This is a genomic window from Streptomyces sp. NPDC002669 (assembly GCF_042889165.1).
GTDB lineage: Bacteria > Actinomycetota > Actinomycetes > Streptomycetales > Streptomycetaceae > Streptomyces.
This window is the reverse complement of sequence record NZ_JBIAQQ010000003.1, coordinates 233,895-348,826: the sequence shown is the minus strand read 5'-3', so window position 1 is coordinate 348,826 and position 114,932 is coordinate 233,895. Positions and strand designations below refer to the sequence as shown.

Here is a 114,932-nt window from a genome sequence, read left to right as displayed (position 1 = left end):
AGCAGCCGCTCCCGTATCCCGGGCACGGCCGCGGCGGCGGCCCCGATCAGCGATTCCGCGCACCGCCCGCGCACCGCCGGGTCCGTCCAGTCCACCGGGCCCTGCGGGGCGACCGTCGCCATCAGCGTCACCGCCTCGTGGTCGTCGTCGGGGCGGGTCGACGGGTCGTCCGGGCGCAGCACCGTCACCGTGGGGTGCTCGGCGAGCCCTCCGCCGAACACCGCCCCGCGCTCCGCCGCACCGTCCGCCGGGTGCACCAGCGTCCGGTGCACGGTGTCCGCGGGCCGGGCGCCGCGCAGCGAGAGCAGCACCAGGAACCGGCCCGGCACCAGCTCCTGCCCCGCACCCCGCCGGGCCGTCACGTCCTCGTCCTGCCAGGACTCCTGACCCGGCACCAGACCGGGCCGGGGCCGGGCGCCCAGCACCACGTGATCGGCCTCCGCGACCGTCCCGTCCGCCAGCTCGACCCCCGCCGCCCGGCCGTCCTTCTCGACGACCCGGGCCACCTCGCACCCCAGGACGAACTCCACCCGCCGGGCCAGGCACCGCTCGTACACCGCCTGCGCCAGGGCCCGGATGCCGCCGGAGACGTACCAGCTGCCGAACGTCTCCTCCATGTACGGCAGCAGGGCCGCCGACGCCGGTGCGCGCACCGGGTCCAGTCCGTACGACAGGGCGTACCCGTCGAGGAGCGCGGCCAGCCGGGGGTCCGACAGCTCCCACGCGCCGACCTCCGCCACCGTCCCCGCCTGCCGGGCGGAACGCAGCAGCCGGCGCTGCCGGAGCGCCGGATAGGGATCGCGGCCGAACACCTGCCGGTCGGGGTGCAACGGCTCCTCCAGCAGCGGACGCCGCGACCGGTCCCAGGCGTCGCGCGCCCGGTCGAGGAACCCGCCCCACACCGCGCCCGCGCCGCCGCCGAGCGCCGCGTCCAGGGCGGAGACCACCCCGGCCCGCGAGGCGTTCGGCAGCGACACCGCCGTGCCGTCCGCGAACAGGTGCCGGCTCGCCGGATCGACCTGTGACAGCCCGACGCACCGCTCCAGCGGCTCCTTGCCCGTCTTCACGAACAGGTCGCGGTAGACGGCGGGCAGATGGAGCAGCGCCGGACCGGTGTCGAAGACGAAGCCCTCACGGGCGTACCGGCCCACCGAACCGCCGAAGGTCTCCGACCGCTCGTACACCGTCACCCGGTGGCCTGCCACGGCGAGCCGGGCGGCCGCCGCCATCGCGCCCATCCCGGCGCCGATCACCGCAATACGTGCCATGTCAGTGACCTTAACGGCCACCGCCGACGGTCAGCCCGGCGGTGGGTACGAGCCCGTCCGGGCCAGCCGCCGTTCCTCCCGCCGCTGTTTCCTGCGCCGCAGGAAGCGCCGGATCCTGGAGAACAGGAAGGCCACGATCACGATGCCGAGCAGCAGCAGCGTCCCCGCGATGACCGCGGCCGCCACCGGATGGAATATCGCGAAGGTGATGATCCCGGCGACGCCCAGGTCCTCGACGATGCTCATGACGATGTTGCTGACCGGCTCGGGAGAGGTGTTGACCGCCATCCTGGTACCGGCCTTCACCAGGTGGCTCATCAGCGCGGTGGAACCACCGATCGCCGCCGCCGCGAGCTCCGGGAGCGAACCGTCGTCACCGGCCAGCAGCGCCGCCACGACGGCACCGGCCACCGGCCTGATGACGGTGTGGACCGAGTCCCAGACCGAGTCCACATAGGGGACCTTGTCCGCCACCACCTCGCAGAGGAAGAGCACGCCGGCCACCACCAGGACATCGGTGCGCTGGAGGGCGTCGGGCACCTCGTCGCTCAGACCGGTCGTACCGAAAATGCCGAGGAGCAGGACCACCGCGTAGGCGTTGATCCCGCTGGCCCAGCCGCTTGTGAACACCAGAGGGAGTACGGACACGGACGCGATCGTAGGCCAGATGGCGTACGGCGCGGGGCGGGTTCGGTGCGCAGGTCTGAGTATCCGTACTCAGATCCCGAGATGAGTAGGTACGCGGATGGGCTCCCACCTGCCCGGACGGGAGAGTGGTGGGCACGGAGAGGGGCGCCGCGCAGGCACCGCCGGCACGGGGCGGCGGAACGGTCGCGGCACTCCCTTCCGGAACGGGGGAGTACGACGGAGGGCTCGGGGCCACGGGGGACACGGGGCCACGGGGGAAGTTCTCCAGCAGTTACGGAAGGCGCCGGTCCGGCGCGGACCCGGGAAACCGGGTCTCACCGGACCGGCGCCTTCCGTATGCGCTCCTGTGCCCGCCGTGCGCTTCCGCCCTGCCGGGGCGGTCGGGCGGCTCAGCGCCCGCTGACCCGCCCGTGCAGCAGCAGCGACAGCGCCGAGTGCACGTCGTCGATCGACCGCTCGGGCTGGAACGCCTGCCAGTCCAGGGCCGCCACCAGCACCATGCCGACCAGCGCGGCGGCCGTCAGCGGGATGTCGATCTCCCGGCTCAGCTCGGCGTTCTCCACCCCCTCGCGCAGCACGCCCTCGACCACCGCGACGGCTTCCTGACGCACCACCAGGAGGGTGCCCTGCCAGGCCCGGTTGGTGCGCCACAGCTCCGCGACGTACAGCTGGGTGAACGCCGGGTACCGGTCGATGAAGACCAGGCCGGCCCGGATCATCGCGTCCAGCGCCTCGACCCGGGTGCCGCCGCGCCGCCCGGTCTCCTCGGCCGCGGAGCGCAGCGAGGCGGTGAGCAGCCCGACGCCGTGCCGCAGCAGCTCCTCGAAGAGTTCGGTCTTGCTCTTGAAGTTGTAGTAGACCGTGCCCTTGGCGACCCCGGCGCGCTCGGCGATCTCGTCCACCGTGGTCGCCGAGAAGCCCTTCTCCGCGATGAGGGTCACGGCCGCCTCGTAGAGCTTCTGCCGGGTGGCCCGGCGACGCGTGGTGCTGCTGCTTTCCATGCCCCTGATTCTCACAGGTCCCGGCGCGCTCACAGGCTCAGTTCCGGGTGGAGCCGGTCCAGGGTCCAGACCTGCTTGCGGCGTGCGGCGACCGCGGTCAGGGCGAGCGCCCCCGCCGTGAAGGCCAGCAGCACTGCGCTGCCCTGCCAGACCGGTCCGAGACCGCCGCCGGTGATCAGCCGGCGCAGCCCCTCGACGACGTAACTCATCGGCAGGTAGGGATGGATCGCGTTGAAGAAGCCCGGACTGGTCTGGACGGGGTACGTTCCGCCGGCCGAGGTCAGCTGGAGCATCAGCACCGCCAGGACGAGGATGCGTCCCGCGGCGCCGAACCGGGCGTTCAGCCACTGCACGATCGCCGCGAAGCAGCAGGTCACCAGGGCCAGGAAGGCGATTGTCCCGGCGGCCCGGGTCATCTGCAGCCCCAGTCCCCAGTGCAGTACGGCCATCAGGGCGGCCACCTGGAGCAGCCCGATCGCGGCCACCGGCAGCCAGCCCGCGAAGGCGATCCGCCAGGCGGAGGCCCCGGCGGCGAGCGCCCGCCGGTTGAGCGGCTGGATCAGCATGTACGCCACCATCGCGCCGACCCACAGGGAGAGCGGGATGAAGTACGGGGCGAAACCGGTGCCGTAGTTGGGGGCCTTGTGCAGCGACTCGGAGGCCAGCTGCACCGGGTCGGCCATGACTCCCGTACGGGCGTCGCGGTCCTTCTTGTCGTAGTCGGGGATCTTGCCGACGCCGTCGTTGAGCCCCTCGGCGAGGGTGGTCGAGCCGTCGCCGAGCCGGATCAGGCCGCTGTCCAGGTTCACCGCGCCCTTCCTGAGGTCGCTCACCCCGGTGTCCAGGTCGGCGGAGCCGGTCCGGGCCGTGGTGAGCCCGGTGTGCAGGTCGTTCGCCCCCTTGGCGACCTTGTGCGCCCCGGTGTTCAGCGCGTTCACCTTCTTGACGGCGGACTCCAGGTCCTCGTCCAGGCGCGGCGCGTGCTCGGCCAGGTCCTCGGCCTGGCGCTGGAGCGTGGCCAGCCGGGTGCGCAGCTTCTTCAGGTCCCCGTTCTGGTTCGTGACCAGGACGTTCACGTCGTCGGCGACCTTCGCGACGTCGGCCGCGGCGGTCGTGGCGCGTTCCAGGGGCGGGCAGAGGCCGGGGTCGGCGTCCTGCTCCTGCGCGCAGCTGGTGCGGTAGAGCTCGGCCAGGTCGTCGGAGGCCGTGTGGGCGGCGGTGGCCGCGGTGGGGGCGGCCTTCACGAGCAGGTCGAGGTTGTCCCGCACGGCCTGGGAGGAGTCGGCGACCAGCCGGGCGGTGTCGCCGATCGACTTGCCGTTGTCCTTCAGGAACGGACGGACGTCGGACGCCACCCCGTTCACCTTGTCGGCGAGCTGCTGGGTGCCCTCGGCCACCTGGCGGGAGCCGGTTTCGAGGTCGCCCGCGCCCTTGTTCAGCTTGACGATGCCGCCGGCCAGCCGGCCGCTGCCGGCCTTGGCGTCCTTCAGCCCGTCCGCGAGGTCCTGCGAGCCCTTCTTCGCCTTGCCGATGCCGCCCTTGAGGTCGTCGGCGCCCTTGGCGGCCTTCTCCGTCGCGTCGTGGAGGTCGGAGAAGTTGATGAAGATCCGGTCGAGGAAGCCGCGCGAGGCATTGGTCGACGCGGCGGTGCGCACCTCGGAGAACACCGTCCGGGAGATCTGTCCCACGATGTAGTTGTTGGCGTCGTTGGTGCGCACCTGGAGCGCGCCGGTCTCGGGGGAGTCGCCCGAGCTGGACGCGATCCGCTCGCTGAAGTCCGGGGGCATGGTGAGCGAGAGGTAGTACGTGCCGTCCTCGACGCCCGCGGCGGCCTCGGCGGAACTCACCTCGTGCCAGTCGAACACCTTGGAGTCGAGGAGCTTGTCGGTGATCTCGTCACCGGCCGTGATGCGCTTCCCGGCCGCGGTGGCGCCCTTGTCGTCGTTGACCAGCGCGACGGGGATCCTGTCGAGGCGCCCGTACGGGTCCCAGAAGGACCACAGGTACAGGGCGCCGTAGAGCAGCGGCAGGAGCAGGAGCGCGACCAGTGCGGCGCGCGGCAGCTTTCCCCTGCCGAAGCGCTTGAGCTCAAGCGCGGCCAGTTTCGGCGAACGCATCGGCCGTCCCCTTCCCGGTCGTGGTTCCGTCGGCCGTGCCGGCCGTGTTCGTGCCGTCGGTGCTCTTCGAGCCGTTGCCGTTCGCGTCGTTCCCGGTGTCGCCGCCGGCGCCGGTGCGCAGGGTCAGGGCGTCCTCGGGGGCCTGGCTGCAGACGGCCAGCACGGTCGTGCCACCGGCCGCGACGGACCGCAGCAGCTCCCACGCCTCGGCGCGCTCGGAGTCGGAGAGCTTGAGGTCGGTGTCGTCCACCGCGAGCAGCCGGGGGTTGCCGATCAGCGCCAGCGCGACGGAGAGCCGCAGCGCCTCCAGCCGCTCCAGATCCCGTACGGAGGTCCGCTCGGCCTTGGGCAGGGTGGCCGGGTCGAGGCCCGCGGCGGCCAGCGCCGTGTCGATCCGCTCCTGCGCGGTGGCGATCCGCTCGGCGCGCGGGCGCAGCAGGGCGCGCAGCGAACCGCCGTAGCGGCGCTGGAGCAGGGCCCGCTCACGCAGGTGCTCGGCGACGGTGAAGGCCGGGTCGAGCTCGCTGACGCCGGGCACCGGACCCAGGCCGCAGACGCGGCGCACCGCCGCCATCTTGCGCGGCAGGCTCAGTCCGCCGACCTCCGCGTGGCCCTCGGTGGGGCGCATCCGGCCGGTGAGGGCGAGCAGCAGGCAGGTGCGGCCGGAGCCGGAGGGGCCCTCGATCGCCACCAGCGAGCCGGGCCCGGCCTCGACGTCCACGCCGCGGAAGGCCCAGCCGCGCGGTCCCTTGAGGCCGAGATTCCCGGCAGTGACGGCTGCCCCGTGCGGGCTGTCCACTGACCCTCCCCTGATTTTGAACTGACCAGTCAGTGCAAAAAGGTAGCCCGAACTTGCGATCGAGGCAAAGGGGCAGGTCAGCGCGGTCGAGACGGGGACTGTCAGTGGTGCCCCCCACGATGGATGCATACGGCCACGGAGTCGTTACACGAGACAGGAGGTTTCGTCATGGCCCACTCGTCCGCAGCAGCCGCACCCCGGCGCCGCGCAGACGGCCCTGCCCCCTCACTGACCGGTCCGGCAAGCGATGTCCACCCCGTCCTGCGACGCACCACCGCCCCGCCCGCCGCTCTCGATCTGCTCGCCCAGGCCCGCGCCGGTCTCGACGAGGCAGCCGTTCTCGATGTGCCGAACGAGCGGTACGCCACCGCCCACCTCGCCGCGCTGCGGACCGCGGCCGCCGTGCTGGCCGCGCGGGGCCGCCCGGAGACGACCCGGCGTCGCCGGGAGCGCATCCGCAGCGCCTGGGAGGTCCTCCCCGAAATAGCTCCGGAGCTGACCGAGTGGAGCGCGCTGTTCGCCTCCGGCGCCGCCCGCAGGGCCCGGGCGGAGGCCGGGATCCCGGGCGCCGCCGGCCGTCGGGACGCCGACGACCTGCTGCGCGACGCGGCGATGTTCCTGCGCCTGGTCGAGCGGCTGCTGGTGCTCCAGCCGGTGCTCCCGCAGTCCCGGAAGGAGCGGCCCGACACGGCGTGACGGGCGTCCCGGGCCGGGACGGGGAGCCCCGTCCCGGCCCGGGACGGCAGCCGCTCGGTACGGGCGGGGGAGCGGGCCGTGCCGTGCGGCGGGAGCTCCGCCGCGGGGCGGTGGGGCGGCCGGTCGCGGGATGACGGCCCCGGCGGCGCGAGGCAATAGGGTGGACAGCACTCGTACCACCTGCACTGTTCACGCTCCCGCCGTCAGTGGCGGCACCGTGCCGAGGAGTCATCTGCCGTGTCGGACCAGCTGCGCCCCCGCGCCTCCCTCCGTACCGCCGTGGTCTGGGACGTACTCAAGGACGCCCTCGACCTCCGGGTCAAGGCGACCGGCAGGGACGCCCTGGATGTCCTGGACACCGGCGGCGGCACCGGAAACTTCGCGGTGCCGGTCGCCCGCCTCGGCCACCGCGTCACCGTCGTCGACCCCAGCCCCAACGCGCTCTTCGCGCTGGAGCGCCGGGCCGCCGAGGCCGGGGTCGCCGACCGGGTCCGCGGTGTGCAGGGCGACATCCACGGCCTGTTCGAGGTGGTTGAGCGCGGTGGTTACGACGCGGTGCTGTGCCACGGCGTCCTGGAGTACGTGGACGACCCCGCCGAGGGGATGCGCAACGCGGTGGACGCGCTCCGGCCGGCCGGAGCGCTCAGCCTGCTCGCCGCCGGGCTCGGCGGCGCGGTCCTGGCACGCGCGCTCGCCGGTCACTTCACGGAGGCCCGGCAGGCGCTCGGCGACCCGGCGGGCCGTTGGGGCGAGGGAGACCCGGTGCCCCGGCGCTACACCGCGGAGCAGCTCACCGAGCTGGTCTCCGGGGCCGGCGTCGAGGTCGGCGCGGTCCACGGGGTACGGGTCTTCGCGGACCTCGTTCCCGGCGTCCTGGTGGACACCGAGCCCGGTGCGATGGAGGCGCTGCTCAAGCTGGAGGCCGCGGTGGCGGAGCTGCCCGCCTTCCACTCGGTCGCGACGCAGCTGCACGTTCTGGGCACGAAGCGCGGCTGAGCGCGAGCCGGTCCGGCGGCCGTCCGGGGCCGCGGCACGGCTGATCAGCGGCGCAGCGGCAGACGGAGTACGCCCCGGACCCCCCGATCGGGGGCTTCGCCCCGTATGATCGGGGGACACCATCCGGCATGACGGATCGGAGGTCGGGGAATCAACGCCTCAGCAGCCGAGTCGTCATGGCGGCCCGGACTGGCTGATGGGCAAGAAGGCGGGTTTCACGGGGGCGAATCCCTGCCTATCCTGGAAGGGCCGCATACCGGCCGCCCCCCGCGGCCGACGACGAGGAGGACTCCGTGCCGCTCTCGGAGCACGAGCAGCGAATGCTCGAGCAAATGGAGCGAGCGCTGTACGCCGAAGATCCCAAGTTCGCGACAGCGCTCGAGGGAAGCGGGCTGCGTACGTACACCCGGCGACGGGTCTATCAGGCGGTCGCAGGCTTCCTGGTGGGTATCGCGCTCCTCATGTCCGGAATGGTCGCTCAGCTGATCTGGATCAGCGTGGTGGGATTTCTCGTCATGCTGGGCTGTGCGGTCCTCGCGGTCACCGGCTGGCGCAAGGCGCCCAAGCCGGGCGAGCATCCGGCAAGCAGTGGTGGCGGTCGTCACCACCCGAGGCAGCGCCGGACCGTGATGAACCGTATCGAGCAGCGGTGGCAGCGCCGCCGCGACGAGCAGGGCCAGTAGCCCTCGCACACTCCTGGACCGAGGGGCGGCCGCGACTTCGCGGCCGCCCCTCAGTCCTGCCTGCCCGGGCCGGCCGAGACGCGTGGAAACCGCGCCCATGACGCATCGGGCGGTGATCGTGTGCCGGGTCGCCGTGCCGATGCGCGGCCCGTCCGGTGCTCGCGCACCCCGGTCCGGTGCCGCCGTACCGTCCGGGCGGTGCGGCGGCGTGCCGGCCGTCGCCCTGTCGGGGCCGGCCGGCCCCGGGCCGGTCCAGCGGGCCGCCGGAGCAAGGACCGGTCTTCCGGTCGTCCTTTCCGGCGGCCCGCGGGCCGTGCCTCAGTCCTGGGGGCGGAACGGGCGCCGCAGCGGCCGCACCGGCCACCGGAGACGGCCCCACAGAGCCGAGCACCGGCCGGTGAACGCCGCCCAGCGGGCCGAGGCCGCCCAGATCACCCGAACGGCCGAGCGCGGTGCCACGACCGCCCGGATCCGGGCAACCCGGCCGACGGACGCCCGCAGACCGGCTCGTACCGTCTCCACGTCCTCGGACAGGCCGGTGGCCGGACGGGGCTCCGGGGCGTAGAGGACCTGCTCCACCGCCCCGGCCACCCGGTGCACCGCGTCCGCCGCGTCGAATTCGAGCCGCCCCAGCCGCACCATCCGCACCGCCGCCTTGCGCGGGGTCCGGGAGTCGTCCGGTTCGATGCCGTGGTCCCAGGCGGTGTCGGTGATCTCCCGCCAGGCCGCCAGCGTCCTGGCCGTCGTGCCCGCCGCGTCCGCCGGGGCGGGAGCCCACGCGCCGCCCCGGTCCCCCTCCGGGCCGGGAGCGGTGGACCGCGCGTCCGACGGCACGGCCCGTCCGTCGGCCGACGACGGCGCGGCCCGCTCCTGGACCGGCGCCCGCCCGGCGGGCGCGGCCAGCCTGCGACGACGTGCCCGGAGCCGCCAGAGCATCGGCAGGAGGGGCAGCACGAGGATCACCACGGCGAGCAGGGACAGACCGACGACGGTGCCCGTCGGCGTACCGGAATCCGTCGGGGCCACCGCTCCCTGCGCCGTGGTGTCCCCGCACTCGCCCTGCTTGCGCATCTGCACCGGGCAGTCGTCCGGGGCGGCCGGAACGGCCGTCGGGGCGGTCGAGGTGTTCTCCTCCGGCACGGCCGGGTCGCTCGCGTCGCCCTCGGGGGCCTCCGACTGGGTGTACGCCGGCACGCTGCCCCGCGTCGGGGTCGGCTCGAAACGGGTCCACCCGACGCCCTCGAAGTACAGCTCGGGCCAGGCGTGCGCGTCGCGCAGCCCCACCGAGACCGAACCGTTCGCCTGCTCCGTGCCGGGGGCGAAGCCCACCGCGACCCGGGCCGGGATGCCCAGCGTCCGCGACATCGCGGCCATCGTGAAGGAGAAGTGGACGCAGAAGCCCTGCTTCTCCTTGAGGAAGCGGCCGATCGCCGCGCTCCCGGTGCCCGAGGTCACCGAGGTGTTGTAGACGAAGCCGCCGTTCGACGCGAAGTAGTTCTGCAGCTTCACCGCCCGCTCGTAGTCGTTGGCGGCGCCCTTGGTTATTTTGGCCGCGGTCTTCCCGACCACATCCGGCAGGGAGCCGGGCACCCGGGTGTACTCACGCCGCAGGGCGGCCGGGGCGGGACCCGCCGAGGCGAGCTGGTCGGCGGTCGGCTGCACCACCAGGCTGGACACCTCGTACTGCGCACCGCCGGTCGTCTCCCCGCCGTCCCCGACGAGCGTCCGCCCCGTCGGCTCGTACCGCCAGCGTCCGCCGATCCTGACCTCGGTCGCGGGATAGGGGAGCGGCAGATAGGTCTGCCGGTAGGAACGCGACGAGGAGATGTTCGACCGGACCTCGGTGACCTTGACGTCCGGGCCGAGGCCCTCCGGCTGCGGGAACCGCTTGGGCACGTCGCTCAGACGGCGGGTGGAGGGCCGCCACTCGTTGCCGTTGAACTGGTCCAGGGCGAGGATGCGCAGATAGAAGCCCTGCGGATCGTTGGAGTTGGTGCGGTAGGACAGCACCTGCCGGTTCTCCGGCTGGTTCAGGTTGTTCTGCAGCGAGACCAGGGGGTTCACCGCGGAGATGGTGCCGCCGCCCCCCTGGCCGCCCCCGCCGCCGTTCCGCTCGCTCAGCAGGCCGCCGTCGAGCGCGGGCAGCGCCGCCGGTACGACCAGCGAGACGCCCAGCGCCAGCGCGCCGATGCGGCGCCCGGTCCGGACCGGGGCCGTCGGGCGGCCGCCCGAGAGCGCCGCGCCGACCGCCGGGCCCTGCGGGGCCCCGGGGGTCGCACCGCTGAAGACCCGCCCCCACTGCGAGAGCCGGTCCCGGCCCTCCGCCAGCAGGAGCAGCAGATAGCCGCCGGCCGCCAGCAGGAACCAGAGCCAGCCGGCCCCGCCCTCGGACAGCCCGGCGGCGACCGAGTACAGCGCGAGCAGCGGCAGACCGGCCGGGGCCGCGCTGCGGAAGGTCACCGCGAGGGCGTCCACGACCAGGCCGACCAGCAGCACACCGCCGATCAGCATCAGCCGGATGCCGTCCGTCACGGGCGCCGGAGCGGCGTACCTGCCGACGTCCTCGGCGCCCGCCGTCAGCAGCTCCGCCAGCCGCTGGAGCACCTCCGGACCCGGCAGCACACCGGCCGGGGCCTGCTCCTTGGCGAACACCACTGTCAGCAGGACCAGCATGACCAGTGCCTGCGTCGCGACGATCACCGCACGGGGCACGGGCGCCCGGCGGACGAGCGCGCCCGTCCCGCTCTGGACCGCCAGCAGGAAGGCCGCCTGCAGGATCCAGCTCGCCGGATCGACCAGCGGCAGCATCGAGGTCGCCGCCGCCAGCGTCGCCACGAAGGCGCACAGCGCCAGCCGACCACGACCGCTCATGACCATCCCCCGGAGAAACCCGTCGTACCGCCCGCGCCGCCGACGGACTCCGCCGTCACGCTCTGGTGTCCCGCCTGCCGCCAGTATTCGGCGAGTTCGGTCCCGGGCGTCACCGGGACCGCCGTCCAGCCCGACTCCCGCAGCAGTCGCAGCCGTTCCCCGGACGCCGCCTCCGCCCCAGGGGCCGGGGCGTCGCCCTGCGACCAGGCCGCGTCGGCCAGGACGAACGCCACGGCACCGCCGCTGCGCTGCCGCATCCGCGCCGCCACCGCGACCTGCTCCTCGTCGAGGTCGCCGAAGAACGCGACCAGCAGCCCCTCGTTGCCGCCGCGCAGCACGTCGTACGCGCGCGACAGGCCGCTGCCGTCCGAGTGGTCGACCACCGCCAGGGTGTCCATCATCAGCCCCGCCGAGTCGGCGGACTCCTGCGTCGAACCGGCGAAACCGCCCGCGCCCTCACCGGGAACCGTGGTCCCGTCGTCGGTCAGCAGCCGGACGGCGAAGCCGCGCTCCAGCATGTGCACCAGAGCCGACGCGGCCCCGGAGACCGCCCACTCGAAGGCGGAGTCGGGCCCCGCCCCCCGATAGGCGATCCGCCGGGTGTCCAGCAGCACCGTGCACCTGGACCGCTGCGGCTGTTCCTCGCGGCGCACCATGAGCTCGCCGTAGCGCGCCGTGGAACGCCAGTGGACCCGGCGCAGGTCGTCGCCGTGCCGGTAACCGCGCGGGATCACGTCGTCGTCACCGGCCAGCGCCAGCGAGCGCTGCCGGCCCTCGCCGTACCCCGGTGCCTCGCCGGCCAGCCGCACCGGCGGCAGCGGCTCGGTCCGCGGAATGACGACGAGGGTGTCGTACGCGCTGAACGAGCGGGTCAGCTCGCACATCCCGAACGGATCGCTCAGCCGCAGCTGGAGCGGCCCGAGCGGATAGCGCCCGCGCAGGTCCGAGCGCACCCGGTAGGACACCTCGCGGTGGCCGCCGGCCTCCACCCGGTCCAGCACGAACCGGGGCCGGGGCCCGAGCACGTAGGGCACCCGGTCCTGGAGCATCAGCAGCCCCGTCGGTATCCGCGACACGTTCTCCATCCGCAGGTGGACCCGCGCCTCCGTGCCCGCCGGAACCCGGGACGGCGAGAGCCGCCGGGTGCCCGCCACCCGGTACCGGGTGCGGACGAGCACCACCACGCAGACCAGCGGCAGCGCGGCGAGCAGCAGCCCGACCCGCAGCAGGTCCCCCTGCCCCAGCACGTACGCGCAGACCGCCGCGGCGACACCGGCCGCGAGGAAGGACCTCCCGCGCGTGGTCAGCCCGCCCAGGGCCGCGCGCAGCGCGCCCCTGTCGTCGCCGTCGTTCCTCGCGGGCGGTCCCCCGAATGCCATCACACCCGCCGGGCGCCGGGCTGCCGGCCGTACGCCGGGGGCCCCTGCCGGGGGTGGGGCTGCGTCCGGACGCCGCCGGCGGCGGTCGGGACCGGTGTCCGCTGGAGGATCTCCTGCACGACCTGCTCGGAGGTGCGGCGGTTCAGCTGGGCCTGCGCCGTGGGCAGCAGCCGGTGCGCGAGCACCGCGACCGCCAGCGCCTGCACGTCGTCCGGCAGGCAGTAGTCCCGGCCGTCCAGCGCCGCGGACGCCTTCGCGGCGCGCAGCAGGTGCAGCGTGGCCCGCGGCGAGGCGCCGAGCCGGAGGTCGGGATGGCTGCGGGTGGCCCCGACGAGCTCCACCGCGTACCGCCGCACGGCATCGGCGACGTGCACCGTGCGCACCGCGTCGATCAGCTTCACGATGTCGTGTGCGTGCGCCACCGGCTGGAGGTCGTCGAGCGGCGAGACGGCGCCGTGCACGTCGAGCATCCGCAGTTCGGCGTCCGCGTTCGGATAGCCGATCGACACCCGCGCCATGAACCGGTCGCGCTGGGCCTCGGGCAGCGGATAGGTGCCCTCCATCTCCACCGGGTTCTGGGTGGCCACCACCATGAACGGATCGGGCAGCTCGTAGCTGTGCCCGTCGATGGTGACCTGGCGCTCCTCCATCGACTCCAGCAGCGCCGACTGGGTCTTCGGCGAGGCCCGGTTGATCTCGTCGCCGATCACGATCTGCGCGAAGATCGCGCCCGGCTTGAACTCGAAGTCACGCCGCTGCTGGTCGAAGACGGACACCCCGGTGATGTCCGAGGGCAGCAGGTCCGGCGTGAACTGGATGCGCCGCACCGAGCAGTCGATGGACCGCGCCAGCGCCTTGGCCAGCATCGTCTTGCCGACCCCGGGGACGTCCTCGATGAGGAGGTGTCCCTCCGCGAGCAGCACGGTCAGCGAAAGCCGTACGACCTCGGGCTTGCCCTCGATCACCCGCTCCACCGACCTGCGCACCCGCTCCGCGGTCGTGGTCAGATCTGTGAGGCTCGCTCGATCGTCATAGGTCGTCACCCGGCCCTCCTCGGCCCTGCCCCCGCCCACGAGGGGCAAGGGGTACCCCAATCACGGACCGACGCGCATGGAGCCGCCCGGCCACCCCGAAACATGGACACCCCTTCCGGAACCGTCCGGCGGGATGCCACACGGGCATTCTTGTTGCCGTTGGCGCGTCATGTCACTTGCCTGTGGACAAGTGGGGGCGATATGCCGGGTTCGGTGGGATTTTTCGGTTCCGGAAGGGGTGATACCGGGGGGTCAGGAGGCGGGCAGGATCTCGCGCAGCAGACCGGTGGTCACGTCGAAGACGAAGCCGCGGACGTCATCGGTGTGCAGCAGGAACGGCGAGGTGCGCACGCGCTGCATCGACTGCCGCACGTCCTGGTCCGCGTCCTTGTACGCCTCGACCGCCCAGACCGGACGCTGGCCGACCTCCACCTCCAGCTCCTGGCGGAACTCCTCGGTGATCGACTCCAGACCGCAGTTGGTGTGGTGGATCAGTATCACGCTGCGCGTGCCCAGGGCCCGCTGGCTGATGGTCAGCGAGCGGATCACGTCGTCGGTGACCACGCCGCCCGCGTTGCGGATGGTGTGGCAGTCGCCGAGCGCCAGGCCGAGCGCGTCGTGCAGGTCGAGCCGGGCGTCCATGCAGGCGACCACGGCGACGCGCAGCACCGGCTTCGCGTCCATGCCCGGGTCCTCGAAACCGGCGGCGTACCGGGTGTTCGCCGCGACGAGGCGGTCGGTGACCGTCTCCCCGTCAGGGGCCTGATCGGCGGCGGGCACGGCGGCCCCGGAGGGGGAGTGCGCGGAAGTCGACATGGTGATGACGTTATCCCCCGCTCCCCTTCGCTCCGTGCTGTGAGAAGGGACAAAGAACGTCAACGAGACTTGTTGTGAGGTAACCCACAAGCCTCCCGGCGCCCCTCCGGTCGGGTGAGTGCCGCGCAGGGCGACGCGCAGCCCGGCTGATTGATCGGGAATCGATCGAATGGCAGGGTGGACTAAAGTGACGGGAAGTTACCGACACCCTGCACATTCCGAAGATTTCCCCCGTGCGCGGCGTACGTGCGGCCCGGCCCTCTCCCGCTCGCCGGTCGGCAGGCACCCCTTTTCCGGTGCCGGTCGGCCTCCCCTTCCGAGCGGGCGGGGACCGGGCCGTACGTACGACCGCCCGGGACCTGAGCCTGAGAGGGCACATGAGCCAGACCCGACACGTCCCGGTGATGCTCCAGCGGTGCCTGGACCTGTTGGCCCCGGCTCTGGAGACGCCGGGCCCGCAGGCGCCCGTGGTCGTCGACTGCACCCTCGGCCTCGGCGGACACAGCGAGGCGCTGCTCTCGGCCTTCCCCTCTGCGCGGCTGATCGGGCTGGACCGGGACAAGGAGGCGCTGCGGCTCTCCGGCGAGCGGCTCGCCCCGTTCGGCGACCGGGCCACCCTGGTGCACGCGGTCTACGACGAGCTTCCCGAGGTGCTCGACAGGCTCGGCGTCCCGAAGGTCCAGGGCGTGCTGTTCGATCTCGGCGTCTCCTCCATGCAGCTGGACGAGGCAGACCGGGGCTTCGCCTACGCCCAGGACGCCCCGCTCGACATGCGCATGGACCAGACGACCGGTATCGGTGCGGCCGAGGTGCTCAACACGTACCCGCCGGGCGAACTGGTGCGCATCCTGCGCGCGTACGGCGAGGAGAAGCAGGCCAAACGGATCGTCTCGGCGATCGTGCGCGAGCGCGAGAAGGAGCCGTTCAGCAACAGCGGCCGACTCGTCGAGCTGATCCGTGACGCGCTGCCGCAGGCCGCCAAGCGGACCGGCGGCAACCCCGCCAAGCGCACCTTCCAGGCACTGCGCATCGAGGTCAACGGCGAGCTCACCGTTCTGGAACGGGCCATCCCGGCGGCCGTGCAGAGCCTCGCGGTCGGCGGCCGGATCGCCGTCCTCTCGTACCACTCGCTGGAGGACCGGCTGGTCAAGCAGGTGTTCGCGGCGGGCGCCGCCACCACGGCGCCGCCCGGACTGCCGGTCGTGCCCGAGCGCTACCAGCCCCGGCTGAAGCTGCTGACCCGTGGTGCGGAGCTGCCCACGGAGGAAGAGGTCGCCGAGAACCGGCGCGCCGCCCCCGCCCGGCTGCGCGGCGCCCAGCGGATCCGCGAGGAGGAGCGATGAGTGCCCGGCGCCCGGACCTCCGGCCCCCGGTGGCGGCCGGGGCGGCGCGGTGAGCGGACCGGCCGCGCAGTTGAAGGGGCGGGCCGCGCGGCTCGCCCGGCTGATGCCGTCCCGGCCCAGCAAAGCGGCCCGCACCCCCTTCGTCCTGCTGGTGGTGGTGCTCCTCGGCGGCGGCCTGATCATGCTCCTGGTGCTCAACTCGGCCCTCAACGAGGGATCGTTCAGGCTGAGCGAGCTGAAGAAGCGGACCACCGAACTCACCGACGAGCAGCAGGCCCTCCAGCGCGACGTCGACAGCTACTCCAAGCCGGACGCCCTGGAACGGCGCGCCCGCGAGCTGGGCATGGTGCCGGGCGGCACCCCCGCCTTCCTCGGCCCGGACGGCAAGGTCCGGGGCGTGCCCTCCGAGGCCACTGCCGAACCGACCCCGGCCCCGGCCCGGCCGCGCAGCACCGGGACCCCCGCGGCCGGGCCGAGCGCCGGCACCGCGTCCCGCACCGCCGCACGGACCCCGGCCACTCCCTCGGGCACCACGAGCCCCACCGCCCCCGCGGCCCCGCCCGCCACGCCGCGCACCCCGGCAGACCAGCCCCCGACGAGCCCCGGCAGGTGACCCAGTGCCGTCCAAGGAACCACCGCGCCGCCGGGTCCCCGGCCCCGCCCGCCCGCGCGGCGCCACGGACGGCCGGCGCCCCCGGCTGGCGGCCCGCCGCCCCGCGGCCCCGGCCCCGCGCCCGTCCCGCCCCCGCCCCGCGGGCCCGCTGCGACTGGGCAACCCGCGCCCCCGGCTCCGGCTGGTCAGCCTCGCCCTGACGCTCGTCATGCTGGTGTTCGTCGTCCGGCTCCTCCAGGTCCAGGCCGTCGACGCCGACGCGTACGCGGCCAAGGCGAAGGAGAACCGCTACCTCGACTACACGATCTCCGCCGAGCGCGGCGAGATCACCGACCGCAGCGGGATCGCGCTGGCCACCAGCGTCGACGCGTACAACATCACCGCCGACCCCTCGATGTTCACGCCCGAGTTCAGCAAGGCCCCCGACGCGCCCCAGCAGGCCGCGGCGCTCCTCGCTCCGATCCTCGGCACCGACACCGCCGAACTGACCCGGAAACTGGCCGGAAAAGGCCGCTACACCGTCCTGGCCCGCCGCCAGACCCCACAGGTCTGGAACCAGATCAAGGACCTCAAGTCGGTCTTCGCGGAGAAGGCGTCCAAGGACCGGGCGCGCGGCGGTGCCGGAGCCAACGTGCTGGCCGGGGTCTTCCAGGAGGCGACGACCAAACGGGTGTACCCCAACGGCGGACTCGCCGCCGGGATACTGGGCTACGTCAACGCCGAGGGCAAGGGCGCGGGCGGCCTCGAATCGAAGCTGGACAAGGAGCTGGCGGGCGAGGACGGCAAGATCAGGTACGCCCAGGCCGGCGGCCGGCGGGTGCCCACCGCGGGCACCAAGGAGATCCCGGCCGTCGCCGGGTCCGACATCGAGCTGACCATCGACCGCGACATCCAGTGGGCCGCCCAGCGGGCCATCACCGACCAGGTGAAGAAGTCGAAGGCCGACCGGGGCTACGTGATCGTCCAGAACGCCAGGACCGGTGAGGTCCTCGCCATGGCCAACGCCCCCGGCTTCGACCCCAACGACCTCTCGCAGGCCGACGCGGCGGCGCTGGGCAACGCGGCGCTCCAGGACGCGTACGAACCCGGCTCCACCAGCAAGGTCATGTCGATGGCCGCCGTACTGGAGGAGAAGGCCGCCACCCCGGGCACCCACGTCATCGTCCCCAACCGGCTGCACCGCGGCGACCGGCTCTTCAAGGACGACATCGACCACCCCACCTGGTACCTGACGCTCAACGGCGTACTCGCCAAGTCCAGCAACATCGGCACCATCCTGGCCACCGGCGAACTCGGCAGAACCCAGGCCCAGGCCAACAAGGTCCTCTACTCCTACCTGCGCAAATTCGGGATCGGCTCGCCGACCGGCCTCGACTACCCGGGCGAGACCCCCGGCATCCTCGCCGCCCCCGGCGACTGGTCGACCTCGCAGCAGTACACGATCCCCTTCGGCCAGGGCCTCTCGCTCAACGCCATGCAGGCCGCCTCCATCTACTCCACCATCGCCAACGGCGGTGTCCGGATCGAGCCCACGCTGGTGCGCGGCACCAAGGACGCCGACGGCCGCTTCCGGGCCGCCGATCCCCCCGAACGGACCAGGGTGATCAGCGCGAAGACCGCCAGGACGCTGGCCGCCATGCTGGAGTCGGTGGTCGGCGACGAGGAGGGCACCGGCACGAAGGCCAAGATCCCGGGCTACCGGGTGGCGGGCAAGACCGGTACGGCCAACCGGGTCGATCCGGTGCGCGGCGGATACCACGGCTACACCGCCTCCTTCGCCGGCTTCGCCCCCGCCGACAAGCCGCAGATCACCGTCTACTGCGCGATCCAGAACCCGACCAAGGGCAGCTACTTCGGTGGCCAGATCTGCGGGCCGATCTACAAGCAGGTCATGGAATTCGCGCTGAAGACCCTGCAGACCCCGCCGTCCGGCAGCGGCCCGGCCAGGCTGCCGGTGTCCTTCGAACCCGACGAGTGAACCCGGGGACCCAAGCAGTGACAACCATCACGCCCGAACCCGGGAACCGGAACCGGAACCACCGGAACCCCGGCCCCTCACTTCGCGAGAGGCCGGGTGCGCCCGGTACGCTCACCGCCGTGCCCCACGCTGATCAGTTCCAAACCACCCAGAAGGCCGCGCCCGCGCAATACCCGGGAGCGCCCCGTCCGGACCGGATCGGACCGACGCCGCTCGGCGAACTGGCGGCCCGGCTGGGAGTCGAACCGCCGGGAACCGGCGAGGTCACCGGCATCACCCACGATTCGCGGGCGGTGCGTCCCGGTGATGTGTACGCGGCCCTGCCGGGCGCCCGCTTCCACGGCGCCGACTTCGCAGCCCAGGCGGCCGGCCTCGGCGCGACGGCGATCCTCACCGACCCGGCGGGCGCCGAACGCGCCGCCGCCACCGGACTGCCGGTGCTGGTCACCGAGGACCCGCGCGGCCGGATGGGCGAACTCGCCGCCGAGATCTACGGACGGCCCGGCGCCGACCTCCTCCAGATCGGGATCACCGGGACGTCCGGCAAGACCACCACCGCGTACCTCGTCGAGGGCGGCTTCCGCGGCGCGGGCCGCGCCACCGGACTGATCGGCACCGTCGAGATGCGGATCGGCGACGAGCGCATCAAGTCCGAGCGCACCACCCCCGAGGCCACCGATCTGCAGGCCCTGTTCGCCGTCATGCGCGAGCGCGGCGTCGACTCGGTGACCATGGAGGTCTCCAGCCACGCCCTGGTGCTCGGCCGGGTCGACGGCTGCGTCTTCGACGTCGCGGTCTTCAACAACCTCAGCCCGGAGCACATGGAGTTCCACTCCGGGATGGAGGACTACTTCCAGGCCAAGGCGCGGCTCTTCACGCCCGGGCGCAGCCGGCAGGGCGTCGTCAACTTCGACGACGAGTACGGCCGCAGGCTGGTCACCGAGGCGTCCGTCCCGGTCGTCACCTTCTCCGCCGAGGGCCACCCGGACGCCGACTGGCGGGCCGAGGAGGTCGAGGTGGGTCCGCTGGGCTCCACCTTCACCGTCGTCGGCCCCAAGGACGAACGGATCGCGGCCAGGGCCCCGCTGCCCGGCCCGTTCAACGTCGCCAACACCCTCGCCGCGATCGTCACCCTGGCCGTCGCTGGGATCGACCCGCAGAGCGCGGCCGACGGCGTCGCGGCCGTCCCCGGCGTCCCCGGCCGGCTGGAGCGGGTGGACGCCGGACAGCCCTACCTCGCGGTCGTCGACTACGCGCACAAGACCGACGCCGTCGAATCCGTCCTGCGCTCCCTGCGCAAGGTCACCGAGGGCCGGCTCCACATCGTCCTCGGCTGCGGCGGCGACCGCGACACGACCAAGCGCGGCCCGATGGGCGCCGCCGCGGCCCGCCTCGCCGACACCGCCGTACTGACCTCCGACAACCCCCGTTCCGAGGACCCCCTCGGAATCCTCGCCGCCATGCTCGCGGGCGCCGCCGAGGTCCCCGTCCACGAGCGGGGCGACGTCCTGGTCGACGCCGACCGGGCCGCGGCCATCGCCGCCGCGGTCGCCCGTGCCGAACCCGGTGACACCGTGCTGGTCGCCGGCAAGGGCCACGAGCAGGGCCAGGACATCCACGGCGTCGTACGCCCCTTCGACGACCGCGTGGTCCTGCGCGCGGCCATCGACCGCTCCCTGGGGCACGCGAGCACCACGGACGCCGCCCCCCGCGCCCACACCCACGAGAACAACAGTCAGGGATGACCAAGTGATCGCCCTTTCCCTCGCCGAGATCGCCGAAATCGTCGGCGGGCAGTCGCACGACATACCCGATCCGGCAGCAACCGTCAGCGGACCGGTCGTCATCGACTCCCGGGAGGTGAAGCCCGGCAGTCTGTTCGTCGCCTTCGCCGGCGAGCGGGTCGACGGCCACGACTACGCGCAGCGCGCCGTCGAGGCGGGCGCGGCAGTGGTGCTGGCCGCCCGCCCCGTCGGTGTTCCGGCGATCGTCGTCGACGACGTCGTGGCGGCGCTCGGCGCGCTCGCCAGGGCCGTCGTGGGCCGCCTCGGCACCACCGTCGTCGCGCTCACCGGTTCCGCCGGCAAGACCTCCACCAAGGACCTCATCGCCCAGCTCCTCGAACGCAAGGGGCCCACCGTCTACCCGGCGGGCAACCTCAACAACGAGATCGGCCTGCCGCTCACCGCCCTGCGCGCCACCGAGGACACCCGCCACCTCGTGCTCGAAATGGGCGCGCGCTACATCGGGGACATCCGTTACCTCACCGGCCTCGTCCCGCCCCGGATCGGCCTGGTCCTCAACGTCGGCACCGCCCACATCGGCGAGTTCGGCGGCCGGGAGCAGATCGCACAGGCCAAGGGCGAGATGGTCGAGTCGCTGCCCGAGGACGGCACCGCCGTGCTCAACGCCGACGACCCGCTCGTACGCGCCATGTCCTCCCGCACCAGGGCCCGGGTGCTGCTCTTCGGCGAAGCCGCGGAAGCGGACGTACGGGGAGAGAACGTCCGTCTCACCGACGACGGACGCCCCGCTTTCAAGCTCCACACACCCACCGGGTGCAGCGACGTGACCATGCGCCTGTACGGTGAGCACCACGTGTCGAACGCGCTCGCCGCGGCCGCCGTCGCCCATGAGTTGGGCCTGTCCGCAGACGAGATCGCCGAAGGGCTCTCCGAGGCGGGCACCCTCTCCCGCTGGCGCATGGAGGTCACCGAGCGTCCGGACGGCGTGACGTTCGTCAATGACGCCTACAACGCGAACCCCGAATCCATGAAAGCCGCGCTGCGCGCGCTGGTCGCCATGGGGAAGGGCCGGCGTACGTGGGCGGTGCTCGGCCAGATGGCCGAGCTCGGCGACGCCTCGCTCGCCGAGCACGACGCGGTCGGACGGCTCGCCGTCCGGCTCAACGTCAGCAAGCTCGTCGCCGTCGGGGGGAGAGAAGCCTCCTGGCTGCAACTGGGCGCATACAACGAGGGTTCGTGGGGTGAGGAGTCGGTGCACGTGTCCGACGCACAGGCCGCGGTCGACCTGTTGCGCAGTGAACTGCGCCCGGGAGACGTCGTGCTGGTGAAGGCGTCCCGGTCGGTCGGCCTGGAGCAGGTCGTCATGGCGCTGCTGGGCAACGCGTCCGAGGGCGAGGTCGCGGGCCGATGAGGCAGATCCTGTTCGCGGGGGCCATCGGGCTCTTCCTGACCCTGGTCGGAACTCCGCTGCTGATCAAGCTGCTGGCCCGCAAGGGATACGGCCAGTTCATCCGGGACGACGGCCCGCGCACCCACGGGTCCAAGAAGGGCACGCCCACCATGGGCGGCATTGCCTTCATCCTGGCGACGATCATCGCGTACATCGCGGCGAAGCTGATCACCGGCGAGGAGATGCGATTCTCCGGCGTGCTGGTGCTCTTCCTGATGGCGGGCATGGGTCTCGTCGGCTTCCTCGACGACTACATCAAGATCGTCAAGCAGCGTTCGCTGGGTCTGCGGGCCAAGGCGAAGATGGCGGGCCAGCTGATCGTGGGCATCGCCTTCGCGGTGCTCTCGCTCCAGTTCGCCGACTCCCGCGGCAACACCCCGGCCTCCGACCGGTTGTCGTTCGTCACGGACTTCGGCTGGTCGATCGGCCCGGTGCTGTTCGTCGTCTGGGCGCTGTTCATGATCCTCGCCATGTCCAACGGCGTGAACCTGACGGACGGCCTGGACGGTCTGGCCACCGGCGCCTCGGTGATGGTCTTCGGCGCGTACACCTTCATCGGGCTGTGGCAGTTCCAGGAGTCCTGCGCCAACGCGGAGACCCTGACCAACCCCAACGCCTGCTTCCAGGTGCGAGACCCGCTCGACCTGGCCGTCGTCGCCTCCGCGCTGATGGGCGCCTGCTTCGGCTTCCTGTGGTGGAACACCTCGCCCGCCAAGATCTTCATGGGCGACACCGGCTCGCTGGCCCTCGGCGGCGCGCTCGCCGGCCTGGCGATCTGCTCCCGCACCGAGTTCCTGCTGGCCATCCTCGGCGGCCTCTTCGTGATGATCACCATGTCCGTGGTCATCCAGGTCGGTTCCTTCAAGATGACCGGCAAGCGGGTCTTCCGGATGGCACCGCTCCAGCACCACTTCGAACTCAAGGGGTGGTCCGAAGTCCTTGTCGTGGTCCGCTTCTGGATCATCCAGGGCATGTGCGTGATCGTCGGCCTCGGTCTCTTCTACGCAGGATGGGCAGCCGAGAAGTGAGCAACCCGGACTGGCAGGGCAAGCGCGTCACCGTCGCGGGACTCGGGGTCTCCGGGATCCCGGCGGCCAAGGTGCTGCACGGCCTCGGGGCCGTCGTCACGGTGGTCAACGACGGGGACGACGAGCGTTCCCGGACGCAGGCCGCGGAGCTGGAGGCGCAGGGCATCGCCGTGCGCCTCGGCGACGGGGCGACCCTGCCCGAGTCCACCGAGCTCGTGGTCACCGCGCCGGGCTGGAAGCCCGACAAACCGCTCTTCGCGGCAGCCGCCGAGGCGGGCGTCCCGGTCTGGGGCGACGTCGAACTCGCCTGGCGGCTGCGCGGTCCCGACGCGGCCCCGTGGCTGGCGGTCACCGGCACCAACGGCAAGACCACGACCGTACGGATGCTCGCCTCGATCCTGGAGGCGGCCGGTCTGCGCACCGCCGCCGTCGGCAACATCGGCGTCTCGCTCCTGGACGCCGTGGTCGGCGACCAGGAGTACGACGTGCTCGCCGTCGAGCTGTCCAGCTACCAGCTGCACTGGGCGCCCTCGCTGCGCGCCCACTCCGCGGCCGTCCTCAACCTGGCCCCGGACCACCTCGACTGGCACGGCTCCATGGCGGCCTACGCCGCCGACAAGGGCCGGGTCTACGAGGGCAACCGGGTCGCCTGCGTGTACAACGCGGCCGACCCGGCGACCGAGGACCTGGTCCGCGGGGCCGACGTGGAGGAGGGCTGCCGGGCCATCGGCTTCACCCTGGGCACCCCCGGCCCCTCCCAGCTCGGCGTCGTCGACGGCATCCTCGTCGACCGCGCCTTCGTGGCGAACCGGCAGAAGCAGGCCCAGGAGCTCGCCGAGGTCGGGGACATCCACCCGCCGGCCCCGCACAACATCGCCAACGCCCTGGCGGCCGCGGCCCTGGCCCGTGCCTTCGGCGTCGAGCCCGCGGCCGTACGGGACGGGCTGCGGGCCTTCTGCCCCGACCCGCACCGCATCGAGCACGTCGCGAACGTCGCCGGGGTGGCGTACGTCGACGACTCCAAGGCCACCAACACCCACGCCGCCGAGGCATCGCTCGCGGCCTACGACCCGATCGTCTGGATCGCCGGGGGCCTCGCCAAGGGCGCGACCTTCGACGAACTGGTGACCGCGGCCGCCGGACGGCTGCGCGGCGCCGTCCTGATCGGCCGGGACCGGGAGCTGATCCGGGAAGCCCTCGCGCGACACGCCCCCGAGGTCCCGGTGGTCGACCTCGACCGGACCGACACTGGGGCGATGTCCGAGGCGGTCCGGGAGGCGGCACGGCTCGCCCGCCCGGGGGACACCGTGCTGATGGCCCCGGCCTGTGCCTCGATGGACATGTTCGTCAATTACAACAAGCGGGGCGAGGCGTTCGCGGACGCGGTCCGCGCGCTCGCCGCCGAGAGCGCCTGACGGGTCCGGTCCCCGCGCCGTACTGTCCCGGACGACCGGGGGCGGGCCGCCGCGTCCCGGGCCCCGGCGGCGGCCCCGGGCACGAGCAGTGGAGGGGACAGCGACAATGCCGGCCGAAGAGAGCTCCGCCGCGGCCTGTGGGCACCGCTCACGGGCCACCGCGCCGATCAGCCGGGCGTTCCCCCCGCGCCTGCTCGCGGGCGCGGGCACGGGCGCCCCGGTGCCGCTGGGCACCGCGCTGCGGGTCCGGTCGGCCACCGGCGCCCGCCGCCCCGCGGTCCCCCGCGCCAAGGGGCGTTCCACCGGCGGCTCGCGCTCCCCGCGCGGCGGCGGCGCACGCCGGATGTACGAGCGGGCGCGCAGGGCCTGGGACCGCCCCCTGACCGCCTACTACCTGATCCTGGGCGCGGGCCTGCTGATCACCGTGCTCGGCCTGGTGATGGTCTACTCCGCCTCGATGATCAAGGCCCTGGAACTCGACAAGCCGGGCACCTACTTCTTCCGCAAGCAGTTCCTCGCCGCCGTCATCGGCGCCGGGCTGATGGCGCTCGCCGCCCGGATGCCCGGCAAGCTCCACCGGGCGCTGGCCTACCCGTTGCTCATGGGAACCGTCTTCCTGATGGTGCTGGTCCAGGTGCCGGGGATAGGGATGTCGGTCAACGGCAACCAGAACTGGCTCTATCTGGGCGGACCCTTCCAGCTCCAGCCCAGCGAGTTCGGCAAGCTCGCCCTGGTCCTGTGGGGCGCGGACCTGCTCGCCCGCAAACAGGACAAGCGGCTGCTGGCGCAGTGGAAGCACCTGCTCGTCCCGCTGGTACCGGTCGCCTTCATGCTTCTCGGACTGATCATGCTCGGCGGCGACATGGGCACCGCGATCATCCTCACCGCGATCCTCTTCGGGCTGCTCTGGCTGGCCGGGGCGCCCACCCGGCTCTTCGCCGGGGTGCTCGGCTTCGCCGCGCTCATCGCCTTCGTGCTGATCAAGACCAGTCCGAACCGCATGTCGCGACTGGCCTGCATCGGCGCCACCGAGCCCGGGCCGGGGGACTCCTGCTGGCAGGCCGTGCACGGAATCTATGCTCTGGCCTCCGGCGGATGGTTCGGTTCCGGGCTCGGTGCGAGTGTGGAAAAATGGGGTCAACTGCCTGAACCGCACACCGACTTCATTTTCGCCATCACCGGGGAGGAACTGGGGCTGGCGGGGACGCTGTCGGTACTCGCCCTCTTCGCGGCTCTAGGCTATGCGGGTATCCGCGTGGCCGGACGCACGGAGGACCCCTTCGTGAGGTACGCCGCGGGAGGCGTGACCACCTGGATCACGGTGCAGGCCGTGATCAACATCGGTGCGGTGCTCGGCCTGCTGCCGATCGCCGGTGTCCCGCTCCCGCTGTTCTCCTACGGAGGGTCGGCCCTGCTGCCGACCATGTTCGCCGTCGGGCTGCTGATCGCGTTCGCGCGAGAGGATCCCGCAGCGAAGGCGGCCCTGGCCATGCGAAGGCCCGGGGTGAGATGGAAGACGATGAGACGGCGCGTCAAGAAGCGTCCGTCCGGAGAGCGGTGAATTTCGGTGCATGTCGTACTCGCCGGTGGGGGGACCGCCGGCCACATCGAGCCCGCGCTCGCCCTCGCGGACGCCCTGCGCAGGCAGGACCCGACCGTGGGAATCACTGCCCTGGGCACGGAGCGCGGACTCGAGACCAGGCTCGTACCCGAGCGGGGGTACGAACTCGCCCTGATCCCGGCCGTGCCGCTGCCCCGCAAGCCCACCCCGGAACTGATCACCGTCCCGGGACGGCTGCGCGGCACCATCAAGGCCGCCGAGCAGATCCTGGAACGCACCCGGGCGGACTGTGTCGTCGGCTTCGGCGGCTACGTCGCCCTGCCCGGCTACCTCGCCGCCAAGCGGGCCGGGGTGCCGATCGTCGTCCACGAGGCCAACGCCCGCCCCGGCCTGGCCAACAAGATCGGTTCGCGGTACGCCCACGGAGTCGCGGTCTCCACGCCCGACAGCAAGCTGCGCGGCGCCCGCTACATCGGCATCCCGCTGCGCCGCACCATCGCCACCCTGGACCGCGCCCGGGTCCGCCCCGAGGCGCGCGCCACCTTCGGCCTCGACCCCAACCTGCCGACGCTGCTGGTCTCCGGCGGCTCGCAGGGCGCGCGCCGGCTCAACGAGGTGGTGCAGCGGGTCGCCCCGCTGCTGCAGCGCGCCGGGATCCAGGTCCTGCACGTGGTCGGCCCGAAGAACGAACTGCCGCACGTGGACAACATGCCCGGGATGCCGCCCTACATCCCGGTACCGTACGTGGACCGGATGGATCTCGCGTACGCCGCGGCCGACATGATGCTCTGCCGGGCCGGCGCGATGACCGTCGCCGAACTCTCCGCCGTCGGGCTCCCGGCCGCGTACGTCCCGCTGCCCATCGGCAACGGTGAACAGCGGCTCAACGCCCAGCCGGTGGTCAACGCCGGCGGCGGTCTGCTGGTGGACGACGCGGCGCTCACCCCCGAATGGGTGCAGGGCAACGTCCTCCCGGTGCTCGCGGATCCGCACCGGTTGTACGAGATGTCCCGAGCCGCCGCCGAGTTCGGCCGCCGGGACGCCGACGACCTGCTCGTCGGCATGGTGTACGAGGCGATCGCCGCACGCCGAGGCGCGTGAGGCCGACGGGTCCGGGGGCGGTGCCCCCGGACCCGGTGTGAGGAGCGAGCGTGGCCGGACCGACAACCGCCCGGCGCGGTACGGCGCAGCGGGAGGAATCCCCGGTCCGCCCGCCGCGCACGCGCCCCGAGGGGCGCCGACTGCCCAGCCGCGCAACGCTGATCGTGAGCGGCGTGCTGGCACTGCTGCTCGGTTCCGGCGTCCTCTGGGCGCTCTACGGATCCTCCTGGCTCCGGGTCGAACAGGTCACGACCACCGGCCTCGACGTGCTGACCCCGGCCGAGGTGGAGAGCGTCGCCGCGGTACCGGTCGGGGCACCGCTGGTCTCCGTCGACACCGACGCCATCGCCGCCCGGCTGCTCCGGGAGCTGCCCCGCATCGATTCGGTGGACGTCGTGCGGTCGTGGCCGCACGGGATCCGTCTCGAAGTGGCCGAACGGCAGCCGGTCCTGTTGATCAAAAAGGGTGCAAAATTTACCGAAGTCGACGCCAAGGGCGTGCGCTTCGCAACGGTGGACAAATCGCCCGGCGGTGTACCTTTGCTGGAACTGGCCCCCGAGAAGTCCGCGAGCCTGCGCCGGTTCGGTGGTGACCGGCTGGTGGGGGAGGCGGTCCGGGTCGCCGGTGAGCTCCCGGGCCGCGTCGCCGAGGACACCGAGGTCGTGCGGGTCGCTTCGTACGACTCGATCTCCCTGGAACTCACCCGGGGGCGCACGGTGGTCTGGGGCAGCTCCGAAGGGGGTCAGGTGAAGGCGAAAGTTCTCACCGCTCTCATGGAAGCGGCTCCCAAAGCGGGACACTTCGACGTGAGTGCGCCCACGGCCCCTGCGGTGTCGGGCAGTTGACGCGTATTTGGCCTGGCCAGCACCCTGGTTGGTCATCGCTACGGGTGATCACATAGGGTGAAAAGAAAAACGGGAGGTTCGGCGTGTTCGTTGAACGCGCGCCACTTGTCGACTTAGTGTCCTGTTCGGAAGAGTCCATGAAGCAGACACACTGGTAACCCTAAACTTGAACGTTAGGGTTTGGGTCGGCACTTCGGACCGTCCCAATCGGCATCCGTCGTCGCGGCGGGAACAGCGCGCAGCGACGACACGTAACTCGAGGCGAGAGGCCTTCGACGTGGCAGCACCGCAGAACTACCTCGCAGTCATCAAGGTCATCGGTGTCGGCGGCGGTGGTGTCAATGCCATCAACCGAATGATCGAGGTCGGTCTCAAGGGCGTCGAGTTCATCGCGATCAACACTGATGCGCAAGCCCTGTTGATGAGCGACGCCGACGTCAAGCTCGACGTCGGCCGCGAACTCACCCGCGGCCTCGGCGCCGGGGCCAACCCGGCCGTCGGTCGCAAGGCGGCAGAGGACCACCGTGAGGAGATCGAGGAGGTCCTCAAGGGGGCCGACATGGTCTTCGTCACCGCCGGAGAAGGCGGCGGCACCGGCACCGGCGGCGCACCCGTCGTCGCCAACATCGCCCGCTCGCTGGGCGCCCTGACGATCGGCGTGGTCACCCGCCCGTTCACCTTCGAGGGCCGGCGACGCGCGAACCAGGCGGAGGACGGCATCGCCGAGCTCCGCGAAGAGGTCGACACCCTCATCGTCATCCCCAACGACCGGCTGCTGTCCATCTCGGACCGCCAGGTCAGCGTGCTCGACGCGTTCAAGTCGGCCGACCAGGTGCTGCTCTCGGGCGTCCAGGGCATCACCGACCTCATCACCACGCCCGGTCTGATCAACCTCGACTTCGCCGACGTCAAGTCGGTCATGTCCGAGGCCGGATCGGCGCTCATGGGCATCGGCTCGGCCCGCGGCGACGACCGCGCGGTGGCCGCCGCGGAGATGGCGATCTCCTCGCCGCTCCTGGAGGCGTCCATCGACGGCGCCCGCGGTGTCCTGCTCTCCATCTCCGGCGGCAGCGACCTCGGTCTCTTCGAGATCAACGAGGCCGCCCAGCTGGTGAGCGAGGCGGCGCACCCCGAGGCGAACATCATCTTCGGCGCGGTCATCGACGACGCGCTGGGCGACGAGGTGCGGGTCACCGTGATCGCGGCCGGCTTCGACGGCGGACAGCCGCCGGCCCGCCGCGAGAACGTCCTGGGCGCGAGCTCCGCCAAGCGCGAGGAGCAGGTCCCGCCGGTCCGCTCCGCCGAGCCGGTGCGCCAGAGCGGTGGACTGGGCTCCGTGCCCATCCGCGAGGAGCCGCCGGTCCAGGTGGAGCCCAAGCCGGTGGTGAGCGAGAGCCACCTGCCGCCGGTCGCCCCGCCGCAGGTCCCCTCGGCCCGTCCCTACCAGGACTCCCAGGCCGAAGAGCTGGATGTTCCGGACTTCTTGAAGTGATAGACCGGCACCACGCAGTAGCCTCCGGGGGCCACGCGCACTTCGCCTTCACCGACAGGTGGGGCGGAGTGAGCGCAGCCCCCTACGAGGAGCTCAACCTCGGCGGCGCGGTCGGAGACGACCCCGCCGCCGTTCTGGCCAACCGCGAGCGCGCCGCCCACGATCTCGGTCTGGACCCGGCCCGGGTCGTCTGGATGAACCAGGTGCACGGCAGGGACGTCGTGGTCGTCGACGGCCCGTGGGGCGAAGCCGAGGAGATACCCGCGGTCGACGCGGTGGTGACCGCGCGGCGCGGCCTCCCGCTCGCCGTACTCACGGCCGACTGCACCCCCGTACTGCTCGCCGACCCGGTCGCCGGGGTCGTGGCCGCGGCGCACGCGGGCCGTCCCGGCCTGGTCGCCGGGGTCGTCCCCGCCGCGGTCGAGGCCATGACCGGGCTCGGCGCCGAGGTCTCCCGGATCGTCGCCCGCACCGGGCCGGCGGTCTGCGGGCGGTGCTACGAGGTCCCGGCCGAGATGCGCGCCGAGGTCGCCCGGAGCGTCCCCGCGGCCTGGTCCGAGACCAGCTGGGGCACCCCGGCCGTGAATGTCGTCGCGGGGGTCCATGCCCAGCTGGAGGCGCTCGGGGTCGAGGACCGCCGGGCCTCCCCGGTCTGCACCCTCGAATCGAGCGACCACTTCTCGTACCGCCGCGACCGCACCACCGGGCGGCTCGCCGGATATGTCTGGTTGGACTGATAGGGCATGACGGACCGTAGAACCCAACTCGCCGAAAACCTGGCACGGGTGGAGGAACGTATCGCTTCCGCCTGTTCCGCCGCGGGGCGCGGGCGGGACGAAGTGACCCTCATCGTGGTCACCAAGACCTACCCCGCCAGCGATGTGCGGATTCTGCACGAACTCGGTGTGCGTCATGTCGCGGAGAATCGTGACCAGGACGCGGCCCCCAAAGCAGCCGAATGTGCGGATCTGTCGCTCACGTGGCACTTTGTCGGTCAATTGCAGACCAATAAGGTTCGCTCCGTGGCGGGTTATGCCGATGTCGTGCAGTCGGTGGACCGGGTCAAACTGGTCACCGCGCTCTCGTCGGCGGCCGTGCGCGAGGGACGCGAACTGGGCTGCCTCATCCAGGTGGCACTGGACGCGGAGAGCGGCGAACGGGGCGACCGGGGCGGCGTCGCGCCCGACGGGATCGAGGAGTTGGCCGCCGCGGTCGGCTCCGCGCCGGGCCTGCGGCTCGACGGTCTGATGACCGTCGCACCGCTCTCCGGACCGTACGCGGGACGGCAACGGGCCGCCTTCGACCGGCTGATGGAATTCTCATCCCGGCTGCGCGGGAACCATCCGGCTGCGAACATGGTCTCTGCAGGAATGAGCGCGGACCTCGAGGACGCGGTCGCGGCCGGGGCGACACATGTGCGCGTCGGTACGGCGGTACTCGGAGTCCGACCCGGGCTCGGGTAACGTCGCCAAGCAGGTCGGACCACAGCAGAAAATATGGTCATTCCCGCTGATGGCGGGCAGACCTCAGTGGATCGCGGGGCACTTGGTGACATATGCCGATCCACCACAGAGCGGAGGACTCGGAGCATGGCCGGCGCGATGCGCAAGATGGCGGTCTACCTCGGCCTCGTGGAGGACGATGGGTACGACGGTCCGGGGTTCGACCCCGACGACGAATTCGAACCCGAGCCGGAGCCCGAGCGGGACCGGCGGCGGCACCAGCCCGCGCATCAGGTGGAGCGGGACCGCGAACGGGAGCGGGAGGAACCGGTACGAGCGGTGCAGCCCCCCGCGCAGCGGGAGCCGGTTCAGATCCCGGCGGAAAGGGAACGACCCGCCCGGATCGCTCCCGTGGCATCCATCACACCTGAACGTCCGAACATGGAGAAGAACGCACCGGTGATCATGCCCAAGGTCGTGTCCGAGCGGGAGCCCTACCGCATCACCACGCTGCACCCCAGGACCTACAACGAGGCCCGTACCATCGGGGAACACTTCCGTGAGGGCACTCCGGTGATCATGAATCTCACGGAGATGGACGATACGGACGCCAAGCGACTTGTCGACTTTGCCGCGGGCCTCGTCTTCGGACTCCATGGCAGCATTGAGCGTGTGACGCAGAAGGTGTTCCTGTTGTCGCCTGCTAACGTCGATGTCACGGCGGAGGACAAGGCCCGCATCGCTGAGGGCGGATTCTTCAACCAGAGCTGAGAACACGACAACGGGAACAACCCCGGCCGTGAGGCCGGAGCTACGAGAGCCAGGGGAGAGGGAAGCGCGAAATGGGCGTCGCCGTGCAAGTTGTCTATGTCGCGCTGATGTGTTTCCTCATCGTGCTGATCTTCCGGCTGGTCATGGACTACGTCTTCCAGTTCGCGCGTTCATGGCAGCCCGGCAAGCCGATGGTGGTCATACTTGAGGCCACCTACACTGTCACCGATCCACCGCTCAAGCTTCTGCGGCGGTTCATCCCGCCGCTGCGTCTCGGGGGCGTGGCACTCGACCTGTCCTTCTTCGTTCTGATGATCATCGTCTACATCCTGATCGGCATCGTGATCAGGCTGTGAGCGATACGGTCTTGCCGACTGCCGACGACTACGTAGAGGTGAAGAAGAGATGCCGCTGACTCCTGAGGACGTGCGGAACAAGCAGTTCACGACCGTCCGCCTCCGAGAAGGCTATGACGAGGACGAGGTCGATGCCTTCCTCGACGAGGTCGAGTCCGAGCTGACCCGCCTGCTCCGTGAGAACGAGGATCTGCGCGCGAAGCTGGCCGCCGCAACGCGTGCCGCCGCGCAGAACCAGCAGCAGGGCATGCGCAAGCCGGAGCCCCAGGACAGGCCCGGCGCACCCGTGCCCGCCGCCATATCGGGACCGCCGGTCCAGCAGCAGCCCCCGCAGATGGGTCCCCCCCAGCTGCCCGGTGGTGCTCCGCAGCTGCCCGCCGGCCCCAGCGGTCACGGTCCCGGCCCCCAGGGCCAGCACGGCCCCGGCCCGCAGGGCCCGCACGGCCCCGGTCCGATGCAGGGCGGTCCCATGGGTGGCCCGATGGGTGGTCCCATGGGCGGTCATGCCCCCCAGCAGCAGATGCAGCAGATGCAGCAGCCGCAGATGCAGCAGCCCGGTCAGGGCCCCGGCGGCGACAGCGCCGCCCGTGTCCTCTCGCTCGCGCAGCAGACGGCCGACCAGGCGATCGCGGAGGCCCGTTCCGAGGCCAACAAGATCGTCGGCGAGGCGCGCAGCCGCGCCGAGGGCCTGGAGCGGGACGCCCGTGCCAAGGCGGACGCGCTGGAGCGGGACGCGCAGGAGAAGCACCGCGTGGCGATGGGCTCGCTGGAGTCGGCCCGCGCGACGCTGGAGCGCAAGGTCGAGGACCTGCGCGGCTTCGAGCGCGAGTACCGGACCCGTCTGAAGTCCTACCTGGAGAGCCAGCTGCGTCAGCTGGAGACCCAGGCCGACGACTCGCTGGCCCCGCCGCGGACCCCGGCGACCGCCTCGCTGCCGCCGTCGCCCTCGCTGGCTCCGGCCGGTGCGGGTGCCATGGGCCACACCATGGGCGGTGGCAACCCGCCGATGGGCGGCGGCAACCCGTCCATGGGTGGCGGCCCCTCGTACGGCGGTCAGCAGCAGATGTCGCCGGCGATGACGCAGCCGATGGCGCCGGTGCGGCCGCAGGCGCCGCAGCCGATGCAGCAGGCTCCTTCGCCGATGCGCGGGTTCCTGATCGACGAGGACGACAACTGAGCCGGGTGCGCGCGATGAGCGCGTAGCCGTCGGCAGGCTGAGGGCCGGGCCCCGGGGTTTCCCCGGGGCCCGGCCCTTTTGCCGTGGGCGGGCCCGGGCGCGGTGCGGGGAGAACGGAAGGGGCCCGGCGGACAGCTGTCCGCCGGGCCCCTTCGGCGTTCCGGGCTACTGCTCCGTCTTGCGGAGGCGGAACGTCAGGGCCAGGCCCTCGTCCGTGAACGGCTCGCCGTACGCCGTGTCCGCCTCGCCCTGCGCGTAGTCCAGGGCCAGGACCTCGTCCGCGATCAGGGCGGCGTGCTCGGTCAGCGCCTCCACCGTGGCGGGGGAGGACGACGTCCAGCGGACGGCGATGCGGTCCGCCACGTCCAGGCCGCTGTTCTTGCGGGCCTCCTGGATGAGCCGGATCGCGTCACGGGCCAGGCCCGCGCGCCGCAGCTCCGGGGTGATCTCCAGGTCCAGGGCGACCGTCGCGCCCGAGTCGGACGCGACCGACCAGCCCTCGCGCGGCGTCTCGGTGATGATCACCTCGTCCGGGGAGAGGGCGACCGTCTCGCCGTCCACCTCGACGGAGGCGGTGCCCTCGCGCAGGGCCAGCGAGAGGGCCGCCGCGTCGGCGTTCGCGACCGCCTTGGCCACCGCCTGGACGCCCTTGCCGAAGCGCTTGCCGAGCGCCCGGAAGTTGGCCTTCGCGGTCGTGTCGACCAGCGAGCCGCCCACCTCGGAGAGCGAGGCCAGCGAGGAGACGTTCAGCTCCTCGGTGATCTGGGCGTGCAGTTCGGGGGAGAGCGTCTCGAAGCCGGCCACCGCGACCAGGGCCCGGGACAGCGGCTGGCGGGTCTTGACGCCGGACTCGGCGCGGGTGGCCCGGCCCAGCTCGACCAGCCGGCGCACCAGCGCCATCTGCGTGGAGAGGGCGGGGTCGATCGTCGCCGGGTCCGCCTTCGGCCAGGTGGACAGGTGTACCGACTCGGGGGCGTCCGGGGTGACCGGGACGACGAGGTCCTGCCAGACCCGCTCGGTGATGAACGGGGTGAGCGGGGCCATCAGCCGGGTCACCGTCTCGACGACCTCGTGCAGGGTGCGCAGCGCCGCCTTGTCGCCCTGCCAGAAGCGGCGGCGCGAGCGGCGCACGTACCAGTTGGACAGGTCGTCGACGAAGGCCGACAGGAGCTTGCCCGCGCGCTGCGTGTCGTACCCCTCCAGGGCCTGCGTGACCTGGTCCACCAGTGCGTTCAGCTCGCTCAGCAGCCAGCGGTCCAGGACCGTGCGGTCCGCCGGGGCCGGGTCGGCCGCGGAGGGGGCCCAGTTCGACGTACGGGCGTACAGGGCCTGGAAGGCGACCGTGTTCCAGTACGTCAGGAGGGTCTTGCGGACGACCTCCTGGATCGTGTTGTGGCCGACGCGGCGGGCCGCCCACGGGGAGCCGCCGGCCGCCATGAACCAGCGCACCGCGTCCGCCCCGTGCTGGTCCATGAGCGGGATCGGCTGGAGGATGTTGCCCAGGTGCTTGGACATCTTCCGGCCGTCCTCGGCGAGGATGTGGCCGAGGCAGACCACGTTCTCGTACGAGGACTTGTCGAAGACCAGGGTGCCGACCGCCATCAGCGTGTAGAACCAGCCGCGGGTCTGGTCGATGGCCTCCGAGATGAACTGCGCCGGGTAGCGGCTCTCGAAGGTCTCCTTGTTCTTGTACGGGTAGCCCCACTGCGCGAACGGCATCGAGCCCGAGTCGTACCAGGCGTCGATGACCTCCGGGACGCGGCGCGCCTCCAGCCGGCAGTTCTCCTGCGAGCAGGTGAACGTGACCTCGTCGATGAAGGGGCGGTGCGGGTCCAGTCCGGACAGGTCGGTGCCGGTGAGCTCGCCGAGCTCGGCGCGGGAGCCGACACAGGTGAGGTGGCCGTCCTCGCAGCGCCAGATCGGCAGCGGGGTGCCCCAGTAGCGGTTGCGGGACAGCGCCCAGTCGACGTTGTTGTTCAGCCAGTCGCCGAAGCGGCCGTGCTTGACGGAGTCCGGGAACCAGTTGGTCTTCTCGTTCTCCCGGAGCATCCGGTCCTTGACGGCGGTCGTGCGGATGTACCAGGACGGCTGCGCGTAGTAGAGCAGCGCGGTGTGGCAGCGCCAGCAGTGCGGGTAGCTGTGCTCGTACGGGACGTGCCGGAAGAGCTTGCCGCGGGCGGCCAGGTCCTCGGTGAGCGCCTCGTCGGCCTTCTTGAAGAAGACGCCGCCGACCAGCGGCAGGTCCTCCTCGAAGGTGCCGTCGGGACGGACCGGGTTCACGACCGGGAGGCCGTACGCCTTGCAGACCAGGAGGTCGTCGGCGCCGAAGGCCGGGGACTGGTGGACCAGACCCGTACCGTCCTCGGTCGTCACGTACTCGGCGTTGACGACGTAGTGCGCCTCGGCCGGGAAGTCGACGAGGGTGAAGGGGCGCTCGTAGGTCCAGCGCTCCATCTCGCGTCCGGTGAAGGTCTCGCCGGTGGTCTCCCAGCCCTCGCCCAGCGCCTTCTCGACGAGCGGCTGCGCGACCACCAGCTTCTCCTCGCCGTTCGTCGCGACGACGTAGGTGACGTCGGGGTGCGCGGCGACGGCGGTGTTGGAGACCAGGGTCCAGGGGGTGGTCGTCCAGACCAGGAGCGAGGCGCTGCCGGCGAGCGGGCCGGAGGTGAGGGGGAAGCGGACGAAGACCGACGGGTCGACGACCGTCTCGTACCCCTGCGCCAGCTCGTGGTCGGACAGGCCGGTGCCGCAGCGGGGGCACCAGGGGGCGACGCGGTGGTCCTGGACCAGTAGGCCCTTGTTGAAGATCTCCTTCAGCGACCACCAGACCGACTCGACGTACTCGGGGTCCATCGTGCGGTACGCGTTGTCGAGGTCGACCCAGTAGCCCATGCGGGTCGTGAGCTCGGCGAACGCGTCCGTGTGCCGGGTCACCGACTCGCGGCACTTGGCGTTGAACTCGGCGATGCCGTACGCCTCGATGTCCTTCTTGCCGTTGAAGCCCAGCTCCTTCTCGACCGCGAGCTCGACCGGCAGGCCGTGGCAGTCCCAGCCCGCCTTGCGGCCGACGTGGTAGCCCTGCATGGTGCGGAAGCGGGGGAAGACGTCCTTGAAGACGCGGGCCTCGATGTGGTGGGCGCCGGGCATGCCGTTGGCGGTGGGCGGGCCCTCGTAGAAGACCCACTCGGGGCGGCCCTCGGACTGTTCGAGGGTCTTGGCGAAGACCTTGCTCTCGCGCCAGAAATCGAGCACGGCGTGCTCCAGCGCGGGCAGGTCGACCTGGGCGGGAACCTGGCGGTACTGCGGCGATGTCATGGGCGGACTTCCTCCGGCGGACGTTTTCCACTTCCGTCGGAGGGACGAGAGCCTCGTCGGCTCCCGCGGTACCACCCTCCTTGGCCCCGGGCATGCGCCCGTGACCCCCTCATTGGGGCGCGATGCCGGTTCTACTTGCCTTGCGCCCGTGGGCGGAGCCCACCGTTCCAAAGCGTTCTTCCGACGGCTCCGGGTGATCTTCACGGCACGCTCGCCCCCGGGCTTCCACCGTCCCCGGGTCGCTCCTGGCTGCGTATGACGCTACTCGTCCCATCCACGCCTCTCGCTGTGGCAAGTGTAAGGGCCCTCGCGGGCCGGGGCCGACCGGTTTTGCGGCGGGCGGGGACGTGACCCGAATGGCCAGACGGGCGCGGACCGGGCCGGGCGGGGGGCCGGGAGGCGGATTACCGGGCGGTGAGCTGGGCACAACGGATTCAGGCAGGTCGGAAACCCGACGTGGGGAGGAGCGATTCGGCGGTGTGCCCCGTTGCCGCGGGGCTGGGGTCGATTTATCGTCCCAGCACGATTCGCGTGCAAGATCACCATATGTGAAGGGGCCGCGGCCATGGTGGCGAAGAAGACCGCCGCGAAGAAGACGGCGCCCACGAGCTCCACGGGCGCGGCGGCCGGGACGACCGGCACACGGACGGGCACGGAGACCCTCCCGGAATCCGGACTTCGGGAAGCGGCGGCGGAGAAGACCGCCGCGACCGCCCCGACCGCCGGGACCGCCGGAAAGAAGACGGCGACGAAGAAGTCCGTCGCGAAGAAGCCCGTCGCGAAGAAGTCCGCGGCGAGCCGGAGCACGACAGGCACGACAGGGAAGAAGAGGCCGGCGTCCGCCGATCACACGGACGCCGGGCACGGGCCGCCGGCCGGCAAGGCGCCCACGAAGAAGGCCGGGGTCGGCCGGAGCACGGCCGCGAAGGCCACGAAGGAGGCCGCCCACGCGGCCACGGTGGCGGCCGAGTCCGCCGAGCAGACGGGAGCCCACACGGTGGTAGCCAAGAAGAGCGCGGCCCGGACCCGCACGGTCGACGGGGGTCCGGCCCCCGTGCCCCCGGCCCGTGGGACCGCCATGACGATCCCCGGCGAACTGGCGGTCCGGCCGGGCGAGGATCCCTGGACGCCGGACGAGGTCGCCGAGGCGCGGGCCGAGCTGAGCAGCGAGGTCATGCGGCTGCGCAGCGAGATGGAGGCCGCCAGCGCGGCGCTCGCCGGGCTGATGCGCGACTCCGGCGACGGCGCGGGCGACGACGACGCGGACACCGGCACCAAGAACATCACCCGCGAGCACGAGATGTCGCTCGCCGCCAACGCCCAGGAGATGCTGGAGCAGAGCGAACGGGCCCTGGCCAGGCTGGACGCCGGGACGTACGGGCTGTGCGAGGTCTGCGGCAAACCGATCGGCAAGGCCCGGATGCAGGCGTTCCCGCGGGCCACGCTCTGTGTCGAGGACAAACAGAAGCAGGAGCGCCGAGGTTGAACCGTGCGGTGTGTCGTACCCTCGTCCTCAGTCAGGAACCTAGGTTGAGGGACTCACGTGGCAGAGGCGGAGCGCATCATCGGTACGCCGGACATCCCCGAGACTGAGGGGACCGAGGAGACCGGGAGCGAGGACCGGGAAGCGGGCCGGGCCGGGGAGACGACCCCCGAGCGGGGCAAGCGGAAGATCATGGTGCTCTTCGGGGTGGCCGTGTTCGCCTACCTCCTCGACCTGATCAGCAAGATGATCGTGGTCGCGAAGCTGGAGCACCAGGAGCCGATCGAGCTCATCGGCGACTGGCTCCAGCTCAACGCGATCCGCAACCCCGGGGCCGCGTTCGGCTTCGGCGAGGCGTTCACCATCATCTTCACCTTCATCGCGGCGACCGTGATCGTGGTGATCGCCCGCCTCGCCCGCAAGCTCTACAGCCTGCCCTGGGCCATCGCCCTCGGTCTGCTGCTCGGCGGCGCGCTCGGCAACCTCACCGACCGCATCTTCCGTTCCCCGGGCGTCTTCGAGGGCGCGGTGGTGGACTTCATCGCCCCCGCCCATTTCGCCGTCTTCAACCTGGCCGACTCCGCGATCGTCTGCGGCGGCATCCTGATCGTGATCCTCTCCTTCAAGGGCCTGGACCCCGACGGCACCGTGCACAAGGACTAGCGGGCGCAAGGCATACTCGATCAGGTGAGTACGCATCCCGAGGTCCGCACCCTGCCCGTACCCGATGGCCTGGAGGGCGAGCGCGTCGACGCCGCCATTTCCCGGATGTTCGGTTTCTCCCGCACCAAGGCCGCCGAGCTGGCCGCCGCAGGAAAGGTGCAGGTGGACGGCTCGGTGGTCGGGAAGTCCGAGCGGGTCAGCGGCGGTGCCTGGCTGGAAGTGGAGATGCCGCAGGCGGCCGCCCCGGTGCAGATCGTCGCCGAGCCCGTCGAGGGCATGGAGATCGTGCACGACGACGACGACATCGTCGTGATCGTGAAGCCGGTCGGCGTCGCCGCCCACCCGAGCCCCGGCTGGACCGGCACGACCGTCATCGGCGGTCTCGCCGCGGCCGGCTACCGGATCTCGACCTCCGGCGCCGCCGAGCGCCAGGGCATCGTCCACCGCCTCGACGTCGGCACCTCGGGCCTGATGGTCGTCGCCAAGTCCGAGCGGGCCTACACCCTGCTGAAGGGCCAGTTCCGCGACCGGGTCGTCGAGAAGAAGTACCACGCCCTGGTCCAGGGCCACCCGGACCCGATGAGCGGCACCATCGACGCCCCCATCGGCCGCCACCCCAACCACGACTACAAGTGGGCCGTCACGGCCGAGGGCAAGCCCTCCGTGACGCACTACGACCTCATCGAGGCGTACCGCGCCGCCAGCCTCCTGGACATCAAGCTGGAGACGGGCCGCACGCACCAGATCCGGGTGCACATGTCCGCCCACCGCCACCCCTGCGTCGGCGACCTCACCTACGGCGCGGACCCGACGATGGCCAAGCGCCTCGGCCTGACCCGGCAGTGGCTGCACGCCGTCCGGCTCGGTTTCGAGCACCCGGCCGACGGCCGCTGGGTGGAGTTCGCCAGCCGCTACCCGGACGACCTCCAGCAGGCCCTGGACAAGATCGCGGCGGAGAGCCGGTGAGTGGCCGCCCGGCCCTCCCGTACACCACGCGCACCGCTGCCGACGAGCAGGATCTCGCGGCCTGTTTCCAGGTCCGCAAGGAGGTCTTCGTCGTCGAGCAGGAGGTGCCCGAGGAGATCGAGTACGACGTCCACGACGCCGACGCCGTCCATGTGATCGCCTTCGCGGCGGACGGTACGGCGCTGGGGACCGGGCGGCTGCTGCACGGTCCGGCCGCCGTCGGCCGGACCGGGGGCGACGCGTCCGTCGGCTCGCTCGGCAGGCTCGCGGTGACCGGGGCGGCCCGCGGCCTCGGCGTCGGCGCCGCGCTGGTCCGGGCCATCGAGGACGCGGCACGCGGGCTGGGCCTGACCGCCGTCGACCTGCACGCCCAGACCCACGCCCTCGGTTTCTACGAGCGGCTCGGGTATGTGGCGTACGGGCCGGAGTTCCCCGACGCCGGGATACCCCACCGGGCGATGCGACGCACCCTGTAGCCGGTCCGCGCGGGGCCTTCCTCCTGTTCCTCCCGTCGGGCCGAGTCGTCTCGTGACGGCGGGAGCCGGTCGCGGAGACATCGGAGGAATATCGGCCGAATGGCGGGAGGAAGGGGGGTGTTGTCCGGATTGCGCCTCCGGCGTGGCAGGCTTTGAGCCGGCCCGCCGGTCGAGTGAACCGGCCCCCTGCGCTCCGGAAGGCATCCCGTGGACCAAATGGCACTGCTCCTCCTGCTGCTGCTCGGGGCGGTGGTCACGGTCCCGCTCGGGGAGCGCCTGGGGCTGCCCGCGCCGGTGCTGATGACGCTCGCCGGTGTCGGCATGGCGTTCGTCAGTTTCGTGCCGAACGTGGACATACCGCCCGAGATCATTCTTCCGGCGCTGTTGCCGCCGCTGCTCTACGCCTCGGTTCAGCGCACCTCGTGGCGGCAGTTCGCCGCCAACAAACGACCGATCTTTCTGCTGGCCGTCGCCCTGGTCTTCGTCACCACGGCCGCGGTTGCCGCGGTCGCCAACGCGATAGTCCCCGGGCTGCCCATCGCCGCCGCCGTGGCGCTCGGCGCGCTGGTCGCCCCGCCCGACCCGGTCGCCGCGACGGCCGTCGCGGGATCGGTCGGGCTGCCGCGCCGGCTGGTCTCCATCCTGGAGGGCGAGGGGCTGTTCAACGACGTGACCGCGATCGTGCTGTACCACGTGGCCATCGCCGCCGCGGTGAGCGGCACCTTCTCGCTGCCCGAGGCGTTCGGGCTGCTGGCCCTCTCCGCGGTCGTCGCCGTGGCGGTGGGGCTCGTCCTGGGCTGGCTCACGATCAAGCTCATGGGTCTGCTCGGGGACGCCACGCTCCAGGTCGGCCTCACCCTGCTGGTGCCGTTCGTGAGCTACGTGCTCGCGGAGGAGCTGAAGGGGTCGGGGGTCCTGGCCGTCCTCACCACCGCGCTCTTCCTCGCCGAGCACACCGCCGACGCCGACGACGTGCTCGGCCGGCTCACCGGCCGCAGCTTCTGGGAGATCGTCGACACCCTCGTCACGGGTGTCGCCTTCGGCCTGATCGGTCTCGAACTGCACAACGTCTTCGGGACGTCGGACGGGCGGGAACTCCAGATGCTGGGCTGGGGCCTGGCCGTCGTCGCGGTCGTCGTCGGCGTACGGCTGCTGTACCTGCTGCCCGCGACCTGGCTCGCCAAGCGGCTGCACACCCGGCGCGACGTCAGCGAGGAGATCCCGACCAGCTGGCGGGAGACCGTCGTGATGTGGTGGTCCGGGATGCGCGGGGTCGCCTCGGTGGCGCTGGCGCTCGCGATCCCGCTGAAGACGGACGACGGGCAGCCGTTCCCCGGACGCGACGAGATCGTCTTCATCGCCTTCGCCGTGATCATGGCCACGCTCGTCGTGCAGGGGCTCACGCTGCCGTGGCTGGTGCGCAAACTCCACGTCAAGGCGGACACCGCGGCCGAGGAGGCGCTGGAGAAGGACCTCGCGATCCGCGCCGCCGGGGCCGCGAAGCAGCGGCTGAAGGAGATCCGGGCGGAGGAGGACTTCCCGGAGGAGGTCGCCGAGCGGTTGCAGCGGATGGCGTACGACATGGGGGCGCGGATCAGCCCCGACATGGTCGACGACGAGCGCCGCGAGGCGTACGCGCAGCGCGCCGAGCGCTTCAAGGCGGTCAGCCGGGTCCAGCGCGAGATGATGTCGGCCGCCCGCCACGCGGTGCTCTCGGCCCGCAACGAGGCGGGGACGGACCCGGAGATCGTCGACCGGGTGCTGCGCCAGCTGGACGTGCGCAGTCTGCGGTGAGCCGGGGCGGCCGGAACCCCGGGCCCGGCGGACTCCGGGACCCGGCGGACTCCGGGACCCGGCGGGATCCGGGGCCCGGTCGCAGCTGGCACCATGGCCCCATGAACATCATGCTCTTCCACTCGACGTACGGTCTGCGCCCCGCGGTGCACGCGGCGGCGGACCGGCTCCGCGCCGCCGGACACGAGGTGCAGGTGCCCGATCTCTTCGAGGGCCGCACCTTCGACACCGTCGAGGAGGGCCTGGCCTTCAAGGAGGAGGTGGGCAAGGACGAGCTGCTCAGGCGGGCCGTGCTCGCCGCCGCGCCCTACTCCGAGCGGGGCCTGGTGTACGCGGGCTTCTCGTTCGGGGCCTCCACCGCGCAGACCCTGGCGCTCGGTGACGCGAAGGCCCGCGGGCTGCTGATGTTCCACGGCACCTCGGACATCGCCGAGAACGCCTCGGTGGACGAACTCCCGGTGCAACTGCACGTCGCCGACCCGGACGCGTTCGAGACGCACGACTGGCTGAACACCTGGTATCTCCAGATGCAGCGGACCGGGGCCGACGTCGAGATCTACCGCTACCCGGGCGCGGGACACCTCTTCACCGATCCCGAACTGCCCGATTTCGACCAGGCGTCGGCCGAGCTGGCCTGGAAGGTCTCGCTCGGTTTCCTCGCCACGCTGTGACCGCGCGACGGGCCCCGCGCGTCGCGGGGCCCGTCGGTGGTGGCGGTGCGGATCAGCCCCGGTAGGCGGTCCAGCTGTCGTTCATGCGCTGCACCTGGCCCGCGGTGAACTGGGTCATGCACGAGTCGTAGGTGTAGTCCATGAAGTTGTGGATCGGGTCGACCCCGGTCTTGCTGGTGCAGGAGTCACGCCCGGTCGGGCACTCGTACGCGGGAGTCTTCTCGGCCGGGGTGTCGGAGACGTAGTCGCCGTTGCCGTTACAGCCGCCCTGGAAGGTGTGGTAAAGCCCCATCCAGTGGCCGACCTCGTGGGTGGCGGTGTCGCCCTGGTTGTAGTTGGTGGCGGAACCGCCGGGCAGCGAGGCGTCGAGCATGACGACGCCGTCGTCCGAGGGGTTGGACTTGTACGAGCTGGGGAATGTGGCCCAGCCCAGCAGGCCGCCGCCGAGGTTGGCGGTGTAGATGTTGAGGGCGTTCGCGCCGCCCTTGCGCAGCGAGGACTTCATGGCCTTCTCGGCGGCGGAGCCGGGGGAGACGCCGTCGTACCAGGAGCTGTTGTCCGTGTAGTCCGTGCCGGCCAGCGTGAACTGGAAGCCCGTGTTCGTGTTGCCCGAACCCTGCCCAGCGTAGGCGTCGTTCAGGACCTTCATCTGGCTGTCGATGTCGGCCGCGCTGAGCTTGCCGGTCGTCCCGGAGTGCACGACGTGGAAGTAGACCGGGATCGTCGCGCCCGCGGTGAGCGAGGGGCCGTTGACCCGCCGGTCCGCGAGTCTCTGCTTCAACTGCGCGTCCATGGCCTTGGCCTGGGCCGCGGTGACCTCGTTGGGGTCGTCGGTGTGGGTGGTGCCCGAGGGGCGGGCCTCGCGGGCCGTGGCGGAGGTGCCCGTGTCGTCCGCGCACTTCTGGGCGGAGGCCGCGGAGGTCTTGGCGGCGGCGGAGGCGGTGGAGCCGGAAGGAGCGGAGAGCGGCGCCAGGGCCAGGGTTCCGGCCAGGACGGCGGTGCCGATCGCACGGTTACGCATACGCGGCGATATACGGGCAAGAGTGCGCACGGAGACTCCTCGCGGATGTGTCGGGGAGGCATTTCCTCACCCGCCGCCGGGAGATTACGTGCGCATGCCATACGCGGAAGAGGAATGATCAAGCCCAATCGGGCAGGTGTCAAAGGTGGGAAAGCGGGAGGAATCTTTCCCCGGTTCCGGAGTTTGAGACGGCGACGTAACCGTGGGCGTTACCTCGGCGGGTGGTGTGTCCCCATTCGGTCCGTGGGACACGCCACCCGCCGTGACGACGTAATCCGCCGTCAACATGCGAGAGGGTGGCTGAAAATGATCCCTCAGAGCACCGGGCGGTCCACCCGCTCGACCTTCTGCGTCCCGCTGAGCGTCCGGTACGAGCGCGTCCAGGCGGACGTCGCGTCCTGCTTCGTCCGGTCGGAGACGGCGTAGTAGTCCATCTGCGAGCGCTCGGCGGTCACGTCGAGGACCCCGTAGCCGTGCGAGTCCATGTCCACCCACTTCACATGGCGGTTGGCCGCCTTGACCGCGGCGGCCGCGACCACCGAGACCGTGTGCGGTGCCACGTGCAGGATGTCGTCGATGTTGTCCGAGGTCACCGACGTCACCACGAACTCGGTGGCGGCCGATGCGGAGAGCGGGTACGTCGCCGCCTTCACCGGGACGTCGTTGGCCCACGCCATGTGGATGTCACCGGTCAGGAAGACCGTGTTGGTGATCGACCGGTCCCGCAGGTGCGAGATCAGTTCCTTGCGGTCGTCCGTGTAGCCGTCCCACTGGTCGACGTTGACCGCGAGCCCCTCCTTGGGCAGCCCCAGCAATTCGGCCAGCGGCTCCAGCAGGTGCGCGGGCACGGAGCCGAAGGCGACCGGGGAGATCATCACCGACGTGCCGACCAGCTTCCAGGCGGCGTCCGATCCGGCCAGCCCCGCCTTCAGCCAGTCCAGCTGCGCCCGGCCGGTGATGGTGCGTTCCGGGTCGTCGACCGCGCCGTCGCCGATCTTCGCCTGCTGGGAGCGGAAGCTGCGCAGGTCGAGGAGGTGGAGGTCGGCCAGGTTGCCGAAGCGCAGCCGGCGGTAGACGGTGCCCTCGGTGGAGGTGCGGACAGGCATCCACTCGAAGTACGCCTGCTTGGCGCCCGCGACCCGGTCCGCCCAGGCGCCCTCCGCGCCCGGGGTGTGGTTCTCCGCCCCGCCCGACCAGGTGTCGTTGGCGAACTCGTGGTCGTCCCAGATCGCGATCACCGGGTGGGTGGCGTGCAGGGTCTGGAGATCGGTGTCCGTCTTGTAGGCGCCGTGCCGGGTGCGGTAGTCGGCGAGGGTGAGGATCTCGTGCCTCGGCTCGTGCGGCCGCACGACGTACTTCGCGTCCGGGTAACTGCCCGAGGCGTACTCGTAGATGTAGTCGCCGAGGTGGAGCACGGCGTCGAGGTCGGCGCGGGCGGCGAGGTGACGGTACGGGGAGAAGTACCCGGCCTCCCAGTTGGCGCAGGACACCACGCCGAACCGGACACCGGGCGTGGCCGCCCCGGCGGCCGGGGCCGTCCGGGTCCGGCCGGTCGGCGAGACGGTCCCCGTGCCGTCCCCCGCCGTGAAGCGGAACCAGTACGTGGTGGCCGGGGCCAGGCCCCGCACATCGGCCTTGACGGTGTGGTCGGAGGCGGCCCGCGCGACGGTGGTGCCCCGCGCGACGACCCGGGCGAAGCCCTTGTCCTCGGCGATCTCCCAGCGCACCGCCGTGTCGGCGCCGAGGCCCGAGCCCGGTACGGCGTCCGGGGAGGGAGTGATGCGGGTCCACAGGAGGATGCCGTCGGGGAGCGGGTCGCCGGAGGCGACGCCGTGCAGGAAGGCGGGGCCGGCCGCGGCGTGCGCGGCCGTGGCGGCGCCCAGCACGGGGGCCGCCACGGCGGTGGCGGCAGCGGCCTTGACGACCGTGCGGCGGCTGGGGGAGGAGAGCGGCGAGGAACTCTGGTGACTGGTCACGGACAAAAATCCTACTGGCGGGTAAAGCCAACGGGCGGGCGAACAGGGGAAGTTCGCCCGCCCGTCGAGGATCCGTTGTCGGAGCGTCGCCGTCCGGTCAGCCCTTCAGCGCGGCCGTGATCGCGGTGTTGAATGCCTCCGCCGTCATCGGGGCGTTCTCGCTCTGGCCGTCGGTGAGCTTCTTGCCGTCCATCTTCAGGGTCGGGGTGCCCTTCACGCCGCTCTTGTCGAACGTCTCGGACATCTTCATCGCCCAGTTGTCGAACGTGCCGTCCTCGACGTTCTTCTTGAAGTCGGCGTTGCCCTTCAGCGCGTCCACCGACTCGGCGATCTCGATCAGGTAGGAGTCCTTCTTGAACTTGTCGTCGCTCTCCTCCGGGTGGTACTTCGCGGAGTAGAGCGCGGCCTTGTAGTCGAGGAAGGCGTCCGTGCTGACGTCGAGCGCCGCGCCGAGGGCGCTCAGCGCGTTCTTCGAACCCTCGCCGCCGCCGGAGACGTCGTCGATGAACGTGGCGCCGATGTACTTGATCTTGTACTTGCCGGCGTCGACGTCCTTGTGCACCTGCTCGCCGACGGCCTGCTCGAACGTGGCGCAGACCGGGCAGCGCGAGTCCTCGTACAGCTCCAGGGTCTTCTTGGCGGTCGACTTGCCGATGACGACGGTGGTGCCGTTCTCGCCCGAGGTGTTCTTGGGCGCGGTCACGTTCTTCGCGTCCTTGGCCGCCTCCCAGTGGGACGGCTTGTTCAGCTGCATGACACCCCAGCCGACGCCGCCCGCGACCGCGAGGACGCCCACGATCGAGACGCCGACGACGATCTGCCGACGGGTCTTGTCCCGCTTGGCCTGCCGCTCGCGCTCGGCGCGCAGACGCTCACGGGCCGCCGCCTTGTTGGCCTGGCTGTTGCGCTTGCTCATGTTCTTCTCTCCATGGGTGTGGTGGTACGTCGGTGGGGGACTGGCGTGCTCAGACGATGACGGCCGAGCGCGGCGGTCCCCTCCGTCCCACGGAGTGCACGAGCAGGCGGGTGCGGACGAGCGGGCGCGGGCCGTGCCCGGCGGGCCGCACCCGACGGCGCGCGCAGCGGCGGACCGTACCGGCCACGGCGACCGCGATCAGCAACGGCCGGAACGCCAGGGCGGCGGCCGCGCCCAGCAGGGCGACCAGCGCCGCCTCGCCGCGCCGGAGCCAGGCCGCGGCGAACAGGCCGACCGTCACATGGGCGGCCAGCAGCAGCCACGGCACCGCCGGACCGGGGGAGGCCAGCAGCGAGGCCGCCGTGTGCCCGGCGTCGGTCACCGTCACCGAGGCGAACGGGGCGCCGACGTCACCGGCCCCCGCCACACCGGTACCGACCTCGCCGCCCCCGCACAGCACATCGACGCCGACCGAGCGCAGCGGACCGGCGATCGGGCCGCCCGCCGCCCCGTAACAGAGGTGCTGGCCGGTGGTGAAGACGGTGTCGGCGGCCAGCTCCAGCGGGACCAGCAGCCCGGCGATCGCGCCGAAGCCGCGCTCCCGGCCGGCCAGCGCGTACGCCACGCCGAAGACCCCGCAGGCCAGCAGACCGACCACGGTCAGCGGCAGCGGGACCCGGGAGAGCAGCACGTGGGACGCGACGGAGAGCGTCACGACGAGCGCCGTGAAGAGCGCCGCGCGCACGGCCCTGAGTTGCGTCCCGGATATGTCCATCGTCGAGGAGTGTCGCATGAGAATCTGTGGAGGACCCCGAAGGGGCCGGGAATGAGGGGGCCGGGGGGTGCTACAGCCCCGGGATGCGGCCGTTGCGGAAGAGGTCCACGAAGATCTGGTGGTCGGCGCGGGCACGGGCGCCGTAGTCGTGGGCGAAGTCCACCAGCAGGCCGGCGAAGCCCTCCTCGTCCGCCGCGATCGCCGCGTCGATCGCCCGCTCGGTGGAGAACGGCACCAGCGAGTGGCCGCTCTCGTCGTCCGCGGCGGCGTGCATCGTCGCCGTCGCCCGGCCGAGGTCGGCGACGACCGCCGCGATCTCCTCCGGCTCGTCGATGTCGGACCAGTCGAGGTCGACCGCGTACGGGGACACCTCGGCGACCAGCTGCCCCGCCCCGTCCAGCTCCGTCCAGCCGAGCCACGGATCGGCGTGCGCCTGCAGGGCGCGCTGGGAGATCACGGTGCGGTGGCCCTCGTGCCGGAAGTAGCCGCGCACCGCCGCGTCGGTGACGTGCCGGGAGACCGCGGGCGTCTGCGCCTGCTTGAGGTAGATCACCACGTCGTTCTCCAGGGCGTCGCTGTTGCCCTCCAGCAGGATGTTGTACGAGGGCAGCCCGGCCGAACCGATGCCGATGCCCCGACGGCCGACGACGTCCTTCACCCGGTACGAGTCGGGGCGGGCCAGGCTCGACTCCGGCAGCGTCTCCAGATAGCCGTCGAAGGCGGCCAGCACCTTGTAGCGCGTCGCCGCGTCGAGGTCGATCGAGCCGCCGCCCGGGGCGAACCTGCGCTCGAAGTCCCGGATCTCCGTCATCGACTCCAGCAGCCCGAACCGGGTCAGCGACCGGGCCTCGCGCAGCGCGGCCAGCAGCGGGCCCTCGGCCGTGTCCAGCGTGAAGGGCGGCAGCTCGTCGGTCTTCGCGCCCGTCGCCAGCGCGTGGATCCGCTCGCGGTAGGCCGCGGCGTAGACCCGGACCAGCTCGGTGATCTGGTCGTCGCCCAGCGCCTTCGCGTACCCGATCAGCGCGACGGAGGCGGCGAACCGCTTGAGGTCCCAGGTGAACGGGCCGACGTACGCCTCGTCGAAGTCGTTCACGTTGAAGATCAGCCGGCCGTTGGCGTCCATGTAGGTGCCGAAGTTCTCCGCGTGCAGATCGCCGTGGATCCACACCCGGCCGGTCCGCTCGTCCAGGTACGGGCCGCCGTGCCGCTCCTGCTCCAGATCGTTGTAGAACAGGCACGCCGTGCCCCGGTAGAAGGCGAAGGCCGAGCCCGCCATCTTGCGGAACTTGACCCGGAAGGCGGCCGGGTCGGCGGCCAGCAGCTCCCCGAACGCGGTGTCGAAGACCTCAAGGATCCGCTCGCCGCGCCGCTCCGCACCGGTCTTCGCTTCCGACATCTCCGGGTGCCTCCTGATACCTGGCGTGCATGACGCCGTGCCTGACAAATGGGACGGGGTTCCCGGTCCCTACAACGCGCGACCGTACCCGGGAGTGCCCGTCGTCCGTCACCGCGAAGACGTAGACTTCCACGCTGTCCCCCCAGCCCGCCAAAGCCGTTTCCCGGAGGCACAGCGCCGTGACCAAGCCGCCCTTTACGCACCTCCACGTCCACACCCAGTACTCGCTGCTGGACGGTGCCGCGCGGCTCAAGGACATGTTCAATGCCTGCAATGAAATGGGCATGTCGCACATCGCGATGACGGACCACGGCAACCTGCACGGCGCCTACGACTTCTTCCACTCGGCGAAGAAGGCGGGCGTCACGCCGATCATCGGCATCGAGGCGTACGTCGCCCCGGAGTCGCGCAAGCACAAGCGGAAGATCCAGTGGGGCCAGCCGCACCAGAAGCGCGACGACGTGTCCGGTTCGGGCGGTTACACCCACAAGACGATCTGGGCGGCGAACTCGACGGGCCTGCACAACCTCTTCAAGCTGTCCTCGGACGCCTACGCCGAGGGCTGGCTGCAGAAGTGGCCGCGCATGGACAAGGAGACCATCTCCCAGTGGTCCGAGGGCCTGATCGCCTCCACCGGCTGCCCCTCGGGCGAGGTGCAGACCCGGCTGCGGCTCGGCCAGTTCGACGAGGCGGTCCAGGCCGCCTCCGACTACAAGGACATCTTCGGCGAGGGCCGGTACTTCCTGGAGCTGATGGACCACGGCATCGACATCGAGCACCGGGTCCGCGACGGGCTCCTGGAGATCGGCAAGAAGCTCAACATCCCGCCGCTGGTGACCAACGACTCGCACTACACGTACGCCCATGAGGCGACGGCGCACGACGCGCTGCTGTGCATCCAGACCGGCAAGAACCTCTCCGACCCGGACCGCTTCCGGTTCGACGGCACCGGCTACTACCTCAAGACGACCGACGAGATGTACGCCGTCGACTCCTCCGACGCCTGGCAGGAGGGGTGCCGCAACACGCTGCTGGTCGCCGAGCAGATCGACACCTCCGGCATGTTCGAGAAGCGCGACCTGATGCCGAAGTTCGAGATCCCCGAGGGCTACACGGAGATCACCTGGTTCCAGGAGGAGGTCCGGGTCGGCATGAACCGCCGCTTCCCGGGCGGCGTCCCCGAGGACCGGCAGAAGCAGGCCGAGTACGAGATGGACGTCATCATCCAGATGGGGTTCCCGGGCTACTTCCTCGTGGTCGCCGACTTCATCATGTGGGCCAAGAACAACGGCATCGCGGTCGGCCCCGGCCGGGGCTCCGCGGCCGGCTCGATCGTGGCGTACGCCATGGGCATCACCGACCTCGACCCGATCGAGCACGGGCTGATCTTCGAGCGGTTCCTCAACCCCGAGCGCGTCTCCATGCCCGACGTCGACATCGACTTCGACGAGCGTCGGCGCGTCGAGGTGATCAGGTACGTGACCGAGAAATACGGCGCCGACAAGGTCGCCATGATCGGCACGTACGGCAAGATCAAGGCGAAGAACGCCATCAAGGACTCCGCCCGCGTGCTGGGCTACCCGTACGCGATGGGCGACCGGCTCACCAAGGCCATGCCCGCCGACGTCCTCGGCAAGGGCATCGACCTCGACGGCATCACCAACCCCAAGCACCCGCGCTACAGCGAGGCGGGCGAGATCCGGGGGATGTACGAGAACGAGCCGGACGTGAAGAAGGTCATCGACACCGCGAAGGGCGTCGAGGGCCTGGTCCGGCAGATGGGCGTGCACGCGGCCGGCGTCATCATGTCCAGCGAACCGATCGTCGACCACGCCCCGGTCTGGGTGCGGCACACCGACGGCGTCACCATCACGCAGTGGGACTACCCGCAGTGCGAGTCGCTCGGCCTGCTGAAGATGGACTTCCTCGGCCTGCGCAACCTCACGATCATGGACGACGCCGTGAAGATGGTGGAGTCCAACAAGGGCGTCAAGCTGGACCTGCTGGCCCTCCCGCTGGACGACCCGAAGACGTACGAGATGCTCTGCCGCGGTGACACGCTCGGCGTGTTCCAGTTCGACGGCGGCCCGATGCGCTCCCTGCTGCGCCAGATGCAGCCCGACAACTTCGAGGACATCTCCGCCGTCTCGGCCCTCTACCGGCCGGGCCCGATGGGCATGAACTCGCACACGAACTACGCCGAGCGCAAGAACGGCCGCCAGGAGATCACCCCGATCCACCCGGAGCTGGAGGAGCCGCTCAAGGAGACGCTCGGCCTCACCTACGGCCTGATCGTCTACCAGGAGCAGGTGCAGAAGGCCGCCCAGATCGTCGCCGGGTACTCGCTCGGCGAGGCCGACATCCTGCGCCGCGTGATGGGCAAGAAGAAGCCCGAGGAGCTGGAGAAGAACTTCGTCCTCTTCCAGGCCGGCGCCAAGAAGAAGGGCTTCTCCGACGAGGCGATCCAGGCCCTGTGGGACGTGCTGGTCCCGTTCGCCGGATACGCGTTCAACAAGGCGCACTCCTCCGCGTACGGCCTGGTCACCTACTGGACCGCGTACCTCAAGGCGAACTACCCCGCCGAGTACATGGCGGCGCTGCTGACCTCGGTCAAGGACGACAAGGACAAGTCGGCCGTCTACCTCAACGAGTGCCGCCGCATGGGCATCAAGGTGCTGCCGCCCAATGTGAACGAGTCCCTGTCGAACTTCGCCGCCCAGGGCGACGACGTGATCCTCTTCGGCCTCACCGCCGTGCGCAACGTGGGCCAGAACGTCGTCGACTCGATCATCCGGTGCCGCAAGGCGAAGGGGAAGTACAGCAGCTTCCCCGACTTCCTGGACAAGGTCGAGGCGGTCGTCTGCAACAAGCGCACCGTCGAATCGCTGATCAAGGCCGGCGCCTTCGACGAGATGGGCCACACCCGCAAGGGCCTGGTCGCCCACCACGAACCGATGATCGACAACGTGGTGCAGGTCAAGCGCAAGGAGGCCGAGGGACAGTTCGACCTCTTCGGCGGCATGGGCGAGGAGGAGAGCGACGAGCCGGGCTTCGGGCTCGACGTGGAGTTCTCCGACATCGAGTGGGAGAAGTCCTACCTGCTGGCCCAGGAGCGCGAGATGCTCGGCCTGTACGTCTCCGACCACCCGCTGTTCGGGCTGGAGCACGTGCTGTCCGACAAGGCCGACGCCTCGATCTCCCAGCTGACCGGCGGCGAGCACGCCGACGGCGCCGTCGTCACCGTGGGCGGCATCATCTCCGGCCTCCAGCGCAAGATGACCAAGCAGGGCAACGCCTGGGCCATCGCCACCGTCGAGGACCTCGCCGGCTCCATCGAGTGCATGTTCTTCCCGGCCACCTACCAGCTGGTCTCCACCCAGCTCGTCGAGGACACCGTCGTCTTCGTCAAGGGACGGCTCGACAAGCGGGAGGACGTGCCCCGGCTGGTCGCCATGGAGATGCAGGTCCCGGACCTCTCCTCGGCGGGGACCAACGCGCCCGTGATCCTGACCATCCCCACGGTCAAGATCACTCCGCCCATGGTCAGCCGGCTCGGCGAGGTGCTCAACAACCACCGGGGCAACACCGAGGTGCGGATCAGGCTCCAGGGCCCCCGCAAGACCACGGTGCTCCGGCTCGACCGGCACCGGGTGCAGCCCGACCCGGCGCTCTTCGGCGACCTGAAGGTGCTGCTCGGCCCGTCCTGCCTGGCCGGCTGAGACCACCCGCCGTCACCACGCGCGACAGGGGCGCCCCCGCGAGAGCGGGAGCGCCCCTGTCGGCCTGTCCGGTCCGGGACCGGGAAGGGGCCGGGGTCAGTTGTGACCGAAGCGCCGCTGGTGCTTACGAGCAACATCGGCAGGGCTGCCCTGGGCCTGGGACTGCGACTGTATCTGCGATTCGTACGGGGTCTCCCCGGCCTGCTCCGCGCTGCGGTCCGGACCGGTCGCGCGGTTCTGCTGGCTGCCCTGCTTGCGGTTCTTGTTCTTGGCCATGGTGGTGTTCCTCCTGTGGGGAATCTCGGGGCCAGGACCGCGTTCAGATTCACATGTCGGGACAAACCATGCATGTTGGATCATTACCGTGCGTAGCGACGGCAAGTCCCGCGAGGTTTTCCGGATCCGCCACGCCGATGATCGAGTTCCGGCCGTCAACCCCTGCGCGGTCGGGCAGACTCGAAGGAAACCCCGGGCAAGGACCGCACCCGAACTTCTGGAAGAGGGTGGAACGCGTGGACCGTTGCGTCGTCCTGGTGGACGCCGGCTATCTGCTGGGCGCAGCCGCGAGCCTGCTGGCCGGAGAGCCCGCCCGTTCCCGCATCACCGTCGACCACGCGGCCCTCATCCGGGGCCTGCGGGAGCGGGCCGAGGCGGACACGCAGCAGCCGCTGCTGCGGATCTACTGGTTCGACGGCGCCCCCGACCGCGTACCGCAGCCCGAACACCGCAGACTGCGCGTGATGCCCCGGGTGACGGTCCGGCTGGGCGCCCTCACCCGCAGCGACGGGCGCTGGGCGCAGAAGGGCGTCGACGCCGCGATGCACGCCGAGCTCACCGAACTCGCCAGGAACCGGGCCTGCTCCGACGTGGTGCTGGTGACCGGGGACGGCGACCTGCTGCCCGGCCTGATGTCCGCCAAGGAACACGGCGTCGCCGTCCACCTGTGGGCCGTCCAGGCCGCCGGCGGCGACTACAACCAGTCCGAGGACCTGGTGGCCGAGGCCGACGAACGAAGGGTGCTCGACCGGGCCTGGATCACCCAGGCCGTACGGGCCAGGGACACCGGCGTCTGCGCCCCGCCGCCCGCGCCCCGCCCGGAGATCGCCGCGATCCTCTCCGCGCCGCTGCCCGAGGCGGCCCTGGCCGCCTCCGCCGAGCGGGCGTCGGAGGCCCGCGCGCAGGAGCCCGGCCCCGCCGTCCCGCCGCCCGGGGAGAGCACCGCCGCCGACCGGCCCGCGGGCGGCGGCCGGGGCGTCCCCACCCCCAAGGAGCTGGCGGGCAGCCTGCGCGGCCCCGTGCCCCCGCCCGACCGGCAGGCCGCGCCCCCGCCCGCCACGGCGACCCTGCGCTGGTCGTCCGACCGGGGCTGGGTGGAGCGCGGCGGGCCGCTGGGCGAGCCCGCCGAGACGGCTTCCCTGCCCACCCTGGCCCAGCTCACCAGCGCCGAACAGCGCTGGGCGGACCGTGAGGAGGACATCACCACCGTCGGCGGCGACCCCTTCGAGGTGGGCCAGGTCTTCGCCCGGCGCTGGATGGAACGGCTGCCCGAGACCGTCCACCTCCAGAAGCTGTCCACCATGTACCCGCGCATCCCGCACCGCATCGACGGCGAGCTGCTGCGCTACGCGGCCCGGTTCGGCCTGCTCGCCCACAAGGACGACCAGATCGACGAGCACGACCGCTACGCGATCAGGGCGGGGTTCTGGCGGGAGGTCGACGTACGGGCCGCGGCGGAGCACGCCCCGACGGCGGCGGAGCGGACGGGCCCCTCCGGCGGCTGACGGGCCCTGCGGCGCGCGGCCCCGGCGCCGACGCCGTGCCGCCGAGCGCGTGGCCCCGGCGGCGGCCGGTCCGGGCGGTGACGCCCGGAGTCGTACGGGTGTGCGGCGGGGTGGTGGCGCCGGGCGGCCCCGGGCGGGACGTCCGGCCGCCGAACACCGTGCCGAGGCCCGACCGGCACCGCCCCGGGCACGATCCGGGGCGCCCGACCCCGTACCCTCGTACCTCGTGAGTACGGGCACAGCACAGGCGCAGACGGCGACCGGGACCGTGTGCGCGGTGCGTGATCTGGTCAGGACCTATCCCGCAGCCCGCGGCCGCCGGGGGACACCCGCCACACCCGAGGTGCGCGCCACCGACGGGATCAGCCTGGACGTGCGGCGCGGCGAGATCTTCGGACTGCTCGGCCCCAACGGCGCCGGCAAGTCCACCCTGGTGAGACAGCTCACCGGGCTGATGCGCCCCGACTCCGGCAGCGTGGACGTGCTGGGCCACGACCTCGTGCGCCACCCCGAACGGGCCTCCCGGCTGATCGGCTACCTCGGGCAGGAGTCCACCGCGCTCGACGAGCTGACCGTGTCGCTCGCCGCCGAGACCACCGGAAGACTGCGCGGCCTCACGGCGGCGGACGCCCGCGCCGAGCGCGATGCCGTGCTCGACGAACTGGGCCTCACGGAGATCGCGGGGCGCGCCCTGAAGAAGCTCTCCGGCGGGCAGCGGCGCCTCGCCTGCTTCGCCGCCGCACTGGTCGGCGAACGGCCGGTGCTCGTGCTGGACGAGCCGACGACCGGCATGGACCCCGTCGCCCGGCGCGCCGTCTGGGCCGCCGTGGACCGGCGCCGGGCCGAGCGCGGCACGACGGTGCTGCTCGTCACCCACAACGTCATCGAGGCCGAGACGGTCCTCGACCGGGTCGCCGTGATCGAACGCGGCCGGGTCATCGCCTGCGACACCCCGGCCGGGCTCAAGGAACGCGTCGCGGGCGAGGTACGGGTCGAACTGGTGTGGCGGGAACGCGCCCCCCTGGACGTGCCCGAAGTGGCCGCGCTGCGCGCCTCGGCCCAGGAGTCCGGGCGGCGCTGGGTGATGCGGCTCGGCCCCGACGAGGCACGGGCGGCGGTCGCCGCGGTGACCGGCGGGGCGGCCTTCGCCGCACTCGACGACTTCACGCTGGCGACGCCCAGCCTGGAGGACGTCTACCTGGCGCTCGGCGGGGCCGCGACCGAGGAGCTGGTGAAGTCATGACCGGGGCGGGCGGGGCGACCGGGTGCGCGTCCACGGCCGGGCGGGGAACGAACAGGAGCAACGCCAGGTGACGAGCATCGTTCCCGACCACGCGGTGGGAGCCGTCCCGCCGGGCACGGACGGCCGGACCGCCGACGCCGTCCGGATCGCCGGTGACGGCCGGAACGGCACGGCCGGCGGCGGGTACGGCGACGGGGGAGCGGTGCCCGCACCGCTCGCCCCGAGGGCCCGGCTGTTCCCCTCGCTCGCGGCCGTCTACCGCGCCCAGCTGTCCCGGGCCCGGGTCGCCCGGATCCCGCTGCTCTTCGTCGCGACGTTCCAGTCCATCGGGATCATGGTGCTGATGCGCGGGGTCGTCGACGGCGGCTCGGAGGCCCGCGCCGTCGTCGCCGGGTCCAGCGTGCTGGTCGTGGCCTTCGTCGCGCTCAACCTCCTCGCCCAGTACTTCGGGCAGCTGCGGGCCGGCGGCGGGCTCGACCACTACGCCACGCTGCCGGTGCCGCCCGCCGCCGTGGTGCTCGGCGCGGCCGGGGCGTACGCCTCCTTCACCGTGCCCGGCACCGTCGTCACGGCCGTGACGGGCAGTGTGATGTTCGGGCTGCCGCTGACCCACCTGTGGGTGCTCGCCGCCGTCATCCCGTTGTCCGGGGCGGCGCTCTCCGGGCTGGGCGCGGCGCTGGGGCTGCTCGCGCCCCGCCAGGAACTGGCCACCCTGCTCGGCCAGCTGGGCATGTCGGCGGCGCTGCTGCTCGGCGTGCTCCCGGCGGACCGGCTGCCCGCCCCGATCGACTGGGCCCGGGACCTGCTGCCCTCGACCTACGGGGTCGAGGCGCTCTCCCGGTCCTTCGACACCAGCCCCGACTGGGCGGCCGTCGCGCTGGACCTCGGCGTCTGTGCCGCCGTCGGCGTCCTCGCGCTGGCCGCGGCGACCTGGGCGTACCGCAGGGCAGCGGTCCGGTGAGGCGTGGTCCGGGCGCGCCTGGCACGATGGGGCGGTGACCGCACCTCTGACGCCGCCTCACCAGCCCTCGTCCAACGATCCCTGGCAGCCCCCGCCCAACCGGGGCGGCGGGCCGGGGCACCCCGGTGGATTCGGCGGGCCCGGTGGGCCCGGTGGTTTCGGAGGGGCCGACGGTCACCACGGGAGCCTGCTGGAACCCGGGAAGAAGGACATCGGGGCGGAGCTGCGCAGGGCCGCGGTGGTCACCGCGCTCGTCACCGTCTCGGGCATCGTGCTCGGACTCCTCTGGCTGTGGCTGGCGCCCCGGGTCCCGCTGATCTCCGACGACACCGCCGTCTTCCTGAGCAACAGCGAGGGCGAGGAGGCGATCGGCGCCGACGGCACGTTCGCCCTGCTGGCCCTGGCCTGCGGGGCGGTCTCCGGGGCCCTGGTCTTCTTCTTCCGCAGGAGCGGCGGCGTCGCCCTCGTCATCGGGCTCGCGCTGGGCGGACTGCTCGGCTCGCTGCTGGCCTGGCGGCTGGGGGTGTGGCTCGGGCCGGACCAGGACGTGGTCGCGCACGCGCGGGCGGTCGGCAAGGGCGTGGTCTTCGACGCACCGCTCCAGCTCCGGGCGAAGGGCGCGCTGCTGGCGTGGCCGCTGGGGGCGATGGCGGTGCACCTCGGACTGACCGCGGCGTTCGCCCCGCGCGATCCGGAGCCGTGGGGGATGTACGGGGGCGGCTTCGGGCCGCTGCCTTCCGGCGGGCCGGTGCCCGCGGGTGGGGCGCCCGCGGACGGAGCGCCGTCGGGCGGGACGCCGGCCGGGGCGTAGTCGCAGGGGCGGTGCGGCGCGGTTGCCGTGGGCGGTGACCGCGACGGGCGGGCTGCTGCGCGGGGCCCGTCCCCTTCCCGCCCCCGTTCGCCGGAGGGGCGTTACGCGCCCCGGCCGATCTCCGCGAACACCGCGCCGGTGAGCGACGCCAGGTCCTCGGGGGAGAGTTCCACCTCCAGGCCGCGGCGGCCCGCCGAGACGCAGATCGTCACGTGGGACCGGGCCGAGGCGTCCAGCACCGTGCGCAGGCGCTTGCGCTGGCCCAGGGGCGAGATGCCGCCGCGCACGTAGCCGGTGGTGCGCTCCGCGGCCGCCGGGTCGGCCATGGCGGCGCGCTTGCCGCCCACCGCGGAGGCCAGGGCCTTGAGGTCCAGCGAACCGGCCACCGGGACGACGGCCACGGTGAGGGCGCCGTCGACGTCCGCGACGAGGGTCTTGAACACCCGGTCGGGGGAGACGCCCAGGGCCTGGGCCGCTTCCTCGCCGTAGGAGGCCGACGCCGGGTCGTGGTCGTAGGCGTGGACGGTGAACGCCGTACCGGCCGCGGTCAGGGCGACCGTGGCCGGGGTGCCGCCGGACTGTTGCTGCTTCTTCGGCTTCTTCGCCACGGGGAAAGGGTCCTCGGGTCGCTCGTCGCCGGCCGGGCCGGCCGGATCAGTTGGGGTGGGTCGGGGCGCGGGTCAGGTCCACCGCGGGCAGCGACGGCAGATGACGGATGACGGCGGTCTCGGAGCGCAGCAGGGTCAGCTCCTCGCGCAGCCGGGTGGCGGTGTCGGGGGCCTGGAGCAGCCGCTGTTTGGCCGGGACGTCGAGCACGGCCGCAGCCGCGACCAGGTAGGAGACGACCGAGGGGTCGTCGGGCAGCTCCGCGCCGGTGGTCAGGGAGCGTTCGTTCGCCCCGGCCAGTCGCTTCTGGTAGCTGCGGAAGGCCCGCAGCACGCCCTCGGCGAGCGCCCCCGCCTCCTCGCCGGGCTCCTCGTCCAGCTCTTCGAGCTCGGCCGTCAGGAAAGGGCCGCTCGCGTCGACGGAGAGCAGCCTGACCCGGGTGGTGCCGGTCGCGAGGACCTCGAAGCTGCCGTCCGGCCGCTCCCGGATCTTCGCCGCGTCGGCGACGCAGCCGACCCGGTGGAAGGACTGCACGGGGTCGGGGCCGAAGCCGTCCGCGGGGCCGCGCTCGGCGGTGGCGTTCACCTCCTCCGGCATCCCCAGGGCCGTCGGGGCGGTCTCGCGGCCGTCGCGGATCGCGACCACGGCGAAGCGCCGGGGTTCGTCCTCGTCGGTCTTCAGCAGCTCGCGCATCATGGCGCGATAACGCTCCTCGAAGACGTTCAGCGGCAGCACGAGGCCGGGGAACAGCACCACGTTCAGCGGGAACAGGGGCAGGCGAGCGGTGGTCACAACGCTCAAGCGTAATGGCCGCGGGTCCGGCCCCGGCCGCCCCGGTCCGGCACGGGCGTCCCGCAGGCCGCCCGGAGCCGCGCGTCGTCCCTCGCCTCCAGGAACCGGCCGAGCGGATCGTCGGAGACCGACGACCACGGGAACGACGCCGCGTGCGGTCCGATCCGCCGGAACTGTTCCAGCGCCTCGGCCCAGCGGCCCCGGGCGACCAGCACGAACGCCAGCAGGTTGCGGACCTCGGCCGGCCAGGGGTCGCCCGGCGCGAACGAGGCGGACAGCGTGATCGCCAGATCCGCCGCCGCGTCGATCCGCTCCTCCTGCACCGAGGTGGTCCGGGCCCCGGGCCCCTCGACCAGCAGGGCGAAGGCGGCCCGCAGCGGCAGCGCCTGGACCAGCGAACCGGGCAGCGAGTCCTCGGCGGCCCGCTCGGCGAAGTCGAAGCACTCGCGGTGCGAGCCGTACCAGGCCGCGGAGAGGTAGCGCAGCGCCGCGACGTGGCAGCCGTAGTGGTGCGAGGAGCGCCGCACGGCCTGTTCCCACAGCGCTTCGAACACGGTGTGCGTGGCGTGGGTGCCGCGCGCGTGGTCGAGCGCGAGCCGCCAGGGCACCGGGTCGCGCGGATCGCTCTCGGCCGCCGCGGTGATCAGCGGCCCCACCTCGCGCAGTTGCTCGCTCCTGGCGGGCGACTCCCAGGCCCGGCGGACCGCCAGCTGCGCCTTGACGAGCAGGGCGTCCGGGTCGTGCGGGGCGGCGGCGAGCCAGTCGGTCAGCCAGCCGTCGCGGCTGCGGGCGAAGGCGACGAGCCGGACGAGGTAGCGGTCCCGGTTCTCCCACTCGGCGCCGTCCCGGGTGGTGGCGAGGAGCTTCGCGGCAGGTTCGTACTCCCCGAGGGCGGCGGCGACCAGCGCCGGGGAGAGCCGCTCGTCGGGGGCGTCGAGCAGCACCGCGTCGTCCGCGGGCAGTCCGGCGGAGCCCTGTGGGGAGCGCCGGAACAGGCCCGCGGTACGGAGCAGAGCACGGAGGAATGGCATGGTGCAGACCATTGAAAAGCGCTGGTCGGGGCGGCGCCAGAGGTGCGCTGTGAAGCTTTGGTGCCGAGTGGAGGGGTTGTATTCGACCGAGTCAAGAAAGAGTAAAGGAAAGTGCGAAATCTGGCTTGTTCCTGTCGCTGCGGCCGGTGCTGTCCGCTGGTGCGGACGCGGTCCGTCCGGACGTTCGACCGCGGCCCGGAACCCTCGCGCGGGGCACGCCGCGCAAGGGATTCCGGGCGGGCCGGCCCCCGGCCGCCGGCCCGCCCGTGGCCGGAATCCGGTCAGCCCCGGCGCAGCAGCCGGGTGGCGCCCGTCGCGACCGTCGTGGCCAGTATCCAGCCCAGCAGGACCAGCACGGCCGCGGCCCACTGCCAGCCGCCCTCCATCCGCCAGTAACCGTCCTGACCCAGGTTGATCACCGGGATCAGCAGGTCCAGCGCGTACAGCGCCGCGTTCCACTGCGGATGCTCGTCCGGCTTGATCGGCGGCGGCACCTGCCGGGAGAAGGCCAGTGCCCCCGCCGCCCAGAGCAGCGCCATCCACACCGCCGCCCGCCCCGGCCGGTAGCCGTACGCCACCGCCCAGTCCTGCAGGAAGCCCCAGAGCTTCGCGGCGAGCGGCAGGGTCTCGCGCCGCCGCCGCTGCTTGGCCAGCAGCACCTCGCGGGCGTCCGCGTCCTCCCCGCAGTTGCGCAGCACCGTCGCGAGCCGCTCGTACGGCTCCGGCACGTACTCCGGGGTCGCCGCCGCCACCCACTCCAGGCGTCGGGAGAGCGGGAAGTGTCCGTACGGGACGAGGTTCTCGTACACGAAGCCGCCCATCGCCAGGCCGCCGGGCCCGGGCCAGCTGGTCGACACGTCGATCAGCGTGACGATCTTCGCGCCGTTCAGCACGACCCGGCCCTCCTCCGGCCGCTCCGCGTTGAACCGCAGTTCCGGGGTGACGATCCGGCGCAGCGACAGCTCCTCGTGCCGGCCCAGCACGAACCGCGCCTTGTGCAGGTCGACCGCGTCGCCGAACCGCCCGTCGTCGAGCCGCACCCCGCCGCGGCACTCGAAGATCTGCGACCGGGTGCCGCTCGCCGGGGTCGACGCCATGACGATGCCGAACGGGGGAGTGGTGCCCTGGACGCCGGTGTCGACGCTCACCCACGCCTCGCTCATGTACAGCGTCCGCTCCACGGTCAGCTGCGGGGCGTTCAGCGCGCGCCGCCCGTCCCTGCCCCGCAGCCGGCTGCCGCGCAGGCTCAGCGAACCGCCGACCTTCGCCCCGCGCAGACTCAGCTCGCCGCGCGCCTCCACCAGCTCCGCCTGGAGGTCCTGGGCGACCGACAGCCCGTCGGCGGCCAGGGCTCGGCCGCCCCGGTCCGGACCGATCTCGATCTGGTTGATCAGCAGATCCGTGCCGATCTGGGCGTCGGTGAGCCGGATGCCGCGCTCGACCCGGCAGCGCGGCAGGTGCAGATCGCCCTCGGTCCGCAGCCGGGCCGCCTCCAGCCGGGGCATCGCGCAGCCCACGATCCGCAGCGTCGTGAAGTGGCACTCGGGCAGCACCACCTCGTTCTCGAAGCGGCAGCCGGTCATCTCGACGTACGGCGAGACGCGCCCGCCCGCGAGGTCGAGCGTCCCGGTGATCCGCACGCCCCGCAGCTTCAGCGCGGCGACCCGGCCCGGCCTCGGCGGCGGCCCGGACAGCAGCAGCCGGGCGACGACGCGCCCGTCCACACTGCGTTCGGGACCCCACACCCGGGGCGCGAACGGATCGTCCCGCGCCGGGTCACGCGCGCGCAGATCGTAGGTACTGCCGTTCCGGAACGACTGCCACATGCCCAGCTCGGCCGCGCTGAGACCATCCGGAAAATCACCGTCGTGCGGCTCGGTCACGATTCCCCCTTCCACTCCAAGCTGTTCTTCCCGCTGAGTGACGAGGTGAACGCCATCAGTCATCGAGCGCGTCCGAAAGGCGTCCAGGACACGTATCAGCCAGTGATACGGACGATCGGATGCCGGAGCCGGTCTGCGAGAATTGCGGTGTGATCTCTCGAATCGATCTGCGCGGCGACGTCCTCCCCGAGGGCGGAGCCCTGCGCGACCTGCTGCCCCGTGCCGAGTTCGACGTGGAAGCCGCCCTGGAGACGGTGCGGCCCATCTGCGAGGACGTACGCCATCGCGGCTCCGCGGCAGTGATCGAGTGGGGGGAGAAATTCGACGGCGTACGGCTCGAATCGATCCGTGTCCCGGCCGAGGCGATCACCGAGGCCGCCGAGAACCTCGACCCCGGCGTCCGGGCCGCCCTGGAGGAGTCGATCCGCCGCGCCCGCCTCGTCCACCGCGAGCAGCGCCGCACCACGCACACCACCCAGGTCGTCCCCGGCGGCACCGTCACCGAGAAGTGGGTGCCGGTCGAGCGCGTCGGGCTGTACGTGCCGGGCGGGCGCTCCGTCTACCCGTCGTCCGTCGTCATGAACGTCGTACCGGCCCAGGAGGCGGGCGTCGAGGGCGTCGCCGTGGCCTCCCCGCCGCAGAAGGACTTCGGCGGCCTGCCGCACCCGACCATCCTCGCCGCCTGCGCCCTGCTCGGCGTCGACGAGGTGTACGCGGCCGGCGGCGCCCAGGCCGTGGCGATGTTCGCGTACGGCACGGACGAGTGCCCGCCGGTCAACCTCGTCACCGGCCCCGGCAACATCTACGTCGCCGCCGCCAAGCGGCTCCTCAAGGGCCGCATCGGCATCGACGCCGAGGCCGGCCCCACCGAGATCGCGATCCTCGCGGACTCCACCGCCGACCCGGTGCACGTCGCCGCCGACCTGATCAGCCAGGCCGAGCACGACCCGATGGCCGCCGCCGTCCTGGTCACCGACTCCGCGGAGCTGGCCGACGCCACCGAGGCCGAGCTGAAGCCGCAGATCGCCGCGACCAAGCACGTCACCGACCGGATCGAACCCGCCCTGGCCGGCCGCCAGTCCGCGATCGTCCTGGTCGACGACCTGGCGGACGGCCTCAAGGTCGTCGACGCGTACGCCGCCGAGCACCTGGAGATCCAGACCGCCGACGCCGCCGCCGTCGCCCAGCGGGTCCGCAACGCCGGTGCGATCTTCGTCGGCCCCTGGTCCCCGGTCTCGCTCGGCGACTACTGCGCGGGCTCCAACCACGTGCTGCCGACGGGCGGTTGCGCCTGCCACTCGTCCGGGCTCTCCGTGCAGTCCTTCCTGCGCGGCATCCACATCGTCGACTACACGCGCGACGCGCTCGCCGAGGTCGCCCACCACGTCGTGACCCTCGCCGAGGCGGAGGACCTCCCCGCCCACGGCGCCGCGCTCAAGGCCAGGTTCGGCTGGAAGGTTCCGCAGCAGTGACGCACGGCAACACCCCCCGCGGGGCCACCCGCATCGACGACCTCCCGATCCGCGACGAACTGCGCGGCAAGTCGCCGTACGGGGCACCGCAGCTCGACGTGCCCGTACGGCTGAACACCAACGAGAACCCCTACCCGCTGCCCGAGGAGCTCGTCGACCGGATCGCCGAGCGGGTCCGCGAGGCCGCCCGCGACCTCAACCGCTACCCCGACCGGGACGCCGTCGAGCTCCGTACGGAGCTGGCCCGCTACCTCACCCGCACCGCCGGGTACGAGGTCGGCCCCGCCGACGTCTGGGCGGCCAACGGCTCCAACGAGGTGCTCCAGCAGCTGCTCCAGGCCTTCGGCGGCCCCGGCCGCACCGCGATCGGCTTCGAGCCCTCGTACTCCATGCACGCCCTCATCGCCCGCGGCACCGGCACCGGCTGGATCTCCGGACCGCGCAACGAGGACTTCACCATCGAGGTCGAGGCCGCCCGCGAGGTCATCGCCGAGCGGCGCCCCGACATCGTCTTCATCACCTCGCCCAACAACCCCACCGGCACCGCCGTCGACGCCGACACCGTCCTCGCGCTGTACGAGGCCGCGCAGGCGGCCGGGCCGTCGATGGTCGTCGTCGACGAGGCGTACGGCGAGTTCAGCCACCGCCCCTCGCTGCTCCCGCTGATCGAGGGCCGGCCGAACATGGTGCTCTCGCGCACCATGTCCAAGGCGTTCGGCGCCGCCGGACTGCGCCTGGGCTACCTCGCCGCCGACCCGGCGGTGGTGGACGCGGTCCAGCTGGTGCGCCTGCCGTACCACCTGTCCTCCATCACCCAGGCCACCGCGCTCGCCGCCCTGGAGCACACCGATACGCTGCTCGCGTACGTCGACCGGCTCAAGGGCGAGCGCGACCGGATCGTCGCGGAGCTGCGCGCGCTGGGCTACGAGGTCGTCGACTCGGACGCCAACTTCGTCCAGTTCGGCCGCTTCCCCGACAGCCACACGGTCTGGCGGCAGATCCTCGACCGGGGCGTCCTGGTCCGGGACAACGGCGTACCGGGATGGCTGCGGGTCTCCGCGGGCACCCCGGCCGAGAACGACGCGTTCCTCGACGCGGTACGCGAAATCAAGAAGGAGCACGACGCATGACTCGCGCGGCCCGCGTAGGAAGAGTCGAACGCACCACCAAGGAGACCTCGGTGCTCGTCGAGATCGATCTCGACGGCTCCGGCAAGGTCGACGTGTCGACCGGGGTCGGCTTCTACGACCACATGCTCGACCAGCTCGGCCGGCACGGACTCTTCGACCTCACCGTCAAGACCGACGGCGACCTGCACATCGACACGCACCACACCATCGAGGACACCGCCCTCGCGCTCGGTGCGGCGTTCAGGCAGGCCCTCGGCGACAAGGTCGGCATCTACCGCTTCGGCAACTGCACCGTCCCGCTGGACGAGTCGCTCGCCCAGGTCACCGTCGACCTCTCCGGCCGGCCGTACCTGGTGCACACCGAGCCGGAGAACATGGCTCCGATGATCGGCACGTACGACACGACGATGACCCGGCACATCCTGGAGTCCTTCGTCGCCCAGGCGCAGATCGCCCTGCACGTCCACGTACCGTACGGGCGCAACGCCCACCACATCGTGGAATGCCAGTTCAAGGCGCTCGCCCGCGCCCTGCGTTACGCCAGCGAGCACGACCCGCGCGCCGCCGGCATCCTCCCCTCCACGAAGGGCGCGCTGTGACCGGCCTCAGCACCATCCTGATCGTCGTCGGCCTGTTCCTGGCCGGCGGCGTCTATTCCTTCTCGAAGCAGAAGATGCCCCGCGGGGTCATAGTCCTGCTCGGCATCGGGTCCTTCATGTGCCTGCTCGCGGGCGTCATGCGGATCCAGGGACTCTGGGACTGAGGCGCGGCTCGTGAGCGAACGGAACAAGAGCGACCGGATGAGCGGCAAGAAGAAGGTCGTCGTCTTCGACTACGGATTCGGCAACGTCCGCTCCGCCGAGCGGGCCCTCGCCCACGTCGGCGCGGACGTCGAGATCACCCGCGACTACGAGAAGGCGATGAACGCCGACGGGCTGCTGGTGCCCGGCGTCGGAGCGTTCTCCGCCTGCATGGAGGGGCTGAAGAAGGCCCGCGGCGAATGGATCATCGGCCGCAGGCTCTCCGGCGGCAGGCCCGTCATGGGCATCTGCGTCGGCATGCAGGTCCTCTTCGAGCGCGGCATCGAGCACGGCGTGGAGACGGAGGGGCTGGACGAGTGGCCCGGCACCGTCGCCCCGCTGAAGGCCCCGGTCGTCCCGCACATGGGCTGGAACACCGTGCGGGCCCCCGAGGACTCCCAGCTCTTCGCCGGCCTCGACCCCGAGGCCCGGTTCTACTTCGTGCACTCCTACGCCGTGCACGACTGGAGCCTGGAAGTCACCAACCCCAAGATCCGCGCACCCCGGGTCACCTGGGCCACCCACGGCGAGCCGTTCGTCGCCGCCGTGGAGAACGGCGCCCTGTGGGCCACCCAGTTCCACCCCGAGAAGTCCGGCGATGCCGGCGCCCAGCTGCTGACCAACTGGATCGAGACGCTGTAATGCCGAAGCTTGAACTGCTCCCCGCCGTCGATGTCCGTGACGGACAGGCCGTCCGGCTCGTCCACGGCGAGTCCGGCTCCGAGACCTCCTACGGGTCCCCGCTGGAGGCCGCCCTCGCCTGGCAGCGCGCCGGCGCCGAGTGGCTGCACCTCGTCGACCTGGACGCCGCCTTCGGCACCGGTGACAACCGCGCGCTGATCGCCGAGGTCGCCGGGGCCATGGACATCAAGGTCGAACTCTCCGGCGGCATCCGCGACGACGACTCGCTCGCCGCGGCCCTCGCCACCGGCTGCCGCCGGGTCAACCTCGGCACCGCCGCCCTGGAGACCCCCGAGTGGGTCGCCAAGGTCATCGCCGAGCACGGCGACAAGATCGCCGTCGGCCTCGACGTCCGCGGCACGACGCTGCGCGGCCGCGGCTGGACCCGTGACGGCGGCGACCTCTACGAGACGCTCGCCCGCCTCGACTCCGAGGGCTGCGCCCGCTACGTCGTCACCGACATCGCCAAGGACGGCACGCTCCAGGGCCCCAACCTGGAACTCCTGAAGAACGTCTGCGCCGCCACCGACAAGCCGGTCGTCGCCTCCGGCGGTGTCTCCTCGCTGGACGACCTGCGGGCCATCGCCTCGCTCGTCCCGGAGGGCGTCGAGGGCGCGATCGTCGGCAAGGCGCTGTACGCGAAGGCGTTCACCCTCGAAGAGGCCCTCCAGGTGGTCTCCGGATGAGCGACGCGGTCAACCGGGTCTCCTCGGGGGCCCCGTGGGAGGAGCGGTTCGGCTACTCCCGCGCGGTGGAGCTGCCGAACGGGCTCGTCCTGGTCGCGGGCTGCACCTCGGTGGAGAACGGCCAGATCTCCGCGGGCGGCCCGTACGAGCAGACCGTCACCTCCTTCAAGGTCGCCCTCGACGCGCTGAAGCAGTTCGGCCTGGGCCGCGAGGACGTCGTCCGCACCCGGATGTACGTCACGCACGTCCGGGACACGGACGAGGTCGGCCGCGCCCACAAGGACCTCTTCGGCGAGGTCCGCCCCGTCGCGACGATGGTCGTCGTCGCCGGTCTGGTGGACCCGAGCCTGGTCGTCGAGGTCGAGGTCGAGGCGTACCGGGCAGGTGCGCGATGAGCCTCGCGGTACGCGTCATCCCCTGCCTGGACGTCGACAACGGCCGGGTCGTCAAGGGCGTCAACTTCCAGAACCTGCGCGACGCGGGCGACCCCGTCGAGATGGCGAAGCTGTACGACGCCGAGGGCGCCGACGAGCTGACCTTCCTGGACATCACCGCCTCCAGCGGCGACCGGGAGACCACCTACGACGTGGTGCGCCGCACCGCCGAGCAGGTCTTCATCCCGCTGACGGTCGGCGGCGGCGTCCGCACCGCCGAGGACGTCGACAAGCTGCTGCGGGCCGGCGCGGACAAGGTCGGCGTCAACACCGCCGCCATCGCCCGCCCCGACCTCGTCCGGGAGATCGCCGAGCGCTTCGGCCGCCAGGTCCTGGTGCTCTCGGTGGACGCCCGGCGCAGCCCCGACGGCGGCTTCGAGGTCACCACGCACGGCGGCCGCAGGGGCACCGGCATGGACGCCGTCGAATGGGCGCACCGCGCCGCCGAGCTGGGCGCGGGCGAGATCCTGCTCAACTCGATGGACGCGGACGGCACCAAGGACGGCTACGACACCGAGATGATCGCGGCGGTCCGCAAGCACGTGACCGTCCCCGTCATCGCCTCCGGCGGCGCGGGGCGGCTCGCCCACTTCGCGCCCGCCATCGCGGCGGGGGCCGACGCGGTGCTCGCCGCCTCCGTCTTCCACTTCGGCGATCTGCGGATCTCCGAGGTCAAGGACGCGCTCAGGGAGGCCGGACACCCGGTCCGCTGACCTCGCACCACCCCATCGATCGCCGGACGGGCCGCCGTGGCCCGTCCGGCGATCGGCTTTTCTGGTGCCGTTCCGGTTCGCCCCTGCTCCGAAAGTCCGCAACTTCTCTTGCGCAATAAATATTGCGCAAGTTTCCTTTCCTATCTAGGGTCGGGGCATGGCAAGCAACGAATCGCGCCGCGTCTCGGACCTGGAGACCCTGAAGGCGTTCGGACACCCGCTGCGGATGAAGCTGTACCGGGCCCTCTACATCGCGGGCAGCGCCACCGCCTCCCAGCTCGCCGACCAGGTCGACGAGGCCGTCTCGCTGGTCAGCTACCACCTGCGCAAGCTCGCCGACCACGGCTTGATCGAGGAGGCCGAACGGCAGGGCGGGGACGGCCGCGAACGCTGGTGGCAGCCCGCCTCCAAGGGGCTGAACTTCCACGAGGAGGACTTCAGCGACGCCCCCGAGAAGGTGGCCGTGCACGCCGCCGTCGGCCGGCTCTCCTTCGACCAGCACATCGAGATGTACCGCCGCTACCTCGACTCCGCCCGGAGCTGGCCGCCGGAGTGGCGCAGCGCCGCCTCCAGCTCCGAGTACCTGGCCCGGCTCACTCACGAGGAGCTCTCCGCGCTCAGCCGGGAGGTGCACGAACTGATCGACCGGTACGAGGAACTCGGCCGCGCCCGCGAGGAGGCCGGAGACACGGAAGGCCGCGAGAACGTCGCCATGCACCTGTACGCCTTCCCGTTCCGCACCTGAGCCGACGCCCGGAGAGGACACCCTCATGACCGTCACCGCCACGGCCACGAAAGCTCCCGAACGCCCCGCCCACCGCGACGCCAACGTCCTGCGCTGGCTCGGCGCCTACACCGCGTCCATGATCGGCGACAGCGTCTACTACATGGCGCTCGCCTGGGCCGCCGCCCGCACCGGGGACCCCACCCAGACCGGCCTCGTCCTCGCCGCCGGCTCCATACCCAGGGCCGTGCTGATGCTCGGCGGAGGAGTGCTCGCCGACCGGCTCGGGCCGCGCCGCGTCGTCATCGGCAGCGACGCCGCCCGCTGCCTGGTCGTCCTCGGCCTGGCGGGCGTGCTGCTGCTCACCTCGCCCGCGCTGTGGATGCTGATCGCCGTCGCACTCGTCTTCGGCGTGGTCGACGCCCTCTTCCTGCCCGCCGTCGGCGCACTGCCGCCCCGGATCACCGCCGCCGGACAGCTGGCCCGGGTCCAGGGGATGCGCGGACTGGCCACCCGTACCGCCAATGTCGTCGGCGCCCCGCTCGGCGGCGTCGCGGTGGCCCTCGGCGGGCCGACGCTCGCCTTCGCCGCGGCCGGAGTGCTCTTTGCCGTGTCGCTGCCGCTGCTGCTGTCGCTGCGGATCAGCCCGCTGCCCGAACAGGAGGGCGCGGAACGCTCCGGCACCGCCTGGCACGACCTCGCCGACGGGCTGCGCCACATCCGCCGTCACCCGCTGCTCGGACCGCTGATGCTGGTCGTCGCCGTCAGCGAACTGGGCTTCGCCGGGCCGCTCAACCTCGGAATGATCATGCTCGCCCGGGAGCGTGACTGGGGCGCCTCCGGCATGGGCTGGGTCATCGCCGCGTTCGGGATCGGCGCGGGCGCGTCGGCGCTGCTGCTCGCCGTGCGCGGCCGGGTGCCACGCGCCGGGCTGGTGATGTGCCTGACGGTACTGCTCGGCTCGGTCGCCATCGGCGCCCTGGCGTACGCGCCCTCGGTGGCCCTCGCCGTCGCCGTGGCCTGTTGCGTCGGGCTCTTCGCCGGCCTCGGCGGCTCCCTGCTGGGCGCCCTGGTCCAGACCGTCACCGACCCCGCCTACCTCGGCCGGGTCACCTCGGTCTCGACCCTGTTCACCCACGCGATCGCTCCGCTCAGCTACCCGGTCACGGGAGCCGCCGTCGCGATGTGGGGGACCGGCCCGGTCTTCGTCGCCAGCGCCGCGGTGTGCGCATCGGGGGCGGTGACGGGGCTGGCCATCACCGGACTGCGCCGCGCGGAACTCCCGCGCTGAGTCAAACGAAAGCGCCTACATCCCCAGCTCCGCCGTGTGCAGCCGGTCCACCGCCTCCTTGTCGCCCGCCAGCTCCACCACCGCCGCGTCCTGCCGGCCGAACGCGAAGAGCAGCAGCTCACCGGGCTCACCGGTGACCGTCACCACCGGGACTCCCTTGTGCGCCACCACCGTCCGCCCGTCGGGGCGGCGCAGCACCAGCCCCACCGGGGATTTGCGGCCCAGCAGCCGGGCCGTCCGCTCGGTGCGCGACCACAGCAGATCGGCGAAGACCGGATCCAGCTCGCGCCGCGACCAGTCCGGCTGGGCCCGGCGGACGTCCTCCGCGTGGATGTAGAACTCCACGGTGTTGGCGGCCTCGTCGACCTGCTTCACGGCGTACGGGGAGAACCGCGGCGGCCCGGTGCGGATCAGCTGGATCAGCTCCTCGTACGGCTTCGCGGCGAACTCGGCCTGCACCCGTTCGAGCCGGTTCTTCAGCACGCCCACCAGAATTCCGCCCGCCGCGTCCGGCCGGCGCTCCCGGACCACGACGTGGGCGGCCAGGTCCCGGGCGGTCCAGCCGCGGCACAGGGTCGGGGCCTCCGGGCCCGCCGCCTCCAACAGATCGGCGAGCAGAAGCCGTTCACGCTTCGCATGGGTCGACATGCTCGCCAGCGTACGGCCGTCGAACCCGGTCCGCCCAGTGGACGTCGCGCCGAACGGCCCCCGCGGCCACGGCACAATGGGGCGCATGACCAGCGAGCCCACGCCCAGCACTCCGCCGCCGTCCGGCAACCTCGATCCGGCCATCGCGGCCCGCCTCAAGCGCGGCGCCGACGGACTCGTCCCGGCCATCGCCCAGCAGTACGACACCGGCGAGGTGCTGATGCTGGGCTGGATGGACGACGAGGCCCTGCACCGCACCCTCACCACCGGCCGGTGCACCTACTGGTCCCGCAGCCGGCAGGAGTACTGGGTCAAGGGCGACACCTCGGGCCACATCCAGCAGGTCAAGTCCGTCGCCCTCGACTGCGACGCCGACACCGTCCTCGTCAAGGTCGACCAGACGGGTGCCGCCTGCCACACCGGCGACCGCACCTGCTTCGACGCCGACGTCCTCCCACTCGCGCAGTAGGGGCAGCCGCCATGGATCTCGACACCTTCCGCAAACTCGCCGTGGACCGGCGCGTCATCCCCGTCAGCCGCAGGCTCCTGGCGGACGGCGACACCCCGGTCGGGCTCTACCGCAAGCTCGCGGCCGAGCGCAGCGGCACCTTCCTCCTGGAGTCGGCGGAGAACGGCCGCACCTGGTCGCGCTACTCCTTCATCGGGGTGCGCAGCGCCGCCACCCTCACCGCGCGCGACGGACGGGCCCACTGGCTGGGCGTCCCGCCCGTCGGCGTCCCCGCCGAGGGGGACCCGCTGGAGGTCCTGCGCGCCACCATCGAGACCCTGCACACCCCGCGCGACCTGGTCGCCGACGACGGACTGCCGCCCTTCACCGGCGGCATGGTCGGCTACCTCGGCTACGACATCGTGCGCCGCCTGGAGCGGATCGGCGACAGCGCCGAGGACGACCTCCACCTCCCCGAGCTGACCATGCTGCTCACCTCGGACCTGGCCGTGCTCGACCACTGGGACGGCAGCGTCCTGCTGATCGCCAACGCGATCAACCACAACGACCTCTCGACCGGCGTGGACGAGGCCCACGCGGACGCCGTCGCCCGCCTCGACGCCATGGAACGCGACCTCTCGCGCCCCGTCGAGAACGCTCCCGCCGCCCTCCCGCCGTCCGAGCTGCCCCCGTACACCGCGCTGTGGGGCGGCAAGGCGTACCAGGACGCCGTCGAGGACGTGAAGGAACGCATCAGGGCCGGCGAGGCGTTCCAGGTCGTCCCCTCGCAGCGCTTCCAGACCCCCTGCGCCGCCGGCGCGCTGGACGTCTACCGGGTGCTGCGCGCCACCAACCCCTCGCCGTACATGTACCTCTTCCGGTTCGACGGCTTCGACGTCGTGGGCTCCAGCCCGGAGGCCCTCGTCAAGGTCGAGGACGGCCGCGCCATGGTCCACCCGATCGCCGGCACCCGGCACCGCGGCGCCACTCCCCAGGAGGACCAGGCGCTCGCCGACGAACTCCTCGCCGACCCGAAGGAACGCGCCGAGCACCTGATGCTGGTCGACCTCGGCCGCAACGACCTGGGACGGGTCTGCGAACCCGGCACCGTCGAGGTCGTCGACTTCATGTCCATCGAGCGGTACTCGCACGTGATGCACATCGTCTCCACGGTCACCGGCCGCGTCGCCGAGGGCCGCACCGCCTTCGACGTGCTCACCGCGTGCTTCCCCGCGGGCACCCTCTCCGGCGCGCCCAAGCCCCGGGCGATGCAGATCATCGAGGAGCTCGAACCCACCCGCCGCGGGCTGTACGGGGGCTGCGTCGGCTACCTCGACTTCGCCGGGGACTCCGACACCGCCATCGCCATCCGCACCGCGCTGCTGCGCGACGGCACGGCATACGTCCAGGCCGGGGCGGGGGTCGTCGCCGACTCCGACCCGGTCGCCGAGGACACCGAATGCCGCAACAAGGCGGCGGCGGTGCTGCGCGCCGTCCATACGGCCAACCGGCTCCGCGACGTGTGAGGCGGTAGGGGATAGTGGAGTACGTGAGTGCCGTATCCGTACCCCAGCCCCGATCCGTCACCGCGCCCGACGCCCCGGGAAGCCGCCGCAGCCTGGCCGCCGGTCTGCTCCTCGGGGCGGCCGGCGCCACCGTCGTCCTGCTGTCCTCCGGCCAGACCTGGGCCGAGGGCCGGGCATCGGTCGGCGGCGGCTTCCTGCCCCTGTCCGCCGAGGGCCAGGACGTCACCGGAGTCCCCGCCGCCCTCGCCGTGGTGGGCCTGGCCGCCCTCGTCGCCGTCTTCGCGGTGCGCGGCGCCGGGCGGCTGGTCGTCGCCGGGCTCCTCGCCCTCAGCGGCCTCGGCGCCGCACTGAGCGCCTGCCTCGGCGCCGTCGACCGGGCCGCGCTCGACGAGAAGGCCGCGCAGTCCACCGGCGACGCCCAGGCCACCATCGGCGCGCTCAGCCACACCGCATGGCCCTACGTCGCCGCGGCCGGCGGCCTGCTGATCCTGCTGGCCGGGCTGCTCGCACTGCGCTACGGGAAGCGCTGGCCCACCATGTCGGGCCGCTACGAGCGCGACGGCACCCCCCGCCCCCGCAGGGCCGCCCGCACCGCCCCGGACCCGGACCGGCCCGAGGACCTGTGGAAGGCACTGGACCGCGGCGAGGACCCGACGCGCGAGGTGTGACCCCCAGCTCACGTCCTACCCGCACGTACGGGACAATGAAGCCGAGCTCTCGGCACGGCGGCACCAACGGCGCCACCGGCCCTGCGCACAGCTATACCACCAGCGCATCACCAACAAGGAGCAACTCATGGCGGGCAGCAGCCACGGACACACCCCGGCCGCCTGGACCGGTGTCATCATCTCCTTCATCGGCTTCTGCGTCGCGGGCGTCTTCATGGTCGCGGCCAACCCCGTCGGCTTCTGGGCCGGAATGGCCGTCGTCCTCCTCGGCGGCGTCGTCGGCCTCGCGATGAAGGCGGCGGGCCTCGGCATGCCGAAGGAGTCCGCGGAGATGGCCCAGGCCAGGGCCCGCGCCGCACAGGCCCAGATCTCCTGAGGCACGGCATCCGCACGAGCGCGAGGCGCAGCCCGGTCCGGGCTGCGCCTCGCCGCGTCGGCGGGGACAATCACCGGGTGGACGCAACGCCTACTCCGCCCGCCGCCGCGCCGTCACCGGCCCCCGGGCCCGCCCCCGGCCGCCCGACGGTGCCCGGACAACCCTTCCCGCCGGTCGTCCCCCCGCCGCCCGCACCCGTGTCGCGCGCCCGGCGCCTCGCCGTGCCGGCGGGCGTCATGGCCCTGGTCGTCGGCGCCTTCGGCTACGTCGGCACCGTGGACCCCAACGAGCCCGGCCACTACCCCGTGTGCCCGCTGCTCCGCCTCACCGGGCTCTACTGCCCGGGCTGCGGCGGGCTGCGCAGCGCCCACGCCGTCGCGCACGGCGACATCGCCGCCGCCCTCGGCTCCAACGCGCTCGCCGTCATCGGCTACGCGGCCTTCGCCGTCCTGTGGGTGGTCTGGACGGTCCGCGCCTGCCGGGGCAGGCCCATGGGACTCGCGGTCCGGCCCGCCGTGTGGTGGGCGATCGGGGCCGTGCTGCTGGTCTTCTCGGTCGTCCGTAATCTGCCGTTCGGTTCTGCTCTGGCGCCCTGAATGCTCAGCTGGTGGGACGTTTCCCGAGCGGATTCGGGCCCTTCGCCCTCCTGCGGATAGCATTGACATGGCTGATCCTGTTCCCTCATCACCGTCCCGGAAGGGGGCCGCTCGCGTGAGTGTGCTCGACGAGATCATCGACGGCGTGCGCGCCGACCTCGCGGAGCGGCAGGCGCGTGTCAGCCTCGACGAGCTGAAGGAACGCGCGCAGCGTGCTCCGGCGGCCAAGGACGGAGCCGCCGCCCTGCGCGGCGAGGGCGTCAACGTCATCTGCGAGGTCAAGCGCTCCAGCCCCTCCAAGGGGGCCCTGGCCGCGATCGCCGACCCGGCCGCACTGGCCGCGGACTACGAGGCGGGCGGCGCGTCCGTCATCTCCGTCCTCACCGAGGAGCGCCGCTTCGGCGGTTCCCTCGCCGACCTGGAGGCCGTCCGCGCCAAGGTCGACATCCCGGTCCTGCGCAAGGACTTCATCGTCACCTCGTACCAGCTCTGGGAGGCCCGCGCCTACGGTGCCGACCTCGCCCTGCTCATCGTCGCCGCCCTCGACCAGGAGGCCCTGGTCTCCCTGATCGAGCGCGCCGAGTCCATCGGCCTGACGCCGCTGGTCGAGGTGCACGACGAGGAGGAGGCGGAGCGCGCCGTGGACGCCGGGGCCAAGGTCATCGGGGTCAACGCGCGCAACCTGAAGGACCTCAAGGTCGACCGCTCCACCTTCGAGCGCGTCGCCCCCGAGATCCCCGACCACCTCGTCAAGGTCGCCGAGTCCGGTGTCCGCGGCCCGCACGACCTGATCGCGTACGCCAACGCGGGCGCCGACGCGGTGCTCGTGGGCGAGTCCCTGGTCACCGGCCGCGACCCGCGGGCCGCCGTCGCCGACCTGGTCGCCGCCGGCGCCCACCCCGCGCTCCGGCACGGACGGGGCTGACCGGGACCGTGTACGCCGACCGCCCCGAGCTCCGTGTCCGCAGGGCCCCGCGCCCCGCGGTGACCACGGCTGCCCGGGACGGGTCCGTACCGACGGCGCGCGGCTGTTTCCCGCCGCTCGCCCACCCCCAGCCCCGCCGCTGCGCGCCGCCCTTCTGGCACCGCGGCTGCCGCGCCCCCGCCCGCCGGGTGCACGGCCGCCGGGTGCGGTACGTGATCGGTGACGAGCCCGGACAGGTCAACGGCATGCGATGGCGCACGGGGACCGCGCCGTAGCGAGCCCCGGCCGACGTACCCGCAGTTCTCCGGCGTACGCACGCCCCACCGCCCGACCGTCCGAGGTCGTGGCGGCGCTCCGCCCACGGCGCATACGGTGAGCCCACTCATTGCGATGTCGAGGAGCACGTCGGATGTCATCTGACTTCTTCATCCCGGACCCGGAGGGTCTGATCCCCAGCGCCGAGGGATATTTCGGTGCGTTCGGCGGCAAGTTCATCCCGGAGGCGCTCGTCGCCGCCGTGGACGAGGTCGCCGTCGAGTACGACAAGGCGAAGGCCGACCCGGCCTTCGCCGCCGAGCTCAACGAGCTCATGGTCAACTACACCGGTCGGCCCAGCGCGCTGACCGAGGTGCCGCGCTTCGCCGAGCACGCGGGCGGGGCCCGCGTCTTCCTCAAGCGCGAAGACCTCAACCACACCGGCTCGCACAAGATCAACAACGTGCTGGGCCAGGCGCTGCTCACCCGGCGCATGGGCAAGACCAGGGTCATCGCCGAGACCGGAGCCGGCCAGCACGGCGTCGCCACCGCGACCGCCTGCGCGCTCTTCGGCCTCGAATGCACCATCTACATGGGCGAGATCGACACCGAGCGGCAGGCGCTGAACGTGGCGCGGATGCGGATGCTCGGCGCCGAGGTCATCGCGGTGAAGTCCGGTTCCCGGACCCTGAAGGACGCCATCAACGAGGCGTTCCGCGACTGGGTCGCCAACGTGGACCGCACCCACTACCTCTTCGGCACCGTCGCGGGACCGCACCCCTTCCCCGCCATGGTCCGCGACTTCCACCGGGTCATCGGCGTCGAGGCCCGCCGCCAGATCCTGGAGCGGGCCGGTCGGCTGCCGGACGCCGCCATCGCCTGCGTCGGCGGCGGCTCCAACGCCATCGGACTGTTCCACGCCTTCATCCCCGACGCGCACGTCCGGCTGATCGGCTGCGAACCCGCCGGACACGGCGTGGAGACCGGCGAGCACGCGGCGACCCTGACCGCGGGCGAGCCCGGCATCCTGCACGGCTCGCGCAGCTACGTCCTCCAGGACGACGAGGGCCAGATCACCGAGCCGTACTCCATCTCCGCGGGGCTCGACTACCCGGGCATCGGCCCGGAGCACTCGTACCTCAAGGACATCGGCCGCGGCGAGTACCGAGCGGTCACCGACGACGCGGCCATGCAGGCGCTGCGCCTCCTGTCCCGCACCGAGGGGATCATCCCGGCCATCGAGAGCGCCCACGCGCTGGCCGGTGCCCTGGAGGTCGGCAGGGAACTCGGCAAGGACGGGCTCCTCGTGGTCAACCTGTCCGGCCGCGGCGACAAGGACATGGACACGGCGGCCCGCTACTTCGGGCTGTACGACGCAACCGACGGGGTCGTCGAGGCCGATGTGGCCGACGGGGAACAGGAGGTCACCAGGTGAGCGGCAACGTGGAGCTGTTGAGCACCTCCCTCGCACGGGCGAAGGCGGAGAACCGGGCCGCGCTCATCACCTACCTCCCGGCCGGCTTCCCGACCGTCGACGGCGGGATCGAGGCCGTCAAGGCGGTCGTGGCGGGCGGCGCGGACATCGTCGAGGTGGGGCTGCCCCACAGTGACCCGGTGCTCGACGGCCCGGTCATCCAGACCGCCGACGACATCGCGCTGCGCGGCGGCGTGAAGATCGCCGACGTGATGCGCACGGTCCGCGAGGCGCACGAGGCGACCGGCGTCCCGATCCTCGTCATGACGTACTGGAACCCGATCGACCGCTACGGCGTCGAGCGCTTCACGGCCGAGCTCGCGGAGGCGGGCGGCGCCGGGTGCATCCTGCCCGACCTGCCGGTCCAGGAGTCCGGCCTGTGGCGCGAGCACGCCGACAAGCACGGTCTCGCGACCGTCTTCGTCGTCGCGCCGAGCAGCCGGGACGAGCGGCTCGCCACCATCACGGAGGCCGGTTCCGGCTTCGTCTACGCAGCCTCGCTGATGGGCGTCACCGGCACCCGGAACTCGGTCGGCGAGCAGGCCCAGGACCTGGTCCGGCGCACCCGCGCCACGACGGAGCTGCCGGTCTGCGTCGGCCTGGGCGTCTCCAACGCCGAGCAGGCCGCCGAGGTCGCGGGCTTCGCCGACGGGGTGATCGTCGGCTCGGCCTTCGTCAAGGCGATGCTGGACGCCCCCGACGAGGAGGCCGGCCGGGCCGCCGTCCGCTCCCTGGCGGGCGAACTCGCCGAAGGCGTTCGAAAGCGCTGAACCCGGTGTAATCCGAACGGGTGGACCTGGACCGGGGAGGCACGCGCGTGCCTCCCCGGTTCGTTGCTGCGGGTGTGAGCGAGAAGAACGAACAGGGAAAAAGGGCCGCGCGAGAGCGGCTCGTCCAGCAGCGCGAGCGCGAGCGGGCCGGCGAGCGCCGCAGGCGCACGCTGATCGTCACCGGCGCCGTGGTCGGCGTGCTGGGCCTGGCCGCCGTCGTCGGCGTGATCGCGGCGAACACGAACGGCAAGAGCGGCAAGAGCGACACGGCGGGCCCCGCGGTCGTGCCCTCCGGCGCGACGGGCAAGGACGGCCTGGCCATCCGGGTCGGCGCGGACGACGCCCCGGCCACGCTCACCATCTGGGAAGACTTCCGCTGCCCGGTCTGCGCCCAGTTCGAGAACGCGTTCCGCGACACCATCCACCAGCTGGAGAGCGCCGGACAGATCAAGGCCGAGTACCACCTCGCCACGATCATCGACGGCAACCTCGGCGGCAGCGGCTCGCTGCGCGCGGCCAACGCGGCGGCCTGCGCACAGGACGTCGGCAAGTTCTCCGCGTACCACGACGTGCTCTACCGCAACCAGCCGCAGGAGACCGACGACGCCTTCGGCGACAACGACAAGCTGATCGCCCTCGCGGGCAAGGTTCCCGGACTCGACACCCCCGCCTTCCGCGGCTGTGTGAACGACGGCAAGCACGACAGCTGGGTCCAGAAGTCCAACACCGCCTTCCAGAACGGCGGATTCCAGGGCACACCGACCGCACTGCTCAACGGGGAGCCGATCTTCCCGAAGAAGGGCGACGAGCCGATCACCGTGGCCAACCTGAAGAAGTGGGTGGCCGAGGCCAACAAGGGCAAGAAACCGGGCACGGTCACCCCGGCCCCGTCCGGTTCCTGACCGGGCCGGAAGGGCGGGACGGGGCGGGGCGTCCGGGGGCCCGCCCGTTACCCAGAAGTTGTCGGGTGGGTTGCCGTACGCCCCACCCGGCAAGGTAGCGTCGACCCTGCCATGGACCTTGCCTACATTCCCAGCCCGTCGACCGGCGTGATCAATCTCGGCCCGATCCCGCTCCGCGGCTACGCGTTCTGCATCATCATCGGTGTCTTCGTCGCCGTCTGGTTCGGCAACAAGCGCTGGGTCGCCCGGGGAGGCAGATCCGGCACCGTTGCCGACATCGCCGTCTGGGCCGTGCCCTTCGGCCTCGTCGGCGGCCGGCTCTACCACGTGATCACCGACTACCAGCTGTACTTCAGCGAGGGTGAGAACTGGGTCGACGCCTTCAAGATCTGGGAGGGCGGCCTCGGCATCTGGGGCGCGATCGCGCTCGGTGCCGTCGGCGCCTGGATCGGCTGCCGCCGCCGCGGCATCCCGCTGCCCGCCTGGGCCGACGCGCTCGCCCCCGGCATCGCCCTGGCCCAGGCCTGCGGCCGCTGGGGCAACTGGTTCAACCAGGAGCTGTACGGCAAGCAGACCGACCTGCCGTGGGCGCTGGAGATCAGTGACGGCCCCAACCGGGTCGCCGGCACGTACCACCCGACGTTCCTGTACGAATCGCTGTGGTGCATCGGCGTCGCCCTGCTGGTGATCTGGGCGGACCGCCGTTTCAAGCTCGGACACGGCCGGGCCTTCGCCCTGTACGTCGCCGCGTACTGCGCGGGCCGGGGCTGGATCGAGTACATGCGGGTCGACGAGGCCCACCACATCCTGGGCCTGCGCCTGAACGTGTGGACCGCGCTGATCGTGTTCGTGCTGGCCGTGGTGTACATCGTCATCTCGGCGAAGCTGCGGCCGGGCCGCGAGGAGATCGTGGAGCCGGGCGCCGCCGAGGACGCGGAGACGGCCGGGGACGGCGCGAAGGACGGTGCCGAGGACACCGCCGCCGAGACCGCGAAGGACGGCGACGACGCGGCCGGCGCCGGGAAGAAGGCCGATCCGGCCCCCGGGGCGGACGAGGCCGCGAAGAGCACCGACGCCGACGGGCCGGCGGCGGAGAAGGACGACACCGCGAAGGCCGCGAAGAACGGCTGAGCGCGTTCCGGTCGCACACACCGGAGCACCGGGCCCCGGACCGAACGGTCCGGGGCCCGGCGCGTGTCCCGGGACGCGGACCCGCCTCACCCCGCCCGCGCGGCCAGCGCCAGGGTCCTGCGCGCCGACGCGACCACCGCCGCGTCGACGAACCGGCCGTCCGGCAGGGCCAGCGCCCCCTCGTCCGTCACGGCCGCCGTCACGATCTCCTGCGCCGCCTCCACCTCCCGCGCCGTCGGACGGAACGCCCGCTCGATGACCGGGAGCTGGCGGGGATGGATCGCCGCCCGGCCCAGGAAGCCCAGCGCCCGGCCGTGGGCGCAGGACGACCACAGCCCCTCCAGGTCCCGGACGTCCGGGAACACCGACTGGGTGGGCGGCGCCAGCCCCGCCGCGCGGGCGGCGACCACGACCCGGCTGCGCGACCAGTCCAGACCGGCGTCGTCCCGTACGCCCAGATCGGCCCGCAGGTCCGCCTCGCCCAGCGCGATGGAACGCACCTGGGGATGGGAGGCGGCGACCGTGTACGCGTGCTCGATGCCGAGCGCCGACTCCAGCAGCGGGCAGAGCGCCACCCCCGGGGCCACCGCCGCGATGTGGTGGACGGACGCCGCGTGGGTGATCTTGGGCAGCCGGAGTTCGGCCAGCCCCGGCAGTCCGGCGAGGGCGCGCACGTCCGCCTCGGTGTGGACCCGGACGTGGAGCGGCACGGCCCCCTCCCCGGCGGCCTCGGACAGCAGCTCGGCGGTGGCCGAGCGCGCGTACTCCTTGCGGTCCGGGGCGACCGCGTCCTCCAGGTCCACGATCACCACGTCCGCGCCCGAGTCGCGCGCCTTGCGCACCACCTCCGGCCGGTCCCCGGGGACGTACAGCCAGGTGAGCGGTACCGTCGCGGTCACAGGACACGCTCCGCCCGCAGCGCGGCGATCTCCGCACCCGACAGGCCCAGCCCGGTCAGGATCTCCTCGGTGTCCGCGCCGTGCGGCCGGCCCGCCCAGCGGATCGAGCCCGGGGTCGCGGAGAGCCGGAACAGGACGTTCTGCATCCGCAGCGGGCCCAGCTCCGGGTCGTCGACCTCGGTGACCGAGTCCAGGGCCCGGTACTGCGGGTCCTCCATCACGTCCCGGACGTCGTGGATCGGCGCGATGGCCGCCTCCGCCTTCTCGAAGGCGGAGACCGCCTCCTCGCGGGTGTGCCGGGCGATCCAGTTGCCGACCGCGTCGTCGAGCTCGTCGGCGTGCTCGGCGCGGGTGGTGCCGGACGCGAACCAGGGCTCGTCGATCAGCTCCGCCCGGCCGACCAGCCGCATCACCCGCTCGGCGATCGATTGCGCGGAGGTGGAGACCGCGACCCAGTGCCCGTCCGAGGTGCGGTAGGTGTTGCGCGGCGCGTTGTTCCGGGAGCGGTTGCCGGTGCGCGGCTGCACGTAGCCGAGCTGGTCGTACCAGATGGGCTGCGGGCCGAGCACGGTCAGCATCGGTTCGATGATCGCCATGTCGACGACCTGCCCCCGCCCGGTGCGGTCGCGCCCGGCGAGGGCGGTCATCACGGCGTACGCGGTGGCCAGGGCCGCGATCGAGTCGGCGAGCCCGAACGGCGGCAGCGTCGGAGGCCCGTCCGGCTCCCCGGTGATCGCGGCGAACCCGCTCATCGCCTCGGCCAGGGTGCCGAAGCCGGGGCGGTGCGCGTACGGGCCGAACTGGCCGAAGCCGGTGACCCTGGCCAGCACCAGCCGGGGGTTGGCGGCGTGCAGCTCCGCCCAGCCGAGGCCCCAGCGCTCCAGCGTCCCGGGCCGGAAGTTCTCGACGATCACATCGGCTCCGGCGGCCAGCCGGAGCAGGACGTCCCGGCCGCCCGGGGTGGACAGGTCGAGGGTCAGATTGCGCTTGTTGCGGCCCAGCAGCTTCCACCACAGGCCGACGCCGTCCTTCGTGGGCCCGTGCCCGCGGGAGGGGTCGGGCCGGCTCGGGTGCTCGACCTTGATGACCTCGGCGCCGAAGTCGCCGAGCATGGTGGCGCAGAGCGGACCGGCGAAGAGCGTGGCCAGGTCGATGACCCGCAGCCCGGTCAGGGGCGCCTGCGGGGCCGGAGGTTCCTGCGCGGTCGAGGAGGTCCGTGCGGTCCTGTTCATGCGGCGTCGATCTCCCCGCGGTACGGCATGGAGGTGGAGGCGCCCGGGCGCTGTACGCAGAGCGCGGCGGCCGCGGAGGCCCAGGCCAGGGCCTCGGGCACGGGCCGCCGCTCGCCGAGCGCCACGGCGAGCGTGCCGACGAAGGTGTCGCCCGCACCGGTGGTGTCCACGGCGGTGACCTCGGGAGCGGGGAAGAGGACGGGCTCGCCGCCCCGGGCCGCGTACAGGCAGCCCTTCGCACCGAGCGTGACGACGACCGCGGGGACCTGCCCGAGCAGGTGCCGGGCCGCCGCGTGGGGGTCGGTGAAGCCGGTGAGCGCCGCCGCTTCGTGCTCGTTGGGGATCAACAGGTCGACGCAGTCGAGGAGTTCGGGCGGCAGCGGCTGGACGGGGGACGGGGTGAGCAGGGTCCGCACGCCCTGGGCGTGGGCCACCCGCGCGCCCTCGATCACGGCGGACATCGGCAGTTCCAGCTGGAGCAGCAGCAGTTCGGCGCCCGCGATGGCGGCCATCTCACCGGGGCCGAGCGCGGTGACGGTGCCGTTGGCGCCGGGGATCACCACGATGGAGTTGGCGCCCGTGTCGTCGACGACGATGTGCGCGGTGCCGCTGGGCCCCTCGGCGGTGTGCAGCAGGTCGGTGTCGATGCCCGCCTGCTCCAGGTTCGACCGGAGCCGGACGCCGTACGCGTCGTCCCCGACCGCGCCGATCATGATCACGTCGCCGCCCGCGCGGGCGGCGGCGACGGCCTGGTTGGCGCCCTTGCCGCCGGGGACGGTGAGCAGTTCCCGTCCGGTGACGGTCTCCCCGGGCTCCGGGGCCCGGGCGACGCGGGCGACGAGGTCCATGTTGGTACTGCCGAGCACCGCGATGCCGGTCATGGGCACAGTGCCTCCTTCTGGGTGAGCCGATGGGTCAGGCCGGCGAGTTCGTCGAAGCCGACGGAGTCGAAGCCGGGGACGGACGTGGCGAGCCGGTTCCGCAGCGGGGCGGTCCAGCGGCCGGGCAGCCGGTCCGGTCCGCCGGCCAGCAGACCGGCCAGCGAACCGGCGGTCGCACCGTTGGAGTCGGTGTCCCAACCACCCGACACCGCACGGCAGACGGAGCCGGAGAAATCGCCGTCGGCATGGGTGAGGGCGGCGGCGAGCAGGGCGGCGTTGGGCAGCACGTGGACCCAGTGGTACCCGCCGTACTCGGCGTGCAGCCGGTCGGCCACCGCGTCGAAGTCAGCGCTCGCGCGGGCCGCCCCGATCCCGAAGCGCACCGCGTGCGCGAACCGCGAGCGCGGCGGCACGACCCGCAGCCCGGTGGCCAGACACGCGTGTACGTCGCTCCCGCCCCCGGCCGCCTCGGCGAGCGCGGCGGCGGTGAACATCGCCCCGTACACCCCGTTGGCGGTGTGGCTGAGGACGGCGTCCCGGTGGGCCTGTTCCGCCGCGGCCGACGGGTCGCCCGGGTGCGTCCAGCCGTGCACGTCGGCCCGGATCCGCGCGCCGATCCACTCCCGGAACGGGTTGCGGTACCCGGCCGTGTGCGGGGGCTCGATCCCGTCCAGCAGATTGCGGTACGCGATCCGCTCGGCGGTGAACGTCCGGCCCGCCGGGAGCTCGTCGAGCCAGAGCCGGGCGAGGTCGCCGGTGGTGAAGGACGGGCCGTGGCGCCGGAGCAGCAACAGGGTCAGCAAGGGGTAGTTGAGGTCGTCGTCCTCGGGCATGCCGTCGATGTTCTCGGCCAGCGAGCAGGACGCGGAGCGACGGTTCCAGGGGTAGGCGGCGGCCAGCGCGGCGGGCAGCCCCCGGGCGGTGAACCAGGTGGTCAGCGGCCAGTTGCCGGTGGCGCGGGCGAGCGCGCGGATGCCGTCCAGCGGCAGCTTCTCGACGGGCTTGCCCAGCAGACAGCCGGCCGCCCGCCCCAGCCAGGCGGCGTGCAGCCGGTCCCGGTCCGCCGGTGGCGGGTCGGTGCGCGGGGCCGGCCAGTCGGGGCAGGCGGCCCGGACCTCGGCCCATCCGGTCGGCTCGTCGTCCCGCAACGGCGACTCCAGCAGGGCGAGTTCGTCGAGCAGCCGCTCGGCGAGCGCGCGCAGCTCCGGGGCCGGCGGGGTGGACGCGCCCGCGCGCTCCGGGGCGGGGGCGCCGCCCGCCTCGTACCACCGGCGCGCGACGGCCCGGGCGTCCCGGCCGTCCTCGGCCGCCTGGCGCAGTTCGTGGCCGACGAGGTCCTCGGGCTGCACCCAGGTCACCCGTACCGTCATGCCGTGCCCACCAGCGCGGCGAACGCCGACTCGTGGGCGCGGCGCCGGAGCGTGTCCCGGGCGAACACCTCGCGGGCGACCTGCGCCAGGGTCCGCGCGGGGGCGTGCAGATCGAGCCGGCTGGCCCCGGCGACGGTCCGCGCCCAGTCGGCGGGGACGGCGCGCTCACCGCCGAGCGCGCCCGCGACGGCGCCGCTCATCGTGGCGATCGAGTCGCAGTCCCGGCCGTAGTTGACCGAGCCGAGCACCGCGTGCCGGTAGTCGCCGCCCGCGACGAGCAGCATGCCGAGCGCGATCGGGAGCTCCTCGATGGCGTGCAGCCGGGACGGCCGGCGGGCGGCGAGGGACGGGGCGCGGTAGTCCGGCCCGACGGTGTCGAAGGGGGCGACCGCGGCGCGCAGCGGCTCCAGCGCCGACTCGAAGTCGTCGTACCGGGCGGCCGTTTCGCACACCGCCTCGATCGCCGACCGGGTGCCGTCCTTGGCGAGCGACAGACAGGTGTCGACGATGCCGGCGGGCGTCGCGCCCGGGGCGCAGGCCGCGGCGACGGCCGCCGCGAAGACCCCGGCCGCCTCTCTGCCGTAACTGGACTGGTGGGCACCGGCGACGTCCAGCGCCTCGGCGTAGGCGGCCTCCGGATGGGCGGCGTTGACCAGCCCGACCGGGGCCATGTACATCGCCGCGCCGCAGTTGACGATGTTCCCGCAGCCCGCCTCGCGCGGATCGACGTGGCCGTAGTGCAGCCGGGCGACGATCCACTTCTCGGCGAGGAAGATCCGCTGGAGCGGCAGCGCCTCGGCCTCCAGCTCGGGAATCCAGCGGAGGTTGGTGATCAGCTCCGGCACGAGGTGGTCGGCGACCGCGTACGCGTCGAGGTGGTCGCGCACGGCCTCGTACACCCGGACCAGCGCATGGGTCATCAGGGTGTCGTCGGTGACGTGCCCGTCGCCCTTGTGGTACGGGGCGACGGGGCGCGCCGTGCGCCACCGGTCGCCGTCCCACGGGCCGACGATCCCGTCGATCCGGCCGCCGTGGCGGGCCACGATCTGCTCGGGCGACCGGCCCTCGACCGGGCCGCCGAGCGCGTCACCGACCGCGGCGCCGACGAGCGCTCCCGTGATCCGTTCATCGAGTGTGAGTGCCGTGGGTCCCGTCGCGGACCGACTGGCCGTCATGGAAGTCATGTCCGAATTGTCCACCCGGGGGCTTCGGTTCCGTGTCTGCCAGCAGCCCGGCGAGTTCGATGAGATCGGTGCCCGCCAGACGGGGCAGCGCGCACCCGGCCAGGGTGCGGCAGGACTCGCGCCAGCCGTCCGGGACGGTGCCGATGCCGCCGAGCGCGCCGGTCAGCGCGCCCGCCAGGGCCGGGGCGGAGTCGGCCACCCGGGACAGGCACGCCGCCGCCGGAACGGCCTGGGCGATCCGGCCGCGGGCGGCGGTGGCCAGGGCGAGGGCGACCGGGACGGTCTCGGCCGCGGCGATCCCGTAGCTGTAGACGTGGTCGACGATCTGGTGCTCCAGCACCGGTACGAGGGCGAACGCGCCCGCCTCCTCGCCGACGAAGTCGCGGGCGATCCGGACCGCGTGGGCGGCGTTGCGGGCGATCTCCGTGCCGTCGGGGAGCTGGGCGAGCGCGGCGTTCACCGCGGTGTCCACGTCCGCGCCGCCCAGCGCCTCGGCGATCGCGGCGGCCATGGCGCGGGCGCCGTGCACCCCGTCGCCGTCCTGGGTGTAGCGGGCGTCGAACTCGGCGAGCCCGGCCGCGGCGGCGGGGTCGGCGGGGTGGGCGACGGCGAGCACGGCGGCCCGTACGCAGGCCGCGTCGTCGAAGTAGTGCGGGTTGTCGTGGCCGGTGGCGGGCGGGCGCAGCCCGGCGGCGAGGTTGCCGAGACCGGCCCGTACCGAGATCCGGGCACGCAGCGGGAGCACCGCGGACTCGACCTCGGGGGCACGGGCGGCGGCCGCTGCGACCTCGGCGGCCAGCGCGTTCCAGGCGACGTCGACGGCGGCCCGCATCCGGCGTTCGGGGGAGAGCCCGTGCAGTGGACCGGCCGCCGAGGTGAGCAGGGTCCCGGCGGCGAACGCCGCCCATTCGGCGTCGTCGGACGGGCCCAGTCGCAGGGGCTCGGGCGGCTGGTTGAGCGCGATGGGGACGGGCAGCGTGGTCGTGGCGTTCTGCTCGGCGAAGGTGTCGAGCTCCCGGGTCAGCCGCCGGGTCCACTCGGGCATCCGGGCCGCCCGGTGCCGCGCGGCGGGCCACCCGGCGGCGTCCCCGGCGGCGAGCCCGAGCAGCAGCCCCTCGATCCTGGCCCGCCGCCCGGGACCGGTCCGGACCCGGGGCCGGGCGGCGGGGGAGGGCGGAGTGCCGGGCGTGACGGCAGGGGTGGGAGAGGGGCCGGCCGGGGGCGGGGCCGGGCGTGTGCCGGTACGCGGCCGGGCCGCGCCCCTCGCAGCCGTACCGCCCGCACCACCCGGACTGTCCGTGGTGCTCGCACCTCCCATGCCGCCCGCGCCCTCCGTGTCGTCCGGGGTGAGCAACTCCGCGACCTCCAGGACGTGGTGCCCCCGCATCGTCGGCAGGCAGCTGCCCCGGACCGGGCCGATCGCCTCCCCCCAGTGCCGCGGGATCGCGGACATCCCGTGCAGGGCTCCGGCCAGGGCTCCGGCCACCGCGGCCGTGGTGTCCGCGTCGCGGCCCATGTTGACCGCGGTCAGCACCGCCGTACGGAAGTCCCCGCGCGCCGCGGCGAACGCGCCGAAGGCCAGCCCGACCGCCTCGGGCGCCAGGTCCGTCCAGGGGTAGCCGCCGACCACCACGGCGGAGCGCACCGCGCGCTCCATGGTGAGCCGGTCGGGGTAGGCGCGCTGCGCCGCCGCCACCGCGCGCCGCAGCGAACGCGCCGTCCAGGAGTCCATCGGGACGACGGACAGCGCGGCGGCGATCACCGAGGCGACCCCGGCCCCCGTCATCGCCGCGGCCACCCCGGCCGCCACCGCCTGGCCGCCGTAGATGCCCTCCCCGTCGTGGCTGACCCGGCCGTCCACCGCGACCAGCCGCGCCGCCTCGTCCGGCCGGCCCGCCGCGAAGACGCCGAACGGGGCCGCCCGCATCGCCAGTCCGTCGCTCCAGGCGTGCCGGTGCTGGGCGGAGATCGGGGCGGCGAGCCCCCGGCGCAGGTTCTCCAGCGTCCCCCGCTCGCTGAACCCGGCCCCGCGGAAGGGGCCCTCGTCCAGATCGGCGATCCACAGGTGCCAGGCCCGTTCCACGTGCGTGACGGTCAGCGCGGAACCGTGCCGGGCGAGCAGCAGCCCGGAGAAGATCGCGTACTCCGTGTCGTCCGTGCCCGCGGGGTCGTCGCTCACGAAGCCCTCGATCCGGCCCCAGCGGCGGCGGATCTCGGACGGCCGCATGTTCTCCGCCGGTGCGCCCAGCGCGTCGCCGACCGCGAGACCGAGCAGGGAGCCGCGCGCCCGGTCGCCCGGGTCCGCCCGGACCGCCCCGCCCGGCCCCGCGCCTTCCGGGGCCGCCGCGTCCGTCCCGCGCCGACCCACCGGGTCCGTCCCGTCCGGGGCCGTCGTTCCCGTGCCGTCCGTCCGCGGCTCCGCCGGACTTCCTGCGATCAACTCCATGGCGTCGACCCTTCGCACACACCGAGTCAGTTCTCCTGCTTCCTGCGATCTGTGCCACGCGAAGCGTCGACAGAGGCCGGTCCGCACAACAAAAGGGCCAGTCGGATGACGGTCCGGATGGGGCGTCAGAAAGGGTAAGGAAGGCATTACTTACCTGGTCAGAGGGATGGTAAGTACGGCCTGCCTTGCTGGCGGGAGCTGTTTTTCGCGCGTACTTTCGATGGGGTCGAGCGGGGGCGGAACGGGTGAATCCCGCAGTTGGAGAAGGGGAAGAGCCGTGGCCATCATCGAGACCGAAGCCGTACTGCACGAGGCGCACCGTGACAACCACACCCACCGCGACGTCAACGGCGGCTGGCTGCGCCCGGCGGTGTTCGGGGCGATGGACGGACTGGTCTCCAACCTGGCGCTGATGACCGGTGTCGCGGGCGGTGCCGTCTCCCAGCAGACGATCGTGATCACCGGTCTGGCGGGCCTGGCCGCCGGCGCGTTCTCCATGGCGGCGGGCGAGTACACCTCCGTCGCCTCGCAGCGTGAGCTCGTCGAGGCCGAACTCGATGTCGAGCGGCGCGAGTTGCGCAAGCATCCGATGGACGAGGAGCGGGAGCTCGCCGAGCTGTACGAGTCCCGGGGCGTCGACGCCGAACTCGCCCGCGAGGTCGCGCGGCAGCTGTCGCGCGACCCGGAGCAGGCCCTGGAGATACACGCCCGCGAGGAGCTCGGCATCGACCCGGCCGACCTGCCCTCGCCGCTCGTCGCAGCGGTGTCGTCGTTCGGCGCGTTCGCGCTGGGCGCCCTGCTGCCCGTGCTGCCGTACCTGCTCGGCGCGACCGTGCTGTGGCCGGCCGTGCTGCTGGCGCTGGGCGGGCTGTTCGCCTGCGGCGCGGTGGTGGCCCGGGTGACGGCGCGCGGCTGGCTGTACAGCGGGCTGCGCCAGCTGGCGCTGGGCGGGGCCGCGGCGGCCGTCACCTACGGGCTGGGCACGCTGTTCGGGGTCGCCGTCGGAGGCTGAACCGTCGTGGAACCGGGCGGGTGCACCCATGGCGGGTGTGCCCGCCCGTGACGTGTCCGCGTCCCGGTGCGCCCCTCCCGGCACGTTCCCGGAGCGCCCGCGCCCGCCGTGTCCACCCGCCACCCGTGTGACGTACGTCTTGGTGGCCGCCACTGGGCGGAACCGGCGCCACCGGCGTAAAATGAGTCGCTATGCAGGACTACACATAAGTAGTCGTTACTTGGCGGTTTCAGTTCCGCTGCCGCCGGGCATAGTCGTGGACACCGCGGGCAACGACGCCTGCTCTCCGCGGCTCCCAGGGCGCCGATCATCCGACTGCGACCCACTCCACCGTCATCGATGGTGTCCGTATGTTGGAACGAACTATCCGCTTCTTGAGCAGCGACCCATCATGTAACCTGCACGAAATTTCGCAGAGGGCCAACGTCGTCCCTCGGCACTGCACATGCCACGACGACGACGGGAGAGCCCATGCGCATCGACGCCTGGTCGCCCATGGACGGTCGCCCCGCCCAGCAGGGGATGTACGACCCCCGTAACGAGCACGACGCCTGCGGTGTCGGGTTCGTGGCCACTCTGACCGGTGTGGCCAGCCATGAGCTGGTCGAGCAGGCGCTGACCGTGCTGCGCAATCTCGAACACCGCGGTGCCACCGGATCCGAGCCCGACTCCGGCGACGGCGCGGGCATCCTCCTCCAGGTGCCGGACGCCTTCCTGCGCGAGGAGGTCCCCTTCGACCTCCCCGGAGCCGGTGCCTACGCCGTCGGAACCGCCTTCCTGCCCGCGGACGACGCCACCGAGGCGGTCCGCGAGCTGGAGAAGCTCGCCGCGGAGGAGGGGCTCAAGGTCCTCGGCTGGCGCCAGGTCCCCGTCGCCCCCGACATCCTCGGCAACGGCGCCCGCGCCACCATGCCCGAGTTCCGCCAGCTCTTCGTCGCGGACGGCACGAGCACCGGCATCGCGCTCGACCGCAAGGCGTTCGTGCTGCGCAAGCGCGCCGAGCGGGAGGCCGGGGTGTACTTCCCCTCGCTCTCCGCCCGCACCGTCGTCTACAAGGGCATGCTCACCACCGGGCAGCTGGAGCCGTTCTTCCCGGACCTCTCCGACCGCCGCTTCGCCACCGCCGTCGCCCTGGTCCACTCCCGGTTCTCCACCAACACCTTCCCGAGCTGGCCGCTCGCCCACCCGTACCGCTTCGTCGCGCACAACGGCGAGATCAACACGGTCAAGGGCAACCGCAACTGGATGAAGGCCCGCGAGTCCCAGCTCGCCTCCGAGCTGTTCGGCCCCGCCGCCGGCGAGAACGGCGACGAGTCCCGGCTCGACCGGATCTTCCCCGTCTGCACCCCGGACGCCTCCGACTCCGCCTCCTTCGACGAGGTCCTGGAGCTGCTCCACCTCGGCGGCCGCTCGCTGCCGCACTCGGTGCTGATGATGGTCCCCGAGGCATGGGAGAACCACGCCTCCATGGACCCGGCCCGGCGCGCCTTCTACCAGTACCACTCCACGATGATGGAGCCCTGGGACGGCCCGGCCTGCGTCACCTTCACCGACGGCGTCCAGGTCGGCGCGGTCCTGGACCGCAACGGTCTGCGCCCCGGCCGCTACTGGGTCACCGACGACGGCCTCGTCGTGCTCTCCTCCGAGGTCGGCGTCCTGGACATCGACCCCGCGAAGGTCGTCCGCAAGGGCCGCCTCCAGCCCGGCCGGATGTTCCTCGTCGACACCGCCGAGCACCGCATCGTCGAGGACGACGAGATCAAGGCCGCCCTCGCCGCCGAGCACCCCTACGAGGAGTGGCTGCGCACCGGCGAGATCGAGCTGGAGGACCTGCCCGAGCGCGAGCACATCGTGCACACGCACGCCTCGGTCACCCGCCGCCAGCAGACCTTCGGCTACACCGAGGAAGAGCTCCGCGTCATCCTCGCGCCGATGGCCCGCACCGCCGGCGAGCCGCTCGGCTCCATGGGCACGGACTCGCCGATCGCCGCGCTGTCCGAGCGCCCCCGCCTGCTCTTCGACTACTTCACCCAGCTGTTCGCGCAGGTCACGAACCCGCCGCTGGACGCCATCCGCGAGGAGCTCGTCACCTCGCTGCGCTCCTCGCTGGGTCCGCAGGGCAACCTGCTGGAGCCGACCGCCGCCTCGTGCCGCAGCGTCACCCTGCCGTTCCCGGTGATCGACAACGACGAGCTGGCCAAGCTGATACACATCAACGCCGACGGCGACATGCCCGGCATGAAGGCCGCCACGCTCTCCGGCCTCTACCGGGTCGGCGGCGGCGGGGAGGCCCTCGCCGCCCGGATCGAGCAGATCCGTGCCGAGGTGGACACCGCCATCGAGGACGGCGCCCGCCTGATCGTTCTGTCCGACCGGCACTCCGACGCCGAGCACGCGCCGATCCCCTCGCTGCTGCTCACCTCGGCCGTCCACCACCACCTCATCCGCACCAAGCAGCGCACCCAGGTGGGCCTGCTGGTCGAGGCCGGTGACGTCCGCGAGGTCCACCACGTCGCGCTGCTGATCGGCTACGGCGCCGCCGCGGTCAACCCGTACCTGGCGATGGAGTCCGTCGAGGACCTGGTCCGCGCCGGCACGTTCATCGAGGGCATCGAGCCCGAGAAGGCCATCCGGAACCTGATCCACGCGCTCGGCAAGGGCGTCCTGAAGGTCATGTCCAAGATGGGCATCTCGACGGTCGCCTCCTACCGGGGTGCCCAGGTCTTCGAGGCCGTCGGCCTGGACGAGGAATTCGTCGCGAAGTACTTCAACGGCACCGCCACCAAGATCGGCGGCGCCGGCCTCGACGTCGTCGCCCGGGAGGTCGCCGCCCGCCACGCCAAGGCGTACCCCGCCTCCGGCATCTCCGCCTCGCACCGCGCGCTGGAGATCGGCGGCGAGTACCAGTGGCGCCGCGAGGGCGAACCGCACCTGTTCGACCCGGAGACGGTCTTCCGCCTCCAGCACTCCACACGCAACAAGCGCTACGACATCTTCAAGAAGTACACCGACCGGGTGAACCAGCAGTCCGAGCGCCTGATGACGCTCCGCGGCCTGTTCGCCTTCAACCCGGACCGGGCCCCGATCCCCGTCGACGAGGTCGAGCCCGTCTCCGAGATCGTCAAGCGCTTCTCCACCGGCGCCATGTCGTACGGCTCCATCTCCCGCGAGGCGCACGAGACCCTCGCCATCGCCATGAACCGGCTGGGCGGCAAGTCCAACACCGGCGAGGGCGGCGAGGACGCCGACCGGCTCCACGACCCGGCGCGCCGCTCGTCCATCAAGCAGGTCGCCTCCGGCCGCTTCGGCGTGACCAGCGAGTACCTGGTCAACGCGGACGACATCCAGATCAAGATGGCGCAGGGCGCCAAGCCCGGCGAGGGCGGCCAGCTGCCCGGCCACAAGGTCTACCCCTGGGTCGCGAAGACCCGGCACTCCACCCCGGGCGTCGGCCTGATCTCCCCGCCGCCGCACCACGACATCTACTCCATCGAGGATCTGGCCCAGCTGATCCACGACCTCAAGAACGCCAACCCGGCGGCCCGCATCCACGTGAAGCTGGTCTCCGAGGTCGGCGTCGGCACGGTCGCCGCCGGTGTCTCCAAGGCACACGCCGACGTCGTGCTGATCTCCGGCCACGACGGAGGCACCGGCGCCTCCCCGCTGACCTCGCTGAAGCACGCGGGCGGCCCCTGGGAGCTCGGCCTGGCCGAGACCCAGCAGACCCTGCTGCTCAACGGCCTGCGCGACCGCATCGTCGTACAGACCGACGGCCAGCTGAAGACCGGTCGCGACGTCGTCATCGCCGCCCTGCTGGGCGCCGAGGAGTTCGGTTTCGCGACCGCGCCGCTCGTCGTCTCCGGCTGCGTCATGATGCGCGTCTGCCACCTGGACACCTGCCCGGTCGGCATCGCCACCCAGAACCCCGTCCTGCGCGACCGGTTCTCCGGCAAGGCCGAGTACGTCGTCAACTTCTTCGAGTTCATCGCCCAGGAGGTCCGCGAACTCCTCGCCGAGCTGGGCTTCCGTTCGATCGAGGAGGCCGTCGGTCACGCCGAGCTGCTCGACACCGACCGCGCGGTCACGCACTGGAAGGCGCAGGGCCTGGACCTGGAGCGGCTGTTCCACGTCCCCGAGCTGCCCGAGGGCGCCGTCCGGCACCAGCTGGTCGAGCAGGACCACGGCCTGGCCAAGGCCCTCGACAACGAGCTGATCAGGCTCGCCGCCGACGCCCTGGGCGCGGACGGCGCCGAGGCCGCCCAGCCGGTCCGGGCCCAGGTCGCGATCCGCAACATCAACCGGACCGTCGGCACCATGCTCGGCCACGAGGTGACGAAGAAGTTCGGCGGCGCGGGACTGCCGCAGGACACCATCGACATCACCTTCACCGGCTCCGCCGGCCAGTCCTTCGGCGCCTTCCTGCCCAGCGGCGTGACGCTGCGCCTGGAGGGCGACGCCAACGACTACGTCGGCAAGGGCCTGTCCGGCGGCCGGATCGTCGTCCGCCCGGACCGCGGCGCCGACCACCTCGCCGAGTACTCCACCATCGCGGGCAACACCATCGCCTACGGCGCCACCGGCGGCGAACTGTTCCTGCGCGGCCGCACCGGCGAGCGGTTCTGCGTCCGCAACTCCGGCGCCACGGTCGTCTCGGAAGGCGTGGGCGACCACGGCTGCGAGTACATGACCGGCGGACACGCCGTCGTCCTCGGCGAGACCGGACGCAACTTCGCGGCCGGCATGTCGGGCGGCGTCGCCTACGTCATCGACCTGGACCGGGACAACGTGAACGCCGGCAACCACGGCGCGATCGAAGCCCTCTCCGACACCGACGAGCGGTGGCTGCACGACGTGGTGCGCCGCCACCGCGAGGAGACCGGCTCCACGGTCGCCGAGAAGCTGCTGGCCGACTGGGACACGGCGGTGGCCCGCTTCAGCAAGATCATCCCGTCCACGTACAAGGCAGTGCTCGCCGCCAAGGAAGCCGCTGAGCTCGCCGGTCTCTCCGAGCGGGAGACCACCGAGAAGATGATGGAGGCGGCGACCCATGGCTGACCCCAAGGGCTTTCTGACCACCGGGCGCGAGGTCGCCGAGACCCGCCCCGTGAACGAGCGCGTCAAGGACTGGAACGAGGTCTACGTCCCCGGCTCGCTGCTCCCGATCATCAGCAAGCAGGCCGGGCGCTGCATGGACTGCGGCATCCCGTTCTGTCACAACGGCTGCCCGCTCGGAAACCTCATCCCCGAGTGGAACGACTACGCCTACCGCGAGGACTGGGCGGCCGCGTCCGAGCGGCTGCACGCCACGAACAACTTCCCGGAGTTCACCGGGCGGCTCTGCCCGGCCCCGTGCGAGTCGGCGTGCGTGCTCGGCATCAACCAGCCGGCCGTCACCATCAAGAACGTCGAGGTCTCCATCATCGACAAGGCGTGGGGCAACGGCGACGTCACCCCGCAGCCGCCCGAGCGGCTCTCCGGCAAGACCGTCGCGGTCATCGGCTCGGGACCGGCCGGCCTGGCCGCCGCCCAGCAGCTGACCCGGGCCGGTCACACGGTCGCCGTCTACGAGCGCGCGGACCGCATCGGGGGCCTCCTGCGGTACGGCATCCCCGAGTTCAAGATGGAGAAGTCGCACATCAACCGCCGCATCGAGCAGATGCGCGCGGAGGGCACCAAGTTCCGCACCGAGACCGAGATCGGCCGGGACATCGACGCGGCCAGGCTCCGCCGCCGCTACGACGCGGTCGTCATCGCCGCGGGTGCCACCGTCTCCCGCGACCTGCCCGTCCCGGGCCGCGAGCTGAACGGCGTGCACTTCGCCATGGAGTACCTGCCGCTGGCCAACAAGGTGCAGGAGGGCGACCTGACGGTTGCCCCGATCACCGCCGAGGGCAAGCACGTCGTCGTCATCGGCGGCGGCGACACCGGCGCCGACTGCGTCGGCACCGCCCACCGCCAGGGCGCCCTGTCCGTCACCCAGCTGGAGATCATGCCCCGGCCGGGCGACGAGCGGAACGCCAACCAGCCCTGGCCGACGTTCCCCATGCTCTACAAGGTCACCTCCGCGCACGAGGAGGGCGGCGAGCGCGTCTACTCCGTGTCCACCACCCACTTCGAGGGCGACGAGGACGGCAACGTCCAGGCGCTGCACCTGGTCGAGGTGGAGTTCAAGGACGGCAAGCCGGTGCAGAAGCCCGGCACCGAGCGGCGCATCCCCGCCCAGCTGGTCACCCTCGCCATGGGCTTCACCGGCACCGACCAGTCCAACGGCCTGGTCCAGCAGTTCGGCCTGGAGCTCGACGAGCGCGGCAACGTCGCGCGCGACGCGGACTTCGCCACCAACGTCGACGGCGTGTTCGTCGCCGGTGACGCGGGCCGCGGCCAGTCCCTCATCGTGTGGGCCATCGCCGAGGGCCGCTCCGCGGCGCGCGGCGTGGACCGCTTCCTCACCGGAGCCAGCGCCCTGCCGGCCCCGATCCGCCCGACGGACCGTGCCCTCATGGTCTGATCGCGACACCCCGGACGTCCCGCACAACGGCGTGCGGAACCGACACGGCGCCTGCCCGTCCCCGACCGGACGATCCCGGCAGGCGCCGTGGCGCGTCCGGGGCCGGGCGGGGCACCCCCGGACCGGCCCCGGACGCGCTCAGCCGGTCAGCGCGGACGTCTTGAGCACCACCAGCAGCACCAGCGCCGCGCCCAGCACCACGCACGCGGCGGCCTGGACCGTCGTGCGGCGCCCGGCCGGCGCGTAGGCGTACGCCACCGTGACCAGACCGCCGGTCAGCAGCCCGCCCAGGTGGCCCTGCCACGAGGTGAACCCGGCCGAGATCAGCATCCAGATCAGGAAGCCGGCCATGAAGCGGTTCACCGCCCGCATGTCGCGGCCCAGCCGCCGGTTGATGACGTAGAACGCCGCCCCGAGACCGAAGACCGCACCCGAGGCGCCCACCGTGCCGTCCGACGGCGCGATCAGGTACACCAGCACCGAACCGCCCAGCGCGGACAGCAGGTACAGCGCGAGATAGCGGACCCGGCCCAACTGCTCCTCGACGACCCGGCCCAGGTTCCACAGCGCGTACATGTTGAACAGGATGTGCAGCACCCCGAACGGCAGCGAGCCGAAGGACGAGGCGTCCGGCGGCAGGTGCAGGAAGGCGCCGGTCAGCAGCCGGTACCACTCGCCGTCCACCACCCCGACCACGTCGAAGCCGGGAAAGCTCCCGCCCTCGTACAGGTACTTGTTCCCGTCCGGGCCGTTCAGCCCCGCACCCAGCATCGCGAACCGGTCGACGATCCCGGGACGGATCAACTCGCCCAGGTAGACCAGGACGTTGAGACCGATCAGCACATAGGTGACCAGCGGCACCGCGGACCTCGCCACCGTGCCGCCGAACACGGTGCGCGCCTGCCGGACCGAACGCTGCCCCTCCTTCACGCACTCCACGCACTGGTGGCCCACGGCGGCCTCGCGCATGCAGTCGGGACAGATGAAGCGTTCGCAGCGGACGCAGCTCACGTACGTCTCGTACGACGGATGCCGGTAGCAGGTGGTGATCGCGGCCTCCACGGCAGGCTCCTTCACGGGTGGACTGGCACGAGCGGCCGGTGGGGACGGCGGCGATCAAGATAGCGAACCGCCCGGGCCGGGTGACATCCGGGTGGCCTACGCTCAAGGTCCCGGCACGTCGAGGATCGGAGACACCGCATGGCCGGCTCGCCCCCCGCCGCAACAGGTCCGGCCATCAGCCTCCGCAAGATCGAGGAGACCGCGCCCGCGCTGGTCAGCCTCTACAAGAGCGCCGCGGTCTCGTTGACGAAGCACCGCCTGGGCGGCGAACGCGCCGCGGTCTACCTGGTGCTCGACCGCTCCGGCTCCATGCGGGGGTACTACAAGAACGGCAGCGTCCAGGCCCTGGCCGACCGGGTGCTGGGGCTGGCGGCCCATCTGGACGACGACGGCCGCGTCCCGGTCTTCTTCTTCTCCACGGGCATCGACGCCGTCGCCGACGTGGCCCTGGACAACCACCGCGGCCGGATCGACGCGATCTCGGCGGACCTCGGCCACATGGGGCTGACCAACTACCACCTGGCCATGGACGCCGTCATCGACCACCACCTCGACAGCGGCGCCACCGCGCCCGCGCTCGTCGTCTTCCAGACGGACGGCGGCCCGACCAGCAAGTACGCGGCCGAGCGCTATCTCTGCAAGGCGGCGAAGCTGCCGATGTTCTGGCAGTTCATCGGCTTCGGCAACAAGCGGAGCAAACAGTTCGACTTTCTGCGCAAGCTCGACGAACTGCCCGTGCCCGCCAAACGGCCCGTCGACAACGCCGGCTTCTTCCACGCCGGATCCGACCCGCGCCGGGTCCCGGACGCCGAACTCTACGACCGGCTCGTCGCCGAATTCCCGCAGTGGCTGGCCGCGGCCAGGGCCCGGGGGATCGTCAAGTGACCGCCCGGGTGCTGCGCGCGGCCGACCGTACGGCCACGCCCTGGAAGAACGGCGGGGGAGTCACCCGGGAGATCGCGGCGTATCCCGAGGGCGCGCCGATGGACGCCTTCGACTGGCGGGTCAGCCTCGCCGAGGTGACCGGGGACGGGCCGTTCTCCACGTTCCCTGGCGTCGACCGCACCCTGACCGTGGTCGAGGGCGCCGGCATGGACCTCATGGTGGACGGCGAGCACCACATCGTCGACGAGCCGTACTGGCCGCACGACTTCCCCGGTGACCTGGCGACCGACGGCACACTGCTCGGCGGCCCGGTCGTCAACCTCAACGTGATGTGCCGCAGGGGGCGGACGAGCGCGGCCGTCGCGGTGGTGCGCGGCACCGTCCGGCTGTCGGCGCCCCCGGGCGGAGCGGTGCTCGCCGTCGCGCTGGAGGACGGCGCGGTGCTCGACGGCACGGAGTGCGCACTCGACCGCTACGACGCACTGTTGACGCGGGACGCGGCGGCGGGGGTGCTGCGGACCCACGGGTGGGCGCTGCTGGTCACCCTGTCGGACGGCTGAGCCGGCCGGGCCGGAGGGCGGGCCGGTCGGAGCGGGCCGGGAAACACGACAGAAGATGTCGGGTATCCCGGGTTCCATGGGCGCATGGCATCGAGTTCCTGGGAAGAGTTCCGCTCGGCCGAGCCGGACTTCGCCGAAACCGTCCGCGCCCGCTTCGGGCAGTACAGGCACCACGTCCTGGCGACCCTGCGCAAGGACGGATCGCCGCGCGTGACCGGGCTGGAGGTGGACTTCCGCTTCGGCGAGCTGTGGCTCGGCATGATGCCGAACTCGCGCAAGGCGCTGGACCTGCGCCGCGACCCGAGGTTCGCGGTGCACGCCAACCCCGGACCGGACGCCGACATGACCGACGGCGACGTCCGGGTCTCCGGCCGCGCCGTGGAGGTCACCGACCCCGACGTCCTGGCCCGCTTCGTCGAGGAGGTGGACCCGCCCCAGCCGTTCCACCTCTTCCGCACCCGGATCCAGGAGGTGGTCCGGGTCTCCGTGCAGGGCGAGGAACTGGCGGTCCGGACCTGGCGGCCCGGGAAACCGGTGCGCGTGATCCGCCTGCGCGGGGAGGCCGAGGGGAGCTGACCGCCCCGGGGCCCGTCAGCGGCCCCCGTCCCCGGCCCGCCCCGCCAGCACCCGCGCCCGGCACGCCCCCGGCGTCCCCCACGCGTCCCGCAGGGGGCGGGCCCGGCGCAGCCACAGCGACAGGTCCAGCTCCTGGGTGTACCCCACCGCCCCGTGCAGTTGCAGGGCCGCCCGCGCCGCCGCGTACCCCGCCTCGCCCGCCGTCACCTTGGCCGCCGCCACCCGCGCCCCGGCGTCCGGCGCCCCCTCGGCGAGCGCGAGCGCCGCCCCGTACAGCAGCGGACGGGCGAACTCCAGCCCGATCAGCACGTCCGCGAGCCGGTGCTTGACCGCCTGGAAGGAGCCGACGGCCGTACCGAACTGGGTGCGCTGCTTCACGTACCCGACCGTGGCCCGCAGCAGGGCCTCGCCGGTGCCGAGCGCCTGCGCGGCCGTCGCGAACGACGCCCACTCGAAGGCCCGGCCCGCCGCCTCCCGCACCCGCGGGCCGGTGGCGATCACCTTCCCGCCCGGCTCGGGCCGCCACAGCCGCCGGGCCGGGTCGGCCGACACATGGAGCCGCCCGGGGCCGGGCGCGAGCCGCAGCTCGTCACCGGTCACGGTGAACACGGCGTCCACGGCGTCCGCGTCCAGCGCGTACCGCCCGCGGTCTACCGGCAGCAGCGTCGCCGACGCCGCGCCCGACGCCAGCGCGGGCAGCCACTCCCCGGCCGCCGGACCGCCCGCCCCGGCCAGCAGCACCCCGGCCGCGACCGTCTCCACCACCGGGCCCGGCACCACATGACGCCCCAACTCGGTGAAGGCCACCGCGACTTCGACCGGCAGCGGACCCACGCCCCCGTACGCGCCGGGAACCGCCAGCGCGAACACCCCCGCCCGCGCCAGCCGGTCCCACAGAGCCCTGCCCGGCCCGTGGTCCCCGGCGGCCCAGGCCCGTACCGCCGACGGGGTGTCCGAGGCCGCCAGCATCGCGTCCAGCGAGCGGGCGAACTCCCGCTGCTCGTCGTCGAGGAGGAACCGCATCAGCGCCGTCCCTTCGGCAGGCCGAGCAGCCGCTCGGCGACGATGTCGCGCTGGATCTCGTTCGTACCGGCGTAGATGGGGCCCGCGAGGGCGAAGAGGTACCCCTCGCCCCACGCGGAACCGGCGAGTTCCCCGTCCGGGCCCAGCAGGTCGAGTGCCGTCTCGTGCAGCGCGATGTCGTACTCGGACCAGAACACCTTGTTCAGGCTGGATTCCGCGCCGACGGCCGTCCCCGCCGCGAACCGCGAGGCGGCGGCGCAGGTGAAGAGCTGATAGGCGCGCGCCCCGATCACCGCGTCCGCCACCCGGTCGCGCAGCGCCGTGTCCGTCGGGTCGCCGTGGGCGCGCCACAGCGCGGCGAGCCGGTCGGCGGAGGCCAGGAAACGGCCGGGGGAGCGGAGCATCAGCCCGCGCTCGGCGCCCGTCGCCGACATGGCGATGCGCCAGCCCTGGCCGGGTTCCCCGATGACGTCCTCGTCCGGCACGAACACCTCGTCCAGGAACAGTTCGGCGAAGGCGGGCTTGCCGTCCAGCCGCCCGATCGGCCGGACCGAGACGCCGGGCGCCGACAGGTCGAACATCAGATACGTCAGCCCGTGGTGCGGCTTCGCGGCCCCGGGGTCCGTACGGAAGATGCCGAACGCCCGGTCCGCGAACGCGGCCCGCGAGGACCAGGTCTTCTGCCCCGACAGCAGCCAGCCGCCCTCGGTGCGCACCGCCCGCGAACGCAGCGACGCCAGGTCCGAACCGGCCTCCGGCTCGGACCACGCCTGTGCCCAGATCACCTCGCCGCTCGCCATCGGCGGCAGGATCCGGGCCCGCTGCTCCTCGGTGCCGTGGTCGAAGAGCGTCGGGGCGAGAAGGTTGATGCCGTTCTGCGAGACCCGGCCGGGGCCGCCCGCCGCGTAGTACTCCTCCTCGAAGGCCAGCCATCCGAAGACGTCGGCGTCCCGGCCGCCGTGTGCGGCCGGCCAGGAGACGACCGACCAGCGGTCCGCGTACAGCCGGGCCTCCCACTCCCGGTGCGCGGCGAAGCCCTCGGCGGTCTCCAGCGACGGCAGCGGTGCTGCGGGCACGTTGGCCCGCAGCCAGCGGCGTGCCCCGGCCCGGAACTCCTCCTCCTGCGGCGTGCGCGACAGGTCCATCAGCCGCCCGCCTTCTTCATCGCGGCGACGTCCATCCCGCCGAGCGGGTCCGCGGCCGTCTCCGCGTTGTGCGCGTGGGCGAGGTGGTGCAGGCCGAAGACCGAGTCCAGGCCGGTGTGCAGCCCCTGGAGGTCCTCGGCCTGGTTGACCGCGCGCTTGGTGAGGGCCAGCCCGAGGCGCGGCATCGTGGCGATCCGCTCCGCCAGCTCCCGGGTGCGGCCGTCGAGTTCGTCCGGCGCCACCACCTGGTTCACCATGCCGATCTCGTACGCCCGGCGGGCGCTCATCCGGTCGCCGGTGAACAGGAACTCCTTCGCGATCCGGGGCGGCATCACCCAGGGGTGCGCGAAGTACTCGACGCCGGGGATGCCCATCCGCACCACCGGATCGGCGAAGAAGGCGTCCTCGCCCGCCACGATCAGGTCGCAGACCCAGGCGAGCATCAGCCCGCCGGCCACGCACGCCCCCCGGACCGAGGCGACGACCGGCTTCGGCAGTTCGCGCCAGCGCCTGCACATGCCGAGGTAGACCTCCGACTCGCGGGCGAAACGGCTCTCCGCGCCCGCCTTGTCGCTGTGGTCCCACCACAGTCCGGCCCGGCGCTCGAAGGGCAGGTGCGCGTCGCGCTCGGGGGTGCCGATGTCGTGGCCCGCCGAGAAGTGCTCCCCGGCGCCCGTCAGCACGACCACCTTGACCTCGGCGTCCTCGGCGGCCCGGTAGAACGCGTCGTCCAGGGCGTAGGTCATGGCCGAGTTCTGGGCGTTGCGGTAGCGCGGGCGGTTCATCGTGACGTACGCGACCGGGCCCCGGCGCTCGTACAGCACCGGGCCGTCCCGGCGGTCGTCGGCGGATGTGTCGTGGGCAGCGGGCATCGGCTCATCCTTCCCTAACAAGTGTTTGGTAGGTTAACGTACGGGCACGAGCACCGTCGAGGATCCGAGGAACGGGACCGAGGAGGCACGGGCGTGAGCGCACCGCAGTACGTACCGGGACACGGACTGCTGGCCGGCCGCACGGCCGTCGTCACCGCCGCCGCGGGCGCCGGCATCGGCGGGGCCACCGCCCGCAGGTTCCTGGAGGAGGGCGCCCGCGTCGTCATCGGCGACCTGCACGCCCGCCGGCTGAAGGAGAGCGAGGAGGCCCTCGCCGAGGAGTTCGGCGCGGACCGCGTCGCCGCGCTGCCCTGCGACGTCACCGACGAGACCCAGGTCCAGGCCCTGTTCGCGCTCGCCGAACGGGTCCACGGCGGCCTCGACGTCGTCGTCAACAACGCCGGGCTCGGCGGCACCGCCGAACTGACCGAGATGACCGACGAACAATGGACCAAGGTCCTCGACACCACCCTGAACGGCACCTTCCGCTGCACCCGCGCCGCCCTGCGCTCGCTGCGCGCGGCCGGCCGCGGCGGCGTCGTCGTCAACAACGCCTCCGTCGTCGGCTGGCGCGCCCAGAGCGGCCAGGCCCACTACGCCGCCGCCAAGGCGGGCGTCATGGCACTCACCCGCTGCGCCGCGATCGAGGCCGCCGCGTACGGGGTGCGCGTCAACGCCGTCGCCCCCAGCCTCGCCATGCACCCCCACCTGGCGAAGGTCACCTCGGCCGAACTCCTCGACGAACTCACCGCGAAGGAGGCGTTCGGCCGCAGCGCCGAACCGTGGGAGGTCGCCAACGTCATCGTCTTCCTCGCCAGCGGCTACTCCTCGTACCTGACCGGCGAGGTCGTCTCCGTCAGCAGCCAGCGTGCCTGACCGTGCGGTGCCCGCGACGCCACCACCGCCCGCCGGACCGGGGCCGGAGGGCCGCCGGGCGGAGAATGGGCAGGTGCCTACCAAGAAGAAGCCCCAGGGGACCCCCTCGCCCGAGCGGCGCCGCGAACTGCTCGCCACCGCCGCCGAGGTCTTCGCCGCCCAGGGATACAACGCCACCACCGTCCGCAAGATCGCGGACGCGGCCGGGATGCTCGCGGGCAGCCTCTACTACCACTTCGATTCCAAGGAATCGATGATCGACGAGATCCTCTCGACCTTCCTCGACGAACTCTGGGAGGGGTACGACGCGGTGCTCGCCGCCGGACTCGGCCCCCGGGAGACCATCGAGGCCCTCGTCACCGAGTCCTTCCGGGAGATCGACCGGCACCGCGCCGCCGTCGCCATCTACCAGAAGGAGTCCAGGCACCTGGCCGCCCAGCCGCGCTTCCAGTACCTCGTCGACTCCCAGCAGAAGTTCGAGAAGGCATGGCTCGGCACGCTGGAGCGCGGCGTCGCCGACCGGACCTTCCGCGCCGACCTGGACATCCGCCTCACCTACCGCTTCGTCCGCGACACCGTCTGGGTCGCCGCGTCCTGGTACCGGCCGGGCGGACTGCACAGCCCCGAGGAGATCGCCCGCCAGTACCTCTCGATGGTCCTGGACGGCATCGCCCTGCGCACGTAACCGACCCGTCACGCCCCAGGAGGAGCAGCAGCCATGGCCGAGGCATACATCGTCGAAGCGGTACGCACCCCGGTCGGCCGGCGCGGGGGCGGACTCGGCCGGGTCCACCCCGCCGACCTCGGCGCCCACGTCCTGAAGGCACTCGTCGAACGGACCGGCGTCGACCCGGCGGCCGTCGAGGACGTCGTCTTCGGCTGCCTCGACACCGTCGGACCGCAGGCCGGCGACATCGCCCGCACCTGCTGGCTGGCCGCCGGACTGCCCGAGGAGGTCCCCGGCGTCACCGTCGACCGCCAGTGCGGCTCCTCCCAGCAGGCCCTGCACTTCGCAGCCCAGGGCGTCCTGTCCGGCACCCAGGACCTGGTCGTCGCGGGCGGCACCCAGAACATGACCCAGATACCCATCGCCTTCGCCTCCCGTCAGGCCGCCGAACCCCTCGGCCTGACGGACGGCCCGTACGCGGGCAGCGAGGGCTGGCGCGCCCGGTACGGCGACGCCCCGGTCAACCAGTTCCACGGCGCCCAGCTGATCGCCGAGAAGTGGGGCATCGGCCGCCGGGACATGGAGGAGTTCGCGCTCCGCTCCCACCACCGCGCGATCCGCGCCGTCGACGAGGGCCGCTTCGCGCGCGAGACCGTCGCCCTCGGCGACGTCACCACCGACGAGGGGCCGCGCCGCGACACCACCCCGGAGAAGATGGCCGCGCTGAAACCGGTGGTGGAGGGCGGCACGATCACCGCAGCCTGCTCCTCGCAGGTCTCCGACGGCGCCGCCGCCCTGCTCATCGCCTCCGAGCGCGCCGTCGCCGAGCACGGCCTCACCCCCCGCGCCCGCGTCCACCACCTCTCGGTGCGCGCCGAGGACCCGATCCGCATGCTGTCGGCGCCGATCCCCGCCACCGCGCACGCCCTGAGGAAAACCGGAATGACCATCGACGACATCGACCTGTTCGAGATCAACGAGGCGTTCGCCCCGGTCGTCCTGGCCTGGCTGAAGGAGACCGGCGCCGACCCCGACCGGGTCAACGTCAACGGCGGCGCGATCGCCCTGGGTCACCCGCTCGGCGCAACCGGCGCCAGATTGATGACCACCCTGCTGCACGAACTGGAACGCACCGGCGGCCGCTACGGGCTCCAGACCATGTGCGAGGGCGGCGGCCAGGCGAACGTCACCGTCATCGAACGGCTCTGAGCGCCGGCCCCGGCCCGATGCCGCCGCCGGGCCCTCGCGGACCGGTCCCGAGAAGGGTTCCGGCGGAGTTCCGCACGCTCCCCGGACCGGAAACCGCAAGGGTCCGGACGGGAACACGCCGGCCTTCGGCACGGCGTGTTCCCGTCGAACCTCGACGGAACGTGCTACGGTTGCCGAGTTGCAGTTTTGGTACCCATGAACTTTATGTGCGCCTGACGGGAATGCTTCCTCAGGCGCATTATTGTTTTCCGGCTTCTCCGGATGGGGCTCAATGCGGCGACTTGGAATTCGTAAAGTGCGGATTTCCGGCACTGCACCTCTGTTTAGGAGAACGACATGGCTACTGGAACCGTGAAGTGGTTCAACTCGGAAAAGGGCTTCGGCTTCATCGAGCAGGACGGCGGCGGCGCCGACGTCTTCGCCCACTACTCCAACATCGCCACCTCGGGCTTCCGTGAGCTCCAGGAAGGCCAGAAGGTCACCTTCGACGTCACGCAGGGCCAGAAGGGCCCGCAGGCGGAGAACATCGTCCCGGCCTGATCGCCGGACGCGTACCTCGCAGCCGGGGCCCGCACCGTGAAGGTGCGGGTCCCGGCTTGTGCTGTCCCGGGGCGCCGCCCACCGGCCGCCCCCGCAGCACGTCCCCGCAATGGAACACGCATTCCAGTAACCCCCGAGGAATCCCCCAGGAGGGCAATTCCGTATGACCCGCTCCGAACGCCAGGACCGACCCGCCCGCAACCGCCCGTCGAGGGGGCGCGGCACGGCCCCGGCAAAGGCAACCGCCAAGGGTTCCGGCAAGGGATCCGGCAAGGCGTCGCCCCGCCGCAGGGCCACGCCGCCGCAGGGTGAATTCGCCCTGCCCGAGACCATGACCCCCGCACTGCCCGCCGTCGAGGCGTTCGCCGAGCTGGACATGCCCGCGGCCCTGCTGAAAACCCTTGCCGCGCAGGGCGTCACCGACCCGTTCCCGATCCAGGGCGCCACCCTGCCGAACTCGCTCGCCGGCCGCGACATCCTCGGCCGCGGACGCACCGGATCCGGCAAGACCCTCGCCTTCGGTCTCGCCCTGCTCGCCCGCACCGCCGGACGGCGCGCCGAGCCGCGCGCCCCGCTCGCGCTCGTCCTCGTCCCCACCCGCGAACTCGCCCAGCAGGTCACCGACGCGCTGACGCCGTACGCGACCTCCGTGCAGCTGCGCCTGGCCACCGTCGTCGGCGGCATGTCGATCACCAAGCAGTCCGGCGCGCTGCGCCGCGGCGCCGAGGTGCTCGTCGCCACGCCCGGACGGCTGAAGGACCTCATCGAGCGCGGCGACTGCGACCTCGGCCAGGTCGCCATCACCGTCCTCGACGAGGCCGACCAGATGGCCGACATGGGCTTCATGCCGCAGGTCGTCGCCCTGCTCAAGCAGGTCGAGCCGGACGGCCAGCGGATGCTGTTCTCCGCCACGCTCGACAAGAACATCGACCGGCTGGTCAAGATGTTCCTCACCGACCCCGTCGTGCACTCCGTCGACCCGTCCGCGGGCGCGGTCACCACGATGGAGCACCACGTGCTGCACGTGGCCGACGCGACCGACAAGAAGGCCGTCGCCACCAGGATCGCCGCCCGGGACGGCCGCGTGATCATGTTCGTGGACACCAAGCGCGCCGCCGACCGCTTCGCCAAGCGGCTGCTCGCCAGCGGTGTACGGGCCGCCGCCCTGCACGGCGGACGCTCCCAGCCGCAGCGCAACCGGACCCTGGACCAGTTCAAGAACGGCCAGGTCACCGCGCTCGTCGCGACGAACGTGGCGGCCCGCGGCATCCATGTCGACGACCTCGACCTGGTCGTGAACGTGGACCCGCCGACCGACCACAAGGACTACCTCCACCGGGGCGGGCGCACGGCGCGCGCCGGGGAGTCCGGCAGCGTCGTCACCCTGGTGCTGCCGGAGGAGAAGCGGGACATGACCCGGCTGATGGCCGACGCGGGCATCGCCCCCCGGACCACCCGGGTCTCCTCCGGCGACGAGGAACTCGTCCGGATCACCGGCGCCCGCGAACCGTCCGGTGTCGCGGTCGTCATCGAGGTCCCGCAGCCGACCCCGCCGAAGCAGCGCACCCGCTCGAACAGCGGCTCCTCGGGCGGACGGAGCCGAGGCCGGCGCGGCGGCGGCGAGGCACGCGGCACGGCGGGCACCGGCGGCACGGCCCGGTCCGCCGGTTCGGGCGCGGCCCGCGGCGGCGAAGCCCGCGCCGGGGCCGGACGGTCCGGCGCGGGACGCGGCGGCTCCGGTGCCGGGCGCAGCGGTGCCGGGCGCGGCGGCGCGACGACGGGACGCGGCCGCAGGGCCGCGTAACCGTACGGGAGGGGCGCCGGTGGCCGCCGCGCCCCTCCCTCCCCCTCAGCCCGCCGGGGCCCCGGCGGGCGGCAGCGCGCCCAGCGCCGCATGGGCCTGCGCCATCACCCGTTCCACCAGCTCCGCACAGCTGGGCAGGTCCTCGATCAGCCCCGCCACCTGGCCCGACGCCATCACGCCCAGATCCGTCCGGCCGTCGACCATGGACGCCTTCAGGAGCATCGGCGTGTTGGCGGCCAGCAGGAGCTGGCTCCAGGACAGGTCCTTGCCGTGCCTCATCGCGAGACCGTCGCGCACCATCCGGGACCAGCCGATGCCGAAGATCCGCCGGAAGGCCGCCGCCCGGCGCACCGCCTGCGCCAACGCCCGCGCCCGGCCCGCGTGTTCCAGCGCGGCGACCATCTCCGTGCGCAGCATCCGGTGCGGCAGCCCGTCCACCGCCGTGGTGACCGTGACGTCCCTGACGCCCGCCGCCAGATAGCGCGCCTTCACCGCGTCCGGCACGGTCGAGTCCGACGTCAGCAGGAAGCGCGTGCCCATCGCGATGCCCGCCGCCCCGTACGCCAGCGCCGCGACCAGGCCCCGCCCGTCGTGGAAACCGCCCGCCGCGACCACCGGGATGTCCACCGCGTCGACGACCTGCGGCAGCAGCACGGTGGTGGCCACCTCGCCGGTGTGCCCGCCGCCCTCGCCGCCCTGCACGATCACCGCGTCCGCACCCCACGCCGCGACCTTCTCGGCATGCCGCCGGGCGCCGATCGACGGGATCACGACCACGCCCGCGTCCTTCAGCTCCGCGATGAGCTCCTTCGACGGGGCCAGTGCGAAGGACGCCACCGCCACGCCCTCGTCGATGATGATCCGCACCCGCTCGCGCGCGTCACCGGCGTCGGCGCGCAGATTGACCCCGAACGGCTCGTCCGTACGGGACTTGACCTCCCGCACCGCCGCCCGCAGCAGCTCGGGGGTCATCGTCGCGGAGGCCAGGATGCCCAGGGCGCCCGCCCGGGCCGTCGCGGAGACCAGGCGGGGGCCCGCGACCCAGCCCATGCCGGTCTGCACGATGGGGTGGCGGACGCCGACGAGTTCCGTGAACGCGGTGCGCATCAGGGCCCGACCTCCCGGTTCCGGGCGCCCCGCGGATCGACGACCTCGCGGATCAGGCGCAGCTCCTGCGCCGTCGGCTCCCGGGTGCACGGGACCTCGTCCGGGACCGCGAGCGGGAAACCGGTGGCCGCGCGGACCTGCTCGACGGTGACGCCGGGGTGCACCGAGGCCAGCCGCATCGAGCGGTCCGGGGTCGCGAAGTCGAGGACGCAGAGATCGGTGACGACCCGGGGGATGCGGTGGTGGCGGGCCGCGGACGGGCCGGCCGCCACGGCCCGGTCGTAACCCACCCCGCAGACCATGTCGACGCGTTCGACGAAGACCCGCGGGGAGTGCCTCGGCACCCAGTAACTGACCGGGTTGTTCAGGGTGTTGACCGGGGCGCCGCGCACCCCGAGCAGCTGCCGGGCGGGCCGTTCCCAGTCGCCGATGCAGGAGATGTTCTGGTTGCCGAACCGGTCGATCTGGCTCGCCCCCATCATCACGTGCCGCCGGCCGCCGGTGACCATGGCCAGGTGCAGCCGGTACGGCAGCCAGCCCTCCGTGGTGCCGTCCGGGCCGACGATCAGCGCCTCGCCGTCGGTGAGCAGCAGATCGGGCGAGAAGGTGAGCCGGGCGAGCCGGGCCCCGACGGAGGGGACGACCCCCATCGGGCTGGCGAGCACCTCGCCGTCGCCGCGCCAGGCGTCGGCGCAGGCGATCACGCAGTACTCGGCCCGGGTGACGGGACCGGCGGACGTGTCGTTCGTGGTGGTCATTCCCGCTCCTCGTGCCAGGCCCGGACGGCCGACCGGTAGCTGTTCTCGTCGCCGTCCGCGGGCAGGAAGCGCTCGGTGAAGGCGGCCCAGGCGGCGGGATCGGCGGCGGCGGTCGCGTACTCCTTCTGGAACGCCTCGTCGCGCGGATGGTCGGGCACGCAGGAGGTGAAGTGCGCGCCGCCGGGGGTCTCGACGACGCCGGTGACGGAATGCCGCTTGACCAGGAGGGTCTGCGGGGCGGCCTTCTCGGTCAGCTCGGCGGTGTCCACGATGCGTTCGCAGGAGACGTACGCGGTGTCGGCCGCCTCGCAGAACAGGTCGTCGAAGTACGGGTCGGGGCCGAGGTACTGGCCGTTGCCGAAGCGGTCGGCACGGTTCAGGTGGACCAGCGCGGCGTCCATCCGCAGGGCGGGCATCGCGACGAACTCCTCACCGTCCGCGTACGGCGAGAGAACCGTGCGCAGCTCCGGGTTGACCCGCATCACGTCCGAGCCGAGACCGGCGCGCACGGGGAGGAACGGCAGCCGGTTCGCGGCGGCGTGCAGCCCCCACATGAACATGGCCTCGTCGATCTCCGTCAGCTCGAACGCGCCGCGCTGACGGGCCGCCCTGAAATGGGGTTCGAGCGGGATCGAGTCGAGGGTGGCGAAGGCCGCGACCAGCTTGCGGATCCTGCCGGCGGCGGCGAGCAGCCCCACGTCGGGGCCGCCGTAGGAGATCACGGTGAGATCGGTGACGGGGGAGCGCAGCAGCGCCCGCACCAGGGCCATCGGCTTGCGGCGCGAGCCCCAGCCGCCGATGCCGATCGTCATCCCGCTGTCGAGCCGGGAGACGACCTCCTGCACGGTCATGGTCTTGTCGGTCCTCGCACCGGCCCTCGTGCCGGTGTCCGTCCCGGTATCGGTTTCGGTCACGGTCGTTCCTCCCTGCCGAAGGCGTCGCGGACCCGGTCCGCGACCCCGCCGAGGTTGGCCTCGAAGGTGAAGCCCTGCTCGAAGCGGTAGCTGCGGCGCACGTCCACCGGGTCGATGCCGTTGATGGCGGCCTTGGCCAGCCGGATCAGGGTGCCGTCCTTGCGGGCGATCTCGCCCGCCAGCTCCAGCGCGGCGGCCATGAGCCCGGCGCGCGGCACGACCTTCCAGACCGAGCCGTGGGCGTGCAGCTCGGCGGCGGTGGCGGTGCGCGAGGTGTAGTAGAGCGCGCGCATCAGGTGCTGGGGCACGAGCCGGGCGAGATGGGTCGCCGCCCCGAGCGCGCCCCGGTCCAGCTCGGGCAGACCGAACGTCGCGTCGTCGCTCGCCACGATCGCGTCCGCGTTGCCGACCAGGCCGATGCCCCCGCCGAGGCAGAAGCCGTGCACCGCCGCGACCACCGGGACCTCGCACTCGTACACGGCGGCGAACGCCTCGTAGCAGCCCCGGTTGGCGCCGAGCAGGGCCCCGTGCCCGGTGTCGCGCTGGATCTCCTTGATGTCGACGCCCGCGTTGAACCCGCGCCCGGCGGCGGCCAGCACGACGCAGCGGACACCGGGATCGCGGCCCGCCGCCCGGAGCGCGTCGGCCAGCTCGTACCAGCCCCGCACGGGAAGGGCGTTGACGGGCGGGTGGTCGACCGTGACGAGACGGACGCCCCTGTCGGGGCTCGTGGTGGAGACACCCATGAGCGAATCAGCTACCTTTCCACCAAACATTTGTTAGGTGTGGAAGGTAGCAGCCTGCCACCGCATCGCCAACAAGGAGATGTGTGATGACCGCGAGCAGTGAGGAACGGGACGGGACGGGGAACCGGAAGGGCGCGGGGGGACTGTGCCGGGGGCGCGTCGTGATCGTGACCGGCGCCGGGCGGGGACTCGGCCGGGCCCACGCGCTCGCCTTCGCCGCCGAGGGGGCCCGGGTGGTGGTCAACGACCTGGGCGTCGGCCCCGGCGGCGACGGGGGCTCGGCCGGTCCGGCCCGGCAGGTCGCCGACGAGATCGTGGCGGCGGGCGGCGAGGCGGTGGTCCACGGCGGCGACATCGCCACGGCCGAGGGGGCCGCATCCCTGGTCCGGGCCGCGCTGGAGAACTTCGGGCGGCTGGACACCCTGGTCAACAACGCGGGATTCCTGCGCGACCGGATGCTGGTGAACCTGTCCGAGGACGACTGGGACGCCGTGATACGGGTCCACCTCAAGGGCCACTTCCTGCCCTTGCGGTACGCGGCCGAGCACTGGCGGACCGAGGCGAAGGCGGGCCGCGCACCGGTCGCCCGGGTGATCAACACCAGTTCGGGCGCGGGGCTGCTCGGCAGCGTCGGGCAGGGCAACTACTCCGCCGCGAAGGCGGGCGTCGTGGGCCTCACCCTGGTCGCCGCCGCGGAACTGGGCCGGTACGGGATCCAGGTCAACGCCATCGCCCCGGCGGCCCGCACCCGGATGACCGAGCGGACGTTCGCCGGGGCGATGGCGGCCCCCGAGGACGGCGGCTTCGACGCGATGGCCCCGGAGAACGTGTCCCCGCTGGTGGTGTGGCTCGGCTCGGCCGCGAGCGACGGGGTCACCGGACGGGTCTTCGAGGCGGAGGCCGGCCGGCTCACGGTCATGGAGGGCTGGCGCCCCGGCCCCACCACGGACCGGGGCGCGCGCTGGGCCCCGGCGGACGCGGGGGAGGCGGTGCGCAAACTCCTCGCCGGGGCGGAACCGGCCCGGCCGGTGTACGGGGCGGGGCGGGGCGGCGGCTGAGGGACGGGCCGCCCGGGGCCTCCGGACGCCCCGCCCCGTGCCGCGCGCCGTTCGCCGTACGGGCGGGTCGTGCGCCGGGCGGTCCGTGCGCCGTGCGCGCGGTACGCGCCGTCGCGTTCCCGGCCGCCGGTTTCCCCGTCCGGCCCGCCTGCCCCCTCGTACACCGCCGTGCACACCCGTCGTCCTCACCCACCCGCATCGGAGACCGGCATGCCCCCTCGGCCACCCGCCCCCGCACCGCCCGCACCGGACCCCTTCGCGCCCGCCCGGCTGGGGCCCCTCACCCTGCGCAACCGCTTCATCAGGGCCGCCACCTTCGAGGGCGTGACGCCCGACGGCCTGGTCACCGACGAACTGATCGCGTACCACCGCCGCCCCGCCGCCGGCGGGGTGGGCATGACCACCGTCGCGTACTGCGCCGTCGCCCCCGAGGGCCGCACCGAGCGCCGGCAGATCTGGATGCGCCCCGAGGCGGTCCCGGGGCTGCGCCGGCTCACCGACGCCGTGCACCGCGAGGGCGCCGCGATCAGCGCCCAGCTCGGCCACGCGGGCCCGGTCGCCGACGCGCGGTCCAACCGGCTCCCGGCCCTCGCCCCCGGACGGTTCCTCAGCCCGCTCGGCATGCGGATGACCCGGACGGCGACCGCCGAGGACATCGCCCGGGTCGTCCGCGCCCACGCCACCGCCGCCCGGCTGGCCGTCGAGTCCGGATTCGACGCGGTCGAACTGCACTTCGGCCACAACTACCTGGCCAGCTCGTTCCTCAGCCGCCGCCTCAACCACCGTGACGACGCCTACGGGGGCAGCCTCGACAACCGCGCCAAGGTCGCCCTCGGCATCGCCCGCGCCGTGCGCGACGAGGTCGGCGGCGCCGTCGCGATCACCGCCAAGCTCAACATGGACGACGGGGTGCCCGGGGGCCTCTGGCTCGACGAGAGCCTCCGGGTCGCCCGCCGGCTCCAGGAGGACGGCACGGTCGACGCCCTCGAACTGACCGCCGGCAGCTCCCTGTTCAACCCGATGTACCTGTTCCGCGGCGACGCGCCGCTCACCGAGTTCGCCGCGGCCTTCCCCCGCCCCGCACGGCTGGGCATCCGCCTGGCCGGCGGCAGGTTCCTGCGCTCCTACCCGTACGAGGAGGCGTACCTGCTGCCCTCGGCCCGCCAGTTCAGGGCAGAGCTGAGCCTCCCGCTGATCCTGCTCGGCGGCATCACCCACCGGGCGACCGTCGAACAGGCCATGGCGGAGGGCTTCGAGTACGTGGCCATGGCCCGCGCGCTCCTGCGTGAACCGGACCTGGTGAACCGGATGGGGGAGCGGCCGCGGACGCGCTCCCTGTGCATCCACTGCAACAAGTGCATGCCGACGATCTACACCGGCACCCACTGCCCCCTCGCCGGCCCCCCGCCGCCCCGCCTTCCGCGTACTTCCCGAACGGCGGCCGACGATCCCTCCCGCACCTTCCCGGACTGACCCGCGCCGCCCGCTGCCGGAGGACCTACTGGGGAGGCCGTCGCGGGAGGTGGCGCCGTACCCTGCCGCTGGGGTCGGCGGCCAACCGGTCGATCCTGGCGGCCACTTCCGCCGGGGCCAGGATGTTCAGGGCGCGCCACGCCTCGGCGCGTACGCGTGCCCCGGGGTGGGCCGTGAAGTCCAGTATCCGCGGCACGTCGCATGCGCCGCCCAGGTCGGACAGCCCGCCGAGCGCGCCCACGGCGGTCGCGTCCGGCACCCGGGCCGGTGCCAGGGCGTCGCGGTACACCTGCGGCGCGAGGTCCGTGTGCCCGCGGGCGTACAGGGTGGCGCGGGCGTGGTAGCGGACCCTGGCGTCCGGATCGAGCATGGCCCGGCGCAGATGGACCTCGCCGTGCGGCTGCCGGGCCCGGGCCCGCAGCGCCCGCAGCCGGATGCGGGGGCTGCTGCTGGCCTCCAGGTGCGGGAGCAGCGCGTCCTGTTCGGCGGGTGCCAGGCGCGAGGAGGTGGCGACGCGGGCGCCCCACTGCCACAACGAGGGCTCCCGGGACGAGAAGGCCGTCTCGACGGCCGCGACCGGCTCGGTCCGGGCCAGCCGGCGCAGACAGCTCGCCCGCACCGGGGAATCGTCCGATCGCGCCCCGTGCCACAGCGCCACCGTGCCGTGCCGGTGGAGCAGGTCCTCCACCGAGGTCAGCAGGCGCCCCGCCCGGCGCCGGCCGCGCAGCCCGTCGAGGAGCGGCAGGAGCTGGACCAGGAGGTCCACGTGGCCGGGGTCCAGGCGGGTGGTGACCGCGTCCCGGGCGAGGTCCCGCACCTGCTCGACCGGGTCGTTCAGCCGCAGCAGGAGGAAGGGGAGCGCGAAGGGGTCCCCGGTCCCGGCGAGCCGGGCGACGCCGGTCTCCCGGATGTGCCCGGACCGGTCGAACGACATCAGGGCCGCCACGGCCGGGCCGTACCGGCCGGACACCGTGCCGTCGCCCGCTTCTTCGTCCTCGTCCGCTTCTTCGCGGTCGTCCGTGGTGCCGTCGTCGGCCGGGACGCCGTCGTCGTGCAGGACGCCGGGGCAGAGGACCCCGAGACCGTGGCGCCGGCCCCGGTAGTCGGATTCCAGCCGCATCACCTCGTGCGGCGTCGCCCCGCGCAGCAGGGCGTCCAGCCGGCGGGCGGCCGACGCGGGGGACTCGTCCCACGTGAGGATCGCGCCGACCACGCAATCCAGCAGCCAGGACCGTCCGGCCTCGGGCATCTGCACGTCGCGCCCCCTTGTCCGGTTCAGGTGTCGCAGTCCAGGACTGTATGGCACAGCCCGCAGCGGACCCGCACCCGGCCGCGCACCGGCACCCGGATGCGCTGGTGGCAGACGGGGCAGGCGAAGGAGACCCGCAGCCCCTGCGGGCCGCTGTCGAAGGCGTACGGGACATCCGGGGCCGGGGCGGTGTCCGGGTGGCCGCGGGCGTGCCGCCGGTCCTTGGCGTAACGGCGGCGGGCCGCCCACCCGGCGGCCGCGAGGGGCGGCTGCCGCAGGTCCCGGAGCGCCCGCGCGTATCCCTTCCCGTAGGCGGTGCAGGCCTGCGGGCTGGTGAACCACGGGGAGGGGTCCTCGCCGAGGACGAGTGCCCGCTTGGCGAGGACGTACCCGAACTCCTCCGGCGTGAGGTAGCCGAGCTTCTGGCTGGAGACCCCGTCCTCGCGGAAGGCGTCGAGCAGCAGCCAGCCCGCGCCCAGGTACGTCGTCACGGTGTCGGTGAGGATCTCGTTGTCGCGCGTGCCGGGGAACTCCAGGCCCAGGCGGTGCAGCAGCACGTGCGTGGCCTCGTGCGCGAGCGCGGCGCCGATGTCCCTGCGGTGGGTGCGGAAGCGGTCGTTCAGCTCGACGAAGTACTCGGGCCCCGCCGTGAGTTCGACGGCCGCGGCGTGCTCCATCGTCCGGAAGGCCACGATCATGCGGGCGTCCGGCAGTCGCAGGTGCTGGACCACGGCCCGCGCCACCCGCTGGGCGCCGAGGTGCAGGTCGTCCCGGTCGTCGAAGGCCGCGTCGGCCGGGACGAGGCTGGCGGCGTAGGCGTGGACGCCGTCGTACGAGAGCCGCCGGTACAGCGCGGTGATCGCGGCCCGGACGGTTTCGAGGTGCGGGAAGCCGTGGACCACCGGGCCGCCGCCCCGGCCGCCGTTCCCGTCGCCGTCCGTCACGTCCCACCCCCGTCCGCGCGGTCCCCCGGTCCTCACTGTAACGACCCGGGGGGTGCCGGGAGTCCGCTCCACGGGGCGCCACCACCGCCCCGTGGGCGATCACGCGGGCGATCCCGGACCGGAATTGGCCGGAAAGTGATCCTTGTGGGCCAGGTGATCATTTCCGGATAATCCGAACCAGCCTTTGTCGAGGGCATGACCAACGGTGTGTCGCGGTGCCGCGCCGCCCGCGGTCGCGCCCCCGGCCGGGCACAGCACCCCCACACGCACCCCCCACACGCACCCCCCACGAAAGAAGGAAATCCCTTGAAGCAGCTTCTGCGTGCCGTGAAGAGATGTTCCGTCATAGCCGCCGTGGTCCTCGCGGCGGTCAGCCTCCAGCCCGCCGGCGCCTCCGCGGCCCCCAACCCGGTCGTCGGCGGAACCCGCGCGGCACAGGGCGAGTTCCCGTTCATGGTCCGGCTGTCGATGGGCTGCGGCGGCGCCCTCTACGCCAAGGACATCGTCCTCACCGCCGCGCACTGCGTGGACGGCTCGGGCAACGACACCTCCATCACCGCCACCGGAGGCGTGGTCGACCTCCAGTCCTCCAGCGCCGTCAAGGTCCGCTCCACCAAGGTCCTCCAGGCCCCCGGCTACAACGGCCAGGGCAAGGACTGGGCACTGATCAAGCTCGCCCAGCCCATCAACCAGCCGACCCTGAAGATCGCCACCAGCACCGCGTACAACAACGGCACCTTCACCATCGCCGGCTGGGGCGCGGCCACCGAGGGCGGCGCCCAGCAGCGCTACCTGCTCAAGGCCACCGTGCCGTTCGTCTCCGACGCCGACTGCCAGGACGCGTACGGCGGCGACCTCGTCCCCGGCGAGGAGATCTGCGCCGGACTGATCGACACCGGCGGCGTGGACACCTGCCAGGGCGACTCCGGCGGCCCCATGTTCCGCAGGGACAGCACCGGAGCCTGGATCCAGGTGGGCATCGTCAGCTGGGGCCAGGGCTGCGCCAGGGCCGGCTACCCCGGTGTGTACACCGAGGTCTCGACCTTCGCCTCCCAGATCGCGTCCGCCGCGGCCACGCTCTGACCCCGGCGGCCCGACCCCGGCACCGGCGGCCGTGAGCCGACCGGGGCCGGGCGGCTGCCGGCCGGTGTCCGGCCCCCGGAGCACGGCCACGCCAGGACCCGAGCCGCCGTGCTCCGGCCCGGACCCGGCCACCCCGGGGCCGGTACCCGAGTCCCACCGGCCCCGGCAGCCGCAGCACACGTCACACCTGAACACCCCCGGGGGGGGGGGGGGGGGGGGGGGGGCGCCCCCCCCCCCCCCCCCCCCGCCGCCCGGCCCGCCCCCCCCCGCCCCCCCCCCCCCCCCCCCCCCGCCC

At 72.6% G+C, this 114,932-nt stretch carries 102 protein-coding genes and 1 pseudogene (1 of these 103 only partly in view); 65 read left to right on the top strand and 38 right to left on the bottom strand.

Annotated features, from left to right (window positions below; translation table 11 throughout):
* The 5 genes from ACFYW1_RS06380 to ACFYW1_RS06360 form a co-directional block, all read right to left on the bottom strand.
* On the bottom strand, positions 1–1,268 hold the 5' portion of the coding sequence (locus ACFYW1_RS06380; protein WP_388987830.1) for a phytoene desaturase family protein. 250 nt of this gene lie to the left of the window's left edge; only the first 1,268 of its 1,518 coding nucleotides appear in the window; it begins with the start codon at positions 1,266–1,268; the stop codon falls past the left edge of the window.
* A 30-nt stretch (positions 1,269–1,298) separates the two neighbouring features.
* The gene (locus ACFYW1_RS06375) at positions 1,299–1,916 is read right to left on the bottom strand and encodes a DUF4126 domain-containing protein (RefSeq protein WP_388987827.1); all 618 of its coding nucleotides are present in this window, start codon (positions 1,914–1,916) and stop codon (positions 1,299–1,301) included.
* Between the two features lie 389 nt (positions 1,917–2,305).
* On the bottom strand, positions 2,306–2,917 hold the full coding sequence (locus tag ACFYW1_RS06370) for a TetR/AcrR family transcriptional regulator (RefSeq protein WP_388987824.1): 612 nt from the start codon (positions 2,915–2,917) through the stop codon (positions 2,306–2,308).
* Positions 2,918–2,946: 29 nt separating this feature from the next.
* Positions 2,947–5,034: a YhgE/Pip family protein gene (locus ACFYW1_RS06365; RefSeq protein ID WP_388987821.1), complete on the bottom strand. Its 2,088-nt coding sequence runs from the start codon at positions 5,032–5,034 to the stop codon at positions 2,947–2,949.
* Positions 5,006–5,833: an ATP-binding cassette domain-containing protein gene (locus ACFYW1_RS06360; protein ID WP_388987818.1), complete on the bottom strand. Its 828-nt coding sequence runs from the start codon at positions 5,831–5,833 to the stop codon at positions 5,006–5,008. The genes ACFYW1_RS06365 and ACFYW1_RS06360 overlap by 29 nt, the downstream gene beginning before the upstream one ends.
* A gap of 168 nt (positions 5,834–6,001) precedes the next feature.
* Between ACFYW1_RS06360 and ACFYW1_RS06355 the strand changes: the two genes are divergently transcribed.
* From ACFYW1_RS06355 to ACFYW1_RS06345, 3 genes are all read left to right on the top strand, one after another.
* Positions 6,002–6,529, top strand: a complete 528-nt coding sequence (locus ACFYW1_RS06355) for an SAV_6107 family HEPN domain-containing protein (protein WP_388987815.1) — start codon at positions 6,002–6,004, stop codon at positions 6,527–6,529.
* A gap of 237 nt (positions 6,530–6,766) precedes the next feature.
* Positions 6,767–7,525: a class I SAM-dependent methyltransferase gene (locus tag ACFYW1_RS06350; RefSeq protein ID WP_388987812.1), complete on the top strand. Its 759-nt coding sequence runs from the start codon at positions 6,767–6,769 to the stop codon at positions 7,523–7,525.
* Positions 7,526–7,818: 293 nt separating this feature from the next.
* Entirely contained in the window at positions 7,819–8,208 is a 390-nt protein-coding gene (locus tag ACFYW1_RS06345; protein ID WP_388987809.1) for a DUF3040 domain-containing protein, read from the top strand.
* Positions 8,209–8,526: 318 nt separating this feature from the next.
* On the opposite strand, the gene ACFYW1_RS06340 is transcribed toward ACFYW1_RS06345, so the two are convergent.
* From ACFYW1_RS06340 to ACFYW1_RS06325, 4 genes are all read right to left on the bottom strand, one after another.
* The gene (locus ACFYW1_RS06340; RefSeq protein WP_388987806.1) at positions 8,527–11,079 is read right to left on the bottom strand and encodes a DUF3488 and DUF4129 domain-containing transglutaminase family protein; all 2,553 of its coding nucleotides are present in this window, start codon (positions 11,077–11,079) and stop codon (positions 8,527–8,529) included.
* Positions 11,076–12,458 carry a DUF58 domain-containing protein gene (locus tag ACFYW1_RS06335; RefSeq protein WP_388987803.1) on the bottom strand — a complete coding sequence of 461 codons (1,383 nt, stop codon included), beginning with the start codon at positions 12,456–12,458 and terminating at the stop codon, positions 11,076–11,078. Before ACFYW1_RS06335 ends, ACFYW1_RS06340 begins: the two co-directional genes overlap by 4 nt.
* The gene (locus ACFYW1_RS06330; protein ID WP_388987800.1) at positions 12,458–13,501 is read right to left on the bottom strand and encodes an AAA family ATPase; all 1,044 of its coding nucleotides are present in this window, start codon (positions 13,499–13,501) and stop codon (positions 12,458–12,460) included. Before ACFYW1_RS06330 ends, ACFYW1_RS06335 begins: the two co-directional genes overlap by 1 nt.
* A gap of 243 nt (positions 13,502–13,744) precedes the next feature.
* A complete protein-coding gene (locus ACFYW1_RS06325; protein WP_388987797.1) occupies positions 13,745–14,308 on the bottom strand; it encodes a beta-class carbonic anhydrase in 564 nt (187 codons plus the stop codon).
* A gap of 377 nt (positions 14,309–14,685) precedes the next feature.
* On the opposite strand from ACFYW1_RS06325, the gene rsmH reads away from it, so the two are divergent.
* From rsmH to ACFYW1_RS06245, 16 genes are all read left to right on the top strand, one after another.
* A complete protein-coding gene (gene rsmH, locus ACFYW1_RS06320; RefSeq protein WP_388987794.1) occupies positions 14,686–15,651 on the top strand; it encodes a 16S rRNA (cytosine(1402)-N(4))-methyltransferase RsmH in 966 nt (321 codons plus the stop codon).
* A gap of 49 nt (positions 15,652–15,700) precedes the next feature.
* Positions 15,701–16,264, top strand: coding sequence for a septum formation initiator family protein (locus tag ACFYW1_RS06315; RefSeq protein WP_388987791.1), 564 nt, complete (start codon positions 15,701–15,703; stop codon positions 16,262–16,264).
* Positions 16,265–16,268: 4 nt separating this feature from the next.
* Positions 16,269–18,242 (top strand): peptidoglycan D,D-transpeptidase FtsI family protein, encoded by a 1,974-nt coding sequence (locus ACFYW1_RS06310; protein ID WP_388987788.1) that lies wholly within the window; start codon positions 16,269–16,271, stop codon positions 18,240–18,242.
* A gap of 17 nt (positions 18,243–18,259) precedes the next feature.
* Positions 18,260–19,987: a UDP-N-acetylmuramoyl-L-alanyl-D-glutamate--2,6-diaminopimelate ligase gene (locus ACFYW1_RS06305; RefSeq protein ID WP_388987785.1), complete on the top strand. Its 1,728-nt coding sequence runs from the start codon at positions 18,260–18,262 to the stop codon at positions 19,985–19,987.
* 4 nt (positions 19,988–19,991) lie between these two features.
* Positions 19,992–21,398 (top strand): UDP-N-acetylmuramoyl-tripeptide--D-alanyl-D-alanine ligase, encoded by a 1,407-nt coding sequence (gene murF, locus ACFYW1_RS06300; protein WP_388987782.1) that lies wholly within the window; start codon positions 19,992–19,994, stop codon positions 21,396–21,398.
* A complete protein-coding gene (mraY, locus tag ACFYW1_RS06295) occupies positions 21,395–22,465 on the top strand; it encodes a phospho-N-acetylmuramoyl-pentapeptide-transferase (RefSeq protein WP_388987779.1) in 1,071 nt (356 codons plus the stop codon). The genes murF and mraY overlap by 4 nt, the downstream gene beginning before the upstream one ends.
* Positions 22,462–23,880: a UDP-N-acetylmuramoyl-L-alanine--D-glutamate ligase gene (gene murD, locus ACFYW1_RS06290; protein ID WP_388988172.1), complete on the top strand. Its 1,419-nt coding sequence runs from the start codon at positions 22,462–22,464 to the stop codon at positions 23,878–23,880. The genes mraY and murD overlap by 4 nt, the downstream gene beginning before the upstream one ends.
* Positions 23,881–23,986: 106 nt before the next feature.
* Entirely contained in the window at positions 23,987–25,441 is a 1,455-nt protein-coding gene (ftsW, locus tag ACFYW1_RS06285; protein ID WP_388987776.1) for a putative lipid II flippase FtsW, read from the top strand.
* A 6-nt stretch (positions 25,442–25,447) separates the two neighbouring features.
* Positions 25,448–26,542: an undecaprenyldiphospho-muramoylpentapeptide beta-N-acetylglucosaminyltransferase gene (gene murG / locus ACFYW1_RS06280; protein ID WP_388987773.1), complete on the top strand. Its 1,095-nt coding sequence runs from the start codon at positions 25,448–25,450 to the stop codon at positions 26,540–26,542.
* Positions 26,543–26,592: 50 nt separating this feature from the next.
* Positions 26,593–27,387 carry a cell division protein FtsQ/DivIB gene (locus tag ACFYW1_RS06275; RefSeq protein ID WP_388987770.1) on the top strand — a complete coding sequence of 265 codons (795 nt, stop codon included), beginning with the start codon at positions 26,593–26,595 and terminating at the stop codon, positions 27,385–27,387.
* Positions 27,388–27,664: 277 nt separating this feature from the next.
* Positions 27,665–28,879, top strand: coding sequence for a cell division protein FtsZ (ftsZ, locus tag ACFYW1_RS06270; protein ID WP_356932259.1), 1,215 nt, complete (start codon positions 27,665–27,667; stop codon positions 28,877–28,879).
* Positions 28,876–29,616 (top strand): peptidoglycan editing factor PgeF, encoded by a 741-nt coding sequence (pgeF, locus tag ACFYW1_RS06265; RefSeq protein ID WP_388987766.1) that lies wholly within the window; start codon positions 28,876–28,878, stop codon positions 29,614–29,616. Before ftsZ ends, pgeF begins: the two co-directional genes overlap by 4 nt.
* A 6-nt stretch (positions 29,617–29,622) precedes the next feature.
* Entirely contained in the window at positions 29,623–30,342 is a 720-nt protein-coding gene (locus ACFYW1_RS06260) for a YggS family pyridoxal phosphate-dependent enzyme (RefSeq protein WP_388987763.1), read from the top strand.
* A 126-nt stretch (positions 30,343–30,468) separates the two neighbouring features.
* Positions 30,469–31,092 (top strand): cell division protein SepF, encoded by a 624-nt coding sequence (locus ACFYW1_RS06255; RefSeq protein ID WP_148834397.1) that lies wholly within the window; start codon positions 30,469–30,471, stop codon positions 31,090–31,092.
* A 71-nt stretch (positions 31,093–31,163) separates the two neighbouring features.
* Positions 31,164–31,448 (top strand): YggT family protein, encoded by a 285-nt coding sequence (locus ACFYW1_RS06250; protein ID WP_388987759.1) that lies wholly within the window; start codon positions 31,164–31,166, stop codon positions 31,446–31,448.
* Between the two features lie 49 nt (positions 31,449–31,497).
* The gene (locus ACFYW1_RS06245) at positions 31,498–32,625 is read left to right on the top strand and encodes a DivIVA domain-containing protein (protein ID WP_388987757.1); all 1,128 of its coding nucleotides are present in this window, start codon (positions 31,498–31,500) and stop codon (positions 32,623–32,625) included.
* A 165-nt stretch (positions 32,626–32,790) separates the two neighbouring features.
* Here ACFYW1_RS06245 and ileS read toward each other — a convergent pair whose 3' ends face one another.
* Entirely contained in the window at positions 32,791–35,940 is a 3,150-nt protein-coding gene (gene ileS / locus ACFYW1_RS06240; RefSeq protein ID WP_388987754.1) for an isoleucine--tRNA ligase, read from the bottom strand.
* Between the two features lie 565 nt (positions 35,941–36,505).
* On the opposite strand from ileS, the gene ACFYW1_RS06235 reads away from it, so the two are divergent.
* The 6 genes from ACFYW1_RS06235 to ACFYW1_RS06210 all read left to right on the top strand — a co-directional run bounded on the left by ACFYW1_RS06235 (position 36,506) and on the right by ACFYW1_RS06210 (position 41,993).
* Positions 36,506–37,426, top strand: a complete 921-nt coding sequence (locus tag ACFYW1_RS06235) for a TraR/DksA family transcriptional regulator (protein ID WP_388987751.1) — start codon at positions 36,506–36,508, stop codon at positions 37,424–37,426.
* Positions 37,427–37,483: 57 nt separating this feature from the next.
* The gene (gene lspA / locus ACFYW1_RS06230; protein ID WP_388987748.1) at positions 37,484–38,086 is read left to right on the top strand and encodes a signal peptidase II; all 603 of its coding nucleotides are present in this window, start codon (positions 37,484–37,486) and stop codon (positions 38,084–38,086) included.
* A 24-nt stretch (positions 38,087–38,110) separates the two neighbouring features.
* Entirely contained in the window at positions 38,111–39,052 is a 942-nt protein-coding gene (locus ACFYW1_RS06225) for an RluA family pseudouridine synthase (RefSeq protein ID WP_388987745.1), read from the top strand.
* On the top strand, positions 39,049–39,528 hold the full coding sequence (locus tag ACFYW1_RS06220) for a GNAT family N-acetyltransferase (RefSeq protein WP_388987742.1): 480 nt from the start codon (positions 39,049–39,051) through the stop codon (positions 39,526–39,528). Before ACFYW1_RS06225 ends, ACFYW1_RS06220 begins: the two co-directional genes overlap by 4 nt.
* Before the next feature lie 207 nt (positions 39,529–39,735).
* Positions 39,736–41,322, top strand: coding sequence for a Na+/H+ antiporter (locus ACFYW1_RS06215; RefSeq protein ID WP_388987739.1), 1,587 nt, complete (start codon positions 39,736–39,738; stop codon positions 41,320–41,322).
* 101 nt (positions 41,323–41,423) lie between these two features.
* Entirely contained in the window at positions 41,424–41,993 is a 570-nt protein-coding gene (locus ACFYW1_RS06210) for a dienelactone hydrolase family protein (RefSeq protein WP_356932269.1), read from the top strand.
* Between the two features lie 52 nt (positions 41,994–42,045).
* Here ACFYW1_RS06210 and ACFYW1_RS06205 read toward each other — a convergent pair whose 3' ends face one another.
* The 5 genes from ACFYW1_RS06205 to ACFYW1_RS06185 form a co-directional block, all read right to left on the bottom strand.
* Positions 42,046–43,014: a zinc metalloprotease gene (locus tag ACFYW1_RS06205; RefSeq protein ID WP_388987735.1), complete on the bottom strand. Its 969-nt coding sequence runs from the start codon at positions 43,012–43,014 to the stop codon at positions 42,046–42,048.
* 314 nt (positions 43,015–43,328) lie between these two features.
* Entirely contained in the window at positions 43,329–44,990 is a 1,662-nt protein-coding gene (locus tag ACFYW1_RS06200) for an alkaline phosphatase D family protein (protein ID WP_388987732.1), read from the bottom strand.
* 97 nt (positions 44,991–45,087) lie between these two features.
* Complete coding sequence (locus ACFYW1_RS06195) at positions 45,088–45,906, bottom strand: DsbA family protein (protein WP_388987729.1); 819 nt, start codon at positions 45,904–45,906, stop codon at positions 45,088–45,090.
* 49 nt (positions 45,907–45,955) lie between these two features.
* Entirely contained in the window at positions 45,956–46,681 is a 726-nt protein-coding gene (locus tag ACFYW1_RS06190; protein WP_388987726.1) for a hypothetical protein, read from the bottom strand.
* 70 nt (positions 46,682–46,751) lie between these two features.
* Entirely contained in the window at positions 46,752–48,077 is a 1,326-nt protein-coding gene (locus tag ACFYW1_RS06185) for a DUF2252 domain-containing protein (RefSeq protein WP_388987723.1), read from the bottom strand.
* 179 nt (positions 48,078–48,256) lie between these two features.
* Between ACFYW1_RS06185 and dnaE the strand changes: the two genes are divergently transcribed.
* On the top strand, positions 48,257–51,796 hold the full coding sequence (gene dnaE, locus ACFYW1_RS06180) for a DNA polymerase III subunit alpha (protein ID WP_388987720.1): 3,540 nt from the start codon (positions 48,257–48,259) through the stop codon (positions 51,794–51,796).
* Positions 51,797–51,892: 96 nt separating this feature from the next.
* Here dnaE and ACFYW1_RS06175 read toward each other — a convergent pair whose 3' ends face one another.
* Positions 51,893–52,072: a hypothetical protein gene (locus ACFYW1_RS06175; RefSeq protein WP_388987717.1), complete on the bottom strand. Its 180-nt coding sequence runs from the start codon at positions 52,070–52,072 to the stop codon at positions 51,893–51,895.
* 227 nt (positions 52,073–52,299) lie between these two features.
* Here ACFYW1_RS06175 and ACFYW1_RS06170 point away from each other — a divergent pair, with 227 nt between their 5' ends.
* The 4 genes from ACFYW1_RS06170 (at position 52,300) to ACFYW1_RS06155 (ending at position 56,592) form a co-directional block, all read left to right on the top strand.
* Positions 52,300–53,577, top strand: a complete 1,278-nt coding sequence (locus ACFYW1_RS06170; protein ID WP_388987714.1) for an NYN domain-containing protein — start codon at positions 52,300–52,302, stop codon at positions 53,575–53,577.
* A gap of 268 nt (positions 53,578–53,845) precedes the next feature.
* Positions 53,846–54,820 (top strand): ABC transporter ATP-binding protein, encoded by a 975-nt coding sequence (locus tag ACFYW1_RS06165; protein WP_388988169.1) that lies wholly within the window; start codon positions 53,846–53,848, stop codon positions 54,818–54,820.
* A gap of 67 nt (positions 54,821–54,887) precedes the next feature.
* Positions 54,888–55,781, top strand: coding sequence for an ABC transporter permease (locus ACFYW1_RS06160; protein ID WP_388987711.1), 894 nt, complete (start codon positions 54,888–54,890; stop codon positions 55,779–55,781).
* A gap of 34 nt (positions 55,782–55,815) precedes the next feature.
* The gene (locus ACFYW1_RS06155; RefSeq protein ID WP_388987708.1) at positions 55,816–56,592 is read left to right on the top strand and encodes an ABC transporter permease; all 777 of its coding nucleotides are present in this window, start codon (positions 55,816–55,818) and stop codon (positions 56,590–56,592) included.
* Positions 56,593–56,693: 101 nt separating this feature from the next.
* Here ACFYW1_RS06155 and ybaK read toward each other — a convergent pair whose 3' ends face one another.
* The 4 genes from ybaK to ACFYW1_RS06135 all read right to left on the bottom strand — a co-directional run bounded on the left by ybaK (position 56,694) and on the right by ACFYW1_RS06135 (position 60,904).
* Positions 56,694–57,200 (bottom strand): Cys-tRNA(Pro) deacylase, encoded by a 507-nt coding sequence (ybaK, locus tag ACFYW1_RS06150; protein WP_388987705.1) that lies wholly within the window; start codon positions 57,198–57,200, stop codon positions 56,694–56,696.
* Positions 57,201–57,246: 46 nt separating this feature from the next.
* On the bottom strand, positions 57,247–57,990 hold the full coding sequence (locus ACFYW1_RS06145) for an LON peptidase substrate-binding domain-containing protein (RefSeq protein WP_388987702.1): 744 nt from the start codon (positions 57,988–57,990) through the stop codon (positions 57,247–57,249).
* Positions 57,991–57,995: 5 nt separating this feature from the next.
* Entirely contained in the window at positions 57,996–59,021 is a 1,026-nt protein-coding gene (locus ACFYW1_RS06140; protein WP_388987699.1) for a hypothetical protein, read from the bottom strand.
* Between the two features lie 281 nt (positions 59,022–59,302).
* Positions 59,303–60,904 (bottom strand): oxidoreductase, encoded by a 1,602-nt coding sequence (locus tag ACFYW1_RS06135; protein ID WP_388987696.1) that lies wholly within the window; start codon positions 60,902–60,904, stop codon positions 59,303–59,305.
* 149 nt (positions 60,905–61,053) lie between these two features.
* Here ACFYW1_RS06135 and hisD point away from each other — a divergent pair, with 149 nt between their 5' ends.
* The 10 genes from hisD to ACFYW1_RS06085 all read left to right on the top strand — a co-directional run bounded on the left by hisD (position 61,054) and on the right by ACFYW1_RS06085 (position 68,835).
* Positions 61,054–62,376, top strand: a complete 1,323-nt coding sequence (gene hisD, locus ACFYW1_RS06130) for a histidinol dehydrogenase (protein WP_388987693.1) — start codon at positions 61,054–61,056, stop codon at positions 62,374–62,376.
* Positions 62,373–63,506: a histidinol-phosphate transaminase gene (locus ACFYW1_RS06125; RefSeq protein WP_388987690.1), complete on the top strand. Its 1,134-nt coding sequence runs from the start codon at positions 62,373–62,375 to the stop codon at positions 63,504–63,506. The genes hisD and ACFYW1_RS06125 overlap by 4 nt, the downstream gene beginning before the upstream one ends.
* Positions 63,503–64,105 (top strand): imidazoleglycerol-phosphate dehydratase HisB, encoded by a 603-nt coding sequence (gene hisB / locus ACFYW1_RS06120; RefSeq protein WP_148834347.1) that lies wholly within the window; start codon positions 63,503–63,505, stop codon positions 64,103–64,105. Before ACFYW1_RS06125 ends, hisB begins: the two co-directional genes overlap by 4 nt.
* Positions 64,102–64,269, top strand: a complete 168-nt coding sequence (locus tag ACFYW1_RS06115) for a hypothetical protein (protein ID WP_187438482.1) — start codon at positions 64,102–64,104, stop codon at positions 64,267–64,269. The genes hisB and ACFYW1_RS06115 overlap by 4 nt, the downstream gene beginning before the upstream one ends.
* Positions 64,270–64,306: 37 nt before the next feature.
* Positions 64,307–64,948, top strand: coding sequence for an imidazole glycerol phosphate synthase subunit HisH (hisH, locus tag ACFYW1_RS06110; protein WP_388988166.1), 642 nt, complete (start codon positions 64,307–64,309; stop codon positions 64,946–64,948).
* On the top strand, positions 64,948–65,673 hold the full coding sequence (gene priA / locus ACFYW1_RS06105; protein WP_388987686.1) for a bifunctional 1-(5-phosphoribosyl)-5-((5-phosphoribosylamino)methylideneamino)imidazole-4-carboxamide isomerase/phosphoribosylanthranilate isomerase PriA: 726 nt from the start codon (positions 64,948–64,950) through the stop codon (positions 65,671–65,673). The genes hisH and priA overlap by 1 nt, the downstream gene beginning before the upstream one ends.
* Positions 65,670–66,068: a RidA family protein gene (locus ACFYW1_RS06100; RefSeq protein WP_388987683.1), complete on the top strand. Its 399-nt coding sequence runs from the start codon at positions 65,670–65,672 to the stop codon at positions 66,066–66,068. The genes priA and ACFYW1_RS06100 overlap by 4 nt, the downstream gene beginning before the upstream one ends.
* Complete coding sequence (gene hisF, locus ACFYW1_RS06095; RefSeq protein ID WP_388987680.1) at positions 66,065–66,820, top strand: imidazole glycerol phosphate synthase subunit HisF; 756 nt, start codon at positions 66,065–66,067, stop codon at positions 66,818–66,820. Before ACFYW1_RS06100 ends, hisF begins: the two co-directional genes overlap by 4 nt.
* A 157-nt stretch (positions 66,821–66,977) precedes the next feature.
* Entirely contained in the window at positions 66,978–67,565 is a 588-nt protein-coding gene (locus tag ACFYW1_RS06090; RefSeq protein WP_388987677.1) for an ArsR/SmtB family transcription factor, read from the top strand.
* 25 nt (positions 67,566–67,590) lie between these two features.
* The gene (locus ACFYW1_RS06085; protein WP_388987674.1) at positions 67,591–68,835 is read left to right on the top strand and encodes an MFS transporter; all 1,245 of its coding nucleotides are present in this window, start codon (positions 67,591–67,593) and stop codon (positions 68,833–68,835) included.
* A gap of 15 nt (positions 68,836–68,850) precedes the next feature.
* On the opposite strand, the gene ACFYW1_RS06080 is transcribed toward ACFYW1_RS06085, so the two are convergent.
* Positions 68,851–69,483, bottom strand: coding sequence for a TIGR03085 family metal-binding protein (locus ACFYW1_RS06080; RefSeq protein WP_388987672.1), 633 nt, complete (start codon positions 69,481–69,483; stop codon positions 68,851–68,853).
* Positions 69,484–69,568: 85 nt separating this feature from the next.
* Here ACFYW1_RS06080 and hisI point away from each other — a divergent pair, with 85 nt between their 5' ends.
* From hisI to lgt, 11 genes are all read left to right on the top strand, one after another.
* Complete coding sequence (gene hisI / locus ACFYW1_RS06075) at positions 69,569–69,952, top strand: phosphoribosyl-AMP cyclohydrolase (protein WP_148834334.1); 384 nt, start codon at positions 69,569–69,571, stop codon at positions 69,950–69,952.
* An 11-nt stretch (positions 69,953–69,963) separates the two neighbouring features.
* The gene (locus ACFYW1_RS06070; protein WP_388987668.1) at positions 69,964–71,457 is read left to right on the top strand and encodes an anthranilate synthase component I; all 1,494 of its coding nucleotides are present in this window, start codon (positions 69,964–69,966) and stop codon (positions 71,455–71,457) included.
* 14 nt (positions 71,458–71,471) lie between these two features.
* Complete coding sequence (locus ACFYW1_RS06065; RefSeq protein ID WP_388987665.1) at positions 71,472–72,125, top strand: TIGR02234 family membrane protein; 654 nt, start codon at positions 71,472–71,474, stop codon at positions 72,123–72,125.
* 127 nt (positions 72,126–72,252) lie between these two features.
* Complete coding sequence (locus ACFYW1_RS06060; protein ID WP_388987662.1) at positions 72,253–72,501, top strand: HGxxPAAW family protein; 249 nt, start codon at positions 72,253–72,255, stop codon at positions 72,499–72,501.
* A 77-nt stretch (positions 72,502–72,578) separates the two neighbouring features.
* Positions 72,579–73,097 carry a DUF2752 domain-containing protein gene (locus ACFYW1_RS06055; RefSeq protein ID WP_388987659.1) on the top strand — a complete coding sequence of 173 codons (519 nt, stop codon included), beginning with the start codon at positions 72,579–72,581 and terminating at the stop codon, positions 73,095–73,097.
* Positions 73,098–73,212: 115 nt separating this feature from the next.
* Complete coding sequence (gene trpC / locus ACFYW1_RS06050; protein WP_388987657.1) at positions 73,213–74,022, top strand: indole-3-glycerol phosphate synthase TrpC; 810 nt, start codon at positions 73,213–73,215, stop codon at positions 74,020–74,022.
* 8 nt (positions 74,023–74,030) lie between these two features.
* Positions 74,031–74,297 carry a tryptophan biosynthesis modulator TrpM gene (trpM, locus tag ACFYW1_RS06045; RefSeq protein ID WP_388987654.1) on the top strand — a complete coding sequence of 89 codons (267 nt, stop codon included), beginning with the start codon at positions 74,031–74,033 and terminating at the stop codon, positions 74,295–74,297.
* A 134-nt stretch (positions 74,298–74,431) separates the two neighbouring features.
* The gene (gene trpB / locus ACFYW1_RS06040) at positions 74,432–75,712 is read left to right on the top strand and encodes a tryptophan synthase subunit beta (RefSeq protein ID WP_388987651.1); all 1,281 of its coding nucleotides are present in this window, start codon (positions 74,432–74,434) and stop codon (positions 75,710–75,712) included.
* Entirely contained in the window at positions 75,709–76,521 is an 813-nt protein-coding gene (trpA, locus tag ACFYW1_RS06035; RefSeq protein ID WP_388987648.1) for a tryptophan synthase subunit alpha, read from the top strand. Before trpB ends, trpA begins: the two co-directional genes overlap by 4 nt.
* 74 nt (positions 76,522–76,595) lie before the next feature.
* Positions 76,596–77,423, top strand: coding sequence for a DsbA family protein (locus ACFYW1_RS06030; protein ID WP_388987645.1), 828 nt, complete (start codon positions 76,596–76,598; stop codon positions 77,421–77,423).
* A 111-nt stretch (positions 77,424–77,534) separates the two neighbouring features.
* The gene (gene lgt / locus ACFYW1_RS06025) at positions 77,535–78,554 is read left to right on the top strand and encodes a prolipoprotein diacylglyceryl transferase (RefSeq protein ID WP_388987641.1); all 1,020 of its coding nucleotides are present in this window, start codon (positions 77,535–77,537) and stop codon (positions 78,552–78,554) included.
* A gap of 86 nt (positions 78,555–78,640) precedes the next feature.
* Here lgt and ACFYW1_RS06020 read toward each other — a convergent pair whose 3' ends face one another.
* The 7 genes and pseudogenes from ACFYW1_RS06020 to ACFYW1_RS05990 all read right to left on the bottom strand — a co-directional run.
* Complete coding sequence (locus ACFYW1_RS06020; protein WP_388987638.1) at positions 78,641–79,453, bottom strand: HpcH/HpaI aldolase/citrate lyase family protein; 813 nt, start codon at positions 79,451–79,453, stop codon at positions 78,641–78,643.
* A complete protein-coding gene (locus tag ACFYW1_RS06015; protein WP_388987635.1) occupies positions 79,450–80,685 on the bottom strand; it encodes a CaiB/BaiF CoA transferase family protein in 1,236 nt (411 codons plus the stop codon). The genes ACFYW1_RS06020 and ACFYW1_RS06015 overlap by 4 nt, the downstream gene beginning before the upstream one ends.
* Positions 80,682–81,566, bottom strand: coding sequence for a ribokinase (gene rbsK, locus ACFYW1_RS06010; protein WP_388987632.1), 885 nt, complete (start codon positions 81,564–81,566; stop codon positions 80,682–80,684). Before rbsK ends, ACFYW1_RS06015 begins: the two co-directional genes overlap by 4 nt.
* Complete coding sequence (locus ACFYW1_RS06005; RefSeq protein WP_388987629.1) at positions 81,563–82,936, bottom strand: ADP-ribosylglycohydrolase family protein; 1,374 nt, start codon at positions 82,934–82,936, stop codon at positions 81,563–81,565. The genes rbsK and ACFYW1_RS06005 overlap by 4 nt, the downstream gene beginning before the upstream one ends.
* Positions 82,933–84,120 carry an ADP-ribosylglycohydrolase family protein gene (locus ACFYW1_RS06000; RefSeq protein WP_388987626.1) on the bottom strand — a complete coding sequence of 396 codons (1,188 nt, stop codon included), beginning with the start codon at positions 84,118–84,120 and terminating at the stop codon, positions 82,933–82,935. Before ACFYW1_RS06000 ends, ACFYW1_RS06005 begins: the two co-directional genes overlap by 4 nt.
* Entirely contained in the window at positions 84,062–85,507 is a 1,446-nt protein-coding gene (locus ACFYW1_RS05995) for an ADP-ribosylglycohydrolase family protein (RefSeq protein WP_388988163.1), read from the bottom strand. The genes ACFYW1_RS06000 and ACFYW1_RS05995 overlap by 59 nt, the downstream gene beginning before the upstream one ends.
* A gap of 105 nt (positions 85,508–85,612) precedes the next feature.
* A pseudogene (locus ACFYW1_RS05990) lies at positions 85,613–86,347 on the bottom strand (ADP-ribosylglycohydrolase family protein); the annotation flags it as partial.
* Positions 86,348–86,843: 496 nt separating this feature from the next.
* On the opposite strand from ACFYW1_RS05990, the gene ACFYW1_RS05985 reads away from it, so the two are divergent.
* The 3 genes from ACFYW1_RS05985 (at position 86,844) to ACFYW1_RS05975 (ending at position 94,086) form a co-directional block, all read left to right on the top strand.
* On the top strand, positions 86,844–87,578 hold the full coding sequence (locus ACFYW1_RS05985) for a VIT1/CCC1 transporter family protein (RefSeq protein WP_388987623.1): 735 nt from the start codon (positions 86,844–86,846) through the stop codon (positions 87,576–87,578).
* Between the two features lie 471 nt (positions 87,579–88,049).
* Positions 88,050–92,633, top strand: a complete 4,584-nt coding sequence (gltB, locus tag ACFYW1_RS05980; protein ID WP_388987620.1) for a glutamate synthase large subunit — start codon at positions 88,050–88,052, stop codon at positions 92,631–92,633.
* Entirely contained in the window at positions 92,626–94,086 is a 1,461-nt protein-coding gene (locus tag ACFYW1_RS05975) for a glutamate synthase subunit beta (protein ID WP_388987617.1), read from the top strand. Before gltB ends, ACFYW1_RS05975 begins: the two co-directional genes overlap by 8 nt.
* Positions 94,087–94,224: 138 nt before the next feature.
* Here the strand turns inward: ACFYW1_RS05975 and ACFYW1_RS05970 are convergent, their stop codons facing one another.
* Entirely contained in the window at positions 94,225–95,148 is a 924-nt protein-coding gene (locus ACFYW1_RS05970) for a rhomboid family intramembrane serine protease (protein ID WP_388987614.1), read from the bottom strand.
* A gap of 138 nt (positions 95,149–95,286) precedes the next feature.
* Here ACFYW1_RS05970 and ACFYW1_RS05965 point away from each other — a divergent pair, with 138 nt between their 5' ends.
* From ACFYW1_RS05965 to ACFYW1_RS05955, 3 genes are all read left to right on the top strand, one after another.
* Entirely contained in the window at positions 95,287–96,033 is a 747-nt protein-coding gene (locus ACFYW1_RS05965) for a vWA domain-containing protein (RefSeq protein ID WP_388987611.1), read from the top strand.
* Positions 96,030–96,593 carry a HutD family protein gene (locus tag ACFYW1_RS05960; protein WP_388987608.1) on the top strand — a complete coding sequence of 188 codons (564 nt, stop codon included), beginning with the start codon at positions 96,030–96,032 and terminating at the stop codon, positions 96,591–96,593. Before ACFYW1_RS05965 ends, ACFYW1_RS05960 begins: the two co-directional genes overlap by 4 nt.
* An 84-nt stretch (positions 96,594–96,677) precedes the next feature.
* A complete protein-coding gene (locus tag ACFYW1_RS05955; protein WP_388987605.1) occupies positions 96,678–97,169 on the top strand; it encodes a pyridoxamine 5'-phosphate oxidase family protein in 492 nt (163 codons plus the stop codon).
* 15 nt (positions 97,170–97,184) lie between these two features.
* Here ACFYW1_RS05955 and ACFYW1_RS05950 read toward each other — a convergent pair whose 3' ends face one another.
* The 3 genes from ACFYW1_RS05950 to ACFYW1_RS05940 are packed head-to-tail and all read right to left on the bottom strand — an operon-like array spanning position 97,185 to position 100,209.
* Positions 97,185–98,192 (bottom strand): acyl-CoA dehydrogenase family protein, encoded by a 1,008-nt coding sequence (locus ACFYW1_RS05950; protein WP_388987602.1) that lies wholly within the window; start codon positions 98,190–98,192, stop codon positions 97,185–97,187.
* A complete protein-coding gene (locus tag ACFYW1_RS05945; RefSeq protein WP_388987599.1) occupies positions 98,192–99,337 on the bottom strand; it encodes an acyl-CoA dehydrogenase family protein in 1,146 nt (381 codons plus the stop codon). Before ACFYW1_RS05945 ends, ACFYW1_RS05950 begins: the two co-directional genes overlap by 1 nt.
* Positions 99,337–100,209 (bottom strand): enoyl-CoA hydratase, encoded by an 873-nt coding sequence (locus tag ACFYW1_RS05940; RefSeq protein ID WP_388987596.1) that lies wholly within the window; start codon positions 100,207–100,209, stop codon positions 99,337–99,339. Before ACFYW1_RS05940 ends, ACFYW1_RS05945 begins: the two co-directional genes overlap by 1 nt.
* A 93-nt stretch (positions 100,210–100,302) precedes the next feature.
* Here ACFYW1_RS05940 and ACFYW1_RS05935 point away from each other — a divergent pair, with 93 nt between their 5' ends.
* The 5 genes from ACFYW1_RS05935 (at position 100,303) to ACFYW1_RS05915 (ending at position 105,305) form a co-directional block, all read left to right on the top strand.
* On the top strand, positions 100,303–101,085 hold the full coding sequence (locus ACFYW1_RS05935; protein WP_388987593.1) for an SDR family oxidoreductase: 783 nt from the start codon (positions 100,303–100,305) through the stop codon (positions 101,083–101,085).
* Between the two features lie 73 nt (positions 101,086–101,158).
* Positions 101,159–101,770, top strand: a complete 612-nt coding sequence (locus tag ACFYW1_RS05930; protein WP_148834288.1) for a TetR/AcrR family transcriptional regulator — start codon at positions 101,159–101,161, stop codon at positions 101,768–101,770.
* A gap of 33 nt (positions 101,771–101,803) precedes the next feature.
* The gene (locus ACFYW1_RS05925) at positions 101,804–102,961 is read left to right on the top strand and encodes an acetyl-CoA C-acetyltransferase (RefSeq protein WP_388987589.1); all 1,158 of its coding nucleotides are present in this window, start codon (positions 101,804–101,806) and stop codon (positions 102,959–102,961) included.
* 336 nt (positions 102,962–103,297) lie between these two features.
* Positions 103,298–103,501 (top strand): cold-shock protein, encoded by a 204-nt coding sequence (locus ACFYW1_RS05920; protein WP_004985680.1) that lies wholly within the window; start codon positions 103,298–103,300, stop codon positions 103,499–103,501.
* A gap of 163 nt (positions 103,502–103,664) precedes the next feature.
* A complete protein-coding gene (locus ACFYW1_RS05915; RefSeq protein ID WP_388987586.1) occupies positions 103,665–105,305 on the top strand; it encodes a DEAD/DEAH box helicase in 1,641 nt (546 codons plus the stop codon).
* Between the two features lie 45 nt (positions 105,306–105,350).
* Here the strand turns inward: ACFYW1_RS05915 and ACFYW1_RS05910 are convergent, their stop codons facing one another.
* Genes ACFYW1_RS05910 through ACFYW1_RS05895 form a run of 4 tightly spaced genes read right to left on the bottom strand, consistent with a single transcriptional unit; the run spans position 105,351 to position 108,830 of the window.
* Complete coding sequence (locus tag ACFYW1_RS05910) at positions 105,351–106,412, bottom strand: NAD(P)H-dependent flavin oxidoreductase (RefSeq protein ID WP_388987583.1); 1,062 nt, start codon at positions 106,410–106,412, stop codon at positions 105,351–105,353.
* A complete protein-coding gene (locus tag ACFYW1_RS05905) occupies positions 106,412–107,170 on the bottom strand; it encodes a CoA-transferase subunit beta (RefSeq protein WP_388987580.1) in 759 nt (252 codons plus the stop codon). Before ACFYW1_RS05905 ends, ACFYW1_RS05910 begins: the two co-directional genes overlap by 1 nt.
* The gene (locus ACFYW1_RS05900; protein WP_388988160.1) at positions 107,167–108,021 is read right to left on the bottom strand and encodes a CoA transferase subunit A; all 855 of its coding nucleotides are present in this window, start codon (positions 108,019–108,021) and stop codon (positions 107,167–107,169) included. The genes ACFYW1_RS05905 and ACFYW1_RS05900 overlap by 4 nt, the downstream gene beginning before the upstream one ends.
* Before the next feature lie 59 nt (positions 108,022–108,080).
* A complete protein-coding gene (locus ACFYW1_RS05895) occupies positions 108,081–108,830 on the bottom strand; it encodes an enoyl-CoA hydratase family protein (RefSeq protein WP_388987577.1) in 750 nt (249 codons plus the stop codon).
* An 86-nt stretch (positions 108,831–108,916) separates the two neighbouring features.
* On the opposite strand from ACFYW1_RS05895, the gene ACFYW1_RS05890 reads away from it, so the two are divergent.
* A complete protein-coding gene (locus ACFYW1_RS05890) occupies positions 108,917–109,888 on the top strand; it encodes an SDR family oxidoreductase (RefSeq protein WP_388987574.1) in 972 nt (323 codons plus the stop codon).
* Between the two features lie 210 nt (positions 109,889–110,098).
* A complete protein-coding gene (locus tag ACFYW1_RS05885) occupies positions 110,099–111,361 on the top strand; it encodes an NADH:flavin oxidoreductase (RefSeq protein ID WP_388987571.1) in 1,263 nt (420 codons plus the stop codon).
* Positions 111,362–111,386: 25 nt separating this feature from the next.
* Here the strand turns inward: ACFYW1_RS05885 and ACFYW1_RS05880 are convergent, their stop codons facing one another.
* Positions 111,387–112,616, bottom strand: coding sequence for a HEAT repeat domain-containing protein (locus ACFYW1_RS05880; RefSeq protein ID WP_388987568.1), 1,230 nt, complete (start codon positions 112,614–112,616; stop codon positions 111,387–111,389).
* Positions 112,617–112,636: 20 nt separating this feature from the next.
* Positions 112,637–113,554, bottom strand: coding sequence for a hypothetical protein (locus ACFYW1_RS05875; RefSeq protein ID WP_388987565.1), 918 nt, complete (start codon positions 113,552–113,554; stop codon positions 112,637–112,639).
* 306 nt (positions 113,555–113,860) lie between these two features.
* Here ACFYW1_RS05875 and ACFYW1_RS05870 point away from each other — a divergent pair, with 306 nt between their 5' ends.
* Positions 113,861–114,637, top strand: coding sequence for a S1 family peptidase (locus tag ACFYW1_RS05870; protein ID WP_388987563.1), 777 nt, complete (start codon positions 113,861–113,863; stop codon positions 114,635–114,637).
* Positions 114,638–114,932 lie beyond the last annotated feature (295 nt).

Excerpts from the sequence above, each read along its gene's own strand:
- ACFYW1_RS06370 (WP_388987824.1), bottom strand. The coding sequence starts at position 2,917 with ATGGAAAGCAGCAGCACCACGCGTCGCCGGGCCACCCGGCAGAAGCTC.
- ACFYW1_RS06365 (WP_388987821.1), bottom strand. The coding sequence starts at position 5,034 with ATGCGTTCGCCGAAACTGGCCGCGCTTGAGCTCAAGCGCTTCGGCAGG.
- ACFYW1_RS06355 (WP_388987815.1), top strand. The coding sequence starts at position 6,002 with ATGGCCCACTCGTCCGCAGCAGCCGCACCCCGGCGCCGCGCAGACGGC.
- ACFYW1_RS06340 (WP_388987806.1), bottom strand. The coding sequence starts at position 11,079 with ATGAGCGGTCGTGGTCGGCTGGCGCTGTGCGCCTTCGTGGCGACGCTG.
- ACFYW1_RS06335 (WP_388987803.1), bottom strand. The coding sequence starts at position 12,458 with ATGGCATTCGGGGGACCGCCCGCGAGGAACGACGGCGACGACAGGGGC.
- ACFYW1_RS06325 (WP_388987797.1), bottom strand. The coding sequence starts at position 14,308 with ATGTCGACTTCCGCGCACTCCCCCTCCGGGGCCGCCGTGCCCGCCGCC.
- rsmH (WP_388987794.1), top strand. The coding sequence starts at position 14,686 with ATGAGCCAGACCCGACACGTCCCGGTGATGCTCCAGCGGTGCCTGGAC.
- mraY (WP_388987779.1), top strand. The coding sequence starts at position 21,395 with ATGAGGCAGATCCTGTTCGCGGGGGCCATCGGGCTCTTCCTGACCCTG.
- ftsW (WP_388987776.1), top strand. The coding sequence starts at position 23,987 with ATGCCGGCCGAAGAGAGCTCCGCCGCGGCCTGTGGGCACCGCTCACGG.
- ACFYW1_RS06260 (WP_388987763.1), top strand. The coding sequence starts at position 29,623 with ATGACGGACCGTAGAACCCAACTCGCCGAAAACCTGGCACGGGTGGAG.
- ACFYW1_RS06255 (WP_148834397.1), top strand. The coding sequence starts at position 30,469 with ATGGCCGGCGCGATGCGCAAGATGGCGGTCTACCTCGGCCTCGTGGAG.
- ACFYW1_RS06250 (WP_388987759.1), top strand. The coding sequence starts at position 31,164 with ATGGGCGTCGCCGTGCAAGTTGTCTATGTCGCGCTGATGTGTTTCCTC.
- ACFYW1_RS06245 (WP_388987757.1), top strand. The coding sequence starts at position 31,498 with ATGCCGCTGACTCCTGAGGACGTGCGGAACAAGCAGTTCACGACCGTC.
- ileS (WP_388987754.1), bottom strand. The coding sequence starts at position 35,940 with ATGACATCGCCGCAGTACCGCCAGGTTCCCGCCCAGGTCGACCTGCCC.
- ACFYW1_RS06235 (WP_388987751.1), top strand. The coding sequence starts at position 36,506 with ATGGTGGCGAAGAAGACCGCCGCGAAGAAGACGGCGCCCACGAGCTCC.
- ACFYW1_RS06210 (WP_356932269.1), top strand. The coding sequence starts at position 41,424 with ATGAACATCATGCTCTTCCACTCGACGTACGGTCTGCGCCCCGCGGTG.
- ACFYW1_RS06205 (WP_388987735.1), bottom strand. The coding sequence starts at position 43,014 with ATGCGTAACCGTGCGATCGGCACCGCCGTCCTGGCCGGAACCCTGGCC.
- ACFYW1_RS06195 (WP_388987729.1), bottom strand. The coding sequence starts at position 45,906 with ATGAGCAAGCGCAACAGCCAGGCCAACAAGGCGGCGGCCCGTGAGCGT.
- ACFYW1_RS06190 (WP_388987726.1), bottom strand. The coding sequence starts at position 46,681 with ATGGACATATCCGGGACGCAACTCAGGGCCGTGCGCGCGGCGCTCTTC.
- ACFYW1_RS06185 (WP_388987723.1), bottom strand. The coding sequence starts at position 48,077 with ATGTCGGAAGCGAAGACCGGTGCGGAGCGGCGCGGCGAGCGGATCCTT.
- ACFYW1_RS06175 (WP_388987717.1), bottom strand. The coding sequence starts at position 52,072 with ATGGCCAAGAACAAGAACCGCAAGCAGGGCAGCCAGCAGAACCGCGCG.
- ACFYW1_RS06140 (WP_388987699.1), bottom strand. The coding sequence starts at position 59,021 with ATGCCATTCCTCCGTGCTCTGCTCCGTACCGCGGGCCTGTTCCGGCGC.
- hisB (WP_148834347.1), top strand. The coding sequence starts at position 63,503 with ATGACTCGCGCGGCCCGCGTAGGAAGAGTCGAACGCACCACCAAGGAG.
- hisH (WP_388988166.1), top strand. The coding sequence starts at position 64,307 with ATGAGCGGCAAGAAGAAGGTCGTCGTCTTCGACTACGGATTCGGCAAC.
- priA (WP_388987686.1), top strand. The coding sequence starts at position 64,948 with ATGCCGAAGCTTGAACTGCTCCCCGCCGTCGATGTCCGTGACGGACAG.
- ACFYW1_RS06100 (WP_388987683.1), top strand. The coding sequence starts at position 65,670 with ATGAGCGACGCGGTCAACCGGGTCTCCTCGGGGGCCCCGTGGGAGGAG.
- hisF (WP_388987680.1), top strand. The coding sequence starts at position 66,065 with ATGAGCCTCGCGGTACGCGTCATCCCCTGCCTGGACGTCGACAACGGC.
- ACFYW1_RS06090 (WP_388987677.1), top strand. The coding sequence starts at position 66,978 with ATGGCAAGCAACGAATCGCGCCGCGTCTCGGACCTGGAGACCCTGAAG.
- ACFYW1_RS06085 (WP_388987674.1), top strand. The coding sequence starts at position 67,591 with ATGACCGTCACCGCCACGGCCACGAAAGCTCCCGAACGCCCCGCCCAC.
- ACFYW1_RS06080 (WP_388987672.1), bottom strand. The coding sequence starts at position 69,483 with ATGTCGACCCATGCGAAGCGTGAACGGCTTCTGCTCGCCGATCTGTTG.
- hisI (WP_148834334.1), top strand. The coding sequence starts at position 69,569 with ATGACCAGCGAGCCCACGCCCAGCACTCCGCCGCCGTCCGGCAACCTC.
- ACFYW1_RS06070 (WP_388987668.1), top strand. The coding sequence starts at position 69,964 with ATGGATCTCGACACCTTCCGCAAACTCGCCGTGGACCGGCGCGTCATC.
- ACFYW1_RS06060 (WP_388987662.1), top strand. The coding sequence starts at position 72,253 with ATGGCGGGCAGCAGCCACGGACACACCCCGGCCGCCTGGACCGGTGTC.
- trpB (WP_388987651.1), top strand. The coding sequence starts at position 74,432 with ATGTCATCTGACTTCTTCATCCCGGACCCGGAGGGTCTGATCCCCAGC.
- lgt (WP_388987641.1), top strand. The coding sequence starts at position 77,535 with ATGGACCTTGCCTACATTCCCAGCCCGTCGACCGGCGTGATCAATCTC.
- ACFYW1_RS06015 (WP_388987635.1), bottom strand. The coding sequence starts at position 80,685 with ATGAACAGGACCGCACGGACCTCCTCGACCGCGCAGGAACCTCCGGCC.
- rbsK (WP_388987632.1), bottom strand. The coding sequence starts at position 81,566 with ATGACCGGCATCGCGGTGCTCGGCAGTACCAACATGGACCTCGTCGCC.
- ACFYW1_RS06005 (WP_388987629.1), bottom strand. The coding sequence starts at position 82,936 with ATGACGGTACGGGTGACCTGGGTGCAGCCCGAGGACCTCGTCGGCCAC.
- ACFYW1_RS06000 (WP_388987626.1), bottom strand. The coding sequence starts at position 84,120 with ATGACTTCCATGACGGCCAGTCGGTCCGCGACGGGACCCACGGCACTC.
- ACFYW1_RS05995 (WP_388988163.1), bottom strand. The coding sequence starts at position 85,507 with ATGCGGGGGCACCACGTCCTGGAGGTCGCGGAGTTGCTCACCCCGGAC.
- gltB (WP_388987620.1), top strand. The coding sequence starts at position 88,050 with ATGCGCATCGACGCCTGGTCGCCCATGGACGGTCGCCCCGCCCAGCAG.
- ACFYW1_RS05975 (WP_388987617.1), top strand. The coding sequence starts at position 92,626 with ATGGCTGACCCCAAGGGCTTTCTGACCACCGGGCGCGAGGTCGCCGAG.
- ACFYW1_RS05965 (WP_388987611.1), top strand. The coding sequence starts at position 95,287 with ATGGCCGGCTCGCCCCCCGCCGCAACAGGTCCGGCCATCAGCCTCCGC.
- ACFYW1_RS05955 (WP_388987605.1), top strand. The coding sequence starts at position 96,678 with ATGGCATCGAGTTCCTGGGAAGAGTTCCGCTCGGCCGAGCCGGACTTC.
- ACFYW1_RS05950 (WP_388987602.1), bottom strand. The coding sequence starts at position 98,192 with ATGCGGTTCCTCCTCGACGACGAGCAGCGGGAGTTCGCCCGCTCGCTG.
- ACFYW1_RS05945 (WP_388987599.1), bottom strand. The coding sequence starts at position 99,337 with ATGGACCTGTCGCGCACGCCGCAGGAGGAGGAGTTCCGGGCCGGGGCA.
- ACFYW1_RS05940 (WP_388987596.1), bottom strand. The coding sequence starts at position 100,209 with ATGCCCGCTGCCCACGACACATCCGCCGACGACCGCCGGGACGGCCCG.
- ACFYW1_RS05925 (WP_388987589.1), top strand. The coding sequence starts at position 101,804 with ATGGCCGAGGCATACATCGTCGAAGCGGTACGCACCCCGGTCGGCCGG.
- ACFYW1_RS05920 (WP_004985680.1), top strand. The coding sequence starts at position 103,298 with ATGGCTACTGGAACCGTGAAGTGGTTCAACTCGGAAAAGGGCTTCGGC.
- ACFYW1_RS05915 (WP_388987586.1), top strand. The coding sequence starts at position 103,665 with ATGACCCGCTCCGAACGCCAGGACCGACCCGCCCGCAACCGCCCGTCG.
- ACFYW1_RS05910 (WP_388987583.1), bottom strand. The coding sequence starts at position 106,412 with ATGCGCACCGCGTTCACGGAACTCGTCGGCGTCCGCCACCCCATCGTG.
- ACFYW1_RS05905 (WP_388987580.1), bottom strand. The coding sequence starts at position 107,170 with ATGACCACCACGAACGACACGTCCGCCGGTCCCGTCACCCGGGCCGAG.
- ACFYW1_RS05900 (WP_388988160.1), bottom strand. The coding sequence starts at position 108,021 with ATGACCGTGCAGGAGGTCGTCTCCCGGCTCGACAGCGGGATGACGATC.
- ACFYW1_RS05895 (WP_388987577.1), bottom strand. The coding sequence starts at position 108,830 with ATGGGTGTCTCCACCACGAGCCCCGACAGGGGCGTCCGTCTCGTCACG.
- ACFYW1_RS05890 (WP_388987574.1), top strand. The coding sequence starts at position 108,917 with ATGACCGCGAGCAGTGAGGAACGGGACGGGACGGGGAACCGGAAGGGC.
- ACFYW1_RS05885 (WP_388987571.1), top strand. The coding sequence starts at position 110,099 with ATGCCCCCTCGGCCACCCGCCCCCGCACCGCCCGCACCGGACCCCTTC.